The organism is Cupriavidus sp. 01L415, from assembly GCF_056400065.1.
In genome coordinates this window covers 1-115,343 of sequence record NZ_JBFTSP010000002.1, presented here as the reverse complement: position 1 = coordinate 115,343, position 115,343 = coordinate 1, and the positions used below count along the sequence as shown (strand labels likewise).

The window sequence follows — 115,343 nt, the reverse complement described above, 5'->3', positions numbered from 1 at the left end:
CGCATCTGCATAGCGGCCGTTCAGGCAAAGAAACCAGCCATAGTTGTTGAGCACATCGGCATCGTTGCCGCGCATATTCAGCGCAGTGCGGAAGCTGTCCTCAGCCAGCACCTGCTCGTTCATGCCCATGTAGACCAGCGCGCGCACGTGGTACGCATCCACCAGCATGGGATCGATGGCGATCGCCTGCTTGACCTCGTCCAGCGCCACCGAATACTGTCGCGCATCCAGGTACTGGGTAGCGAGCTGCAGCCGGATGCCGGCGCGGCGGCTGGCATCGGTCTGGTCAGAAGCGGTCTTGATATCCTGCGTGGGCGTGGGTGGCAACGTGCAGGCGGACAACATCATCAGCCCGATCAGGGCCGCGACAATCAGACGGGTCATGCAGGACGGGCCTCCCGAGATTGGCCGGCGGCAACCACCGGCACCAGTGGCGTGATCTTGCCGAACTTGCCGCGCTCGGCCAGACGGGTTCGATCCATGACCTCGCCAGCCAGCTGGCCACAGGCGGCGTCGATGTCGTCGCCGCGGGTCTTGCGGATCGTGGTAACCAGGCCCGCATCCATCAGTACCTGGGCGAAGCGGCGAATCTGCTCGTTGTTCGAGCGCTTCAGCCCCGATTCAGGGAACGGGTTGAACGGGATCAGGTTGAACTTGCACGGCACATCGGCCACAAGCTTCAGCAATTCCCGCGCATGTTCGACGGTGTCATTGACGCCGTCGAGCATGCAATATTCGAAGGTAATGAAATCGCGCGGCGCGAATTCCAGGTAGCGGCGGCATGCCGCCATCAGTTCGGCCAGCGGATATTTCCGGTTGAGCGGGACCAGCACGTCGCGCAACGCATCGTTGGACGCGTGCAGCGACACGGCCAGCGCCACCGGCAGGTCCTTGGACAGGCGATCCATCATCGGCACCACGCCGGAAGTGGACAGCGTCACGCGACGGCGCGACAGGCCGTATGCGTTGTCGTCGAGCATCAGCCGCATGGCAGGCACCACCGCATCATAGTTGAGCAGCGGCTCGCCCATGCCCATCATCACCACGTTGGAGATGACACGCTCGTCCTTGGGGCCGCGACCCAGCTGGGCGCGCATGGCGAATTCGGCCATCCAGAGCTGGCCAATGATCTCGCCGGTCGAGAGGTTGCGGGAGAACCCCTGCTTGCCGGTCGAACAGAACCGGCAGTTGACGGCGCACCCCGCCTGCGACGACACGCACAGCGTACCGCGCGTGTCCTCGGGGATGTACACCGTCTCCACCGCGTTGCCGGCGCCTACATCGAGCAGCCACTTCCGCGTGCCATCGGACGACACGTTGTCCGTGATGATGGCCGGCGAACGGATCTCGGCACGCGTCGCCAGCTTTTCGCGCAGCGACTTGGCGAGATCCGACATGGCGTCGAAGCGACTGGCACCGAACTGGTGGATCCAGCGCTGCAATTGCCGCGCACGAAACGGCTTCTCGCCGAGCTCGCCGCAATAGGCAGTGAGCGCGTCCGCGTCGAGATCGAGCAGGTTGACGAGATCGTTCATGACAGCAATTCCAGCAATACTTCAGTAGACAGTCGTGTTGTCAGGGACAATCAGCGGCTGTAAACGTTCATGCCCGGGAAGAAGAAGGCCACTTCCACGGCAGCCGTTTCCGGAGCGTCCGAGCCGTGCACGGCGTTGGCGTCGATGCTGTCGGCGAAGTCGGCACGGATGGTGCCCTTCTCGGCCTTCTTCGGATCGGTGGCGCCCATCAGGTCACGATTCTTGGCGATAGCGTTTTCACCTTCCAGGGCCTGGATCATGACCGGGCCGGAGACCATGAAGTCCACCAGATCCTTGAAGAACGGGCGTGCCTTGTGCACGGCGTAGAACTGCTCGGCTTCACCGCGCGACAGGTGAGCCATCTTCGCGGCAACGACTTTCAGGCCGGCGGCCTCGAAACGGGCGTAGATCTGGCCGATAACGTTCTTGGCCACGGCATCCGGCTTGATAATCGACAGGGTGCGTTCGATCGCCATGAAAAACTCCGAAAAATGAAGGGGTTACAAATGGATTAAACGTGCAATTCTAGCACGAGACGATGGCGGTTTCGAGCACGCACCCCGTCGGCGCCGGCAGGCCCGCGGGAGCACGGCCCGGGATGGGCAAAAGTAAAGCTTGCGCCACATTTTGCCAACAAAGAAAGGGAACGGCGGCAACGGTTCCCCGTCAAATGTGTGCGAATTCGGAGAACAACCAATGCAACAGGTGATTGTAAAGACAATACCCCTCTTGCAAATCCGCCGACGCGATGCCACATTGACGCTGTGCCGCCCGGGTCGCCCCGGCGCCTCACCGATATCTGATGACAGGAGTCACCATGAACAACAAGCTGAATACTTACGGTTTCGGCAATAGTGCTGCGGGCGTCACCGACGTCGTCGTCCGCAACCGGGTCCTACGCAATACCTACTGGCTGCTGGCTCTCTCGATGATCCCGACGGTGCTCGGCGCCTGGATCGGCGTGGCCACCGGCTTCACGATGATGGCGGGTAGCCCCGGCCTGTCCCTGATTTTGTTCTTCGCGATCGCCATGGGCTTCATGTTTGGCATCGAGAAGACCAAGAACAGCGGCATGGGCGTAGTCCTGCTGCTGGCGTTCACGTTCTTCATGGGCCTGATGCTGTCCCGCCTGATCAGCGCAACCCTGTCGTTCTCGAACGGCCCGGCGCTCATTATGTATGCGTTCGGCGGCACCGCAGCCGTGTTTGCCACGATGGCGTCGATCGCCACGGTCAGCAAACGCGATTTCTCGGGCATGAGCAAGTTCCTGTTCGTCGGCGTCATCCTGCTGATCCTGGCCAGCGTGGCCAACATCTGGCTGCAAATGCCGGCCTTGATGATCACGGTATCCGTCATCGCGATCGGCATCTTCTCGGCTTACATCCTCTTTGACGTGCAGCGCATCGTGAACGGCGGCGAAACCAACTATGTGACCGCCACGCTCGCGATTTACCTGGACGTGTACAACGTGTTCGCCAACCTCCTGGCGCTGCTGGGTATCTTCGGCGGCAGCCGCGACTGACGCAACCACGCTGAAACGAAAAAGCCGGCCAACAGGCCGGCTTTTTTCATAGGCACCCGCCAGGCATCAGTCGCGCTCGAACACCGCGATCGACTCCACATGCGACGTGTGCGGGAACATGTTGACCACACCCGCGCCGGCCAGGCGATAGCCAGCCTCGTGAACCAGCAGGCCAGCGTCGCGCGCAAGCGTCGCCGGGCTGCATGACACGTAGACGATACGCTTCGGCAGCACGTCGCTGCCAGCCTGGTGCAGTTCGCCCAACGCCTTGCAGACAGCCAGCGCGCCTTCACGCGGCGGATCCACCAGCCAGCGGTCGAAGCGGCCCAGTGCGGCGATTTCCTCGGCCGTCACCTCGAACAGGTTGCGACAGGCAAACGAGGTCTTGCCCGCCAGCCCGTTGTATTCGGCATTGGCCAGCGCACGCGTCGTCAGCGCCTCGCTGCCTTCAATCCCCATCACCGAAGTGCCCTGCGTGGCTAGCGGCAGCGTGAAGTTGCCGATGCCGCAGAACAGGTCGAGCAAACGATCGGTCGGCTGCGGGTCCAGAAGGCGCAATGCGCGCCCGATCAGCACGCGGTTGATCTGGTGGTTGACCTGCGTGAAGTCCGTCGGCTTGAACGGCATGCGGATGCTGAACTCCGGCAGCGTGTAGGCCAGTTCCTGGTCGGCCGGGTAGAACGGATAGACCGTGTCCGGGCCCTTGGGCTGCAGCCAGAACTGCACGTTGTGCCGATCGGCAAACGCGCGCAGCAGGTCTTTGTCTGCGTCGGTCAGCGGCTCCAGGATCCGCAGCACCAGCGCCGTGACCTCGTGGCCGACGGCCAGCTCGATCTGCGGCATGCGCTCGCGAATGGACAGCCCCGACACCAGCTCGCGAAGCGGCACCAGCATCGCCGACACATGCGGCGGCAGTATCTCGCAGCGCGTCATGTCGGCCACGTAGCTGCTCTTGCGCTCGTGAAAACCCACCAGCACCCCACCCTTCTTGGCGACGTACCGCACGGTCAATCGCGCGCGATACCGGTAGCCCCAGTCCGGTCCGGCGATCGGCCGAAATACCACGTCCGGCCGCACCTTCGAAAGGTGCCAGAGGTTGTCTTCCAGCACACGTTGCTTGATGGCAAGCTGGGCACGGGCATCCAGGTGCTGCATGGAGCAGCCGCCACAAACGCCGAAGTGCTGGCAACCCGGATCCACACGCATCACCGACGCCTGCTTCACCTCCACCAGTTGCGCCTGCTCGTAGCTCGGCTTGCGGCGAAAACTGCGGTAGCTGACGGTCTCGCCCGGCAATGCACCCTCGACGAATATCACCTTGCCCGGCGTACCGTCTTCGTTGGCCAGGCGACCCACGCCGCGCGCCTCCATGTCGAGGCTGTCGATCGTGACGACGGGATCCGTCGAGGGGTTCGCGTTGGCGACGGATGCGGCGGGTTCAGCACCTGACGGCGCCGCTTTGTGGAGCTGGGAGGACACGGCTTGAGACACCAGTGGGACCTGACGTATTGTTTTGCGAAAGCGCGATTGTAGTCCAGTCACGGCGCCGGGCGGCGCTCGGAGGGATAGCGATGGAATTGATCTCGTGGAATATCCAGTGGGGACGTGGCGCGGATGGCAAGGTGGACCTTGCGCGCACCATCGACACACTGCGCAACATGGCCGATGCCGATGTGCTGTGCCTGCAGGAAGTGACCCGCGGGTTCACCGACATGCCCGGCAACCCCAATCGCGACCAGATCGCGGAGCTCACGGCCCTGCTGCCCGGCTATCGCGTGCTGTTCGCGCCCGGCGTGGACCGCACAGGCGGTGATGGCAGCCATCGACAGTTCGGCAACGTGGTGGCCACGCGGCTCCCCGTGCATGAGATTTTCCGCCATGCGCTGCCCTGGCCGGCCGACCCCGACGTGGCATCCATGCCCCGCGTGGCACTGGAAGTGACGGTGCAGATCGGCACGAATCCGTTGCGCATCGTTTGCACGCACCTGGAGTACTACTCGCAAACCCAGCGTACGGCGCAAGCCGAAGCCCTGCGGGACTGGCACGTGCAGGCGTGCGACCATGCCCGTCGCCCGGGCCGTTCGGAAAACAGGCCGGGGCCGTTCACGCCCGAACCGCGCCCCGCGGAAGCCATTCTCTGCGGTGACTTCAACAGCAAGCCGGACGACGTCGCCTACCAGCGCATGCTCGCGCCTTATGCGGACACCACGCCGAACTGGCGCGACGCATGGGTGCATCGACATCCGGGTCAGCCGCACGCGCCGACCTGTGCGCTCTACGACAAGGCGCAATGGAAGGAGCCGCCGTTTGCGTGCGACTTCGTCTTCGTCACGGAGAACCTGCTCGGAAGGGTGCGGCGCTGCGAGGTCAATGGCGACACGGATGCGTCCGACCACCAGCCGATCCACCTGACGGTGGATCTCTGAACCCGACCAGCCCGGTTAGAACGATTCGTCTTCGCTCTCAGGGCTCATCGGCTGCAACTGAAACGCGCGCAGATATTCCATCCACTGCGTGCCGGGTAACTCTGCCAGCGACTCCTGCACGAGCGCCATTTCCATGTCGAATTCGCGCGGCGTCAGGCCGCCACGCATCAGCTGGAAACGGCAATACATCAGGTATGTATTGACGACATCGGTCTCGCAATAGTCGCGGATCGCGCCCAGCTGGCCTTCCTGGTAAGCCTGCCAGACCTTGCTGCCGTCCATGCCCATCTTGCCCGGAAAGCCGCAGAGCTTGGCCAGGTCATCGAGCGGCGCGCTGGCCCGTGGCTGGTACATCGCCAGCAGGTCCATCAGGTCCAGATGCCGCATGTGATAGCGGCTGATGTAGTTGTTCCACTTGAAGTCGCGGCTGTCGTCGTCGCGGCCCTCGCCCATTTCCCAGTAGCGCGGCGCGGCCACGCCGTTGATCAGGCCGCGATAGTGCAGCACGGGCAGGTCGAAGCCACCACCGTTCCACGACACCAGCTGCGGGCTGTAGCGCGCGATCAGTTCATAGAACTTCTGGATCAGCGTGGCCTCGCCGTCTTCCGGGGTGCCCAGCGATCCCACGTGGAACACCGCCGAGCCGTCGCGCTGCGTGCGGCGCAGCACGCAGGAAATCGCGGCCACGCGCTGCAGGTGATGCGGCAGGAAGTCCGAGCCGGTCTTCTCCCGGCGGGCGGCAAACGCATGCTCGGCGACGTCAGCGTCGCTCATCGATACGGGGTGGTCATGCAAACGGCGCAGGCCGGCGACATCGGGAATCGTCTCGATGTCGAATACCAGCACAGGGGTCATAAAACGGCGTCCTTGCGTACACCTTGCGAGGCGAAATGCCGCTTGAGCTTGACGAGTGCTTCCTGCTGGATCTGGCGCACACGTTCACGCGTGAGACCCATCTCCTCGGCCAGCTCTTCCAGCGTGGCCGGCTCGATATGGTTGAGGCCGAAGCGTCGTTCCACAACGTAGCGATGCTTTTCCGACAGGCGCGCCAGCCAGAGCTTCATTAGGTTTTCCAACTCGCGGTGAGCCACTTCCTGGTCAGGCGCGGCGTTGTGCTCATCGGACAGGAAATCGAGCAGGCTGGAACCCGGGTCAAGATCAAACGGCGTATCGAGCGAGGTGGTGTGTTCATTGAGTGCCAGCACGTCCTGCACCTCGTCCGGCGTCTTGCCGAGCAGGTGGGCGATGTCCTCGAGGCTGGCGTCGCGGCCGTCCGTGCCACCCTTTTCGAGGTGGCGCTTGGCACGCAGGACCTGGTTGAGTTCGCGGATCACGTGCACCGGCAAGCGCACGGTGCGGGCCTGGTTCATGATCGCGCGCTCGATGCTCTGGCGGATCCACCAGGTGGCATAGGTAGAGAAACGAAAACCGCGCGACGGGTCGAATTTCTCGATCGCATGCATCAGGCCAAGGTTGCCTTCCTCGATCAGGTCGAGCAATGGCACACCGCGGTTCAGGTATCCCTTAGCGATACTGACCACGAGGCGCAGGTTGCGCTCGATCATCACCTGGCGCGCGGAGAAATCCCCGCCCTTGGCCAGCGTGGAGAAATGCAGTTCCTCGGGTGCCGAGAGCAGCGGCTTGATGCTGATGCGGTTGAGATAGTGCTGGACGGTGTCTGCAGCCAGTTCCGTGTGCAACACGGTCCGGAAGTCGTCGTGCTCGGGCGCAGCCTCGGCACCGTTCTCTTCCTCGTCGTCCTCGGACTCGTCGTCTTCGTCGTCGCGATCGTTGTCGTCGACAGCCAGGTCGGCTTCGCGCAAACCGGCGCGCGACACGGCAGTGATCGGCTCGTCCGTGGCCGGCACCATGTCGGACGCGGGATCCTCGGTGAAGATCCCTGCGTCGACAGCATCGTCAGCTTTTGCTACGCCAGCCTTTCCTACCGGCTGCTTGGGACGACGGGTCCTGCTGACAACTCCGGATGAGACAGTTTTCTGGCGTGGCATGAAACCTCACTGTGGCGGCAGATACCGCATCGGATCGACCGGTTTTCCGTTCTTGCGAACCTCAAAGTGCAGCTTGACCCTGTCAGTATCACTGTTACCCATTTCGGCAATCTTCTGGCCCTTGCGGACCGTCGATTGCTCTGCCACCACCACCTTGTCGTTGTAACCGTACGCGGTGAGGTATGTATCGTTGTGTTTGATGATGACAAGATTCCCGTAGCCGCGCAAGGGGCCTACGTGAATCACCCTACCCTCGTCGGCAGCCATCACCGAGTCACCTTTTTTACCCGCGATGTCGATGCCTTTGTTTCCTTTGTCATCAAACTTTCCAACCAGTTGGCCAGAGGCCGGCCAGGCCAGGTGGATGTCCGCGGCGGGCGCGGCAGCGGCGGACGCCGGGGGCGTCGCCGTGGCCGGTGCGGAAGCGGCGCCGGCCTGCGTCGCCGGCGGCACCGAGGCTGTCATCGGCGCGCCCACCGGGCGGGCCGCATCGATCGGCTGCGACTGCACCGTGCCCGGCGCCACCGGCACCGTGGCCACACCCGGCGCGGCATTCACGTCGGCGCTGGGCGGCACCACGCGCAGCAATTGCCCCACTTCGATCTGGTTGGCGTTGGCAATATTGTTCCAGCCGGCAACGTCACGATACGACTGGCCGTTTTCCAGTGCGATACGGTAAAGCGTATCGCCTCGCTTGACCCGATAGTAGCCGGGCGGCGCGGGTTCGGTCGACGCGGCGGCCTGGCCACCTGACGTGGACGTCCGATCCACAACCGGGGCCGGCATGGGGGAGTTGGCGCAGGCGGCGAGAATTGCGGCCAGCGCGGTCACGGCGAAAAGCTGTCCGACGCGTGCGAAATGTTCCGATTTCACGATGGTGTGCATAGTTCGACTCAGATGGTGCCCGATTTTAAGGGCACAAAGAAAACGGCTTCAAGCGCGGTTCGGTGAAAACGATGCCGATTGAGGCGCTCGATGAGCAGAAGTTGCTGGGTCACGGTCTGACCCGGTCCGCCAGAGTTGGGGGCTACCACCGGGGCGATCAGTCGCCCGCCGACGGCCAGCTGTTCCAGCAGGGCCTCGGGCACTTCCATGCCCGCGGCGGCCAGGATGATGGCGGAAAATGGCGCCGCCTGCGGCAGGCCGAGCATGCCGTCGCCATAGTGCAGGCGGATATTGGGCACGCGCAGGGGCCGCAGGTTCGCCTTGGCTTGTTCGTGTAGCGGACGGATCCGCTCGATAGAGAACACTTCCTGCGCCACCAGGCTCAGTACCGCGGCCTGGTAGCCGCAACCTGTACCGATTTCCAGCACGCGCGCGAGCGGCTGGTCTGGCGTCAGACCGTCGCGCAGCAGCTCGATCATGCGCGCCACCACCGAGGGCTTGGAAATGGTCTGCTGGTGGCCAATCGGCAATGCGGCGTCTTCGTATGCCTGCGATGCCAGGCCGGGTTCCATGAACAAGTGGCGCGGCACCGTGCCGATGGCGCTCAGCACGCGCTCATCGCGGATGCCGCCGGCACGCAGCCGTGCCGCCAATGCGGCGCGCGCGCGATCGGAGGCCATCCCGCCACCGCCGGCCGTCGCGGCCGAGGCCCGCGCCTCCACGGCGCTGCCCGGCACAGGAGGCGACGCGGGCGGTGCCGCGGGCTTGCGCGGCTTGGCCGTGGCGGGAGCAGGCGCGGCGGCGCGCTGGCTGCCCACCGCAGGCAGGCCAGCGGTGCGGGCAGGTGCGGGTTTGCGCTCCACCACCGCATCGAGCGGCAGCGGAAAGCGAGGTCGGCGCGGAGGGGAACTCATGTCGGCAAGACCGGCGTGCAGACGCGCGCGCGTAACGCCGCGCGGCGATCCAGACAGGAAGATCGTGACGTGGGCGCCTGCAACACGCCTACCCCAGCCACTGTCCGAGTTGTTCGAGCTGCCCGCGATGGGTCAGGTCCAGCTGCAGCGGCGTCAGCGAGACGTAGCCATTGGCGGTCGCGTGGAAATCGGTGCCTTCGCTGGCATCGCGCGCATCGCCGGCAGGGCCGATCCAATAGTTGGTGTCGCCACGCGGATTCACCTGTGTGATGACCGGCTGCGACGGATGGCGCTTGCCAAGACGCGTGGCACGCTGGCCGAGGATGTGCTCGTACGGGAGATTCGGGATGTTGACGTTAAGCAGGAACGGCTCGGTGGGCGGGCGGGCAATCACGCGCTCCACGATCTCGCGCGCCACGCGCGCGGCAGCGTCGAGATGCTCCCAACCCTTGTCGACCTGGGAGAACGCAAGCGACGGAATGCCGAACAGATAGCCTTCGATGGCCGCGGCGACGGTGCCCGAGTACAGCACGTCCTCGCCCATGTTCTGACCCTGGTTGATGCCGGACACAACGAGGTCCGGGCGATCTTCCAGCAGGCCGGTCAGCGCCACGTGCACGCAGTCGGTCGGCGTGCCGTTGATGAAACGGAAACCCTTCTGCACGCCTTCGCGCGCCTCGAAGACAGACAACGGACGCTGCAACGTCAGCGAATTCGATGCACCACTATGATTCTGTTCCGGCGCGATCACCGTCACGCGCGCAAGCGGGGCGAGCGCGGCATGCAGAACGGCAAGTCCCGGCGCGAGATAGCCGTCATCGTTGGCGAGAAGGATATGCATGGCCGCGATTGTACCTGAGCGAGGCGCCGCTCGCGGCACCAAAACAGCCCCGCAAACGCGCAAAACAGGGCAGATTGTGTCAGCGCGGATGCGGTTTGCCACAATGACCTTGCGGCGAGCTTTCGACTCCCCCACGCCGCCATCGACATCGGGCAAAGTCACACGCACGCCCGAACAGAACGACCGTGCTTTTTTCGGCTACACTTGCCTGAGCCTGCGCGTCAGCGCATGACAACACCATGACCGGAGACAAGATGAAAGCCGTACTGTGCAAAGCCTGGGGCCCGCCCGATTCCCTCTCCCTAGAGACACTGCCTGACCTCGTGCCGGGCGATGGCGAGGTCGTCATCGACGTCAAGGCGGCCGGGGTCAATTTCCCCGACGTCCTCATCATCCAGAACAAATACCAGGCCAAGCCGGCACTGCCCTTCTCGCCGGGATCCGAACTGGCCGGCGTGGTCAATGCGGTCGGCGCGGGCGTCACGCACGTCAAGCCGGGCGACAAGGTCATCGCCTACCTGGGCAATGGCGCGTTCGCCACGCAGGCCAAGGCGCCGGCGAGTGCCGTCGTGCCGATGCCGCCCGGCATCGATTTCGATGTAGCTGCCGCCTTTACGCTGACTTATGGCACCTCCCATCACGCCGTGGTCGACCGTGGCGAACTGAAGGCGGGGGAAACGATGCTGGTGCTGGGCGCAGCCGGTGGCGTGGGGCTGGCGGCCATCGAGATCGGCAAGGCGATCGGCGCGCGCGTGATCGCCGCGGCGTCCACCGATGAAAAGCTGGCGGTCTGCAAGGAGCATGGCGCCGATGCGCTGATCAACTACAGCACCGAGGACCTGCGTGAGCGCGTGAAGGCATTGACTGACGGCAAGGGCCCGGACGTCATCTATGACCCGGTGGGCGGCATCTACGCCGAGCCGGCGTTCCGCTCGATCGGCTGGCGCGGTCGCTACCTGGTGGTGGGTTTTGCGAATGGCGAAATCCCCAGGCTGCCGCTGAACCTGGCCTTGCTCAAGGGCGCTTCGCTGGTGGGTGTTTTCTGGGGCGACTTCGCACGCCGTGAACCGCGCGCGAACCAGGCCAACATGGCACAGATGCTCGGCTGGATGAAGGAAGGCAAGATCCGCCCGCACATCTCCGCACGCTATCCGCTGGACCAGGCGCCACAGGCGCTGAAGGACATGGAAGCGCGCAAGGTGACTGGCAAGATCGTGATCGTGCCGTAGTCCTGCCCGGCACAAACAGCAAAGGGGCGCGGCCTGGTGCCGACGCCCCTTTTTCCTGGCCCGGCCCCGCCGCCCCAGGTTCTAGCCTTCCATCAGCGCCCTTCCTTCAGCGCCGCTCCCTCAGAGCTTCTCCGTCTCGCCCGACTGCGGCTGCCATTTCATCAGGCGCTTCTCGCCGACCGTCACCATCCAGTCGAGCACCAGCGCAAACGCCGTCAGCACCACGATGCCTGCGAACACGGTGTTGATGTCGAACGTGCCCTCGGCCTGCAGGATCAGGTAGCCCACGCCGCGCGCGGAACCCAGATACTCCCCGACCACCGCGCCGACGAAGGCCAGGCCCACCGACGTATGCAGCGACGAAAACACCCAGCTCGTCGCGCTCGGCAGGTACACGTGGCGCAGCAACTGTTGCTTGTTGGCACCCAGCATGCGCGCATTGGCCAGCACCACGGGACTCACTTCCTTCACACCCTGATAGACGTTGAAGAAGACGATGAAGAACACCAGCGTCACGGCCAGCGCCACCTTCGACCAGATGCCCAGCCCGAACCAGACCGCAAAGATCGGCGCCAGGATCACGCGCGGCATCGAGTTGGCTGCCTTCACGTAGGGATCGAGCACCGCGGAGGTGAACGGGCTCAACGCCAGCCACAACCCCACGCCCAGCCCCGCCACCGTGCCGATGCCGAATGCCAGCACCGTTTCGATGAGCGTCACGCCCAGGTGGATGTAGATATCGCGCTCGACGATGAACCAGCTCCAGATGCGCTGCGCCACCATCAGCGGCTCGCCAAAGAAGAAAGCCACCTGCTGCGAGCGCGTGGCCATGTGCCACACGGAAAGAATCACCACCAGGACCAGCACCTGCCAGACGCGCAGCATGCCATTGGAATCGGGACGGAAAGCCATATCGTTGTCTTGTCGTTGTTCTTGTGGGCTCAGGCCACCTTGCGCTGCTGCGCGTAGCCCTTCAGCACTTCCTCGCGCAGCACGTCCCAAATCGCGGCGTGCAGTTCCACGAAGCGCGCATGATTGCGAATCTCGGCCACATCGCGCGGACGCGGCAGGTCGATGACGAACTCGCCGATCGGATGCGTGCCCGGACCGGCGGAAAGCACCACCACGCGATCGCTCATCGCGATGGCTTCGTCCAGGTCGTGCGTGATGAACAGCACCGCCTTGCGCTTGGCGGCCCAGAGGTCCAGCACCTCGTTTTCCATCAGCTGGCGCGTCTGGATGTCCAGCGCGGAGAACGGCTCGTCCATCAGGATGATGTCCGGGTCCAGCACCAGCGTCTGCGCCAGGCTCACGCGCTTGCGCATGCCGCCCGAGAGCTGATGCGGATAGCGATCGCCAAACCCGCCCAGGCCCACGCGGCGCAGCCATTCCTCGCCCTGGCTCACGGCCTCGTCGCGCGATACGCCACGGAAGATCAGCCCGGCGATCACATTGTCGAGCGCGCTGCGCCACGGCATCAGCGCCTCGGCCTGGAACATGTAGCCGGCGCGCGCGTTGATGCCCTTGAGCGGCTCGCCGAACACGCGCACGGTGCCGGTGGAGGGCTCCAGCAGGCCGGCGCCCACATTCAGCAACGTGGACTTGCCGCAGCCCGTGGGGCCGACGACGGAGACGAATTCACCGGGCTGGATCGACAGCGTGACATCGCGCACGGCGGTGTAGCGCTGGGTGCGATCCTCGCGCGACACGAAGGTGCAGGTAACGTTATCGAGGGAAAGTGCAGGCGTGCTCATGACTCGCAGGGAGAAAACATACGCCCGCCGGACGGGGTCGCGCGGCGGGCGGTGGGTGACATGTCCGATACCGGATGCGTTACTTGTACTTGGCGTTGGCCTTCTGGACGAAGGCGTTGGTGAACGTCGTCTCCAGCTTGATCGGCTTGCCCTTCAACTCGGCGTCGAACTGCTGCAGCGTGTTCAGCGCCGTGCGCGGGCCATCGGCCGGCATCACGCCGTCCGGCGAGATCGCTTCCTTGACCTTGTCCCACGCGGCCAGGTAGAGCGCGCGGTCACCCAGCAGGTAGCTTTCCGGCACGGTCTTGACGATATCCGACGGGCCCGCCTTCTGCAGCCACTTCAGCGCGCGCACCATCGCGTTGGTCATCGCCTGCGTGGTGTTGGGGTTCTGCTGGATGAACGACACCGACGCGTACAGGCAGCCCGACGGCATGTTGCCGCCAAACACTTCCTGGGTTTCCTTGAGCGTGCGCGTGTCCGAGGCGATCTTCACCTCGTTCTTCTGCGTCAGCATCGAGATCACGGGGTCGAGGTTGGCCATGGCGTCGATCTGGCCCGAGCGCATTGCCGCCACCGCTCCGGCGCTGGCGCCAACACCGATGAACGACACGTCCGACGGCTTCAGGCCGGACTTGGCCAGCACGAAGTTGGCCATCATGTTGGTGGACGACCCCGGCGCGGTGACGCCGATCTTCTTGCCCTTCAGGTCGGCAATCGACTTGAAGTTGGGCATGGTCTTGTTGGAAACCACCAGCACGATCTGCGGGGCACGGCCCTGCAGCACGAATTCCTGGTATTGCTGGCCCTTGGCCTGGAGGTTGAGCGTGTGCTCGTAGGCGCCCGACACCACGTCGGCGCTGCCGCCCACCACGGCCTGCAGCGCCTTGGCGCCGCCGGCAAAGTCGACGATCTCGACGTCCAGCCCTTCTTCCTTGAAGTAGCCCAGGCGCTCGGCGATGGTCAGCGGCAGGTAATAGAAGAGGTTCTTGCCCCCGACGGCAATGGTGACCTTGGTCTTCTCCAGCTTGCCCTGTGCCTGGGCAGGGCCGAAGGTGAACCATCCGGCCAGGAACAGTGCCAGCGCAATCAGCAGCTGTTTCCAGAAAGTCTTGTTATACATATTGTTCTCCTACCTTTTTTGACTGGGGGCGGTCGGGCGTCCCGGGCTCTGTCCACAAGGGGGCGCGCCGCCGTGCGGCAAATTGCGATGCTACCGGACGCATGCCGGGTCCGCATCGGGAGGAACACCTAGCCTCTGATGCGGACAATCGCAGCGGCGCACAGCTTACGCGCCCACCCTTTCGAACAGCTTGCCAATGTCTGCGGCGATATCGCCCGCCGCGCGCTTACTCGGCGTGGATGTCTGCCGATTTGATGACCTTGCCCCAGCGGACCAGCTCGGTGCGCTGGTATTGGTCGAGCTGCTGCGGATTCATGTAGCGGGCCTCGGCACCCAATTCCTCGGCCTTCTTGCGGAAGGCTTCGGTCTTCATGATCTTGTCGATCTCGGCGGTCAGCTTGTCGATGATGGGCTTGGGCGTGCCGGCCGGCGCGTACATGGCGAACCACGACGATACGTCCAGGTCAGGGTAGCCGGCTTCCGGCGCGCTCGGCACGTCCTTCAGGCTCGGCAGGCGCGTTTTGCTGGTCACCACCAGCGGACGCAGCTTGCCAGCGGCGATATGGCCCATCAGCGGGGGCGGCGTGGTGATGGTCAGGTCCACATTGCCGCCCAGCAGGTCGGTCATGGCCGGGCCAGTGCCCTTGTATGGCACGTGCGTGATCTGGATGCCGGCCATCTGGTTGAGCAGTTCGGTCGAGACGTGCTGCAGGGACCCGTTGCCCGACGAAGCGTAGTTCAGCTTGTTCGGATTGGCCTTGGCGTACGCCACCAGTTCCTTAAGCGATTTCACCGGCAGCGTCGGTCGCACCACCAGCACCTGCGGCGCCGACAGGATGTTGGCCACGGGCGCGAAGTCCTTCACCGGATCCCACGACACCTTGGTCAGCAACGGCGTGATGACGTGGTAGCCCGAGTACTGGACCATCAGCGTGTAGCCGTCTGGCTTGGCGCGCTGGACGACCTGCGCGGCAATGGTGCCGTTGCCGCCCGGGCGGTTGTCCACCACCACGGACTGGCCGAGCGCCTTGGACAGCGGCTCGGAAATCATGCGCGCCGCCAGGTCGGTCGTGCCGCCGGCGGCGGCGGACACCACCAGCATGACCGGCCGATTCGGATAGGAGCCGTCCTGGGCGTGGGCGACGGGTGCCAGCACCATGCCGGCGGCGGCCAGCATCGCGCTGGCGCTGAGGATCTTGTGGGTCATGCTTGTCTCCGATTGTTTTATAGAGAATCGTTGGCGCGGCGGCAGGTCAATGCCCCGCAAAGTGCTCGGCCATCCAACCGGGTGGCTGGTGTGTGCGCAGGCGCGGGCCGGCGCGCAGCAACTGGCTGGAAATCTCGCGCTCGACCAGTGCCGGCAGGCTGCCAACGACGTCGAGCAAGCCTTTCAGGTCCACGCCGGTGTCCACGCCCATCGACGCGAACATGTGGACGAGCTCCTCGGTGCTCACGTTACCGCTCGCGCCGGGGGCGTACGGGCAGCCGCCCAGCCCGCCGGCGGCGGCGTCGAAGCGCGTCACGCCGGTCTGCCATGCCGCCATGGCGTTGGCCAGGCCCATGCCGCGCGTGTTGTGGAGATGGATGGTCAGGCCCGTCTGCGGCAGCGCGCGCTGGAAGGTCTCGCACAGCGCGGCCACCTGGTTCGGGTACGCCATGCCGGTGGTATCGCACAGCGTGATGCCCGCCGCGCCGGCGTCCGCAAAGCGCTTCGCCAGCGCCATCACGTCGGCCTCGCTCACCTCGCCTTCGAACGGGCAGCCGAAGACCGTCGACAGCGACACGTTCACCGGTACGCCGGCCTTGCCGGCTTCGTCGATCATCGCCAGCAACTGCGCCTGCGACTGCTCTCGCGTCATGCGCAGGTTGGCGCGGTTGTGCGTCTCGCTGGACGACATCACCAGGTTGACTTCATCGGGATGGCACGACAGCGCGCGCTCCAGGCCGCGCAGGTTTGGCACCAGCACCGTATAGCGCACGCCGGGCACGCGCTCGATCTGGTGCATCACGGCCTCGGCGTCGGCCAATGCGGGAATGGCGCGCGCCGACGTAAACGAAGTCGCCTCGATACGGGCAAAGCCGCAGTGCGCCAGCGCATTGACGAACGCGACCTTGCCTTCGGTGGGCACCACCACGGGTTCGATCTGCAGCCCGTCGCGCGGCGCGACTTCGTTGATCTCGATCTTTGCCGGACCGGCCAGCGAATAGGATTGAACACTCATGCGATGACTCCACGGGCACGCAGGTCGGCAATCGCCGCCGCGTCGAAGCCGGCATCCGCCAGCACGGTATCGGTGTGCTCGCCCAGCGTGGGCGCGCGGTCATGGATGGCACCAGGGTTGGTGGAGAGTTTCGGGATGATGCCCGGCACTTCCACGCTCAAGCCCTTGGCCGACGTCACGGTCTCGATGACGCCGCGTGCCCGGTAATGCGGGTCCTCGGCGATGTCCTTGACGGTATAGATGCGGCCCGACGGCACGTCGGCTTCGCGCAGCACGGCCAGCGCCGACTCCACGGTTTGCGTCTTTGTCCAGGCGGCGATGGCCGCGTCGATCTCATCCACACGCTTGACCCGGCCATCGTTACGGGCCAGCGCCGGATCCTCGCCCAGGTCGCTGCGCCCTAACGCGGCCATCAGGCGGCGGAAGATCGCATCGCCATTGGCGGCGATCAGCACGTAATCGCCACAACCGCAGGGATAGGCGTTGGACGGGGCGATCCCCGGCAGCGCGCCGCCAGCCGGCTGGCGCACGGCGCCGAAGGCCGAGTATTCGGGCAGCAGGCTTTCGCTGAGGTTGAACAGCGACTCATACAGCGCCACGTCGATGACCTGTCCTTCCCCGCCACGCGCATCGCGCTCGTACAGGGCCAGCAGCACGCCCAGCGCTCCGTGCAGGCCGGCGATGGTGTCGCCGAGCGACAAGCCGGCGCGCACCGGCGGGCGGCCGGGCTCCCCGGTCAGGTGGCGCAGGCCGCTCATCGCCTCGGCCACAGCGGCAAAGCCGGGCTCGTCCTTGCGAGGACCGGTCTGGCCGTAGCCCGACACGCGGACCATGATCAGCTTCGGGTTGGCCGCGTGCAGCACATCCCAGCCAAGCCCCCATTTCTCCATCGTGCCTGGGCGGAAGTTCTCAATCAGCACGTCGGCCTCGCTAGCCAGCTTGCGCACCAGCGCCTGGCCTTCCGCCTGACGCAGGTCGATCGCGATCGACTGCTTGTTGCGCGACTGGGCTTCCCACCAGACCGAGGTGTCTTCATGCAGCATGCGCCATTTGCGCAGGGGGTCGCCCTGACCGGGCGGCTCGACCTTGACCACATGGGCGCCGAAATCGGCGAGGGTCTTGGCTGCAAAGGGGCCGGCAATCAGTTGTCCCAGTTCCAGGACCCGAATGCCATCGAGAATCTGTTGCGCCATCTTTGAGGTGTCTCCGTAGCTGACCATCCGCGGCGGCACCTGCATCGCGACGCGTCGTCGGTGCGGACCTGCCTGTGTTTTCACGGAGTGTGCACCAGCGTGACACAGCGGCGGAATCGGCATTCCGGCAAGCGGGCTATCTCGGAACGCGAAGGGGTGGCTTCATCTGCGGGAAAACCCGGAGACGCTGCTCAGGACGGAAGAACGGAGGGAAAAGGGACCTGGAGGAGGAGACCGCTTCAAACGAAGCGCGGCGGTCCTGGTCAGACGGGCGGCCGCAGCCAGCACAACCGGTGTGCGCCAAACGGCGCCAATGACGCCAGAATCTTTTGGAGCCGACCTCTTAGAACGGCGCGCGGTCGCCGCAGAGATGGGTGATGAGCAGCCGCGCGGACACGGTCAGGCCGGCCGGATCGCGCATGCCGATCAGCAGCGTGCGGCGCGCCCAGGCATCCTGCAACGACACCAGCGAGAGACCCATCGACTTGACGTGCGGCTCGGCGGCGATGCGCGGCAACACGCCCACGCCCAGCCCGGCCATCACCATGCGGCACATGGCGTCGAAGCTGCGCACCTGGATGCGCAGGCGGAACTGGCGTTCCAGCCGGCTGCTTTCCTCGAGCAGCCGTGCCGCCAGCGATGTCACCTGCGGCAGGCTGACGAAGTCGTACTCCAGCGTATCGGCGTAGCGCACCGGCCCATGCTGTGACAGCGGATGCCCCGGCGGCGTGATGATAACCAGCTCATCCTGCCGGTATTCCACGGTCACCAGCCCGGCGCACGGCGTGCGGTCGGCAAAGATGCCCACATCGGCGCGGTTCTCGACCAGCGCGGCGACGATGTCGCTGCTGTTCTGCTCTTCGAGCTCGATGCGGATGGTCGGATGCTGGCGCATGAATTCCGCCAGATCGTCGGGCAGGAATTGGGTGATGGCCGAGGTATTGGCGCAGACGCGCACCTGGCCGCGCACACCGGACGCATAGTCCGACATCACGCCCGCCATGCGCTCCACGTCCTGGAGGATCGTCAGCGCATGGTGAAAGCACGCCTGCCCCGCCTCGGTCAGCTGCACGCCGGACGCATGCCGGAAAAACAGCGGCGCGCCGACGGCGGTCTCCAGGTCGGAGATCCGTTTGCTGGCAGCCGCCACGGCCAGGTGCGACTGGCGCGCCCCGGCGGAGATGCTGCCCTGTCGGGCCACGGCGACAAATAGCCCCAGCGTAACGAGATCGAAGCGCGCCAGATTCATCGTTACAGGCTTCGGCGGTCCATCACGGCGCGGGCGATGGTGCCCGCATCGACGTATTCGAGTTCGCCACCCACCGGCACACCACGCGCGAGACGCGAGACCTTGAGTCCGCGCGCCTTCAGCATTTCGCCGACGTAGTGCGCGGTGGCCTCGCCTTCGCTGGTGAAGTTGGTGGCGACGATGACCTCGCTGACCGGGCCGCCCAGTTCGGGATCGGTGGCGCGTGCCAGCAGGCGGTCGAGGTGAATCTCCTTCGGGCCGATGCCATCCAGCGGCGACAGCCGCCCCATCAGCACGAAGTATTGGCCGCGATAGGTCAGGGTCTGCTCGATCATGACCTGGTCGGCCGGCGTTTCCACCACGCAGAGCAGCGAGGCGTCGCGCCCGGTGTCGCGGCACGTCTCGCAAATCTCCTGCTCGGTGAAGGTGTTGCAGCGCACGCAATGGCGAATGCCATCGGCGGCACCGCGCAGCGCATCGCCCAGCTTGCGTGCGCCGTCGCGGTCGTGCTGCAGCAGGTGATAGGCCATGCGCTGGGCGGACTTCGGCCCCACGCCGGGCAGCACCTTGAGCGCCTCGATCAGCGCCTGCAGCGAGGTGGGCGGCGCCGCTTTCATCGGATCACCGCCTCGGATCGATGCGTCATCGGAACGGCAATCAGAACGGCAGCTTGAAGCCCGGGGGCAGCGGCAGGCCGGACGTCATCGAGCCCATCTTCTCCTGCGTGGTGGCCTCGGCCTTGCGCACGGCGTCGTTGAACGCGGCGGCGACCAGGTCTTCCAGCAGGTCCTTGTCATCGGCCAGCAGGCTGGGGTCGATGGTGACGCGCTTGACGTCGTTCTTGCAGGTCATGAGCACCTTCACGAGACCGGCGCCGGACTGGCCCTCGACCTCGATCTGTGCCAGTTGCTCCTGCATCTTCTTCATGTTTTCCTGCATCTGCTGGGCTTGCTTCATCAGCCCGGCCAATTGACCTTTCATCATGGGAATACTCCTGGATACGTGTGGATGGGTGCGGGTGGCCCGGGGGGCGGGCCGCCTCTGGAATTCAGGCCGCGCGGGGCTGGATGGATCCGGGAACGATCTGCCCGCCAAACTCGCGCAGCAAGCCTTGCACAAATGGGTCGCCGTCGATCGTCGCTTCCGCCTCGCGCTGGCGTTCGGCGCGCGCCGCGGCATCGACGGCCGCAGCGGTGTGCGTGACCGCGCCGACCTCGCATTGCACGCGGACCTCGGCGCCGAATTTCTCGGTCAGCGCCGCCTGCAGCCGTTCGGCGACAGCGTTTTCGGCAATCGCCGCTACCGGCACGCGCAAGTGCAGCGTGCGGCCGACCACGCGGTGCAGTTCGCTCTGGAACGCCAGCTGCTGGGCCAGCCCCTTCAGCGGCAGGCCGGCGGCCAGCGTGGGCCAGTCGTCGGTGAATACGGGCGGCGTGCCATCATCGGCCGCGCTCGGTGCCACAGGCGGCACGGCAGGCGCCAAAGGCGTGGAGGGCGCTGCGGCCACGGCGGGAGTGGGCTCCGCCTGACGCGCCGGTTGCGACGGCGCGTCAGGCCGGTTCGCGCGCGGGGCACGGTCGAAGCTTGCGGACTCCGGCTCAAAGCCGTTGTCGAAGCCCCCGAAGCTCGGGTCGTAGCCGGGATCACTGTCATACGGGCCGATGACCGGCAAGTCCGGCGGCAATTCTTCCCACGGCGGCACGTCGCTGCCACCAGCGGCTTCCCATGGGGCCGCCGCCTTGGCTTCCGGCTGGCGCGCACGCGCGGCCGGGTCAGGCTGGGTCGGCTGGCTGGCTGGCGATGGTGCCAGGGTGGGACGCTGGGATGGCGCCTGCATCGCGGGCTTCGCAGCAGGCTGGGACGCCGCCGGCACCGGGCTCGCGGTCGTGGCCGGGCGCGTGGCCGAAGGCGGGCGCAGCGGCTGGGCGGCGGGCCGCGCGCTCGCGGCGGCGGCCGCAGCCGATGCGCCGGCGAGCGGTGGGCTCATCGGACGGCCGGCACCACCACGCCCCGCGGAGGCTTGTCGTGCGGCCGCCAGCGCGGCACGGGCCGGAGACATTGATTCGTTGCCCACGGCCGGCGCCGGCGCGACCGACGTCGATTCGGAAGCGGATGCGGATGCCGGGTTGGGCTGCGATGCTGCCGGGGCTGACGCCGATACCGGCGACTCAACCGGCTCAGCCGGTTCGACTGACTCGGCGGCACGTGCGACGGGCGCAATGGATTCCGGTCGGACGGCCTGAGCCGGCGCCGCGACGACGGGTTTCACAGGCGCCGGTGCGGCTGCCGCCAATACAGGAGCCGACGCGGGCGCGGTTGCCGTCGCCATCGGTGCCGCGGCCATGCGTGACGGCGGTGCGGACGGCGCAGCGGCCGGACGCGTCCGCTGGACCTGCTGGCCGCCACCGCCCTGCCCGCTCACGGGCGCCGGGCTGGCCGACGGCCGGAAGGCCAGCATGCGCAGCAACGTCATCGTAAAGCCGGCGTACTCGTCCGGCGCGAGCGCCAGCTCGCTGCGGCCGAGGTTGGCAATCTGGTAGAACAGCTGGACTTCCTGCGCATCGAAGGTGCCCGCCAGGCGACGCACCTCGTCTGCCTCGGGCCATTCGTCCTGCACCGACGCAGGCACGGCTTGCGCCAGCGCGATCTTGTGCAGCAGCGAGCCAAGGTCCTGCAGCGCGCCGGCAAACGACAGGCTGCGGTCAGCCATGGCATCGGCGATACCGAGCATGCTGGCGCCATCTTCGGCGGCCAGCGCGTCCAGCAGTTGCACGAGGTAGCTCTGGTCGATAGCCCCCAGCATGCCGCGCACGGCGTCCTCGGACACCTGCCCGGCGCTGTAGGCGATGGCCTGGTCGGTCAGCGACAGCGCATCGCGCATCGAACCATGCGCGGCCTGGGCCAGCAGGCGCAGCGCGCTGCCGTCATGGCTGATGCCTTCCTGCCCGAGGATGTTGTCCAGATGGGAAACAATATGCCCCGGCGGCATCTGCTTGAGGTTGAACTGCAGGCAGCGTGACAGCACCGTGACCGGAATCTTCTGGGGATCGGTCGTGGCCAGGATGAACTTGACGTGCCCGGGCGGCTCTTCCAGCGTCTTTAACATGGCGTTGAAGGCGTGGTTGGTCAGCATGTGCACTTCGTCGATCATGTAGACCTTGAAGCGCCCGACCGTCGGGGCGTAGACCGCCTTGTCCAGCAGTTGCGCCATCTCGTCGACGCCGCGGTTGGACGCCGCGTCCATCTCGATGTAATCGACGAAGCGCCCGCTGTCGATCTCCATGCACGCCTTGCACTGGCCGCACGGCTGGGCGGTGATGCCGCCGTTGCCGTCAGGGCCGGTGCAGTTGAGGGCCTTGGCCAGGATCCGGGAAAGCGTGGTCTTGCCGACGCCGCGCGTGCCGGTGAACAGGTAGGCGTGGTGCAGCCGCTGCTGTTCCAGCGCGTGCGTGAGCGCGCGGACCACGTGCTCCTGGCCGACCAGCGTGGTGAAATCCCTGGGGCGCCATTTGCGCGCTAGAACTTGATAACTCATGGCGGCGATTGTAGCAAAAGGCGAAGGCCGGATCGGGCATCCGCGCCGTTTTCGCCGCCCCCGCCGCCAGACAGGCGCCGGCGGCTGTTGCGGCAAGGCTGCATGAGCCGCCGGGCCCCGGCCCCGGCCGCCGGCCCCCCTTGACAAGCGGCCCGGCCGCTAGCCGCATTCGCCCACGTAGCCGCAATTGGCGCATTTGGCGCAGCCATCGACCTTGTGCAAGGCGTGGGCGCCACACTCGGGACAAGGCTTGCCGGTCCCCACGCCGAGGTTGACCGTTGGCGGCGCGGCGCGCGCCGGCAGGTCAGCCAGGCCGATTGCCGTCTCGCCGCCATCGCGCCGGGCCAGACGCGCGGCCAGCGCGGTCAGCGGCACCTGGCCGCCCTCTTCGTCCAGGAAGCCGCGCTTGATCAGGATCCGCTGGATGGCGTAGCTGATGGCGGCTACCTCCGAATCGTGGAAGCGCGGAACCTCGGTGCCGTCCTGGCGTACCAGCGAGCCATAGCGGACGGTGCCCTTGTCCCAGACGACATTGCGCATGTCCGCCAGCGCCTTGGCCACCGGGCCGCCGGAGCGCGCCACCATCGACAGCAGCCGCATCGTCGACGTGATCCACTGCTGGCCCTCGCTGCGCTGGCCGGCGGGCATGAAGAACTCGAGCGGCCGTTCGATGGTGACGGCCTGCCCGTTGACCAGCCCGGATACCCGCATGAAGTTGACGGTCAGGTAGACGGTCTTGTGGCCCTCGTACGTCAGGTACTCGACCTTGGAGGTCACGCCCTCGAGGTCGCCCAATGGCCGGCTGCCGAACGGGTGGGTGAGCGGGTCGTCGTCGGCGGGTGCCGCGACCGCCCCGGTGGACGGCGTGCCAGGGCTGGCTGCGGGTGGCGTGACGGACAGCACCGCGCCCAGCACGCTGTTGGGCCGGTAGGTCGCCAGCCCCTTCAGGCCCGCCTTCCAGGCTTCCAGGTACAGATTGCGGAAGGCCTCGTACGGATAGTCCTCCGGCACGTTCACCGTCTTGCTGATGCTGGTGTCGATGTACGGCTGCACGGCCTCCAGCATGCGCATATGGTCAAGCGCGGACATTTGCAGCGCCGTGACAAAACTCTCCGGCAACCGCTCCATGTCGGCCCCCATGTGACGATGCAGCCGCCACGCGTAGTCGGCCACCTCGAACATCTTGTAGCTGTCGTCCGGCATCCGCTTGCGCCGGCTGTAGGTCCACGAGAACGCCGGCTCGATGCCGTTGGAGGCGTTGTCGGCAAACGCCAGCGTGATGGTGCCAGTGGGGGCGATCGATAACAGGTGTGAATTGCGCATGCCGTGTTCGCGGATCACATCCCGCACGGACTCCGGCAGGCGGGCGACGAAACCGCCACGGAGGTAGGCGTCGGCATCGAACAGCGGGAACTTGCCCTTTTCGTCGGCGAGTTCCGTCGACGCCAGATAGGCATGGTCGCGCATGGCTTCGGCGATCCGGCCAGCTAGCTCGCGCGCCGCGTCGGTGTCGTAGCGCAGGCCCAGCATTACCAATGCGCTGCCCAGGCCCAGGAAGCCCAGGCCAATGCGACGCTTGGCCGCGGCCTCGGCCGCCTGTTCGGGCAGCGGCCAGAAGGTAACGTCGAGGACATTGTCGAGCATGCGTGTGGACACTCGCACCACTTCGGCAAACGCCTCGAAGTCGAAGCTCGCCTGCGCCGTGAACGGCTGGCGTACGAAGCCCGTCAGGTTGATCGACCCCAGGCAGCAGCAACCGTACGATGGCAGCGGTTGTTCCGCGCACGGATTGGTGGCTTCGATTCGCTCGCAGTAATAGAGATTGTTGTCGGCATTGATCCGGGAGAGGAACAGGATGCCGGGCTCGGCATGGTCGTACGTCGCCTGCATGACCTGGTCCCAGAGCCGGCGTGCCGGCACGCGCCGGTAGACCCACTGGCCGTCGTCGCGGCGGTAGGCACCGGCCGCGATCACGTCCATGCCTGGCTCGGCCTCGTGGACCAGTTCGATCTCGCCATCGGCTTCGACGGCCTCCATGAAGGCGTCCGTGACACCGATCGAGATATTGAAGTTGGTCAGGTCACCCCGGTCCTTGGCGTGGATGAAGCTCTCGATGTCCGGATGGTCGCAGCGGAGCACGCCCATCTGCGCGCCGCGCCGCGCGCCGGCGGACTCCACGGTGGCGCACGATGCATCGAACACCTTCATGAAGGACACCGGCCCCGATGCGCGGGAATGCGTGGCACGCACCAGCGCCCCGCCGGGGCGGATCGAAGAGAAGTCATAGCCGACGCCGCCGCCGCGCCGCATGGTCTCCGCGGCCTGGGCCACGGCGGTGTAGATGCTCGGCTTGCCATCACGCGATTCGGATACCGAATCGCCCACGGGCTGGACGAAGCAATTGATCAGCGTGGCCTGGATGCCGGTGCCCGCGGCGGAGTTGATCCGTCCGGCTGGCACGAAGCCGTTTTCCAGGGCCCAGAGGAAGCGTGCGGCCCATGCCTCACGCTTGTCGACGGGTTCGGCCTCGGCGAGGGCGCGCGCCACGCGCTGGCGCACGTCGGCGGCGGTCCGCTCTTCGCCCTTCGCATATTTTTCAAGCAGTACTTCTGTGGAAATGTCTTGCGGCGCGAGTGCGCCACGTATGATCTGGTCGTTTGCGTTCATGTCCTGGCTCATCAAGATGAGAACGATTCGGCATTGGCATCGCACGCGCCAAGTCGCCGGCACGGGTCGGAGCAACCAATGCAGCCCGCCATGCTGCCAGCCACAGGTTTGCGACGAGCCTGCGTGAGATCAAACAATTCACCAAACAACGCGCTTAACCACTCGCATTACAACTAATTTCGTGACGGCTTCCCGGGTTGCGTTACAATGCCGGTCGGACGGGCCTCCTCGCATGGTGGCGCGGTCAACCTGGTCAGGTCGGGAACGAAGCAGCCACAGCCGTTTTCCGCCAGTGCCGAGGGTCAGGCTCGTCCCCCTTATTCCTTCCTCACCCCTTCTGCGTTTCCCCCGAACAATGCACGCACTGCCGCTATCGCCCGGCGTGACGGATATCGTCGACGGATTCGCCACACAGCCCCAACGCACCCCAGCAGGACTCGCCCGGCACTCACCCGGAACGCGACTATTCTGCGCCCAAATGGGCAACCGCGCGTAGCAAGGCGCGATGTCCGCGACACCCGGCCCTGCCGGTGCCGCTCAGCGCCCCGCCCTGTTCAGAATAGCGAGCCCTGCTGCATGCCCGACATCGGCCGTTGCGCCGCCCGCAGACTGCCCGCGTCGATCCACTCGCCCGCCGCCGTCGCCACGCCGGCTTCGATCCGCTTGCCGGGGAACATCGGCCCCACCGCCGCCACATAGCGCGCGAGCTGGGCGCCATACGATGCATGCTCCTGCGGCAACAGCCGCAGCTTGTAGTCGATGATGACGACGCGGTCCTCGAATTCCACAAGCCGGTCGATCCGCAGCAGCCGGCCGCGTCCGTCGTACAACTCCACCTCATTGCGCGCCGATGCCGCCGCCTCCGGGAAGAACAGTGGACGCAGGGCTGGCGCCGACAGCATCGCGCGCACGTCGTCCACCGCGGCTTCGGCCTGCTGTTGCCAGCGCTCACGCGCCTGGGGTGCCCCGGCACCCGCCAGCGGGAACCAACGCATGACGGTGGCCACATCAGGCACCACGCCGAATGCCTCCGGATAGCGTGTGACCCGCTCCAGCAAGGCGTGGACCAGCTCGCCGTGCGCCGCCGCGGTCGCGTCGAACACGACGCCCTCGTCTTCCGGCACGTCACCTTCCCCACCCGCAGACACCTCGTCATCGACGATCATCGCGGCATCCCGATAGCGCAGCCGGAAGTCCGCGTAGCGCACGCGCTCGCTGGCCGGCGCCAGCGCAGCCGCCTCGGGCGAGACATCGGCTTCCGGATACGCCGTCAACTCGTCGCCCACGCCCGCCGCCGCCAGCCGCACATACCAGCTTCCCGCGATCTCCGCTGCCGGCGCGCTGTCCTTCTCCGCCTTGCTGGTGCGTCCTTTCACGCCGCTGACCAGCAACCCCTGTTGCGCGCGCGTCATCGCCACATACAACAGGTTCCAGTTTTCGCGGTCCGCCAACGCCGCCTCCGCCTCGAACAAGTGCGCGCGCGCCAGACCGCGTTCGCTGCGCTTGCCGTAGGCCGAGAAATGCGTCGGCACATGCGCCGTGGGCGGCCAGTCCACCAGGATCCCGCCCCGGTCCGCCGCCGGGTCGCTGTGGTTGGCGTCGAGCAGCACCACGAACGGCGCTTCCAGCCCCTTGGCCGCATGCACGGTCAGGATGTGCACCGCGTCGAGCTGGTTGTCGCCGTCGTCCTCGGGCTCCGCTTCCGTGTCTTCCACGCCTTCGCCCATGCCGCCTTCGTCGGGGCTTTCATCCTCGTCGCCACGGCGAATCTCCTGCAGTTCATCGATAAACTTCGGCAGGCTCGGATAGCGACCACCGTCGAGATCGAGCGACAGCTTCAGGAACGCATCGAGATTGGCCAGCACCTGCTCGCGGATGGCCGCCGGGGCCGCCTCCGCATAGCGGCGGCGCACCTCGCCGTGGTGATAGATCTGGTCGATCAGGTCGTGCACGGGCCGATGCGGTGCCAGCGCCAGCCATGCGCGCAGCCGCCCCACGCCGCTGCGCAGCGCGTCGGAGACATTGGCGGGCAGGCCGACGGTCTCGATGCGCGCCCACCAGCCGCCCTCGCCTTCCATGCCGGCCAGCAGGATCAGGTCATCGTCGGTCGCCCCGACAATCGGGCTCCTGAGCACGTGGGCCAGGTCGAGATCCGACTCCGGCGTCATCAGGAACGCCAGCAATGCCGAGATGTCGAGGGCTTCCAGCGTCGTGAGCAATCCGCCGCGCCGGGGGCTCAGGCAAGGGATGTCGGCTTCGCGCAGGGCCCGTTCGTAGTCGGCCAGGTGAGTCTTGCGGCGAACCAGCAGGTGCATGTCGCGCCAGATCGCCCGCCGCGAGGTATCGCCTTCGCGCACCGGCACGTTGTCGCGGATGTAGCGCAGCCACGCCGCCACGCGCCGCCCTTCTTCCAGCCGCAGCGAATCGCCTTGATGGGTGCGCGGCTGCGTGAGCGTGTCGCGATGGCCATCGGCTTCCGGTGCGTCCTCACGCGCCGCTTCCGCTGGCTCCTCCACGAGCGGCAGCAACCACACCGGCCCACCGGGTTCCTTCAGAGCCGTGGTCTGCGTTTCATACAGCGAATAGCGGCCCTCGGCACGCGCGTGATCGAACACCGCGTTGACCCAGTCGAGCACCTCCGGCCGGTTCCGGCGCGTGCGATTGGTGCGCAGCACGGTCGCGCCGAAATCCGCCTGCAGCATCTCGCTGGCGGCACCGAACAGGCGGGCGTCCGCGCGTCGGAAGCGATAGATCGACTGCTTGGGATCGCCGACCAGGAACACCGTCGGCTTGCCGCCCAGGCCCTGATAGCCGGCCAGCCAGCCCTGCAGGATGCGCCATTGCAGCGGGTTGGTGTCCTGGAACTCGTCAAGCAGCAGGTGGCGATATCGCGCATCGAGCCGCACCTGCAGATAGGTGGCGGTTTCCTCGTCGGCCATCAGCCTGGCGGCCAGCCATTCGAGGTCCGCGAAATCCATCGCGCGCTGCTCGCTCTTGTAGTGCTGGTAACGTTCCAGCAGCGCGTCGCCAAGACGATACAGCGCCAGGTTGACCGCCAGCACGGTGGCCTCGCAGCGGCGCGCGGCGATCTCGTCCAGTCGGGTGCAGTGACCGGCGTGCCGCTCCAGCAGGGTATCGACGGCGGCTTCACTTCCGGCTGCCTTGACCAGCGCCGTCGTGCGGCGCATGGCGCGTGGCTCGCCGGCTGCGGTGAAGAATGCCGCGCGCAGCAGGCTGAACGCCTGCGTGGCGGGATCGCCCGGCGCACGACCGGCCTCGCGCCAGGACTGGATCGCCATCAAGCCATCGACCAGCCGCGCGGCATGCCCCTGCTCCGTCTTGCCGCCCTCGCCCAGCAGCCTGGCCATCTGCGCGCAATCTTCGAGCCAGCCGTCGTCACAGAGCGCATCGACGAGCACGTCGGTCGTCGCGTCGTCGCCAAGATCCCTGGCCAGCATGGCAGCCGGGCTGCCGGCCTCGCGCATCGCCCACCATTCGCTGCGGGCATGGAACATCCGGTCGAGCAGCCCGCGTGCCTGGAATTCGCCGATGGCGTCGACGAGCTGTTCATAGGATTCGCGCAAATCCGCGTACTGCGGTTGCGCCAGCGCGCGCCAGAAAGGAGCCCACGCCTCGCGCTTCATGCGCAGCGCATCTTCGCGCAGCGACGCACCCGGCACGATGCCCGACGCCAGCGGCGCGCCGCGCAGCAGCGTGCCGAACCAGCCGTGGAAAGTGTCGATGGCCATCCGGCCCGGCGACGCCAGCACCTGCGCATGCAGGCCGCGCGCACGGGGCAGCGCGGCACGCGCCGCATCTGGCGTCATTCCGCGCATCTCCAACTGGGCCAGCACGGCCTCGTCGGTGCCGCTGGCCAGTTGGGACAGCACTTCCAGCAGGCGTTCGCGCATCTCCTCGGCCGCCTTGCGCGTGAAGGTGATGGCCAGGACTTCATGCGGCGCGGCACCGGCCAGCAGCAGGCGCGCCAGCCGCGCCACCAGTAGCCACGTCTTGCCGCTGCCGGCGCAGGCTTCCACCACCACCGATCGACCGGGGTCGCAGGCGGCGCGCGTGAAATCACCTTCGCCAACGGGCTGGCCATCGCGGAGGTAGGCGTGAACTTCGGTCATGACTGCAGATCGGGCAAGGCGGTGGATTCCCAGAAACCCTTGCGGCACAGGCCGCGGGCTTCGCAATAAGTACAGGCGGCGGCATCGCCGAATGCCGGGAGCCTCGCCCCCTGGCGCAAGCGGCCCACGTCATTGCGTAGCTGACGCTCGAGCCAGGTCACGGTGGCCTGGAACTCAGGCATATCTACCTCGCGTTGCGCGCCCGGCGAACTGTCCTTGCCGCCGAGCTTCACGCCTTCGAGCGCGACCCAGCTGCCGGCCACGGCATCGGCGCGCAACAGGCCGTAGAACGGCAGTTGGCAATCCTCCTCGGGGTCGCCGGCCTTGCGCCGCAAGCGGCTGGCGGGCTGCGTCTTGTAGTCGAGCACGGCGTGCGCGCCATCCGGCCCCTTGTCGACCCGGTCGATCCGGCCCGCGAGCCGCAGTGGCACGCCGTCCGGCATCGCCACATCCACGCTGACATCCATCTCGCCACCGCGCCAGTGCCAGCCCTCGGCCTCGCGTGCGATCTGCCATGCGACATACGAGGGCAGCACTTCGCACCAGCGACGGTAGTAGCCGATCGCGTTGCCGTCATCGGCCATCAGCGCACCGAAGACGTCATCCGAAATCTCGCGCAGACGCGCCAGCCGGCGTTCGGCATCGCGCTCGTCCGAGGCGTGCATTTCCTCGTGATATTGCAGCAGCACGCGGTGCAGCAGATTGCCGATGTCGCGCTTCTCCAGGTCGTCGTTGACGGCCTCCAGCCCGGCAAGCCCGAGCATGCGGCCCGCAAAGAACTGATACGGGCATCGACGAAGCATGTTGTACGCCTGCGCGCTCCAGCGAGCCGGCACGCGCTCCGGCGCGGCGGGTGCGGGCATGTAGCCGGGCCGCGCGAACGTCTCGTGCAGGCAGGGCGCAGCATTGGCCTCGATCGGCGCGCCAGCGCGCGCGCAGCAAGCCGAGAGCCGCTCGATCCAGCCCGACACATGGTGCGGCTCCCCCCTGCCGCCAAAGCGCTGCCACGTCATGACCACATCGTCATTGTTCAGCAGCACCTCGGCCAGATCGCGCGCTTGCTGGGCGAAACGCGCCTCGCGGTCTTCGAGCCCAAGTTCGCGCCGCATCTGGTTCGAGAAGAACATCAGCTCGGCGGCGCTGGACGGCAGTTGCGCATCGTCGCAGCCGACCACCACCACGCCGTCGAACCGACGCATCCGCGCACCGTTCAACGGCAGGATCGTGATCCGCGACGCATCCGGCGCGGAGGGTTCCTTGTAGGCAACCGATTCCAGCAGCGCGGACAGCATCGCGCGGAACTCCTGCTGACTGAGCGTCGCATGCGCGCCCGTCTCGTCGCCAGGCAGATCGGCCAGCCGGGCCAGCGCATCGAGAAGCTGTCGGCCGGCATCGTCCTCGGCCAGCGCCGTGCGCATGGCCAGCGTATCCAGCATCGCGTCCAGGCGCTCCAGCCAGACGGTCAGCGGCTTTTGCGCAGCACCCCGCGGCCAGGCGGAGGCCTCGTCGGCGAGGATCGCAATCAGGGCGCGTGCGGCGGCGCGCGTCTGCTGCACGGTGTCAGCTGCCACATCGGTCGCGGCATCGGGGGTGATATCGGGCGTGCCCGGCGTCGCCGCATCGGCCCGCACGGTGGTGCTCCGTTCGGCAAACAGATGCCGCAGGCGTGCCCAGCCGCCACTGATGCCGTCGCGGCGAATCTGGCGCTCCATCAGCGCGATGGCTGCGCCACGGTTTTCGAAGGCCGGCAGGCAGAACGGACTCTTCAGCAAGTCCAGCAAGGCCGACGTGTCGCCATCACGGGCGAGCACATCAAACCAGCGCATGAGCGCGGCGGCGGCGCGCGTCGTGGATAGTTTCCAACCGGTTTCGTCGCGTACCGGCGCACCGGCGCGGGCCAGCAAGGCGCGCGCGCGGCGGGCCACCACGCGATCATGGGCGACCAGCGCGACGTGGCGGCGGCCTTCGTTGAGCCACTGAACAAGCTGGTCGGCCGCGGCCGCGGCCTCGTCCTCGAAACGCGCGCTGCCAATCACCCGAATCCTCGGCCGGCTTTCCGGCAGCGTGGCCGGAAGCGATGGTGTGAATGATGGCACCGGATTCGGCATCGACGGCTGCGTGTCGCCGTCTTCCGCCGAGGCAACCTCCGCATCCACGCGACGCGCTTCGGGCCATAGCGCGAGCAACGTGCCATACCAGTCGGGCCCGGAATCGGCGTCATGCGATCCGCCCGACCAGTCGTAACCGATCTCCAGCGTCGGCATTTGTTCGCCGGCCTGCATCAGGAACGTGGCCTCGATCGGCTCCGGTGGCGTCGGGCCGATCCAGATCACTGGCCCCGCCACCTGCAGCGCCAGCCGTTGCAATGCACGCCGGCGGGCCGGTAGCGGATCGTCGGGGCCCGACAGCATCTGCCAGAACGCCAGCACGATCTGCGCCTCCTGTCCGAGGAAACGCTCGGACAGATGCGCGTATGTCCGCTGCAACGCACCTTGCAGCAAGGCGGCGCGGTCATCGCCATCGATGTCATCGTCATCACGGATCGCCGCGTCCTCGAGCCAACGTGCGCTGAGCTCGTCGCTGATGGACAGTAGCGTCTGCGCCAGGCCCCAGGCCGCGCCCTCTGTCTGCGCACCGAATGCCTGGCGCAGCCAGTCCTGCGCGCGGATCGCCTGCTGCACCGCAAGCAAACGCGCCGCATGACTACGCACGAGGGTGGGCTCGGCGGCCAGATCGGGTGGCAGGTCCAGCAGCCAGTGGCCGAGCGTCAGCACGCGCGGCAGCAGCCGTGGCTGGCCCGCGGCCCGCGCAGCGGCGTCGAGCGCCGCGCGCACGCCGGGAATCTGCGCGGCCGTGGGCACGACCACATGCGCGCCGGCTGCCGCCGGACCGCAACGATCAAGGAAATACCACGTCGCCGTGGCGGCCTGCTCCAGGAAAGAGGGGCCGGGAGAAAAGGAAAGCCGGGTCATGGGTGGCGCGACGCATCGCGCAAGGTCAGGCTAGACCTTGCCGCGCGACGCGGCGCAGCAAGGCGACAGGAATGCTCAGCGATCCGAGGGCAACCCGGGGCCCTCGGCAGGATGGCCGGGCTCAGTGATCCCCCCGGTCGAGCCGGGCGCGCAGTTCGCGCGCGGTTTCCAGCAGTCCCTCATAGCCGGAGCGGGCATGCTCCGGCAGGTCGGGGTCCCCTATCAGGGTGCCGAGGGTTTCCATCACACTGTAAACAAGTCCCCGCGCAGCGCCGGTGGCAATGCTGTTGGTCTCGACCGCGCTGCTGAGATGCTCCAGCGCGTCGCTCAGGTGGTCCACATCCGGAGACTGCTCGTCTTCGGGCGGGGTGGGCTTGCGGGATTCTGAAGTCATGATCGATGGCCTTGGTGGTTGCCCCGGCTGGGTGAAAACGGGTGACGAAACAGCGCCTGTCGCGGCATATCGCGAGACAACCTGTCCCGCCGATATCCGCCGCCAACGCTCCGCCGATCCGAAGGGCGGGCAAAGGCGTACGCGTCATTTATCATTCTACGCGCGCCGATCGCCCCTAAAAATGTGGCGCCTCGCAAAGTGCATTCTAGATCATGCACGCGCCGCCAATTTCAGGGAAATCCCGCTCCGTAATAACCCAAATGAGTACTGGTCAATTGAGCCAGACTCTTGGCACGATTAATACAAACTTCGGCACCGGCAGCGCCCTGGCGGCACAATGGTCACCAACGCCGCAGCCCTGCCGGAAGCGTCCCTCGCGAGGGTCTTGAAATCCGTCAAACTGGTAATATACCGGCGACAAAGGCGGTGGCTCTTCCCATGAAAGTGCCGTCCGGCGAAGCCGCGGAATCTCGTGTATGGTAGCGGTTCGGCCCATTAGCAGTTTCCAGCCTTCAACATAAACTGAGCGAAACCAGAGGTTTTCCGCCATGAGCGAACAAATCAAGTATGTGAGCGACGCATCTTTCGAGTCCGACGTCCTCAAGTCCGACAAGCCCGTCCTGCTGGACTTCTGGGCCGAATGGTGCGGTCCTTGCAAGATGATCGCCCCGATCCTGGACGAAGTTGCGCGCGACTACGGCGACAAGGTGCAGATCGCCAAGATCAACGTCGACGAGAACCAGCAAGTGCCGGCCAAGTTCGGCATTCGCGGCATCCCCACGCTGATCCTGTTCAAGAACGGCGAGCCGGCTGCACAGAAGGTTGGCGCACTGTCGAAGTCGCAGCTGACCGCGTTCCTGGACGGCAACCTGTAATCCGCCGCCCGCCGGGGCCCGCCAGGCGCGGCACCCCGGCAACCACAATCCGGCCTATGCGCGCCAGCCCTGGCGCTGCGGCCGGATTGTGCTAAGATGCCACCAACAACTTCCCCGAGCGTTCGCTCATTCTTTCCCCCGTCCCTTAGGTCTTGCCCGTCCGGGCCCTTCTGTACCCCTCGTCTATGCACCTGACAGAACTCAAATCGCTTCACGTGTCTGCGCTTCTCGAAATGGCGGCAACGCTCGAGATCGACAATGCACAACGGATGCGCAAACAGGAACTGATGTTTGCGATCCTGAAGAAGCGCGCCAAGATGGGCGAAACCATCTACGGAGACGGCACGCTGGAAGTTCTGCCCGATGGCTTCGGTTTCCTGCGCTCGCCGGAAACGTCGTACCTGGCCAGCACGGACGACATCTACATCAGCCCCTCGCAGATCCGCCGCTTCAACCTGCATACCGGCGACTCGATCGAAGGTGAAGTGCGCACCCCGAAGGATGGCGAGCGCTACTTCGCACTCGTCAAGGTGGACAAGGTCAACGGGCAGCCGCCCGAAGCGGTGAAGAACCGCATCATGTTCGAGAACCTGACGCCGCTGCATCCGAACCGGCCGCTCATCCTCGAACGCGACATCCGCGCCGAGGAAAACATCACCGGCCGCATCATCGACATGATCGCCCCGATCGGCCGTGGCCAGCGCGCACTGCTGGTGGCATCGCCGAAATCCGGCAAGACCGTGATGCTGCAGCACGTGGCGCATGCCATCGCCAACAATCATCCGGAAGCGGACCTCTTCGTGCTGCTGATCGACGAGCGCCCGGAAGAAGTGACCGAAATGATGCGCTCCGTGCGCGGCGAAGTGGTGGCGTCCACGTTTGACGAACCCGCCATCCGCCACGTGCAGGTGGCTGAAATGGTCATCGAGAAAGCCAAGCGCCTGGTGGAACTGAAGCGCGATGTGGTGATCCTGCTGGATTCGATCACGCGTCTGGCGCGCGCCTACAACACGGTGGTGCCGGCATCGGGCAAGGTGCTGACTGGCGGTGTGGACGCCAACGCGCTGCAACGTCCGAAGCGCTTCTTCGGCGCCGCGCGGAATCTGGAAGAAGGCGGCTCGCTGACCATCATCGCCACCGCGCTGATCGAAACGGGCAGCCGCATGGACGACGTGATCTACGAAGAGTTCAAGGGCACCGGCAACATGGAAGTGCACCTGGAACGCCGTCTGGCGGAAAAGCGCGTCTACCCGGCCATCAACCTGAACAAGTCGGGCACGCGCCGCGAAGAACTGCTGATCAAGCCGGAAATCCTCCAGAAGATCTGGATCCTGCGCAAGTTCATCTCGGACATGGACGAAGTACAGGCCATGGAATTCATCCTGGACAAGATGAAGCCGACGAAGAACAACGCGGAGTTCTTCGACATGATGCGTCGGGGTGGCTGACCCTCGCAGCTAGTCCTGCACAGCAAGAAGGCGTACCCTTGGGTGCGCCTTTTTTGTTTCCTCTTTCGCGAGACCATGTTTGGCAAACTGACCAGCTTCCTGCGCGCACGATCCAGGGCCCGCAAGCTCGAGCACTATGCGATTCCGGACGAATTGTGGACGCGCACGGTAGCAGCCCTGCCCTTCGTGCAACGCTACGATGCCGACGACCTGGCCGCGCTGCGTGAACTGGCCACGCTATTCATCGCCAGCAAGGAATACTCCACCGCGCATGACCTGCCGCTGACCGACGAGATGGTGGTCAGCGTGGCCGTCCAGGCCTGCGTGCCAATCCTGAAACTCGGTATCGAGTGGTATCGCGGCTGGCACGGCATCGTGCTCTATCCGGGCGAGTTCCTGATCCGCAAAACGGTCGAGGACGATATCGGACTGGTGCACGGCGTGGAGGAGGAAGCCAGTGGCGAAGCCTGGGAGCACGGCCCCGTGATCCTGTCCTGGCAGGACGTCAAATCGCCCGGCGCGGGCCTTGACGCTGACGGCCTGACAGCCGATGCGTACAACGTGGTGATTCACGAGTTTGCGCACAAGCTCGACATGCTGGACGGGGAGCCCGACGGTGTACCGCCGTTTTCGCGCGTGCTGCATCCCGGCGTGGATGCCGCCCAATGGGCCGAAACGCTCCTGAGCGAGTACGATGCGTTTGCCGAGGCCTGCGATGCGCTGCCCGATTCCGCCTGGGACCATCCGGCCCGCCTGCCGCCTCGATTGCGCGTCATCGATCCCTACGGCTGCGAAGCGCCGAGCGAGTTCTTCGCGGTGGCGTCCGAGACATTTTTCGTCGAACCAGGAGGGTTGCATCAGCACTGGCCCGCGCTCTATGACGCGCTCGCCACGTTTTACCGGCAGGATCCGGCGAAAAAGTGATGCGTAAGATGCCGTTGCCCACTAGTGTCGCGTCCGGGCGATATCGCGCGTCTCCTTACCCAAGTCTTTGTTTTTCTGCCATAATCCCGGTTTGCCCGTTATCGGCAAGTGGTTCGCTCGCCGCAAGCATCAGCGCGACCGGCACACCCAGCGAACTGGCTACCCAACCTGAAAGGAAGCACCATGAAAGAAGGCATTCACCCGAATTACCGCGAAGTCCTGTTCCACGACGTGTCGAACGACTTCAAGTTCGTGACCCGCTCGACGATCCAGACCAAGGACACGATCGAACACGAAGGCAAGACCTACCCGCTCGCCAAGATCGAAGTGTCGTCGGAATCGCACCCGTTCTACACCGGCACCCAGAAGATCATGGACACGGCCGGCCGCGTCGAGAAGTTCCGCCAGAAGTTCGGCAGCAAGCTGAGCGCGATCAAGAAGTAATCGCGCACGCTTTCCGAGCGACTGCCGCGCACGCCAGGACGGATGCTCCTGCGGCGCGCGACCTGACAAAGAGGCAGCATCGGCTGCCTCTTTGCATTTGTGGCCGCATGAATGGCCACATGCCTGATCCCACCTGCCGATGAGTCAAGCCAAGACCTCTCCCGTCCACCTGACCGCCGCCGCCACCGGTGCTCTGCCCCGTGCGCTGCTGCTGGCGATCTGCATCATCTACGGACTGGCCGGCCTGTTTGGCCGCGACCCCTGGAAAAACGAGGACGCGGCGGGCTTCGGCGTGATGTGGCAACTGGCCACCGGCGGCGTGCAGGACTGGCTGATGCCGAATATCGTCGGCCGTCCCTTCAGCGAGGACGGCCCCCTCGTGTTCTGGGTCGGCGGCATCATGATCCGGCTGTTCGGCGGCTGGCTCGGCGCACCCGACGCCTCGCGCATCGCCACGGCGCTGTTCTATTTCGCGACGTGCGCATTCATCTGGTACACGACTTATCTGCTCGGCCGGCGCGATGAGGTGCAGCCGTTCGCATTCGCCTTCGGAGGCCAGCCCGATGCGCGATCCTATGGCCGCGCCCTGGCGGACGGCGCGCTGCTGATCTTCCTGGCTTGCGTCGGTCTGGCGATGCGCGGTCATGAGACCACAGCACAGGTCGGCCAGGTCTGCTTCATCGCCTTCATGCTGTACGGGATGGTGCGCAGCCTCGACAAGCCCGTACAGGGCAGCCTGTGGTTTGGCGCAGGCCTGGGCGCGCTGGTCCTGGCCAGCGGCCCGATCCTGGGGGCGGCACTGCTGGCCGCAACACTGGTGGCGGGTGCGGTCTGCAAGCCGGTGCCGCTGAAGCGCCTGATGGGGATCGGGCTCCCGATCGCGCTGGTGATCGTCATGGCCTGGATGGCTGCCGTTTATTTCGGCGCCAGCGATTCCATCAACGGCGTGACCTACATCCGTGAATGGTCGCGCTACGACCGCCGTACGTATGGCGCGCCGTCGGTATTCACCATCGGCTTCATTGCCCGCAACTTCTTCCTCTTTGCCTGGCCCGTCTGGCCAATTGCCGCCTGGGCGTGGTTGTCGTGGCGCGGCATGCGGCGCGCACCCCACGTGACGCTGCCGCTGTCGATCCTGGCCATGCTGTTCTTGCTGCTGGTGCTGCAACGCAATCCCGGCGACGTGCAGTTCATCCTGCTGCTACCGCCGATGGCGATTCTGGCTGCATTTGCCCTGCCCACGCTGACGCGCGGCGCGATCAATGCGATCGACTGGTTTGCCCTGTTGTTCTTCACGATTTTCGGCGGCTTCGTCTGGTTCATGTGGATCGCCAAGACCACGGGCTGGCCGCCACGTATTGCCAACAATGTGTTCCGTCTGATTCCCGGCTTCCAGCACACGTTTACGATCAGCGCGGTGGCCATCGCACTGGCCGTCACGCTGGCCTGGGTGCTGATCGTGCGCTGGCGCCTCTCGCGCGCGCCCAAGCAGATCTGGCGTCCGGTGGTGATCTCCGCTGCAGGCACGACGCTGATGTGGGTCATCGCCATGACGCTGTGGCTGCCGTCGATCAACTACGGCAAGACCTATCGCGATGTCGCACAGGCCGCGTCAATGGCACTCCCCTCGACCTATACGTGTGTGCAGCCGATCCGCATGGGCGATGCCCAGCTCGCGTCGTTCGCGTTCTTCGGCCACATCCGCTTTGGCGGTCCGAGCGATGGCTGCGATGTGCTGCTGCGGCACGATGCCGTCGACTACGGCACACCGAGCAGCATCTCCCATTTTGAATGGCGCCTGATCTGGGAAGGCCGCCGACCGGCGGACCGCGACGAACGCTTCCGCATGTACCGGCTGGTGGATACGTCGCGCATTACGGCGCCGCACCCCACGTTGCCGCGCCGTCTGCCGCCCCAGCCCTGATCCGGGCAGTCGCCCCTCATCCCGCCTGCGCACGCGGGACCCCTCCCACCTGACAAGAACAATGAGCAGCGCGCTGCAGGATATTCGTCGGATTGCCAACCTGGCCGCACCGGTCCTGGTTGGCCAACTGGCCGTGGTGGCCTTCGGTGTCATCGATACGGTCATGGCCGGCCGTGCCTCCGCGGCAGACCTTGCCGCGGTTGGCCTCGGCGGGTCCATCTACATCACGGTCTATATCAGCCTGATGGGCGTGCTGCAGGCACTGGCGCCCATCGCCGCGCAGCTCTACGGTGCGGGACGCACGGTAGAAATCGGCAGTGAAGTCCGCCAGGCCGCATGGCTCGGCCTGGCGCTGGCGATCCCCGGCATGCTGCTGCTACTGTTCCCCGAGCCATTGCTTGCATTTGCCAAGGCACCGCCCGAGCTGGTGGAGAAGGCTTCCCGCTACCTGCATATCGTCGCGTTCGGGCTACCGGCCGCGCTGGGCTTCCGTATCTATATGGCGCTGAACAATGCGCTGTCGCGGCCGATCATGGTGACGGTCCTGCAACTGGCGGGGCTGGCCATCAAGATCCCGCTCAACGCCTGGTTCATTCATGGCGGCTTCGGAGTGGCACCGATGGGCGGTCCGGGCTGCGCACTGGCATCGTCGCTGATCAGCTGGGTCTGGTGCATCGCCGGGTTGATGATCCTGCGGCATGGCGCGGCTTACCAGCCGCTAGCGATCTTTGCCGGCTGGGAATGGCCGAAGTGGGAGAAGGTCCGTCCGCTGCTACGGCTGGGCGTGCCGATGGGGCTCACGTACCTCATCGAGATCACGTCCTTCACGCTGATGTCGATCTTCATCACGCGCATGGGCACCGAGACGCTGGCGGGTCACCAGATCATCGCAAACCTCAGTGCCGTCGCTTACATGATGCCGTTATCGCTCTCGATTGCCACCTCGACACTGGTCGCACAGTCGATCGGCGCTCGAGATCTGGCCGGCGCACGGCGCATCGCCTGGCGCGGCATCCGTTTCGGCGCGGGGCTGGCGCTGGTCACGGGCGCCCTGCTCTGGCTCCTGCGCGAGCCGCTCCTGCACGCCTATGCAAAGGATCCGGCTGTGGTGGCCAAGGCGCTGCCCCTGATGCTGTTCGTCGCCTTCTATCAAGCGTTCGACGCAGTGCAGGTCATGAGCGCCTTTATCCTCCGTGCTTACAAGATCGCACTGATCCCGACGCTTATCTATGCAGCGTCACTATGGGGCGTGGGACTCGGGGGCGGCTACGTGATGGGTTTTGGCTTGATCGAGGCGCTGCCGGCCTTCACGCGCGGCGCGTCAGGCTTCTGGCTGGCGAACAGTGTCAGCCTGGCGGTGGCCGGAACGTTGCTGGTCCGGTATTTCATGCGGATCAGCAAGTTGCCTGCGATGGTCAGGGACGAATCGTCATCGCATTAGTTGCGGGCAAGACTCCACACCAATGGTGTGTTGTCCTGGCCAACAAATCCGCAGCCCGGGCCTCGCAAACCCGGGCCTCCTAAATCAAAAATACAAAAGAAAAACCCGCATGACTTTCACCATGCGGGCTTAGTTTTGGCGGAGTGGACGGGACTCGAACCCGCGACCCCCGGCGTGACAGGCCGGTATTCTAACCGACTGAACTACCACTCCTTAGTCGGTGCCATCCAGAGCGATGCTCCGGACGACAAACTGAACGTCTGATTACGTTCTGTTGTTTTGGCGTCCCCTAGGGGATTCGAACCCCTGTACTCACCGTGAAAGGGTGATGTCCTAGGCCTCTAGACGAAGGGGACAGAAACTTGTTGCAACGTTTCCGTCTGCGCTGCGAAGTCGGCTATTCTAGCAGACTTTTTTCAGCTTGAAGCACCTTTTTTGCTGGGTCGGTGCCTCGAAATCCTGGTGGAGCTAAGCGGGATCGAACCGCTGACCTCTTGCATGCCATGCAAGCGCTCTCCCAGCTGAGCTATAGCCCCTTGGTACTGCATAATCGCGTCAGACGCGAAGCTGCGATTATATATCGATATTCTCCCGACACGCAACATATTGCCTGAAGAAAACCGCGAAGTGATTATCAGATAATCACCTCTCACCCAAAGAAAAACCCGCTTGGTATTACCCAAGCGGGTTCAGTTTTGGCGGAGTGGACGGGACTCGAACCCGCGACCCCCGGCGTGACAGGCCGGTATTCTAACCGACTGAACTACCACTCCATAGTCGGTTGCCATCTGGAGCTTCGCTCCGGACGACAAAGCGGACGTTTGATTACGTCCATTTTTCTGGCGTCCCCTAGGGGATTCGAACCCCTGTACTCACCGTGAAAGGGTGATGTCCTAGGCCTCTAGACGAAGGGGACAGAAACTTGGTGGAGCTAAGCGGGATCGAACCGCTGACCTCTTGCATGCCATGCAAGCGCTCTCCCAGCTGAGCTATAGCCCCAATGTTGCTGTCATTTACTGCTACTTGCTAATCACCAGATTTACTGCGTTTCTGGCGAAGCGGCGATTATAAAGCAACCACACCGTTTTGCAAGCCCCCGTTCCGCTAACTTCTCCGGCCTTTCAGCCAGTCCGCTTGGCTTTCGCCGTGCAGTGGGGAGAACGAGATTATGCTGAAGTCTCGGTCGGAGCGCAAGCCCCCGCCGAGACTTTTCCGCACTTTTTTACACCACGGCCAGGCGGCGCAGCACAGCCTCACGGCCGAACAGCTCCAGCACGGCATCGATGCTCGGCGTCTGAAGCTGTCCTGCCACCAGCAGCCGTACCGGCATCGCCAGCTTGGGCATTTTCAAGCCGAACTCGGCCAACACAGCCTTGAACGTCGCGCTGATGGCTTCACGCTTCCACTCGGGCAGCGCCGCGAGTTGCGTGGCCAGGGCCTGCAGCGCAGGACGAATCTCGTCAGTCAGATGCTCGGCGACCAATGCCGCGTCCGGCTGCGGCTCGCCGCGATAGAACAGGATCGCGGTCTGGGCCACTTCCTTCAGCGTGTTGGCGCGATCCTTGACCAGTGCGATCACGTCCGGCAGGTTTGCGCCTTCCACCTTGCCGCCCAGTGCTTCGATGAACGGTCGCGTCAGCTCGGCCAGACGCGCGTTGTCGCCCACCTTGATGTAGTGGTTGTTCAGCCAGGCCAGCTTCTCCGGGTTGTACTGCGCCGGCGACTTGCCCAGGTGCTCCAGGTCGAACCACTCGACAAACTGCTCGCGCGAGAAGATTTCCGCATCGCCATGCGCCCAGCCCAGGCGGGCCAGGTAGTTCAGCACGGCCTCAGGCAGATAGCCTTCATCGCGATAGCCGGTCACGGGCATGGCGCCATGCCGCTTGCTCATCTTTTCGCCCTGCTCGTTCAGGACGGTTGGCAGGTGCGCGTAGACAGGCACGTCACCACCCAGCGCGCGGATGATGTTGATCTGGCGCGGCGTGTTATTGACGTGGTCGTCGCCACGAATCACGTGCGTGATCTTCATATCGAGGTCATCCACGACCACGCAGAAATTGTACGTAGGCGTGCCATCCGGGCGGGCGATCACCAGGTCGTCCAACTCATCATTGGCAATCTCGATGCGGCCCTTCACGCCGTCTTCCCAGACCACGCTACCGCCGATCGGGTTCTTGAAGCGCACCACAGGCTGTACGCCAGCAGGCGGCTCGGGCAGAACCTTGCCCGGCTCCGGACGCCAGAAGCCGTTATAGCGAGGCTTCTCGCCGGCCGCACGCTGGGCTTCGCGCAGAGCGTCCAGTTCCTCCGTGCTCATGTAGCAGTGGTACGCCAGCCCGGCGTCCATCATCTGCTGCACGACTTCGCGATAGCGGTCCATGCGCTGCATCTGATAGAACGGGCCTTCGTCGATATCGAGGTCGAGCCAGGCCATGCTCTCCAGGATCACGTCGACCGCTTCCTGGGACGAGCGCTCAACGTCGGTATCCTCGATGCGCAGGATGAAGTCGCCCTTCATGCGGCGGGCAAAGGCCCACGGATAGAGTGCGGAGCGAATATTGCCGAGGTGAATGAAGCCGGTCGGGCTCGGCGCGAAGCGGGTGCGGACGCGTTGTGTCATGTCTGGGAGAAACAAAAAGGCCCGCGCACGGATGCGCGCAGGCCGGATTCGGTTAACGCGGCATTATAGCGCCCCGACCGCCTCCCCTTCGGCCAAGGAATCATTTATGCTGCCACCGGTCTCAGACTCAGCCGCACGCAAGGCGACGGCCCGCAGATGCCAGAGGCATCACTTCCTGACGATTCCCAACCCTCGATGAAACGACGCCACTTCCTGCGCAATGCCCTGGGCGCGTCGGCGGCGATGCTGCTGGCTGCCTGTTCCACCGGCCCGAAGCCGACTCCCACGCTCCCGACGACGACCGGCACCGTGCCACCCGTCGCCACCATTCCGCCGCGCCCGATACGCATCGGACTGGCCCTGGGTGGCGGTGCCGCACGCGGCTTCGCCCATATTGGCGTGATCAAGGCGCTGGAGGCGCAAGGCATCCAGCCCGACATTGTCACGGGCACCAGCGCCGGTTCCGTGGTCGCGGCACTCTACGCGTCGGGCATGGACGGCTTCACGCTCAACAAGCTGGCACTGACCATGGACGAAGCCGCCATCGCCGACTGGGCCCTGCCCTTCGGCACCAAGTTCGGCGGCTGGCTCAAGGGCGAGGCGCTGCAGAACTATGTCAACCGGCTGGTAAAGAATCGCCCGATCGAAGCGATGAAGTTGCCGCTGGGCATCGTGGCTACCGACCTCAAGACCGGCGAGCGCATCCTGTTCCGGCGCGGCAATACGGGCCAGGCCGTGCGCGCATCCAGCAGCGTGCCCGGCGTGTTCCAGCCGGTTTCGATTCAGGGGCACGACTATGTGGATGGTGGACTTGTAGAACCCGTTCCAGTGGATTCGGCACGCGAGATGGGAGCGGACTTCGTGATCGCCGTGAATATCTCCGCCCAGCCCTCGAGCCAGAAGAATGGCGGTCAGAGCGGCGTGCTGCTGCAGACCACGGCCATCATGGGCCAGTCGATCAACAAGATGGCGCTGGCGCGGGCCGACGTCGTGATCCGCCCCGACCTGCCCGATATGGGCGGCAGCGACTTCACGGCGCGCAATCGCGCGATCCTGGCCGGAGAACAGGCAACGGCGGCAGTGCTGACCACCCTCCGCGAAAAACTCGTCGCGGCGCGCGGCCGTCCAGCCGCCACGGGGACGGTCGCGACGCAATAACGCGAAATGCCGGCCAACAATAGTTGTCACATCATTGCGACAAAGCCTGACAGAACGCGTCACCCTCGATGACAGAGCATGTCACCCTTTAGTGGGGTATATGTCTCAAATGTCACATCGCCACGGCGCATGGACGAAAAAAAGGACTGCCGAAGCAGTCCTTTTTCTTACTGGCCCAGCCAGGCTCAGCCGCCATAAAGCGACCGGCCTTGGGCATTCGGATCGAAACGCTTGAGCGTCTCCACCATGCTGCCCATGCCACTGTTGGCCGAGCCGCGCGACGAATCGTCGATGCGGCGGGCGCCATTGTAGCGGGTCGTCCAGTAGGTGGCGCGCATGTCGTCCACACGGATCTTGCTGCCGGTGGACGGCGCGTGCACGAACTTGTTGTCGCCAATATAAATGCCGACGTGCGAGAACGTATGGCGCATGGTGTTGAAGAACACCAAGTCGCCCGGACGCAGGTCGTTGGCGGCCACGGTGGTACCCACCTGGCTCATTTCTACGGATCGGCGCGGCAGCATGAAGCCGAAGGTGTCATTGAACACGTAGCGGACAAAGCCGCTGCAGTCCAGGCCGGATTCGGGGCTGTTACCGCCAAAGCGGTAACGCACGCCAATCAGGCCCAGAGCGTTCATGACCAGGTCGCCAGCCTTGCTGGCAACGTTGCTGGTGGAATTCATGACCGACGACAGCAAGCCACGCTTGCCTTCCGGATGGGCATCCGCGCTCGGTTCCGCGCGGGCATCGATCCGGGCGTCGGGGTCCTTGAAGACCGTATCCGCCAGCACACCATTCGACACAGTCGCACCGCAGGCAATGGCAATTCCAATGGCGGCGTGCGCCAGGGAATGAAGTACCGTTCGCTGCATTGGTTCTCCTGATGATCGGACTATTCTGACCGGCATGTCAGACATTGCCGGACAGTCGAAAGACATCAGGGCGGATCGTACGCAAAAAGTACGCCAGCACAGTTGCACCAGCCGCGAGCACAGGTGGCCTTCCCAAAGGCCTGCAAGCGGCGGACGAACCACCCCCAAAAATAGTTATCGCGGGATGGTAAAGGACTACCCTTGACATGTCAAAGATGGTTACAAATTCCCGTGAAAGCGCCATCAAATCAATGAAGTAGCGCAAAAAACGCATCTCTTTTCTCGCATTCCGCATAAACGGAATGTGCTAGCCAGACTGCCGCGTGCGTGTTGCAACGCACATCATTCAACCCGCCCCCAACCGGGCAGCCGCCATCAGCTTGCGCGTATACGCATGCTGCGGTGCGCCGAGCACGGTTTCCGTTTCGCCCGACTCCACGACTTCCCCGTTCTTCATCACGATGACCCGATGTGCCATGGCCCGGATGACGGCCAGATCATGGCTGATAAAGAGATAGCTGAGGTTGTACTTGTGCTGGAGTTGCGATAACAGCGCCAGCACCTGCTGCTGGATGGAAACGTCAAGTGCCGAAGTCGGCTCATCCAGGACGAGCACCTGCGGCTTCAGGATCAGCACGCGGGCGATGGCGATCCGCTGCCGCTGACCGCCCGAGAACTCGTGCGGGTAGCGGCCAAGCGCCGTCCGGTCCATCCCCACCTCGCGCAGCACCTCGATGACACGCTCGCGCATGGCTTCGGGCGACAGCCCCGGCTGATGCAGCGCCAGGCCCTCGCCCACGATCTGCTCGATCGTCATCCGCGGCGACAGCGAGCCGAACGGATCCTGGAACACCACCTGCATCCGGGACCGCAATGAACTGCGCTCCTTGTGCGTGCAGGCATCGAAACTCTTGCCGAGAAACTGGATCGAGCCGCCGCTCTTGCGCTGCAGGGCCAGCACTGCATGCGCCAGCGTGGTCTTGCCGGAGCCCGATTCGCCGACGATGCCGACGGTCTCGCCTTCGCGCAATTGCAGATCGACGTCCTTGACCGCCACGAACTGCTCTTTCATGAACCAGCCGGCAAGCCCGGGGCGCTTCTTCGCGTAGTTGACGCATAGCCCATCGGTTTCCAGCAGCACCGGCGCCAGCGGCACCAGCGGCAGCACTTCGCGCTTGGGCCGGCTGTCGATCAGCTTGCGGGTATAGGGATGCTTGGGGCTGGCAAAGACCTCGGACGTGACACCGGTCTCCACCAGCACGCCTTTTTCCATCACGCCCACGCGCTGGGCAAAGGCGCGCACCAGATTCAGGTCGTGCGTAATCAGCATCACGGCCATGCCGAACTCCGCCTGGAGATCGCGCAGCAAGTCCAGGATCTGGGCGCGGATGGTCACGTCCAGTGCCGTGGTAGGTTCGTCCGCCAGCAGCAGCTTGGGCCGGCAGGCCAGCGCCATGGCGATCATCGCTCGTTGTCGCTGCCCACCCGATAGCTGGTGCGGAAAACTGTTGAAGCGGTTGGCGGCATCGCTGATGCCGGTGCGCTCCAGCAGCGCGATCGCCCGGTCGCGCGCCGCGCGGCGGTCCAGCCCTTCGTGCAGCGCCAGTGTTTCCACGATCTGGTTGCCGACGGTGTAGAGCGGGTTCAGGGCCGTCATCGGCTCCTGGAAGATCATGGCGATCTCTGATCCACGGATGCCGCGCATTTCGCGATCGGACACCTGCATCAGATCCTTGCCTTCGAAACGGACGGCACCCTGATAGCGCGCGTCCTCCACCAGCCGTAGCATGGCGAGCGCGGTGACAGTCTTGCCGGACCCCGACTCGCCCACCAGCGCGTAGCGCTCGCCGGCGCGCAGGTCGAAGCTAATGTCGCGCACCGCGCGCGTGGCGTGCTCGCCCTCCCCGAACGTCACGGACAGCCGCTCGACGCACATCAGTTGCGTGCCTGGCGCCGGTGCGGCCACCGGGTCTGGAAACATCGCGGCAAGACTCATTGCACGGCCTCCGCAGGCGTTGCGGCAGGCACCTTGGGTTCCACACGGCCGCGCAACTGAGCCAGGCCCAGGCGCGTGTCAAAGGCATCGCGCAAGGCATCGCCCATGAAGGTCAGCAGCAGCAGCGTGATGACGAGCACCGCGAACGTGGACAGCGAGATCCACCAGGCGTCGAGGTTGCCCTTGCCCTGCGCCAGCAGCTCGCCGAGGCTCGGCGTGGTCGGCGGCACGCCCAGGCCCAGGAAATCAAGGCTGGTTAGCGCGAGGATGGCCGCGCTCATGCGGAACGGCAGAAACGTGATGACCGGGGTCAGGCTGTTTGGCAAGATATGGCGCCACATGATCTGGACATTGGACAGCCCAAGCGCGCGCGCCGCCTTGACGTAGTCCAGCGACCGGTTGCGATAGAACTCCGCCCGTACGTAGTCGGACAAACCCATCCAGCCGAACAGCGACAGCAGGATGATCAGCAGCGCCAGGCTCGGCTCGAAAATGGAAGCGAAGATGATCAGCAGGTAGAGCTCCGGCATGGAGCTCCAGATCTCGATGGCTCGCTGGGAGAACAGGTCGAAGCGCCCGCCGAAGAAGCCCATCAGCGCGCCAGTCAGTGTGCCGATCAGCACGCCAATAATCGTCAAGGCCAGCCCGAACAACACCGACACGCGGAAACCGTAGATCAGCCGCGCCAGCACGTCGCGTCCGCGGTCATCCGTGCCAAGCCAGTTTTCCGCCGACGGCGCCGCCGGGTTGGGCTCCTTGGCGAAGTAGTTCAGCGAATCGTACGAGTACCGGTTGATCGGGAACACGGCAAAGTTGCCATGCGTCGTGATCCGCTCGCGGATAAACGGGTCCAGGTAGTCGGTCCGGGTCGGGAAATCGCCGTCGAACGTGGTCTCCGGATAGATCTTGACGATCGGGAAGTAGTACTCCCCCTTGTAGCGCACCACGAGCGGGCGATCGCTGGACAACACCTCAGCACACAGGCTCAGCACGAAGATCACCACGAACAGGATCAGGCTCCAGTAGCCCAGCCGGTTGCGGCGGAAGCGTTGCCAGGCACGCTGGCGCGGCGAAAGCGAATGCGGCAGGCCGTTGCCGGCGACCGGAGCGCGGGAGAAGACTTTCATCGATGCATCCCTTCGAAGTGGATGCGGGGGTCGACCATCACATAGCAGACATCGGAAATCAGGCGCGTTACCAGCCCGATCAGCGTGAACAGGTACAGCGTGCCCAGCACCACCGGATAGTCGCGGCGCAATACGGCTTCATAGGACAGCAGACCCAGACCATCGAGCGAGAACAGCGTCTCGATCAGCAGGGACCCGGTAAAGAATGCGCCGATGAAAGCCGCCGGGAAGCCCGTCACCAGAGGAATCAGCGCATTGCGAAACACGTGCTTCCAGAGCACGCGGCGTTCGGCCAGGCCCTTGGCGCGCGCGGTCAGCACATACTGCTTGCGGATTTCCTCGAGGAAAGCGTTCTTGGTCAGCATGGTGATCACGGCGAAGCTGCCGACCACCGATGCCGTAATCGGCAGCACCAGGTGCCACAGATAGTCCATCACCTTGCCCATCATGGACATCTGCTCCCAGTCGTCGGAAGTCAGCCCACGCAGCGGGAACCACTGGACAAACGTGCCGCCGCCGAACAACACCAGCAACAGCACGCCCAGCACGAAGCCAGGAATCGCGTAGCCGACCAGTACCACCATGCTGCTGATCACGTCGAACCGGCTGCCCGCGCGGATTGCCTTGGAAATGCCCAGCGGCACCGATATCAGATAAGTCAGAAAGAACGTCCAGAGCCCCAGGCTGATCGATACCGGCAGTTTGGACTTGACCAGCTCCCACACGCTGCGGTGCTGGAAGTAGCTCTGCCCCAGGTCAAACCGCGCAAAGCGCTTGAGCATCAGGAAATAGCGTTCGAGCGGTGGCTTGTCGAAACCGTAGAGCGCCTGGATCTCCTTGATTTTTTCAGGATCGACGCCACGCCGGCCGCGGTATTCGGCACCCCCGCCGCTGGCTTCGCCGGAACCGCCCCGCCCTTTCATTTCGAGCATCATCTGCTCGACCGGGCCACCGGGCACAAACTGGATCACGACAAAGGTGAGCGTGATGACGCCGATCAGCGTCGGGATCATCAGCAAGATACGTTTGAGGAGGTAGGCAATCATGGCCGTCCAGTCCCTGTGGTGGCTTATTGGGTCTTCGGCGTCAGATCTTTACGCCACCAACTGGAGAGAATCCAGCCCTCCGCCGTGTAGTAGTACGGCAGCCGCGTCGGATACGACATGACCTTGCGGTACGCCACGCGATGCGATGCACTGTACCAGTTCGGCACGATGTAGTACCCATGCATCAGCACGCGGTCCAGCGCGCGGCCAGCGGTGATCAGCTCCTCGCGGGTGTGGGCATGCAGCACGGCGTCGACCAGCTTGTCCACGGCCGGCGATTTCAGCCCGAACAGATTGTCGGACCCGGGCATGGCGGCGGCCTCCGCCGAAAAGCGGTCGCGCAGCTCGTTGCCGGGGCTCTGGCTGTCCGGAAAGCGGATCGACACCATGTCGAAGTCGAAATCCTCCAGCCGCTTCTGGTAGAGCGCAAAGTCCGTGGTGCGCTGATGCACCTCGATGCCCAACCGCTCCAGGTTGCGTACATAGGTGGTGATCACCCGACTCATGGCGCCGCCGTCATCGAGGAACTCGAACACCAGCGGCTCGCCCTTGGCATTGCGCAGCGCGCCGTCCTCGTACGTCCAGCCAGCCTGAGCCAGCAGGCGGCGGGCCTCGCGCAGGTTGTCGCGCAGCGAGCGCGGCGGATTGGTCGTCGGCTGAATCACATCGGGGCCGAAAACCTCGGCAGGCAATTCGGCGCGCAAGGGCTCCAGCAGCTTCATCTCGCCAGGGCCCGGCCTGCCATCAAACGTCGTGCTGGCCGCCAGTTCGCTATTGGAGAACCAGCTATCCAGACGCTTGTAAGCCCCGTAGAACAGCTGTCGGTTCAGCCATTCGAAATCCAGCGCCAGAATCAGCGCCTGCCGTACGCGCACGTCCTGGAAAATCGGTTTGCGCATGTTCATGACGAAGCCCTGCATACCGGCGCCGTTGCGGTGCGGGAAATCGGTCTTGATCAGTTCGCCATCGCGGAAATGCGGGCCGACGTAGCTTTTCGCCCAGTTCTTGGAGCGATACTCGACGATCGCGTCGAACTCGCCGGCCTTGAAGGCTTCCAGCTTGGCGGTCTCGTCCTTGTAGAGTCGGTAGACCACGCGCGCGAAGTTGAACGTGCCGCGCCGCACGGCCAGGTCCCGGCCCCAGTAGTTCGGGTTGCGCTTGAAGGTGATGCCGCGGCCGGCGTCGTAACGTTCGATGGTGTACGGCCCGCTGGTGATCGGCTCCTCGAAGGTCAGCTTGTCGAACGGCACCTTCGCCGTCCACTTCTTCGAGAACACCGGCAGGGACCCCACGATCAGCGGCAGCTCGGTATTCCGTTGCTTGAATTCAAACCGTACCGTGCGCTCCCCGAGCACCGTCACGGCCTTCACATCCATGCACATGCTGCGATAGCCCGGGCTGGCGGCCTTGCTCATCAGCATGTCATACGAATGTTTGACGTCCGACGCCAGGACCGGATCGCCATTGACGAAGCGGGCTTCCGGGCGGATGCGGAAGGTGACGGACAACTCGTCGGGTGCCACGGACACGTCCTCCGCCAGCAAGCCATAGGCGCTGGCGGTTTCGTCGGCGCTGCTGATCAGCAGCGACTCGAACATGAGCGCGGTCAGCCCCGGCGCCGAGGTGCCCTTGAGCGTGAACGGGTTGAACTTGTCAAAGCTGGTACGCCGGTCCGGATTGGCCAGCGTCAGCGTGCCGCCCTGCGGCGCTTGTGGATTGACGTACTCGAACTGCTTGAAGTCAGCCGGATACTTGAGATCGCCGTGAAGCGCAAAGCCGTGGGCGGCCAGCACCGATACGGGAAAACCCGAAGCCAGCACGATCAACAGCGCCAGCCCCCATTGCACTACCGCGCTACGACGGAAGCACTGCCCTGCCGCCTGAAGCGGCCAACGTGCGCGAATAAGCATCCCGTTGCAGACCTCCACCATGACCAGGACAGCCCGACGTCTTGTGGCCGGGCGAAGTTGTGCGACAATTTTACATGCGTTCGGGTGGCCCCCAGCCATCCGGACATTCCCTCTACGCGGCGCAACAAACAGCGGGGAACTTTACCCGCCATGCACCGGCCCCGGGCCTGTGCACGAAGCATGCCCGCCCCACAATATCTTGGAGAACCTATGGGATTTCTGGCAGGTAAGCGGATCCTGATCACCGGCTTGCTGTCGAACCGCTCGATCGCCTATGGCATCGCATCGGCGTGCAAGCGAGAAGGCGCGGAGCTGGCCTTCACCTATGTCGGCGAGCGATTCAAGGACCGCATCAGCGACTTCGCCAAGGAATTCGGCTCCGACATGATCTACGAATGCGATGTCGGCAGCGACGAGCAAATCGCCGCCACGTTCGCCGCACTGGGGCAACGCTGGGAAAAATTCGACGGTCTGGTGCATTCGATCGGCTTTGCACCGCGCGAAGCCATCGCCGGCGATTTCCTGGAAGGCTTCACGCGCGAAGGCTTCCGCATCGCGCACGACATTTCGGCGTACAGCTTCCCGGCGCTCGCCAAGGCAGCCCTGCCGCTGCTGTCGGACAAGGCATCGCTGCTGACGCTGTCGTATCTGGGCGCCGAGCGCGTGGTGCCCAACTACAACACGATGGGCCTGGCCAAGGCCTCGCTGGAAGCCAGCGTGCGCTACCTGGCGTCGTCGCTGGGTCCGCGCGGCATGCGCGCCAACGGCATTTCGGCCGGTCCGATCAAGACGCTGGCCGCCGCAGGCATCAAGGACTTCGGCAAGCTGCTCAACCACTTCGAGGAAGTGGCCCCGATGCGCCGTAACGTGACCATCGACGAAGTTGGCAATGTGGCCGCATTCCTGCTCTCCGACCTGGCCAGCGGCGTGACCGGCGAGATCACGTATGTCGACGGTGGCTACAACATTGTCGGCGCCGGCGTGACGAGCGAATAAGCGCTCGCCCCTTTCGCCTGCCGTACAGAGCGCCCTTCACGGGGCGCTTTTTTTATCGCCGATGCAACGTTGCCCGATGCGCGAGGCGCATTCACGCCACAGCGTCGATGGCCGCCACCGCACGCTCCGCTGCCGGCGACAGCGTGCGCTGCGCCAGCCGGACGATCGCAAACTGCATCGTCACATCAGGCAGATCCGGCACTGAAAGTGGAACTAGCGTGCCGGCCTCCATCTCGGCATGCACGGCGCGCGCGGGAGCCAGCAGGACGACATCGGCATGACGCACCAAATAGGTCAGCGCGCGGAAGTCGTTGCTTTCGACCTGGAACGGCAGGTCTTCACCAGGCTTGCAGCGCAGCAGTTTGCGCAAGCGCTCGTGCGTCTCGGGCGGGAAGACCACCGAGACCAGCGCTGCCGCACGCAAGGCTGCCAGGCTCACCGGCCCGTCCGCCAGCGGATGGCCGGCCCGCACGAATAAGCCCGCGGACTCCGGCGGGAGGCGCCGGCTCTCCAGTTCGGCAGACATCGGCACCGTCCTGTGCTCGACCACGACGAAGTCCAGCCGCTCCGCGTGCAGCGCCACCAGCAGCGCGGCGGGATTGCTGACTTCCGTGGCGATTCGGAGCTTCGGCCAGTCCCGATGGATCGCGCACAACATCTCCGGCAGCAGGATCGCCGCCGGAAACGCCCCCAGGCCGATTTGAACGCTGCCAATCTCGTGCTGCCGAATCAGCGTCAGATCGCGCGCCAGGCAACTGGATTCAAACAGAATGCGACGGGCACGCTCGGTCACCATCTGGCCCACCGACGTCAGCGTCACCCCGCGGGCACCGCGATCAAACAGCATGACGCCGGCCTCTTCTTCCAGCGCCTGGATGCTGCGCGTCAAGGCTGGCTGGCTCAGGTGAACGCGGCGCGCGGCACTGGCCAGCGATCCCTCCTCCGCCACGGCGATCAGATGTTCCAGTCGTTTCAGGTTCATGGTATGCGCCGATTGCATGCTTGCGATATAAAATTTGCAATTGAATTATAGGTGCAGGACGTCTCAAATAGGCGGCTAGCCTACTCGCCATGTCTACGATCCCACCATGCGCCTTGCCCGTCCCGCCACGTTCGCCATGGCCGCGCTTGCGGTCCTCGCCGCCGCCAACGCATCTGGCGCCGCCGCTTCCCCCAACGCGGCCACGCCGCTGACGGCCCGGTCCAACGCCGACTGGCTACGATCCTTGCCCTTCGCGGATCGCGCCGACTATGAAGATGCCCGACGCGGCCTGGTGGCACGCTTCCCCAAGCGCACCATTGACACCGCCGACGGCAAGGTGGTCTGGGACTTCGATGCCTATGCGTTCGAGGCCGCGCAGGACGCGCCCGCCACGGTCAACCCCAGCCTGTGGCGGCTGGCGCAACTGAACAACGAAGCCGGCCTGTTCAAGGTGACGGACCGCGTCTACCAGGTACGTGGCGCCGACCTGGCCAACATGAACATCATCGAGGGCGACACAGGACTGATCCTTATCGACACCCTGCTCACGGCGGAGACCGCCCGCGCCGCGCTCGACCTCTACTACGCCCATCGCCCGCGCAAACCCGTGGTGGCGATCCTCTACACGCACAGCCACGCCGATCATTTTGGCGGCGTGCGCGGCATCGTCAGTGAAGACGATGTCAAGCGCGGCAAGGTCGCCATCCTCGCACCTCATGGTTTCATGGAAGAAGCCGCCAGCGAAAATGTGCTGGCCGGCAGCGCCATGGGCCGCCGCGCCCAGTACATGTATGGCACGCTGTTGCCAAAGAGCGCCACCGGCCAGGTCGATACCGGGCTGGGCAAGGCCACCGCGCGCGGCACGATCACACTGATCGCGCCGACCGAACTCATCACCCGACCGATCGACACGCGCCGCATCGACGGTGTGGATATCGAATTCGAACTCACGCCGGGCACGGAGGCGCCGGCGGAGATGAACGTCTACCTGCCCCAGTTCCGCACGCTGTGCATCGCCGAGAACGCCGTGCGCACGCAGCACAACCTGCTGACGCTGCGCGGCGCCCAGGTGCGCGACGCCAAGGCATGGTCCTATTTCCTGGGCCAGGCGCTGGTGCGCTATGGCGAACGCACGGACGTGCTGATCGGCCAGCATCACTGGCCGACCTGGGGACGTGCGCGCATTGTGGAGATGCTGTCGGACCAGCGCGACATGTACGCCTATCTGAACGACCAGACGCTGCGCCTGATGAATCAGGGCATGACGCCGCTCGATATCGCCGACACCCTGAAGACGCTGCCCGAGTCGCTGGCCAGCAAGTGGTACGCCCGCGACTACTACGGGTCGGTCAGCCATAACGTGCGGGCCGTCTACCAGCGCTACCTGGGCTTCTACGATGGCAACCCGGCGCACCTCAACCCGCTGCCGCCCGTGCAGGCCGCCAGGAAGACCATCGAATGGATGGGCGGCGCCGACGCGGTCCTGGCACGGGCCCGCGAGGCCTACGCACGCGGCGAATATCGCTGGGTGGCGCAGATCGGCAACGAACTGATCTTTGCCGATCCGGCCAACGCCGCAGCGCGCGCCTTGCAGGCCGATGCCCTGGAGCAGCTCGGCTACCAGAGCGAGAATGCGACCTGGCGGAACATCTACCTGACGGGCGCGCAGGAGCTGCGCAACGGCGTCAACAAGGCGACCGGCAGCGCGCTGGGCTCCTCGGACCTGGTCCGCGCGCTGACGGTCACCAACTTCTTCGACTACCTGGCCGTGCGCCTGAACGCCGACAAGGCTGCCGGCAAGACGATGACGCTGAACTGGAACTTCAGCGATCTGCAGCAACGCTACGCCATGACGCTGCGCAATAGCGCCCTGACGTATGTGGCCGGCGCGCAGGCTGCCCAGCCCACGGCTGCGGTCACGCTGACCAAGGCCACGCTGGACCAGATCAGCCTGAAACAGCTGACACTGCCCGATGCCATGAAGTCCGGCGCAATCCGGATCGACGGCGACCCCCGCGCCGTGGCAGCCTTGTTCGCCATGATGGATACCTTCGACCCCACGTTCAACATCGTCACGCCACAGGAGCGGCCATGAGCCAGGCAGAGTTCGACTACATCGTCGTTGGAGCAGGTTCGGCAGGTTGCGCCGTCGCCAGCCGGCTGGCCGACATTCCGGGCGTCACGGTGGCGTTGCTCGAAACCGGCCCGGACGACCACCACTTTAGCGTCTGGACGCCCCTGGCCATCGCCAAAACCGTGCGACAGGCCGGGCCGCACAACTACGGCTACCGCACCGTGCCGCAGGCCGGACTCAACGGCCGGCCGTCCTACCAGCCGCGCGGGCGCGGATTGGGCGGCAGCTCGTCGATCAACGCGATGCTGTATATCCGCGGCCATCGCAGTGACTATGACAAATGGGCCAGGCTGGGCTGCACGGGTTGGGGTTTCGATGACGTCCTGCCCTATTTCCGCCGCAGCGAGTGCAACCAGCGCAATGCGGGCCATGATGACGCCTGGCACGGGGGCCAGGGGCCGCTCCATGTGAGCGACCAGCGAACGCCCAACCCGTTCTCGCGGCGCTTTGTCGCGGCCGCCGCGCAGGCCGGCCTGCCGCTGAATCCTGATTTCAATGGCGCGGAGCAGGAAGGGGTGGGGTTGTTCCAGGCCACGCAATACAACGGCGAACGCTGGAACGCGGCGCGCGCCTACCTGCATCGCGGCAACAAGGCCGATGCCGGGCACAACGGTGGTCGCAAGAGCCTGACGGTGCTGGTCGAGACCCAGGCCATGCGAATCCTGTTCGACAACAAGCGAGCGGTGGGCGTCAGCGTGATGCGTGCCGGGCAGGCACAGACGCTGCGCGCGCGGCGCGAGGTGATCGTCAGCGGCGGCGCCTTCAATTCGCCACAGCTGCTGATGGCCTCGGGCATCGGTCCCGCGGACCATCTGCGCAGCCTGGGCATCCCGATCGTGCACGATTTGCCCGGCGTCGGCGAGAACCTGCAGGATCACCTCGACGTCATCGTCGGCAAGCCGCTGAAGTCCTACCACCTATATGGCTACTCGCTGGTCGGCGCGGCCCGCATGGCCGGCGAGGTCCTGCGCTATCGCCTGCGCCGTAGCGGCATGCTCAGCTCGCCCGTGGCCGAGGCCGGCGCCTTCGTCAGGACACGGCCGGACCTGGCCGCGCCCGATCTGCAACTGCACTTTGCGCCGGCGTTGCTCGGCAATTCGAACGTGGCCCGGGCCGGCAAGCCGGATCATGGCTACTCGTGCCATGCCTGCGTGCTTCGGCCGGAAAGCCGTGGCAACGTGCGACTGCAATCGGCCGACATGCGCGACATCCCACTGATCGATCCGCGCTTCCTGTCGGCGGCGTCCGACCTGGACGGCATGGTGGCCGGTGTCAGGCTGATGCGCCGGATCTTTGCGCAGCCCGCGCTCGCCGAAGCGGGCGGCGAGGATACGCTGACCCCGCTGCTCGGCCCCGGCGACGGTGATGAGGCCGCGATCCGCGACTTCGTCCGCAATCACGCCGACACCATCTATCACCCGGTGGGCACCTGCAAGATGGGGGGCGACGCCATGGCTGTGGTCGACGCCAGCCTGCGGGTGCATGGCGTGGAGGGGCTGCGCGTGGTGGATGCATCCGTGATGCCGACGCTGGTGGGCGGCAATACCAATGCGCCGACGATCATGATCGCGGAGAAGGCGGCGGACATGATCCGCGCTGGCGACTAAGGGGTCGGGGCGCAGGGATTTCAGGTGCCGGGAATGTGGCCGGAGGAGTGACCGAGGGGGTGGCCGGAGGGAAGGTGGCCGAGGGAGTGGCCCGCCCTAGAGGATTCGAACCTCTGACCGCTCGCTTAGAAGGCGAGTGCTCTATCCAACTGAGCTAAGGGCGGCCGGCCTTGCCGTTGCTGGCAAGGCGAGCATTCTACCGCAGCGCCATGCCTTGCAGCACGCGCCGCGCCAGATTATGAGGGTTCGCGCTCGCGCACCCGGGGGCGACGCGGCATGCCGACGCCCTCCGCCGTATCGTGCGCCGACACGCAATCGCGGCCCCTCTGCTTGGCATCGTAGAGCGCGCGATCCGCGCGGCGCATCACCGCATCGGCGTTCTCACCAGCCTGACGCTCCGCCATGCCGATGCTGACCGTGTAGGCAATCGCATCGGGTTCGGACGGACACGGCGTCGAACGCACCAGCGCGCTCAGCCGCAGGCCGACGGCACGACCGGCTTCCATCGTCGAGTCCGGCATGACGATGGCGAATTCCTCCCCGCCCAGCCTGCCAAGGATGGCGCCCGGCGGCGCCGACTTGCGCAGCAGGCCGGCAAAGTGGCGTAGTACGCTGTCGCCGGCCAGGTGACCGTAAAGGTCATTGATGGCCTTGAAGTGATCTAGGTCGATGAACGCCACCGAAAACGGCTGACGCTGGCGCTCGACCTGCTTGCAGGCGGCCTCTAGTTCCTCCCAGAACGCGCCGCGCGACAGCACGTCGGTCAGGTCGTCATGGCGTGCACGGCGCTCCAGCATGCGGCGCAGGCGATCGTGCGCCATCAGCGCGAAGCTGACAGACAGGCCAACCACGCCGAAGACAAACCACACGGTGATACTGCCACGCACATCGGACGCCGGCATTGGCAGGCCGTCCACCAGCGCCCGCAACGGCGGCCACGCCTGCACGCCTGACAAGACCGCGCACGCCACGGCCACCAGCACAAGTGAAAGCACTGCCAGACGGCCCATGCCGCGCTTGGCCGGCAAGCGCGAAGCGGTCACGCGGATCATTTCGAGCAACAGCAGAATCTGGATAAGGGACGACGCCAGCGTCAGCCATGCGACGACGGTGTCAGACGTCAACCTGCCGCTTGCGGACGCCAGCTCGCTGCCGGCATGTACCGCCAGCGCTGCCAGGCCCGGCAGGTTGAGCGCCGCAAGCACGACGCCGCGCCCCGGCTTGCCGGTGAAATGCCGGGTGCCATAGACCATCATCGACAGCCCGGCGGTCAGCGTAAGCTCCGGCAACGCTTCGATCGGCCATTCGGGCCGGTAGGCGTGCGTCGCCAGCAGCACCACGGCCAGCGTGACAATCAGGTCGCCGATTGCCCATGACGTCAGCCCGCTGCGCTCCATGCCGGAGGATCGCCGCAACACGGCACAGACGACCGCCATCTGCAGCGCGAACAAGCCCGCAATCAGCACTACCACCTGCGACTGAAACATCTTCTTTCCCGTTCACAAAGTCATCGCCGGTGCTCCGCATGGCACCCTCGTGTCTTTTGATTGCGGCCTGCGAAAAGCCGTCGTGTTTTGTTGCCGCGGGTTCCGGGTGCCCGGACAACCGGTAGCGCGTCAGGCACCGGGCGGGCATGGCTCAGGCACGGCCGGGCCGATCGCATCGCTCGCGGCGGCTGGCGCACCATTGTTGTGATATTCGGGACCGGGTCCGGATGGGAACAGCGTTTCCAGGGCGCGAGGCGCCGGCGGACCTTTGCGGTGTGCGGATTATGTCAGCGCCCCGGATCAAGTCAAGCCAAAACCCATCCCGCCTGAAGCGGGGTGCGAGCGCAGCGACTGCCGAGACACTTTTTCGGGCCCCGCGCGGTCCCTGCGCATCGTGATTGACCTCGACCCCGCGTCCGGGATAGAATCGCCGGCTTCGGAGCGTAGCGCAGCCTGGTAGCGCATCTGATTTGGGATCAGAGGGTCGTAGGTTCGAATCCTATCGCTCCGACCATATTTGCAGTGGTAAAGGCAGTGGAATGAAGGGCTTACGCTTTGCGGCGTAAGCCCTTTTTCTTTGCGCTCCTCGCTACTACATGCCGCCAGGTACCTGCCTCGCCGCATAAATACATTCAAGACAATCACCTCGCACCAGGTTGACTCCAGAGTATTTCAATCGACCTATACTGGATTCAGGCCGCATGGCTACCGTGTCTCTGGCGCAGCTTCAGCCAACTTTGATCGACACGAGGTGGTGAGCAACCCTTCGCGCCAGCGCGCTTTGCGGGCGAGGAGGGACATCATGTTCAATCATCTTCTTCTTCCGGTCGACGGTTCAGCCCTTTCCGAATCGGCATTCCACAAGGCAATTGCGTTCGCTGGCGAGATGAATGCCAGGGTCACCGCCATACGCGTTTGCCCCGACTATCACATCCTGGCCTACCACACAGAAATGCTGAGTGATACCCGCGAGCAATACAAAGAAGCGGCCTGGGAAAACGCAACGCATTATCTGAGCAGGCTTGCGCGCGAGGCAGGTGCTGCCGGCGTGGACTGCCAAACGCTCTACTCCGTCAGTGACCATCCCTATGAGGCAATTATCAAGGCTGCAGAAGACAGGGAGTGCGACCTGATTGTGATGGCATCGCATGGCCGCCGCGGTGTACAGGGAGTCCTGATCGGTAGCGAGACACAAAAAGTCCTTACCCACAGCAAGATCCCGGTGCTTGTCTACCGATAACGCGAGAGATTCCCCATCAACGCCCTGCCCGCGCATATACCCTCCCCCACGTGCGGCCGCACGCGCCGTGAGGTGGAAGGCGACAGCAGGTGCCGATCGGGGTGCCGTTACAAGCCGACCAGGATCGTACCCAGGACGTACACCGTGCCGACCACCAGGATGGCGCCAGCAAATGCCAGATAGTATCTGGCGCCGTGGCGCGGAGGATCCGAATGGAAATGGTGAACAACCGATTTCATTTTGTAGTGGAGGACTGAACCCGCCTCCGCCTGTGCCGTAACGGCACGGCGGATGGCGGCGAAACGCTGATCAAGATCAGCCTCAGCCGCGTGGCGATGCGGGCACCGCCTCCATTCGTCGCTCAAAATGCATGTACGCGTCAGCGGCCACCAGCCCAAACAGGGCGTGCGCGAAAAGGCTTTCCCAGCCACGGGCTTCGTCGAACCAATTGAAATAACGCCCGAAAACGTAGAAGTTGACGAAGTACGCCATCAGGCCAAATACGATGCCGACCGCCGACGCCAGGGCAAAGCTCGAGTCGAAGCGGAACGACGACACAATCATCGCCAGAACCCCCGCCATGACGATCGACAGCCCAAAGTGCACGATGCCGGCCGCCAGTACGATCGTCCAGCTGAAGCCATCGGCAGATGCAAGCGCCTCGCGTCCCAGCATCAGCGCGGCCACCATTTTGACGGTGCCCCACGCGCCCTGGTAGAGCACGAAGCGGGCCGTCAGCAGTTCCAGCACCATGTACATCGCACCGGCGATGAGCCCGGCAATCACCACGGCGCGCCAGTCCGGCATGCGGCGAACCTAGTGATGTGATTCCAGGTGGAGTTCCATACTGCCTCCTTTTGCCCAGTGGGCAGGCAAGGCCGATGACGACGGCCTTCCTGATAGTTTTAGCCCATCAATCACAAATACCAAGCGATTCAAAAGCCACGCCCGACTAGCTTCTGGACGCCAGTCGTTGCGGCAACGCAGCATCCCGGAAGCCCGCGCCCCGAACCGGTTCCGAGCCACCGTGCTGCGCCTGCGATGTGGTATAATCCCGCGTCAGTTCGGGGTATCTGAGCATGCCCTGTAACCGGGTCCACGCCGCCAGGCGTCTGGAAAAACCGCCCCCGCCCCGCATTTTCGGGAAGTTGGGACCGTCCCAGGCCCGGAAACACCTTGCCCGCCTGTCCCGCGACGCTAACGGCTGCAACGACAAGAGTGGCCGTCACTGGCAAGGCAATCGTCTGGGTTTTCCGCGCCCCTCCGCGATTTTCCTGACCTGGCTCTCCGGGCCCCGTCAGCTTGCCTCCCGATACGGTCCGCGCGGCCGCCGCAAGTGCGGCGAAACTTGTGAGCGTGCGCTGCCGAGGCGCTCACAGGATTCACTAACTCATGCAGCCCCAAAAGGCTGCCGCAAAGGAAAACAGATTGGCTAAGGAAGAACTCATTGAATTTGGCGGCGTGGTGTCGGAAGCCCTGCCCGACAACCGTTATCGCGTCACGCTGGAAAACGGCGTGGAAATCTGGGCATACGCCTCGGGCAAGATGCAGAAGCACCGCATCCGCATTTTGGCCGGCGATCGCGTGACCCTGGAAATGTCGCCCTACGACCTGACCAAGGGCCGCATCAATTTCCGCCACAAATCCTGAGTTTGCGCCGACCCGGGCTGACGCCGCTGTCACGCGGCTGACACCGCCCTCGCCGACACTAGCGGGCTGCCTACGGGCAGCCCGCTTTGTTTTTGCCGCGAGCGCGGCTTGCACGGGGCAGTTCGCTTCACCATACTCAAAGCACCACGATCCCCTGCCCTGACATGAACCTGATTCTGTGGCGCCACGCCGAAGCCGAGGATCTGCCTGCCGCGCTGAGCCTGTCGCGCAGCGCAGACCTGCAGCGCCCACTGACACGGCGAGGCCGCAAACAGGCCGATGCATCCGCGGCGTGGCTACGCGCACATCTGCCCGCCGATCGGCGCGTCATCTGCAGCCCCGCGCTCCGCACGCGGGAAACCGCCACGGCATTGACCGGCGAGCCGGAAATCATGCCCGACCTGGCCCCCGGCGCCGACGCCAGCACAGTGCTCGCGGCCATCGACTGGCCACAAGGCCACGACAACACGGTGGTCGTCGGTCATCAGCCGTGGATCGGCCTGATCGCCAGCCTGTTGCTGGCCGGCCAGGAAATGAACTGGAGCGTGAAGAAAAGCGGTATCTGGTGGCTAAGCGGCCGTACGCGCGAAAGCGAAGCGCAGGTGGTGCTGCGCGCCGTCATCAATCCCGACCTGCTTTGAGCCCCACGCCCGCGGCTTCCCCGTCGCGGCGGAACGTCAACGTCAACAACAGCAACACCAGCCACCGCCGTCGGATGCCACAGATTGCATCCGAATGCGCGCGCATCGTTCGGAAAGCGGTGATGGCCGCGCCTGCGGCCAGGCAGTGAGCGTCAGTCACGCACGCCGGCCATCGCCAGAACTCTGCGTCACGGAAGCGTCATCACTGGTTCACGGCACTGTCACTCGGCCTCTCTACATTGTTTCGAAGCCGTTTCGTCACCGAAAGGACACACTGATGCGCGATCTCCCGACGCCTACCCAGCCGCTTTTCGACTCCTTGCCCACTGGCCTGACTGGCCAGTCGGCGCGGAGGCGTCTTCCTCGTCAGCCAACGCAACGTCAAAACGATACACAAGCTGCAGCGCCTGCTTTCAGTGTGGCGTGGGCACGTCACCAGGATGAAGTAGCCGAGGCCCAGCGCCTGCGCTACAAGGTCTTCGCGGAGGAAATGGGCGCCCGCCTGCAATCCTCGGCAGCGGAAACCGATGTGGACATGTTCGACGCCTACTGCGACCACCTGATCGTGCGCGACCAGGAAACGCTAAAGGTGGTTGGCACCTACCGCGTACTGCCGCCGCACCAGGCAAAGCGCATCGGCTGCCTCTATGCCGAATCCGAATTCGACCTCGTCCGTCTGGCGCACCTGCGCCCCAAGATGCTGGAACTGGGCCGCTCCTGCGTGCACCGCGACTACCGCTCGGGCAGCGTGATCATGGCCCTGTGGGGCGGTCTGGGCGAATACCTGCAGCGCTACAACCTGGAATCGATGCTGGGTTGCGCCAGCGTGCCGATGAGCGACGGCGGCCACTATGCAGCCAGCCTGTACCGCTTGTTTGCCGAAAAGGCGCTGGCCCCGATCGAATACCATGCCTTCCCGCGCGTGCCGCTGCCCGTGGACGACCTGAATCAGACGCTGGACGTGGAACCGCCCGCACTGATCAAGGGCTACCTCCGCCTGGGCGCCAGGATCTGTGGGCTGCCGGCCTGGGATCCTGACTTCAATGTGGCGGACTTCCTGACACTGCTGCGCGTGAGCGACATGAACCCGCGCTATGCCCGCCACTTCCTGGGCCTGAACCGCGACTGATCTCCGACTGATTCCCAGTCGAGGCGGGCGCGTCGAGCGGCATCAAAAACAAAACGGCGACCTCGGTATCGGGGTCGCCGTTTTGCTTCTGCCCGCACGTCGGGCCGCACCGCTCAAACGTACACGACCTTGTAGCGCTTGCCGATGCGTTCCCATTCATCGGCCTCCTGCGCGAGGCTGTATTCGACGAGCGGATTGGCATCGATCCACGTCTTCGGCAGTCGCACCTCAAAGCCTTCATCGAGCGCATCGGAGCGCTGTCTCACGCGAATGTCGGGCAGCTTGACGTCGGCACGGCGGCGGCACAGCACAAAGGCCAGCCGCAGGCTGAACAGCATGCGCCAGTCGACGAACTTGCCGCTGCCGGACAGTTTGCCAAGCTTGCCCGCGTGCCCCAGCAACAGCGTGGCCAGCCGGGCCTGATCGGTCTTTGAGAATCCCGGCATATCCGCGTGCGTCGAGATGTACGCCGAATGCTTGTGGTAGCCGCTGTGCGAGATCGACATGCCGATCTCATGCAGGCTGGCAGCCCAGCCCAGCAGCGCCAGGTTGTCGTCGCGGCGCTCGTTGGGCGGCGGATCGGGGAACTGCGCAAGCAACTCGCGCGCGGCGGCCCCTACCCGGCCGGCCTGCGCGCGGTCGACCGCATAGCGGCGCATGAACTGGTCGACCGTCACCGTGCGCATGTCCTCGTGATGGCTACGTCCCAGCAGGTCGTATAGCACCCCGAGGCGCAGCGCGCCGTCGGTGACGTCCATGCGATCGATGTCGAGCTCGGCGAAGACACCGAGCATGATCGACAGGCCGCCGGGCAGCACCGGAATCCGGTCAGCCTTGAGCCCGGTCAGCTTCACGCGATTGGTGTTCTCCGCCTTGACGAGGGCGCGCTTCAGGCGCTCCAGCCCTTCGCGCGTGATGCCGTGCTCGGCCGGGTTATCGTTCATGCCGTTGAGCTCGATCAGCTCGGCCAGCGCGCGCGCCGTCCCCGATGAGCCCACCGCCTGCTGCCATCCCGCGGCGCGGTACTGGCGCACCAGCACCTGGATTTCGCGGCGCGCGGCCAGTTCAGCCTGCTTCATCGCGTATTCGTCGACATTGCCGCTCGGGAAAAACTGGCGACTGTGCGACACGCATCCGATATACAGGCTTTCCATCAGCTTGGACTGATAGCCGCTGCCGATGATGAACTCGGTGGAACCGCCACCAATATCGACCACGAGGCGATTGCCCTGGCAGGCCGGCGCATCATGCGAGGCCCCCAGGTAGATCAGCCGCGCTTCTTCACGCCCGGCGATCACTTCGATCGGGAACCCCAGTGCGTTCTCGGCCTCGATCAGGAATTCGGAAGCGTTCTTGGCCACGCGCAGCGTATTGGTGGCCACGGCGCGCACATGCTCGGGGGCGAAGTCGCGCAGGCGGTCGCCAAACCGCCGTAGTGCGTCGATGCCGCGCCGGCGTGCGGGCTGGTCCAGGTACTTGTCCGGGGTCAGGCCGGCAGCCAGCCGCACAGGCTCGCGCAGGGCATCCACCTGGAAGATCTGGCTGGCAGGGCCGGAAGCCGTGGGGGTCTCGTCCACCCGCCCGATCATCAGGCGGAAGCTGTTGGAGCCCATGTCGACGGCGGCCAGCAAGCGGGGAGTTTGTGTCATTGCGTCTGAATTGCGCGGGTTCGGCCCAAAGAGCACCAAACCCGAAAGATTATGTCCTTGTCATGTCTGCATCATGACAAAATCAAAGTGTCATCAAACTGACACGATTCTATGAAAAAGTCGCCACATCACCAAAATAAGGTCATAGACATGTCGACGACGCCGCCCGGCACGCTGCTGAACCGCGAGCTGGGCATTCTGGAATTCAACGCGCGCGTGCTCGCGCAGGCCGCCGACCCGAATGTACCGCTGCTGGAAAGGCTGAAGTTCATCTGCATCGTGTCCAGCAACCTGGACGAATTTTTCGAGATCCGGATGGCCGGCCTGAAGGAGCAGATGCGGGACAACGCGTCGGGCCTCACGCCCGACGGCCTCTCCTTCCTGCAGGCCTACCAGCTTGTCACCGAGCGTACCCAGCGGCTGGTTGCCTCGCAGTATGACATGCTGCAGAACGTGATTTTCCCCGCGCTGGAAAAAGACGGGGTGTTCTTCCACCTGACCAGCACGTGGACCGACGCCCAGCGCGAATGGGCACGCGACTTCTTCGTGCGCGAACTGGGCCCGGTGCTGACGCCGATTGCGCTGGACCCGGCGCATCCCTTCCCGCGCGTCCTCAACAAGAGCCTGAACTTCGTGGTGGAGCTGTCCGGCAAGGACGCATTCGGACGCGATGCCGACCTCGCCATCGTGCAGGCCCCGCGTGCGCTGCCGCGGGTGGTGCGCATGCCGGAAAAGCTGTCCGGCTACCCCTACGGCTTCGTGATGTTGTCGTCCTTCATGCAGGCATTCGTGCATGAGCTGTTCCCGGCGATCGAGGTGCAAGGCTGCTACCAGTTCCGCGTGACGCGCAACTCGGACCTGTTCGTGTCCGAAGACGACATCACCGATTTGCGCGAAGCGCTGCAAGGCGAACTTCCCGCGCGGCACTTTGGCGATACGGTGCGGCTGGAAGTCTCCTCGGACACCCCGAACGCGCTGGCGCGCCGCCTGTTGCTGGAATCCGGCCTGACGGAACAGGATCTCTATCGCGTCAGCGGCCCGGTGAACCTGGTGCGCCTGATGCAGATTCCCGATCTGGTCGACCGCCCCGCCCTCAAGTACCCGCCGCATGTGCCGGCGGCGATGAAGGCGTTCTCGCCAGGCATCGGCATGTTCGACGTGATTCGCCAGCAGGACGTGCTGATGCACCATCCGTACGAGAGCTTTACCTCCGTGCTGGACCTGCTGCAACTGGCCGCCGCCGACCCCAACGTGGTGGCCATTAAGCAGACCGTGTACCGCACCGGCAATGAGTCGCTGGTCATGGAAGCGCTGATGACCGCCGCCCGCAACGGCAAGGAAGTCACGGTGGTGGTGGAGCTGCTGGCGCGTTTCGACGAGGAAACCAACATCAACTGGGCGGAACGCCTGGAATCGGCCGGCGCCCACGTCGTCTACGGTGTGGTAGGTCACAAGTGCCACGCCAAGATGCTGCTGATCGTGCGCCGCGAAGCCGCCACGCCGAAGGCCAAGCACGTCTCGCTGCGCCGCTACGCCCACCTGGGCACCGGCAACTACCATCCGCGCACGGCGCGGCTGTACACGGACTTCGGCTTGCTGACCACCAACGAGAAGATCTGCGAAGACGTGCATCACGTGTTCCAGCTGCTGACGGGAACGGCAGGCACGATCCGGCTGAACCACCTGTGGCAATCGCCGTTCACGATGCACAGCAATCTAGTCGAACATATCCGTGCGGAGGCCCGCAACGCGCGCGCCGGCAAGTCCGCGCGCATCATCGCCAAGATGAATGCGTTGCTGGAGCCGTCGATCATCGACGAGCTCTACAAGGCGTCACGCGCCGGCGTGAAAATCGAACTGATCGTACGGGGCGTCTGCGCGTTGCGTCCCGGGGTACCGGGGATGTCGGAGAACATCTCCGTGCGCTCGATTGTCGGCCGCTTCCTGGAACACCATCGCGTCTATTACTTCCGCGCCGGTGGCGAGGATGTGGTCTACCTGTCCAGCGCGGACTGGATGGATCGCAACCTGTTCCGTCGCGTGGAGGTGGCCTTCCCGGTGCTGGACCGGGTGCTCAAGGCGCGCGTGATCAAGGAAAGCCTGCAGATACACCTGCGCGACAACGCGTCCGCATGGATCATGCAGCCGGACGGCAACTACGTACGCAAGCTCTCGCGGGCCAAGGAACAGCACGTGAGCCAACTGGAATTGCTGGCGATGTTCGGCGGCTGAGCCGGCAACGACGACCCAAAACGAAAACGGCCCGTCGGGGCTGCCCGTCGGGGCCGTTTTTTCTTCCTTGTATCGCCGTTGTACTCAGGCGGCGTGCCGTGTGCGATCCGGATAGTTCGGCGCCACGTCCGGCTCATACCCGCTGCGGTCTGCCGGGAAGATGATGCGAAACGTGCTGCCTCGTCCCACTTCGCTGGTTACGCGCATATCCGCATGGTGACGGGACAGCACATGCTTGACGATGGCCAGCCCCAGCCCCGTGCCGCCCGTGTCGCGCGAACGACTGCGATCCACGCGATAGAACCGCTCGGTCAGCCGCGGAATATGCTCGGGCGCAATGCCCAACCCCGTATCGCTCACCGAGAAAACCGAATGCCCGTCGGTATAGGTCAGGCGGATCGCAATCCGCCCGCCGTCCGGCGTGTAGCGCACCGCGTTGGAAACCAGGTTGCCCAGCGCCGAGAGCAGTTCGCTTTCGGCGCCACGCAGGACCACGCTCGCGTCGATCTCCGCCTGGATCTGGTGCCGATCCTGCGACAGCGCCTCGGCATCGTGCACCAGGTGCGCGGCCAGCGCCCCCACGTTCACGCGCTCCAGCGGCGGCGGCTGGACATCCGACTCCAGCTTGGCCAGCGCCAGCAGGTCTTCCACGATCCGCTGCATGCGCATCGATTGCACCAGCATCATGTCGACGTAGCGCTTGCGGTCATCCTCGGACACGGGCAGGTCCCGCACCGTCTCCAAAAAACCGGTCAGCACGGTCAGCGGCGTCTTCAGCTCGTGCGACACATTGGCCACGAAATCGCGCCGCATGGCTTCGGTGCTTTCCACCTTGGTGATGTCCTGCGTCAGCACGAGCTTGCGGTTCTCGCCATAGGGAAGGATCTGCACCGAGGTGATGCTGCGCTTGTGCTCGCCCATGTCGCGCATGATCAGCGGCTCGTCATAGCGCTCGCGCGTCAGGTAGTTGACGAATTCGGGGCGGCGGATCAGGTGCGTGATGCGCTGACGCACGTCGCGCCGGGCGTTCAGGCCAAAATGCTGCTCCGCCACGCCATTGCACCACTCGATCTGGTCGGCATCGTCGAGCATCAGCACGCCGTAGGGCGACGCCTGGATGGCCTGGATAAAGCGCGTGTGCTGTTGCTCCACCTGCAACACCTGCGTGCGCCAGCGCTTGACCAGCCGGTGCAGGCGGTAATAGACCTCACCCCACAGGCCGAGCGCGCTGGGAATCGCGCCATAGGCAGGTGCATCGAGCACCTTCCACAGCCGGTTGATCTGGAACAGGTAGTAGCCCAGCAGCAGGAACAGCGAGACGCAGAGGAACAGCAGGCCGGAAATGGGGCCGGCCATGACGTACAAGCCGGCACCGATGATGGCCAGGCAGACAAGAATGGCCGCGGATCGGGCCCAGATGACATTCATGCGAGGGAAGAGGATTCAGGCGGGCGGCCAGGCCGCGGGCGCGTTGCGTCGGAGTGTGCCACGAATTCACGTCGTTCTGCGCGCGGATCTGTGAACCGATCCGCACATGGATCTGCGCATCGACCCGCGAGCCACCAGCGCTCGCCATGGCAGTCCGCCGGCGCGGCCCCTCTGTATCCGGGCCCGGCGAATGACCGGTCAGTGGCTCGACCCGCGGGCCAGGCGATAACCGCTGCCACGGACCGTTTCGATCATGTTGCTGTACCCGCCCGGCATCAGTGCGGCACGCAGGCGCTTGATGTGGACGTCCACGGTGCGCTCTTCCACGAAAACGTGGTCGCCCCACACCTGGTCGAGCAATTGTGACCGGCTATGCACGCGTTCCGGATGTGTCATCAGGAAGTGCAGCAGACGGAACTCGGTCGGGCCCAGGTCCAGCTTGATCGGCCCGCCCTCATCCTGCCCCGTCACGCGATGCGTGGCCGGGTCCAGCCGCAGGCCGTTGATGGCCACCACGTCGTCCGTCAGCTGCGGCGCCCGGCGGCGCAAGACGGCCTTGATGCGAGCCAGTAGCTCCTTGGGCGAGAACGGCTTGGTCACGTAGTCGTCCGCACCGGCTTCCAGTCCCATCACCTTGTCCTGCTCCTCGCTGCGAGCGGTGAGCATGATGATCGGAATCTGCTTGGTGCGGTCGTTGGTACGCAGTTCCTTGGCGAAGGTCGCGCCCGACTTGCCCGGGAGCATCCAGTCCAGCAGGACAAGGTCGGGCAGCACGTCGCTCATCAGCGACAGCGCCTGCTCGGCGTTATAGGCCCGGATCGGATAGTGCCCCGCGTGCTGCAGGTTGACGGCGATCAGCTCAGCGATCGCCGGTTCGTCTTCGACAACGAGAATACTGCTTGGCATGTATGTTTTCTCCGCTCTTCAGTCCCTGGGCTTTTCAGCTCAGCGCTTCGCGCTCCATATCTTCGCGCGAGGCATGACGGACGTCCCTGCCCTTTACGATATAGATGATGAATTCTGCAATATTCTTGGCATGATCGCCGATCCGCTCGATGGCCTTGGCGATAAACAGGAAGTCCAGCGCCACCGAAATCGTGCGCGGATCTTCCATCATGTAGGTGATCAGCTTGCGCACGAAGGCCCGGAATTCGTCGTCGATGGCCTTGTCGTCCTTGACGATCCGCGCGGCCGCCACGGTATCCAGGCGGGCAAACGCATCCAGCGCCTGACGCAGCAGCGTGATGGCCATCTCGCCCGACAGCTTCACCTCGGAATAATTGATGTTATGGGCCGCCGCATCTTCCATGATGTGCTTGGTCCGCTTGGCCACCTTCTCGGCTTCGTCGCCAGCGCGCTCCAGGTTGGTGATCGTCTTGGAGATCGCCATCACCAGGCGCAGGTCGCGCGCGGTCGGCTGGCGGCGGGCGATGATGTTGCCGCAGTCCGCATCGATCTCGAGCTCCAGCGCGTTGAGCTGTTGTTCGCGGGTAATGACCTGGTCGGCCAGGTCGGCGTCGAAGTCGGCCAGCGCGCGCATGGCCAGCTCGATCTGCGATTCCACCAGGCCGCCCATCTGCAGCAGCTTGGTGTTGATCGCGTTGAGGTCGGCGTCGAACTGGGTCGACAGGTGCTTGTCAGTCATGGTGTTCTCCTGGCCGCTATTCGTATGCTAGGCGTGGAAGGTCGAGTCCTGCAATTCAGCCGAAGCGGCCGGTAATGTAATCCTCAGTTTCCTTGCGATGCGGCTTGATGAAGATCTTTTCGGTCTCGCCGAATTCGATCAGCTCGCCCAGGTACATGTACGCGGTGTAGTCCGAGCAGCGCGCGGCCTGCTGCATGTTGTGGGTCACGATGACCACCGTGTACTCGTCTTTCAGTTCGGCGATCAGTTCCTCGATGCGGCCCGTGGAAATCGGGTCCAGCGCGGAGCACGGCTCGTCCAGCAGCAGCACCTCCGGACGGATCGCGATGCCGCGCGCGATGCACAGACGCTGCTGCTGCCCGCCGGACAGGCCATAGCCAGACTGGTGCAGCTTGTCCTTGGCCTCGTTCCACAGCGCGGCCTTGGACAGCGCCCATTCCACGCGGTCGTCCATCTCGGAGCGCGACAGCTTCTCGAACAGCCGCACGCCGAAGGCGATGTTGTCGTAAATCGACATCGGGAACGGCGTCGGCTTCTGGAACACCATGCCCACCTTGGCGCGCAACAGCGAGATGTCCTGCTTGCTGGTCAACAGGTTTTCGCCGTCCATGTTGATCTCGCCCTCGGCGCGTTGCTCCGGGTACAGCGCATACATCTTATTGAACGTGCGCAGCAGCGTGGACTTGCCGCAGCCGGACGGGCCGATGAACGCGGTCACCTTGCGGTCCGGAATCGACATGTTGACGTTCTTCAGCGCGTGGAACTGGCTGTAGTAGAAATTCAGGTTCCGCACGTCGATCTTGGCGCGCACAGTATCGGGAATGTCGATGACGGTAGAAGTCATGCTCATGTCTCGCTTGAATTCGATGGTTCGGGCACGTGGCGCCGGTTATTTCTTGAACAGCATGCGCGCCGCGATATTCAGCGCGAGCACACCGACGGTAATCAGGAACACCCCGGCCCAGGCCAGTTGCTGCCACTCGGTGAACGGGCTCATGGCGAAGCGGAAAATCGTCACCGGCAGGTTGGCCATCGGCTTGTTCAGGTCGCTGCTCCAGAACTGATTGGACAGCGCGGTAAACAGCAGCGGAGCGGTCTCGCCGGCGATGCGGGCCACGGCCAGCAGCACGCCAGTCACGATGCCCGCATACGACGACTTGACCGTGATCGACAACACCATCTTCCACTTCGGCGTGCCGAGGGCCACCGCGGCCTCACGCAGCGCGTTTGGCACCAGTTGCAGCATGTTCTCCGTGGTGCGGACCACGATGGGGACCTGCAGCAGCGCCAGCGCGCACACGCCGGCCCAGCCCGAGAAGTGGCCCATGCGGGTCACCACCAGCGCGTAGACAAACAGGCCGATTACGATGGACGGCGCCGAGAGCAGGATGTCGTTGATAAAGCGGATCAGGCTGGCCAGCGGCGATTTCTGGCCATACTCGGCCAGGTAGATACCCGCCAGGATACCCAGCGGCGTGCCGAGCAGCGTGGCCATGCCGACCATCACGAAGCTGCCGAAGATGGCGTTGGCCAGCCCCCCGCCGGCCGTGTTCGGCGCCGGGGTCATCTGGGTGAACAGGTCGAGCGACAGCCCGCCCACGCCCAGCGAGATGGTGGTCCACAAGATCCACGCGAGCCAGAACAGGCCAAAACCCATCGCCGCGAGCGATGCGGTCAGCGCGTACAGGTTCATCCGGCGGCGCGAGCCCTGCAGGCGGGCGCGCACGGCGTCCGCATCGGGACGAACGGCAGGGATGGCGGAAGTCGACACGACGGCTTGGCTGGCTTGGTTCATTTGCCACCCTCATTCTTGGCGAGTCGCAGCAGCAGGAGCTTGGACAGCGCCAGCACCACGAACGTAATGACGAACAGGATCAGGCCCAGCTCCATCAGCGCGGCGGTATGCAGCCCGGCGCCGGCTTCGGCGAATTCGTTGGCCAATGCCGACGTGATGCTGTTGCCCGGCGAAAACAGCGAGACGCTATCCAGCAGGTTGGTGTTGCCGATCACGAAGGTGACGGCCATGGTCTCGCCGAGCGCGCGGCCCAGACCCAGCATCACGCCACCGATGACGCCCGCGCGGGTGAACGGCAGCACGACGTTCCACATCACTTCCCACGTGGTGCAGCCGATGCCGTAGGCCGACTCCTTCAGCAGCACCGGCGTGACTTCAAACACATCGCGCATCACCGAGGCGATGTACGGAATGATCATGATTGCCAGGATGACGCCGGCACAGAGCAGGCCAATGCCCAGGGGGGCGCCCTGGAACAGTTTGCCGATCACGGGCACCTGACCCACGGTGGCAGCCAGCGGCTTCTGGAAGTATTCGCCGAAGATCGGCGAGAACACGAGCAGACCCCACATGCCGTACACGATGGACGGCACGGCGGCGAGCAGCTCGATGGCGGTGCCGAGCGGCCGGCGCAGCCATGCTGGCGACAGCTCGGTGAGAAACAGTGCGATGCCGAAGCTGACCGGCACGGCGATGATCAGGGCGATCAGCGAGGTCACCAGCGTGCCGTAGATCGGCACGAGCGCGCCGTAGACGTCGGCGGGCGGATCCCACTGGGCCTCCCAAAGGAAGGCGATGCCGAACTGCTTGATTGACGGCCATGCGGTGATGGCCAGGGAAACGATGATGCCGCCCAGCAGCAGCAGCGTGACGATGGCGGCGCCGCGGGTCAGGCCGCCGAACAGGATGTCGCCGGTGCGGCTGGGAGGCCGGACTGCGGGAAGATCGGACGTAGTCGCCATGGTGGGGAAATCGAGTGCGTGGATGGATTCGGCGCGGATCGCCAGGAGCCTGACGCGACGGCGGACCGGCCGGTCCGGCAGCCCCTGCGGCTTGCTGGCCGCGGGGGCTGCCTTGTCACGCGACCGCCGGGGCCACGTGACGGGGGCATGTCAGGCAATCAGTACAGCGACTTGCCCGAAGCGTCCTTGACGCTGCTCTTCCAGGTCGTGCGGATCTGGTTCACGACCGACTCCGGCAGCGGCACGTAATCCAGGTCAGAAGCCATCGTACCGCCGCTCTTGTAGGCCCAGTCAAAGAACTTCATCACTTCGGCGCCTTGAGCCGGCTTCTCCTGGCTCTTGTGCAGCAGGATGAACGTGGCACCCGCGATCGGCCATGCCGTCTTGCCCGACTGGTTGGTCAGGATCTGGTAGTAGGTCTTGCTCCAGTCCGCACCAGCGGCAGCGGCCTTGAAGGCATCGTCACCCGGTTGCACCACTTCACCCGACGCGTTCTTCATGTTCAGGTGGGTCATCTTGTTCTGCTTTGCGTAGGCGTACTCGACGTAGCCAATGGCGCCGTTCAGGCGCTGCACGAAAGCGGCCACGCCTTCGTTACCCTTGCCGCCCGTGCCGCCACCCGGCCAGTTCACCGTGGTGCCCTCGCCCACCGAGCTCTTCCAGTCCGGGCTCACCTTCGACAGGTAGTTCGTGAAGATGAAGGTCGTGCCCGAGCCATCGGCGCGGCGTACCGGCAGGATGTCCTGGTTCGGCAGCTTGGCCTTCGGGTTCAGGGCCTTGATCGCGGGATCATCCCACTTCTTGATCTTGCCCAGGTAGATGTTAGCCAGCACTTCGCCGGTGATCGTCAGCTCGCCCGGCTTCACGCCTTGCAGGTTGATCACGGGCACCACGCCGCCGATGACGGTCGGGAATTGAACCAGGCCTTGCTTGGCCAGTTCGTCGTCCTTCAGCGGGGCGTCGGAAGCGCCGAAATCGACCGTCTTGGCGCCAATTTGCTTGATGCCGCCCGACGAGCCGATGGATTGATAGTTGACCTTATTACCCGTTGCTTTTTGATAGGCGTCAGCCCATTTGGAATACACGGGCGCCGGGAAAGAGGCGCCAGCACCGGTAATTTCCGCCGCGAACGCAGTACCCGCTACGACCATCGAAACGATGCCTGCCACGGCAGTCTTGACCAGCTTCATATGTCCTCCAGAGAACATGGTTGGGAATGACAAATTTTTGACAAGTCGAACTTTAGGCCCTCTGTATGACAGTTCCGTGACATCCCCGAATCTTCTTCGAACATCCCGCCAGCCCGCCCTGATCCACGCTGCCGTCACACCGTTGCCAGCCCCTCGTGATCTGCCCGCCACCTGCCTTGTTGCCGCGAAATGCTGGCGGTTAATTGCCAAATAGCGATAAAAAACGCCACGGTGGGTAGCCGTGGCGTCGTCGAGGCGTTGGTGCCCTGGGTAGGGACTGGCCGGAATCAGGTGCGCAATGCGTCCGCCAGCGTCTGCGCCGCGCGTTCGGCGGTTTCCACCTGCTCCGCCTCGACCATCACGCGCACCACAGGCTCCGTGCCGGAGGCACGGATCAGCACACGGCCGCGACCTTCCAGCTCCGGCTCCACGCGCGCACGGGCCGCTTGCAGACCGGCATGGGTCTGCCAGTCGAAGCCCTTCTCCACACGCACGTTGATCAGCGTTTGCGGGAACAGGCGCACGCCTTCCAGCAGTTGTGCCAGCGTCTTGCCGCTGCGACGCAGCGCCGCCAGCACCTGCAGTGCGGACACGATGCCGTCGCCGGTGGTGTGCCGGTCCAGGCAGAGCAAGTGGCCGGAGCCCTCGCCGCCCAGCATCCACTTGTTCTTGTTCAGCTCTTCCAGCACGTAGCGGTCGCCCACCTTGGCGCGCACGAAGGAAACACCCAGGCGCTTGAGCGCCAGCTCCACGGCCATGTTCGTCATCAGCGTGCCGACGGCGCCTTCGACCTTCTGGCCGGCCGCCTGGCGGTCCCGCACGATCAGGTACAGCAGTTCGTCGCCGTTGTAGAGACGACCATCGGCATCCACCACTTGCAGGCGGTCCGCATCGCCGTCGAAGGCCAGGCCCAGGTCGGCACCGTGGGCCTTGACGGCCTCGATCAGCTTGTCCGGTGCCGTGGCGCCGTAACCCGCGTTGATGTTGCGGCCATCGGGCTGGTTGCCGATGGCAATGACCTCCGCGCCGAGTTCATGGAACACGTGCGGCGCGATGTGGTACGCGGCCCCGTTGGCGCAATCCACCACCAGCTTCAGGCCATGCAGGTCCTGCTCATACGGGAACGTGCTCTTGCAGAACTCGATATAGCGGCCCGCGGCATCCTCGATCCGGCGCGCCCGGCCTAGGTCGTCGGAGCGCACACAGGCCATCGGCTCTTCCAGCTGCGCCTCGATCTTCTGCTCGACGTCATCCGGCAGCTTGTCGCCGGAGGCGGAGAAGAACTTGATGCCGTTGTCGTAGTACGGATTGTGGCTGGCGGAAATCACCACGCCTGCCGCCAGGCGCAACGCCCGGGTCAGGTAGGCAATGCCCGGCGTGGGCAACGGCCCGGTCAGCAGCACATTCACACCCGCTGCGGTAAAGCCGGCTTCCAGCGCAGCCTCCAGCATGTAACCGGAGATCCGCGTGTCCTTGCCGATCAATACCGTCGGCTTGCCTTGCGAGGTCTTCTGGCCCAGTGCCAGCACCTTGCCGGCCGCATAACCCAGCCGCATCACGAAGTCCGGCGTGATCGGCGCCTCGCCGACCCGACCCCGCACGCCATCTGTCCCGAAATACTTGCGTGTCATCTGTTCATTTCTCCCTATTGCCCTGTACCGGCAACTGATTCATGGCGAATCGCCCACCACGTCTTGAGGGCGTCCACTGTCTGTTCCACGTCGTGCACACGCACGATGAAAGCACCGCGCTCGGCCGCGCACACCGCCGCCGCCAGGCTGGCCGCCACGCGCTGTTGCGGTGGCTTGCCGCCAAGGATGGCGCCGAGAGTCGACTTGCGCGACAGCCCGGCCAGGATTGGCAGGCCGTCGACAGCCAGCCGCGGCATCTGGCCGAGCAAGCGGAGATTATGATCCGGAGTCTTGCCAAAGCCAAAGCCTGGATCTAGCGAAATGCGTGCATCGTCCACGCCCGCTGCGCGCAGGACGGCTACCCGCTCGCGCAGGAATGCCTCCACTTCGGTCACCACATCTGTGTAGTGGGGGTCTTCCTGCATGGTTTGCGGGTCGCGCTGCATGTGCATCACGCACAGGCCCGCCTGCCCCGCCGCCACGGCCTCGACGGCCCCCGGCATGCGGAAACCCCAGATATCGTTGATCAGATCCGCTCCGCCCGCCAGTGCCGCACGCATGACCTCGGGCTTGTAGGTGTCGATGGACAGCGGCTTGCCGCAGCCTTCCAGCGCCTCCACGATTGGCATCACGCGTGCAAGCTCCTGGTCGAGCGGCAGCGCCGCAGATCCCGGGCGGCTCGATTCGCCACCAATGTCGATGATATCCACGCCCTCGGCCATCATCTGCTCCGCATGACGCAAGGCGGCGTCGCGGGTAGCGTGCTGGCCGCCATCGGAGAACGAATCGGGCGTCACGTTCAGGATGCCCATGACGAGAGGGCGGCGGTTACGGGCGAAGCGGTAGCGCCCGCACTGGAAATACTCGGTCGACAAGGTTCGTGTCCTGGAATGGAAAAAGCCGGTGCGCAGGGCACCGGCTTCGGAGGCTGTCAGGGACAGCCGTGGTCACACAGGTCAGGCCGTGGCAGGGGCGTTGGTCGGCGCCACCGGCGAACCGCCCGAAGGCGTGCTGCCACCACCGTTCGGGCCCGACACGCCGCGCGGCGGGCGCGGCGGCTTGCCGGCCATGATGTCGTTGACCTGTTCGGCGTCGATCGTTTCCCACTCCATCAGCGCGTTGGTCATCGCTTCGACCTTGTCGCGGTTCTCTTCCAGCAGGCGCTTGGCCAGCGCGTACTGCTCGTCGATGATGCGGCGGATCTCGGCGTCGACCTTCTGCTGCGTGGCCTCCGACACCGTCTTCGACGACAGCTTGCCAAACATGCCGTCCTGCTCGGTGTCGACGTAGACCATGGCGCCCAGCGTATCGCTCATGCCGAAACGGGTCACCATGTCGCGGGCAATCTTGGTCGCACGCTCGAAGTCATTGGACGCACCGGTGCTCATGGCGTTGAGGAAAACCTCTTCCGCCGCCCGGCCGCCGAAGAGAATGGCGATCTCTTCAAGCATGTTGTCCTTGTACTTCGAATACTTGTCATGCTCCGGCAGCTGCCAGGTCACACCCAGCGCCCAGCCGCGCGGCATGATCGTGACCTTGTGCACCGGGTCGGCCTTCGGCAGCAGCTTGGCCACCACCGCGTGACCGGACTCGTGGTAAGCCGTGGCCTTGCGCTCTTCCTCGCGCATGACCGTCGACTTGCGCTCCGGACCCATGTAGATCTTGTCCTTGGCGTCCTCGAAGTCCTGCATGTCGACCACGCGCTTGCTGCGGCGAGCGGCGAACAGCGCGGCTTCGTTGACCAGGTTCGCCAGGTCGGCACCCGAGAAGCCCGGCGTACCGCGCGCGATAATCGATGCGTCCACGTCGTTGCCGATCGGCACCTTGCGCATATGGACCTTCAGGATCTGCTCGCGGCCGCGGATGTCCGGCAGGCCCACGTAGACCTGGCGGTCGAAACGGCCCGGACGCAACAGCGCCTTGTCGAGCACGTCCGCACGGTTGGTCGCGGCGATCACGATGACGCCCGAGTTGGCCTCGAAGCCGTCCATCTCCACCAGCATCTGGTTCAGGGTCTGCTCGCGCTCGTCGTTGCCACCGCCCATGCCGGCGCCGCGATGGCGGCCGACCGCGTCGATTTCGTCGATGAACACGATGCAGGGGGCCTGCTTCTTGGCATTCTCGAACATGTCGCGCACACGGGCCGCGCCCACGCCGACGAACATTTCCACGAAGTCAGAACCCGAGATGCTGAAGAACGGCACCTTGGCTTCGCCGGCGATGGCGCGCGCCAGCAGCGTCTTGCCGGTACCCGGGGGGCCCACCAGCAGCACGCCGCGCGGGATACGCCCGCCCAGCTTCTGGAATTTCTGCGGATCCTTGAGGAAGTCGACCAGCTCGACCACTTCTTCCTTGGATTCATCGCAACCGGCGACGTCCTGGAAGGTGACGGCGTTCTGGTTCTCGTCGATCAGGCGTGCACGGGATTTACCGAAGGAGAAGGCGCCGCCTTTCCCCCCGCCCTGCATCTGCCGCATCATGTAGAACCAGAAGACGATGATCAGGAGGGTTGGCCCGAGGTAGTACAGGGCTTGCACGAGCAGGTTGGGCTCGTCGTCGGCCTTGCCGGTCACCTGGACACCGTACTTCATCAGGTCGCCGACCATCCAGATGTCGCCCGGCGAAATGATGGTGTATTTGGCGCCCTCTTTCGGCGATACCACCAGGTTACGGCCCTGCACGTCGACGCGGCTCACCTTGCCGTTCTTGGCGTCATCCATGAACTGCGAATAGGTGACACCGTCCTGGGCACGTGGTTTGTCGAACTGCTTGAAGACGGTAAACAACACCAGCGCGATCACGAGCCAGATTGCCGCCTTTTGAAACAGGTTGTTATTCAAGGCCGAACTCCTTTGCAATTGCCTTGCCAACGGATAGCTGCATTGCATTGTAATGCAGTGCCCGCCCCCGGGGTGAAACTCTGAATCTATGATGCCGATAGTGCCCGACCCGCCCCATTCGGGACAATTCGGGAAAAACCAGCCCAACGCAACATCAGTCCAGCGTTTTCAGGTATCGCCCAAGAATAAAGGTCTCTGAAGACTTGTCGCGTGACGCCTTGGGCTTGCGTTTGGCGACCACCTTGAACTGACGTTTGAACTTCTCCACGATCTGGCTGTAGCCGCTGCCGTGGAAACACTTTACCAGCAACGATCCCTCCGGCTTCAGATGAGCCTGGGCAAAGTCCAGCGCCAGGTCGCACAGATACTCGATCCGGGCCGAATCCGCCGAAGACACACCAGACAAATTGGGGGCCATATCGGAGATAACAAGATCGATCCGGGACCCGCCCGAGGCCGCCAGCACAACTTCTTCCAACTGGCGGAATACCTCTTCCTCGCGGAAGTCCCCCTGAATGAAAGTGACGTCGGCAACCGGCTCCATCGGCAGGAGATCGATCGCCACCACCGCGCCGTCGATCCGGCCGTCCCGGGCCCGTGGCGACGCCGCCAGCTTGTTGCGCGCGTACTGGCTCCAGCTGCCGGGGGCGGCGCCCAGGTCAACGATGACCTGGCCGGGCTGGATCAGCTTGTCCTGCTCGTCGATTTCCTTGAGCTTGTAGGCTGCCCGGGCCCGATAGCCGTCGCGCTGGGCCATCTTCACATAAGGATCGTTGATATGGTCGTGCAGCCACGACTGGTTGAATTTGTTCTTGGCCATTCCAGAGATACGCCTTGTTGCGGGAGCCGCCCGGCCACGTTAAGTGACCGCATGCAGTTTTTCTCCCTTTTTGCTGATCTTTGCCGCCTGCCGGCGATATTTTGGCGGATAATACGCGCCAATCCGCTTTTCGCCATCTCATGCCAGCACTCCAACTGATCCCCGCCCAACGCTCCGACCTGCGCTCACGCGCCCACAGCCTGAATCCCGTGGTCATGATCGGTGCGGAAGGCCTGACTCCCGCTGTCCTGGCCGAGATCGATCGCAGCCTGGCGGCCCACGATCTCATCAAGATCCGTGTATTCGGCGACGAGCGTGACACGCGAATCGCCATCTACGAAGCCATTTGCGACGAACTCGACGCCGCACCGATCCAGCACATTGGCAAGCTGCTGGTGATCTGGCGTCCGGGTCCGGCCCGCCTGAAGGAAAACCAGCCCGAGGAACTGGGCCGCATGGCCCCGCGCCGCCTGGGAGCCGGTGCCGCGCCGCGCACTGTCACGGTGCGCAAGCCCAGCGCTGCGCCGAATCGCCGGCCGACCCGCAAGCAGGTGACCGTGCTCGGCAATGAACGGGTGACCCAGGGCGGCAACGTCAAGCGCTCGCGCGCCCGCCCTGCCAGCCAGAAGAAGAAGGCACTGGGCTGATTCGGTTCCTGCTTTCACCAAAAACGCCCGCGTCAGCGGGCGTTTTCTATTCCGCAGCCTGAATTGCCTTGCCTGGATTGCTTATTCCCCGCTGCTTATTCCCCGGCCGATCGCGGCGCGGCGGCGCGCCAGACCAGCACCAGGGCCAGCAGGCTGTGCAGCAGATAGATGATGCTCGACACGCCGTGCAGCATGCCGAACTGACCCTTGTAGGGCGATTCGGAAACGCCCACGTTCAGCGCCTGTGCCTTGACCTTCAGCCCCTCCATGAAAGGCTGCACGCCGAAGTAGCCGGCCAGCACGCACACCAGCATGGCCAGCACGATCCAGCGCAATACGCGATACCGTGCGGCGCCCCGGCGGATCATCACGTTGCACAGCACCAGCTGCAATACCCCAACCGTCACGCCGAGGATTGCCTCGTAGCGGAACAGGTGGCCCGCGATCATGCCGGCCGTTTCGCGGCTGGGCAGCACGGCAAACAGCGTGGGGGCCACCATGTAGCCCACCGTCCACAAACTACCGGCCCATACGACGGTCAGCAGCAGGAAAATGCGGTGGGGCAACGGCGGCAGATTTGAATAGGAAGATGAGAACACGCCTGGGCCGCCCGTCAGACGTAGCGGACGGTGATGACTTCGTATTCGCGCTCGCCGCCCGGGGCCAGCACGATGGCCACATCGCCCTCGAACTTGCCGATCAGCGCACGGGCGATCGGGGAACTCACGGAAATCTTGCCGCTGTCCAGATCGGCTTCATCGTCGCCAACGATCTGGTAGCTCACGGGCTTGCCCGATTCCAGGTCTTCCAGGTCCACGGTGGCGCCGAAGACGATGCGGCCGTCGGTGTCCAGCTGGGTCGGGTCGATGATCTGGGCGGCCGACAGCTTCGATTCCACCTCGATGATGCGGCCTTCGATAAAGGCCTGCTTCTCCTTGGCGGCGTCGTACTCGGCGTTTTCCGACAGGTCGCCCTGGGCGCGCGCCTCGGAGATGGCATTGATCACCGCGGGACGTTCGACGGCCTTGAGGCGCTGCAGTTCTTCCTTCAGGAGCTCGGCGCCACGCTTGGTAATCGGAATGGTGCTCATTGTCTCGTTCAACAAAAAAATGAGCCGCAGCGGAGCTGGAGCCATGTCCCGGCAATGTTGCCGGAAGCACTTCCGCTCAACCGCGGCTTTCGGATATGACCGGACGGCGCAATGACCGTTCGATCGACGAATTCGACGTAGTGTAGGCGAAGAAGCCCGCCGGCATCAACCCGGCGGGCCTCACGAGGGACGTGTGCGCCCCTCGCGGCGCAGCATTTTCAGACGCTGTCAGGCCAGTTGCTTATGCAGGCTCTGCAGGTCATAGACTTCCAGGCTTTGCATGTGCTTCAGGCCCTCCACCGCGGCACGGGCGCCGGCGATGGTGGTGTAGTACGGCACCCGGGCGGCCAGGGCCGCGATCCGGATCGACCGCGAATCGGCAATCGCCGTGCGGGTCTCGTCCACGGTCGTAAACACCAGCGCCAGTTCACCGTTCTTGATCATGTCCACGATGTGCGGACGGCCGTCCTTGACCTTGTTGACGACCCGGACAGGGATGCCGGCGGCCTCGATGGCCGACGCCGTGCCGCGCGTGGCGACGATCGGGTAGCCCAGGTCATGCAGCATGCGGGCCACGCCAACGGCGCGCGGCTTGTCGCTGTCCTTGACGGTAATCAGCACGGTGCCCTTCTCCGGCAGGCGCGATCCCGCAGCCAGCTGGCTCTTGAACAGTGCCTCGCCGAACACCTTGCCCACGCCCATCACTTCACCAGTGGAGCGCATTTCAGGTCCGAGGACCGGATCCACGCCGGGGAACTTGTTGAACGGGAACACGGCTTCCTTGACGCTGAAGTACGGCGGCACGACTTCTTCGCCGATGCCCTGCGAATCCAGCGACTGGCCGGCCATGCAGCGCGCGGCGATCTTGGCCAGCGACAGGCCCGTGGCCTTCGACACGTACGGCACGGTCCGCGACGCACGCGGGTTCACTTCCAGCACGTAGACGACGTCTTCGCCGTTGGTCTGCTGGATGGCGAACTGTACGTTCATCAGGCCCACCACGTTCAGCGCCTTGGCCATCGCGGCGGTCTGGCGCCGCAGTTCGTCCACGGTGGCCTGGGCCAGCGAGTACGGCGGGAGCGAGCAGGCGGAATCGCCCGAATGCACGCCAGCCTGCTCGATATGCTCCATCACGCCGCCGATGAACACGCGCTGGCCGTCGCACAGGGCGTCCACGTCGCACTCGATGGCGTCGTTCAGGAAGCGGTCCAGCAGCACCGGGGAGTCGTTCGACACCTTCACGGCCTCGCGCATGTAGCGCTCGAGGTCGCGCGGCTCGTGCACGATTTCCATCGCGCGGCCACCCAGCACGTACGACGGGCGCACCACCAGCGGGTAGCCGATTTCCTCGGCCAGCCGCAGCGCTTCGTCCTCGGCACGCGCGGTGCGGTTGGGCGGCTGGCGCAGGCCCAGCTCCTGCAGCAGCTTCTGGAAGCGCTCGCGGTCTTCCGCGGCGTCGATCATGTCCGGGCTGGTGCCGATGATCGGCACGCCGTTGGCTTCCAGGTCCAGCGCCAGCTTCAGCGGGGTCTGGCCACCGTATTGCACGATCACGCCAACCGGCTTTTCCTTGTCGACGATTTCCAGCACGTCTTCCAGCGTCAGCGGCTCGAAGTACAGGCGGTCCGAGGTGTCATAGTCGGTCGACACGGTTTCCGGGTTGCAGTTGACCATGATGGTCTCGTACCCGTCTTCGCGCAGCGCCAGCGCGGCGTGCACGCAGCAGTAGTCGAACTCGATGCCCTGGCCGATCCGGTTCGGGCCGCCGCCCAGCACCATGATCTTCTTGTTGGTCGTGGGCTCCGCCTCGCACTCGCCATGTTCGGCTTCATACGTGCCGTACATGTAGGCGGTGTTGGTCGCGAACTCGGCCGCGCAGGTGTCCACGCGCTTGTAGACCGGGCGCACGTTCTGGGCCACGCGCGCCTCGCGCACGGCCTTCGCATCGGTCTTCATCAACCGGGCCAGGCGGCGGTCGGAGAAGCCCTTCTGCTTGAGCAGGCGCAACTCGGCCGACGACAGGCTGGCCAGCGTGCGGTTACGCACCAGGCCTTCGGTCTTGACGATGTCCTCGATCTGGGCCAGGAACCACGGATCGATATCGGTTTCGGCATGCACTTCTTCCAGCGACATGCCCAGGCGGAAGGCGTCGCCCACGTACCAGATACGGTCCGGGCCGGCTTCGCCGATTTCCTCGATCACCTCGTCGCGGTCGGAGGACTTCTCGTCCAGGCCATCCACGCCGACTTCCAGGCCACGCAGGGCCTTCTGGAACGATTCCTGGAAGGTCCGGCCCATGGCCATCACTTCGCCCACGGACTTCATCTGCGTGGTCAGGTGGCTGTCGGCCTGCGGGAATTTCTCGAAGGCGAAGCGCGGCACCTTGGTGACCACGTAGTCGATCGACGGCTCGAACGACGCCGGGGTCTGGCCGCCGGTGATCTCGTTCTTGAGCTCGTCCAGCGTGTAGCCCACGGCCAGCTTGGCCGCGACCTTGGCGATCGGGAAGCCGGTGGCCTTCGAGGCCAGCGCCGAAGACCGCGACACGCGCGGGTTCATTTCGATCACGATCATCCGGCCATCTTGCGGATTGATCGAGAACTGCACGTTCGAGCCGCCGGTGTCCACGCCGATCTCGCGCAGCACGGCCAGCGAGGCGTTACGCAGGATCTGGTATTCCTTGTCGGTCAGCGTCTGGGCCGGGGCCACGGTGATCGAGTCACCGGTGTGGATGCCCATCGGGTCCAGGTTTTCGATCGAGCAGATGATGATGCAGTTGTCCGCCTTGTCGCGGACCACTTCCATCTCGTATTCCTTCCAGCCGAGCAGCGACTCTTCGATCAGCAGCTCGCGCGTGGGCGACAGGTCCAGGCCGCGCTTGCAGATCTCTTCGAACTCTTCGCGGTTGTAGGCAATGCCGCCGCCGGAGCCGCCCAGCGTGAACGACGGGCGGATCACGATCGGGTAGCCGGTGGTGCCGGTGTCCTGGGCGATGCGCGATTGCACCGCCACGGCTTCATCCATCGAGTGGGCAATGCCGGACTTGGCCGAACCGAGACCGATCTTGGTCATCGCGTCCTTGAACTTCTGGCGGTCTTCGGCCTTGTCGATCGCTTCCGGCGACGCGCCGATCAGCTCCACCTTGTACTTGTCCAGCACGCCGTGGCGATGCAGGTCCAGCGCGCAGTTCAGCGCGGTCTGGCCACCCATAGTCGGCAGGATCGCGTCCGGGCGCTCCTTCGCGATGATGCGCTCGACCACTTCCCAGGTGATGGGCTCGATGTAGGTCACGTCGGCCGTGTTCGGGTCCGTCATGATGGTCGCCGGGTTCGAGTTGACCAGGATGACCTTGTAACCCTCTTCGCGCAGGGCCTTGCAGGCCTGGGCGCCGGAGTAGTCGAATTCGCACGCCTGGCCGATGATGATGGGGCCCGCGCCGATGATCAGGATGCTTTTAATGTCTGTGCGTTTTGGCATTGCACGCTCTCTTTGGTGGCCGGCTCGCGAAGGTGTCGCGGGCCGCGCCGGATATCAGGATTTCGCCGCGCGTCAGTTCAGCGTGGCCGTGGCCAGCTTCGCACCGAAGCCGATGAACATGGCCCCCACGCCGCTCGCCATGCCAGCCGACAGGCGGCGGCGCCGGCGGAATGCCTCGGCCAGCCGGGCGCCCACGAAAATGATCGTGGTCAGGTAGGCAAAGCTGCAGATCTGGCAGACGATGCCCAGCGCGACGAAGGACAAGGCCGGGTAGCCGAACTGCGGGTCCACGAACTGGATGAAGAACGAGATGAAAAACAGGATCGCCTTGGGGTTCAGCAGGCTGATGACGAGCGCCTTGCGGAACGGATTCGCCGCGCGGTCCATCGGCGCGGCCTCCGTGGCCGGCGCATTTTCCCCGCGCGCGGCCCAGCTGCGCAGCGCACCGCGCAGCATCTGGAAGCCGATCCAGCCCAGGTACGCCGCACCGATGTACTTCACGACGTAGAACAGCGCCGGGCTGGCCTTGAGCAGCGACGCCACGCCCGCGGCCGACAGCACCATCAGGATGGCATCGCCTAGGAACACGCCGCACGCGCCCTTGTAGCCGGCGCGCACACCGCGCTGGGCGGCCACCGACAACACATACATCGAGTTCGGCCCCGGCAGCAGCACGATGAAGATCGTGCCAAGCGCAAAGGTCCAGAAATCGGTGATGCCCAGGCTGGCATGCATGAAGGCGTTCATGGGGATTCCCTGCTCTCTCGTTGTTCAGGCCGCGGCTTACTGCCTGGCGTCCTTCATCAGCTTGATGAAGCGGTCGAACAGGTACGCCAGATCGTGCGGGCCGGGCGACGCTTCCGGGTGACCCTGGAAGCAGAACGCCGGCTTGTCGGTCAGCGCAAAACCCTGCAGCGAACCGTCGAACAGCGACGTGTGCGTGATGCGGACGTTGGACGGAAGCGTGTCGGCGTCCACGGCAAATCCGTGGTTCTGCGACGTGATCACCACGCGGCCATCGTCCATGTCCTTGACCGGATGGTTGGCGCCGTGGTGGCCGAACTTCATCTTGAGCGTCTTGGCGCCGACCGCCAGGCCCATGATCTGGTGGCCCAGGCAGATGCCGAACGTCGGAATGCCGCGCGCGATGAACTCGCGCGTGGCGGCGATCGCGTAGTCGCAGGGCTCGGGGTCGCCGGGGCCGTTCGACAGGAAGATGCCGTCCGGGTTGAGCGCGAAGGCGTCCGCGGCGCTGGCCTGGGCCGGCAGCACGGTGACCTTGCAGCCGCGCTCGGCCAGCATGCGCAGGATGTTGAACTTGACGCCGTAGTCATAGGCCACCACGTGGAACTGCGGCTTGTCCTGCGTGGCGTAGCCCTGACCGAGCTTCCATTCGGACTGCGTCCACTCGTACGGTTCCTTGACCGATACGACCTTGGCCAGGTCCATGCCGGCCAGGCCGGGGAACGAGCGGGCCAGGTCGATGGCCTTCTGGACGTTGTCCTCGCCAGCCAGGATGCAGCCGTTCTGAGCACCCTTTTCGCGGAGGATACGGGTCAGCTTGCGGGTATCGATGCCGGCGATCGCGACGACCTTTTCCTGCTTCAGGTAGTGCGCGAGCGTATGTTCCTTGCGGAAACTGGAGGCCAAAAGCGGCAGATCCTTGATGATCAGGCCGGCGGCATGGACTTTCGTGGCTTCGACATCCTCAGTATTGACGCCAACATTGCCGATATGCGGATACGTCAGCGTGACGATCTGCCGCGAATAGCTCGGGTCGGTGAGGATTTCCTGGTAACCGGTGATGGCGGTGTTGAACACCACTTCGCCGATGGTATGGCCGGAAGCGCCGATGGAATAGCCACGAAAGACCGTGCCGTCTGCAAGCGCGAGAATGGCGGACGGAAAAGACGGTAACACGGGTAGGCTCCTGCTGGACTCACCCCGTGACCGACCTGCTCAACGCCTCGTGCCCCGTGGGCGGATCCCTTGGCCATGCGGATGGCGGGACCGGCCGATCGCGGCTTTTGCATCACATTTTGCAGTGCACAAAGACTCGCGCGAATGGGGGCGGCGGAAGGTGGAATACGGTAGGCGCTAGGGTGAAGGGTTCTGAAAGCGAAACTTTCGAATTATATCCCGTGGCGCCCATTTTCTCAAGTTTTCAAGGACTTGCGACAGCAAGTCCCGAGCCTTCGGTCATGCAACCGGCGTCACAACCGCCGTGACCTCGATTTCCACCTTGGCGCGCGGCTCGACCAGATCCGCCACCTCGACGGCGGTCATCGCCGGAAAGTGACGGCCGATGATGTCGCGATAGTGCTGGCCGATGGCCTTGTAGGCACCCACGTACTCGACCTTGTCCTTCACATACCAGGTCATGCGCGTGATGTGCTCCGGGCGCGCCCCGCCCGCTTCCAGCACGGCGACGATATTGCGCAGCGCCTGGGCCACCTGCAAGGCGAAATCGTCGGTCTCGAATTCGCACTGGCCATTCCAGCCGATCTGGCCACCCACGAAAATCAGGCGGCTGCCCACCTGCATTTCGGTCAGGATGCCGTTGGCGTAGCCCCGGGGCGGTGCCCAGTCGGGCGGTTGCAGCGTCTTGAGCATGATGAAGTCCGTGTCTGTGAGAGATTGGGAATATCGGGAATCGGTTGTCTTGTTCTGTATGTGTGCTGTCATGCGGCGGCAGCCACGTAACGCCCCATCGCGGTGCGCACTGCCTCCGGCAGCACTTGCGGCGACATCGTTCGCGTGTCGACGCAGACCAGCCGCTGCGTGACGACCATGCGCGTGTCGTCACCCGGTCCGGCAAAGCGGATATCCACGGCAAAGCTGCTCCGGCCGACATGCGTCACGCGCAACTCGCGCGTCAGCAGATCGCCCAGCCGGCTCGGCGCCACGAAGCGGCACTGCAATTCCGCGGTCGGCACGCCGGCATGGCCCGCCCCATGCATCGCATCAAAGGGCCAGTCCAGCCCGTCCGCAAACCAGTCCTCGATGAAGTCGTTCAGCATCTCGAAGTAGCGCGGATAGAACACGATGCCCGCGGCATCGCAATGCTTGAAGCGGATGCGTACGGTATTGCGAAAGACCTCGCTCACGGCCGCCCCGCACTGCCGCCGGCGCTGCCGTTACCATTGCCATTCGGGGCGATACCCGCGGCGATCTGGCGCAGGCGGAAGCGCTGCAACTTGCCGGTCTCCGTGCGCGGCAGCGCAGCCACGAACTCGATGCGGCGCGGATACTTGTACGGCGCGATCTCCCGCTTCACGTAATCCTGCAGGGCCGCACGCATGGCCTCGCTGGCCTCCACACCGGGCCGCAGCACCACGTAGGCCGTCACCACCTGCCCGCGCTCGGGATCGGGCGCGCCCACCACGCCGCATTCGGCCACCGCCTCGTGCCGCATCAGCGTGCCCTCCACCTCCGGTCCGGCGATGTTGTAGCCCGCCGAGATGATCATGTCGTCCGAGCGCGCCTGATAGAAGTAGTAGCCGTCGGCATCGGCCATGAACGTATCGCCCGGCAGATTCCATCCGTCGCGCACATAGGCCTCCTGCCGGGGATCGTCGAGGTAGCGGCAGCCCGTCGGGCCGCGCACGGCCAGCTTGCCGACCACGCCTGGCGGCACCGGCTGCATGTTCTCGTCGACGATGCGGGCCTCGTAGCCGGGCACCACGCGCCCGACCGCACCGGGCCGCACGTCGGCGCCGGCGCTGGAGACGAAGATGTGCATCATTTCCGTGCCACCGAGGCCGTCAATCATCTCGATGCCGGTCGCCGCCTTCCATGCCTGCCGCGTGGCATCGGGCAATGCTTCGCCGGCCGATACGCTCTTCTTCAGGCTCGACAGGTCAAAGCCATGCGCCAGCGTGGCCATCTGGCGATAGAACGTCGGCGCCGTGAAGACAATGCTGGCGCGATGAACCTGGATCAGCTTCAACAGCGTCTCCGGCGTGAGTTTTTCCGCCAGCGCCGTGCTTGCGCCGATCCGCAGCGGAAAGCACAGCATGCCGCCCAGCCCGAACGTGAACGCCAGCGGCGGCGTGCCGCAGAAGATGTCGTCGGCAGTCGGCTGCAGCACGTGACGCGGAAACAGGTCGCACATCGCCAGCACATCGCGATGGAAATGCATCGTGCCCTTCGGCTGGCCCGTGGTGCCGCTGGTGAAGGCGATCAGGCAGGTGTCGTCGGCGGCGGTGTCGCAGGCCGCGAACGTGTCCGGCTTGCCGGCCATCGCGGCCTCCAGCGCATCGTCGCCGGTGCCGTGGAAGTATCGCGTCGTCGTCAGCGTCGGGCAGTAGTGTTCGCCGTCGGCACGCAGGTTGGCCTCGAGCTCCTCACGCAGCCGCGCATCGCAAAGCGCCGCGGTCACCTGCGCCTTGTCGATGATCTGCTTCAGCTCCTTGGCGCGCAGCAGCGGCATGGTCGGCACGGCGATCAACCCGGCCTTCACGATGGCCAGCCAGCTGGCCGCCATCATCAGGTTGTTTGGCCCGCGCAGCAGCACGCGATTGCCGGGGACCAGCCTCATGTCTTCCACCAGCACATGCGCGATGCGGTTCACCATCGCCGCCAGCCCGGCATATGTCACCGTTTCAATCCTGCCGTCGCGTTCGTGGCGCACCGCCACGCGCGCGCCGTTCCCTGCCGCCACGTGCCGGTCGACCAGTTCCGCTGCGGCGTTAAGGCGCTCGGGATAGCGGGTATCGGCATTGAACTGGAACACGGGCCACGACCGCTGCGGCGGCAGGCGGTCGCGGGCGAAGGTGTCAACGTGGGCAGTGGGGGCGGCCATGCTTGTCTCTCCTGGTTCTCGGCGATTCGTGTCGTTAGCGGGCGTGCGCGGCCAGCGTTTCGCGGGCGATGATCAGCTTCTGCACTTCGGTGGCGCCTTCGTAGATCCGCAGCGAGCGGATCTCGCGATACAGGCTCTCCACGCGCGTGCCGATCCTGACGCCAAGCCCGCCGAACATCTGCACGGCGCGATCGATCACCTGCTGGGCGTTCTCGGTGGCGACCATCTTGGCCATGGCCGCCTCGCGCGTGGTACGGATACCCTGCACATCGCGCAGCCATGCGGCGCGATAGGTCAGCAGCACCGCAGCGTCCACGGCCGTGGCCATGTCGCCGATGGCAGCCTGCGTGAGTTGCAGGTCAGCCAGCACGCCGCCGAACATCGGGCGCGATGTCGCGCGCGCCAGCGCATCGTCCAGCGCGGCGCGCGCAAAGCCGATCGCCGCGGCCGCCACCGACGCGCGGAAGATATCCAGCGTCATCATCGCCACCTTGAAGCCCTGCCCCGCCTCGCCGAGCCGGTTGCCCACCGGCACGCGGCAGTTGTCGAAACGCAGCGTGGCCAGCGGATGTGGCGCGATCACATCGATGCGCTCGGCAATCGTCAGCCCGGGGGTGTCGGCATCGACGACAAACGCGGTGATGCCGCGCGCGCCCGGCGCCTCGCCGGTGCGGGCAAACACGCAGTAGAAGTCGGCAATGCCGCCATTGGAAATCCACGTCTTGGCGCCATCCAGCACGTAGTGGCTGCCGTCGTCCGACAGCCGCGCACTGCACTGCATGGCGGCCACGTCGGAGCCTGCCTCGGGCTCCGACAGCGCAAACGCGGCGATGGCGTCGCCACGGGCCACGCGCGGCAGGTAGCGCTCGCGCACGGCATCGCTGCCGGCCAGCGTGATCGCGCCGGAGCCAAGCCCCTGCATCGCAAAGGCAAAGTCGGCCAGGCCATCGTGGCGCGCCAGCGTCTCGCGGAGCAGGCACAACGCGCGCGAATCGAGCGCAGGCAGCGCCCCGCCAAACGCGGCCGGCACGCAGTAGCGCAGCCAGCCCGCTTGCCCGAGCTGACGGACCAGCCCACGGCAGGCGGCGTCCGCGTCGGCATGATCGACGTGCTGCAGGGATTTTCCGCACCACGCATCCAGCTCGCGCTCCAGCGCGCGATGCGTCTCGTCAAAGAACGGCAGGTCGATGTAGGTCTTGTCGCTCATCGCCGGCTCCTCAGTTGCCTTCGAATATCGGCTTCTGCTTGGCGACGAAGGCATCGTACGCGCGGCGGAAGTCCTTCGTCTGCATGCAGATAGCCTGTGCCTCGGCTTCGGCCTCGATGGCTTCGTCGAGCCCCATATTCCACTCCTGGTGCAGCAGCTTCTTGGTCACGCCATGCGCGAAGGTCGGGCCCGCCGCGATCTGCGCGGCCAGCGCCTGGGCTTCACGCAGCACCGCCTCCGGCGCGTGCAGCGCGTTGAAGAAGCCCCACTGCAATCCCTCTTCGGCGCTCATCGAGCGGCCCGTATAGAGCAACTCGCTCGCCCGCCCCTGCCCAATCACCCGCGGCAGCAACGAGCACGCACCCATGTCCGCGCCGGCCAGGCCCACGCGCACGAACAGGAACGCGGTCTTCGCCTGCGCGGTGCCCAGGCGTAGGTCGGAGGCGAGCGCCATCATCGCGCCCGCGCCGGCGCAGATGCCGTCGATCGCGCTGATCACCGGTTGCGGGCAGGCGCGCATGGCCTTGACCAGATCGCCCGTCATGCGCGTGAAATCCAGCAGTTCCGGCATGGTCATGCGCGTCAGAGGGCCGATGATTTCGTGCACATCGCCGCCCGAGCAAAAGTTGCCGCCCGCGCCGGTGACAACCACGGTCTTGATGTCGGTGGCGTAGCACAGGGCGCGAAACAGGTCGCGCAGCTCGGCGTAGGAATCGAACGTCAGCGGATTCTTGCGCTCGGGGCGATTCAGCGTGATGGTGCCGACCTTGCCGTCACCCGAGACCGACCACAGGAAATGCTTCGGCTGATAGTCGGCAAACGCGCGCTTGTGGTGGCGCATATCCAGTGCGATGTCGCTCATGTCGTCTCTCGTTGTGTCTCGTGGTGTTCGTCGTAACTCGTGAGGGGAAGCGCGGTTCAGCCGGCCATGACTTCGCCGCCCGCAACGGGCACGGCCTGGCCCGTGATGGCCGATGCCGATGGCTGGCACAGCCACGCCACCGCATCCGCCACCTCGTCCGGCTGCACCAGCCGGCGCTGGGGGTTGCGCGCGGCCAGCTCGGCGCGGGCCTGCTCTTCGGTGCGACCGGTCTTGCCGACGATATTGGCCACGGCATCGCGCACGATGTCCGTCTCGGTGTAGCCCGGGCATACCGCGTTGACGGTGATGCCCTTGGACGCCAGCTCCAGCGCCAGCGCGCGCGTGAGGCCGATCACGCCGTGCTTGGCCGCGCAGTACGCGCTGACGTAGCCGTAGCCGATCAGTCCTGCCGTGCTGGCCACGTTCACGATGCGCCCCCACCCTGCCGCCTGCATGCCCGGCAGCGCCGCCTGCATGCAGAGGAAGGTGCCGGTCAGGTTGACGTCGAGCATCCGTTGCCAGAGCGCCAGATCGGTCTTGCCGAACGGCGCGCTGTGCGCCTGCCCCGCGTTGTTGACCAGCAGGGCGATGGTCCCGCGTGCCTCGGCCGCCCGGGCGAACGCGTGGGCCACGCTGGCGGCATCGGTGATGTCCGCACTGACCGCGCCGAGCTGCGCGCCCGCGGTGACGCTGGCGCCAAGCGCGCTCACCGTGGCGTCGAGCGTCTTCGCATCGCGCCCCAGCAGCGTCACGCTGGCGCCGTCGGCCAGCAGCCGGCGCGCAATCGCCGCGCCAATGCCGCGCCCGCCGCCGGTGACCAGCGCGTGCCGGCCTTCGAGTGAATAAGCCATCGTCATTTCCCCGGCGGCTGCGCGAACGCCGCCGCGCGTTCGAGATTGGTTTCCAGTTGGCGCTTGCCGGCTACGTACTGCTTCGGCCAAGTCACGTCACGGAAGCCCAGCCGCGCGGCCTCGTGGAGCGTCCACGCCGGATCGGCCAGGTGCGGGCGGGCAATCGCGCAGAGATCCGCGCGGCCTGCCGCGACGATGCTGTCGACGTGATCGGCCTCGAAGATCGCGCCCACCGCGATCGTCGGAATTCCGGCTTCATTGCGAATGCGGTCCGCGAACGGCGTCTGGTACATCCGGCCGTACACAGGCGCCTGGTCAGGGCTGACCTGGCCGGACGAACAATCGATCATGTCCGCGCCGGCCGCCTTGAAGGCACGCGCGATCTCGACAGCGTCATCGGCGGTGATGCCACCCTCCACCCAATCGTGCGCGGAGATCCGCACCGACATCGGCTTGTCCTGCGGCCAGACCGCACGGACGGCCGCAAAGACTTCCAGCGGATAGCGCAGCCGGTTGGCCAGCGTGCCGCCATAGGTGTCGGTCCGCAGGTTGGTCAGCGGCGAGATAAAGCTCGACAGCAGGTAGCCGTGGGCGCAGTGCAGTTCCAGCCAGTCGAACCCGGCCTCCGCTGCGCGGCGCGCATTGGCGACGAAGTCGTCGCGGACCGTATCCATGTCGGCACGGCTCATTTCTCGTGGCATCTGGGAAATGCCGGGCATATAGGGCAGCGCCGACGCCGCCATCAGCGGCCAGTTGCCCGTCTCCAGCGGGAAATCCATCTTTTCCCAACCCAGTTGCGTTGAGCCCTTGCGGCCGGCATGGCCCAGTTGCATGGCGATCTTCGCGTCGCTGTTGGCATGCACGAAGTCGACGATGCGCTTCCACGCGTCGCGCTGGGTGTCGTTCCACAAGCCCGGGCAGGCCGGCGTGATGCGCGCGTCCGGAGACACGCAGGTCATCTCCGCCACGACCATGCCGGCGCCGCCAAGCGCGCGGGCACCGAGGTGAACCAGATGAAAATCGCCCGGCACGCCGTCGACGGACGAGTACATTGCCATCGGGCTGACCACAACACGGTTCTTCAGCGTGAGCCCACGGACGCGGTACGGCGTGAACATCGGCGGCAGGCTCTCGTGGCCCGCATCGGCGCGCAGCCGCAGCGTCTCGGCCGGCACACCCGCCTGCGCGGCCAGCCATTGCTCGAAGTCATCCACGTACTTCGCGTCGCGCACGCGCAGGTTTTCATGCGAGATCCGCTGCGAACGGGTCAGCAGCGAATAGGCGAACTGCTCCGGCGCCATGCTTGCGTAGCGATCCACGTTCTCGAACCATTCCGTGGAATTGCGCGCCGCGTTCTGGATCTTGAGAACTTCCACGCTGCGCGTCGCCTCGTAGCGCGACAACGCCTGCGGCAGTCCATCCACGCCCACGGCACGCGTCTTGCCGATCTCCTCGGCCAGGTCGATCGCATCTTCCAGCGCCAGCTTGGTGCCGGAGCCAATCGAGAAGTGCGCGGTGTGGGCCGCATCGCCCATCAGCACCACGGGCACGCGGCGGCCGTCGTCCAGCGTGTTCCAGTGCACCCAGTGGTGGCAGATCACACGCGGGAAGCGGATCCAGTTCGCCGAGCCGCGCAGGTGCGTGGCGTTGCTGATCAGCTTGTTGCCATCCAGATAGCGCGCGAAGAGCCGCTCGCAGAACGCCACGCCCTCTTCCTGGCTCATCTGTTCGATGCCGGCGGCGCGCCAGACAGGCTCCGGAGCCTCGACAATGAACGTCGACGTGGTGTCGTCAAACCGATAGGCATGGGCCTGGAACCAGCCGTGCTCGGTTTTCTCGAACGCAAACGTGAAGGCGTCGAACAGCTTGTGCGTGCCGAGCCAGACAAAGCGGCACTGCCGCGTGTCGATATCGGGTGCGAAGCTCTCGGCGTAGCGCGTGCGGATGCGGCTGTTGATGCCATCGGAAGCGATCACCAGGTCGGCGTTGTACTGACGCGCCAGCGCCTGGTCGTCGCTGACGTCGGTCTCAAACACGAGCCGCACACCGAGCGCTTCGCAACGCGCCTGCAGGATATTCAGCAACCGCTTGCGGCCGATGCCGATAAAGCCGTGGCCGCCCGAGCGGATCGTCCGCCCGCCGATGTGGATGTCGATGTCGTCCCAGTGGTTGAAGGCCTCGTTGATCTCCTGTGCGCTGACCGGGTCGGCCTGCTTCAGGTTTTCCAGCGTGGCGTCGGAAAACACCACGCCCCAGCCGAAGGTGTCGTACGCCCGGTTGCGTTCCACCACCACGACATCGTTTGACGGGTCCTGCAGCTTCATCAGCAACCCGAAGTACAGGCCCGACGGACCGCCACCAATACACAGCACGCGCATTTGCTTGCCTCCTGCCGGCCGCCGGCGGTACGCCATCCGGCCATCTAGATCAGGGTTAAATATTTTATGCTTAAAATATTAGGTCGCATGAGAACGACTGGCAAGCGAAATCTGCGCAAGTCCCCGCATTGATTGGGTTTTTGCCGGCCGGCCGCCCGCGCAGATTCGCGAGGGATCACATTGGACCCCGCTCCGATTCAGTCTAGGCGCCCTTTTCGGCCATCGCCGCCTTGACCTGTTCCAGCGCCGTCGGGTCCTCGATGGTCGTCAGGTCGCCCGGGTCTCGCCCCTCCGCCACCGCCTGAATGGCGCGCCGCAGCAACTTGCCGGACCGCGTCTTCGGCAGCGCGTTGACGAAAAACACACGTGCCGGACGCGCCACCGCGCCGAGTTGCTGCTCCACGGTCCTCATCAACTCGCCTTCCAGCGCCAGGCGGTCCGCCGGCGTGGCCGTGCGGGCGGCGTCGCGGGCAATGCAGAAGCCCATGGCCACCTGCCCCTTGAGCGCATCCTGCACACCGATCACCGCCACCTCCGCCACGCCCGCGTGCGACGACAGGCTCTCCTCGATCTCGCGCGTACCCAACCGGTGGCCTGCCACATTGATCACGTCGTCCGTTCGCCCGAGGATGAACACGTAGCCGTCCTCATCGCGCACGCCCCAGTCGAACGTCGAATAGCACTCCCGGTTCGGCACCGCCGACCAGTAGGTGCGGATGAACCGGTCATCATCGCCCCAGACCGTGGTCATGCAGCCCGGCGGCAATGGATAGTCGATAGCCACCACACCCTTCTGGTTAGGCGGGCATTCCTCGCCCGTGATTTCGTCGACGATGCGCAGGTCATAGCCGTAGGCCGGCACCCCCGGCGAGCCCAGCTTGGGCGGCAGCGCCTCCACACCGCGCTGGATCGCGATGATCGGCCAACCCGATTCGGTCTGCCAGTAATTGTCCACCACGGGCTTGCCGATGCCGTCCTGGATCCAGCGCGCGGTGGGCTCGTCCAGCGGTTCGCCGGCCAGGAACAACAGGCGCAGGCTGGACAGGTCATGGCGCCTGAGCAGCGCCGGGTCCTGCTTCTTGAGCACGCGGATCGCAGTCGGCGCGCTGAACATGAGGTTCACGCCGTACTGTTCGACGATTTTCCACAAGATGCCGCCATCGGGCCGGACCGGTGTGCCCTCGTACATCACGGTGGTCATGCCGGCCAGCAACGGCGCGTAGACGATGTAGCTGTGTCCGACCACCCAGCCGATGTCCGACGCCGTGAACATCGTGTCGCCGGGCTTGCCGCAGAAGATGTACGCCATCGATGTGGCCAGCGCCACCGCGTAGCCGCCGGTATCGCGCTGCACACCCTTCGGCTTGCCCGTGGTGCCGGAGGTATAGAGCACGTAGGACGGCTCGCTCGACTCCATCCAGACACACGGCACGGCCTGGCCGGCCACGCGGTCGCGCCAGGCGGCGTAGTCTTCGTCGCGGCCCGCGGTGTGCGGCATGTCCGCCAGCTTGCGGTCCACCAGCAGCACCTTCTCCGGATGATGACCGGCCAGCCGGATCGCCTCGTCGAGCAACGGCTTGTACGGCACGACCTTGCCCGCGCGCGACCCCGCATCGGCACTGACGATCACGCGCGGCCGGGCATCGTCGATGCGCGCGGCCAGGCTCACCGAGGCAAACCCGCCAAACACCACCGAGTGCACCGCGCCGATGCGCGCACAGGCCAGCATCGCGAACATCGCCTCGGGGATCATCGGCATGTAGATCAGCACGCGGTCCCCGCGCGTCACGCCCAGCCCCTGCAGGATCGCCGCCATGCGGGTCACTTCCTCGTGCAGTTGGGCGTAGGTATAGGTGCGCGCTTCGTCGGTCTCCGTGGAAACGTAGACCAGCGCACGCTGGTCGGCCCGCGCAGCCAGATGGCGGTCGATGGCGTTGTGGCACAGGTTGGTGCGTCCGCCGACAAACCAGCGCGCAAACGGCGGCCGGCTGTCGTCCAGCACCTGCTCAAAGGGGGTTTCCCAGTCGATACGCGCAGCCTGCTCCGCCCAGAAACCTGCCGGGTCGGACAGCGATCGCGCGTGCAGCGCACGGCTTGCCGTCATGATGGTGTCTCCTCCGCTTGACTGCGGTTTTATGGTCGACGGCTAGTGTGCCAGCGCAACCGATGGCGGTCTATGAGGGCAAATCGGCAGGAATTTGCCTCAGAGAGTTGATCACTATCAAGGCGACAGGGGCATGGCACGGATAGCGGCCATCTCGCGTGGGGAATCCACCAGGACGGCATCCATCCGCAGCCGCGCCGCCTCCTGGTATGCGGCGGCGTCGTTGACGCCGATCGCCAGCAGGCGGGTGCTGCCGTCGGCACGGAAACAGGACACGGAAGCCGGCGTCCACATCGCCGCACGGGTGCCGGAACGCCCTTCCCCCAGCGTGAAGCGCTCCACTACGTCGACGTTGCGGCGCATCTCGAAGCCGGCCCAGGTGCCGTCCGGCGGCGGGGACTTGCATTCGCGGGCCAGCGCGACATCGACCAGCCGCCCGCGCGTGGCATCGCGGGACTCGAACAACTGCGCCTGCGGCCACGCGGCAAAGGCTTGCTGGAAAACGGCCTCGGTGGAATAGATGCGTACGCGCTGCCACGCCTGGTGTTGCGCCAGGTCCGCCGCCACGGCAGCGGCCAGCGGGGGCGCCGGCAGGGATTTCATATCGAGGATGACCGGCACGGACGCCGGAATGGCGGCCAGCGCCTCATCCAGGGTTGGCAGCCCCACGGGCGCGGGTGCAATAGGGATAACGCTTGCCGCCGTCCGCATCGGTCACGGCAAACTGCCATCCCGCATTGCGCTGCCGCAATTCCGCCAGCGTCTTGCCCGCCACCGGCCCGGCCCCGTCGGTCAGCGCGGACAGATCGGCTGGCCGATAGAGCACCGGCACGCCATCCCGGCTCAACTGGACCGACAACCAGATCATGTCGACGCGATGCGCCAGCGCGGACTCGATCGCCACCAGCGTATTCTCGGGCGCATCGGCCGTGCCGGCGCGGTGCGCGACGATCCACGGTCGATGCGGATTGGAGACGGAGCCGACGGACGGACACGCCGCGACGGCACTGGCCGTCAACAGCACGGCCAGCGTACGGAACGCGATACGGGGAAGTAAAACAGGCAGGAAACGACAACAACGCATGGCAACACCCCCCAAAGAATCGGGTCAATGGGGCGGCTTGCTGTTGTCTACCAGACTGCGGTCAGTGAGCCTTGCCTTTTGGCTTGGCAGTCGCCTTGGGAGCCGGCGCGGATTTGGGCGGCGTGGGCGGGGCGGCCTTGCCGGATGCCTTGCTGGCGCCCTTGTGCGGCGTGGCCTCGACGACCACCCGCTTGCGCGGCTCGGCACGCTCGGTCTTGTCGGCCTTTGCAGCCTTCTCCGCCGTCTTGCCCTTCGCCTTGCCGTGCGCCGACGCCCGCACCGGCGCATCGTCGCTGTCGTCGCCGCGGTCCGCCCGCGCCGCGGCAGGCGAATTCGGCCGCACCATCAACACCAGGCTCTGACCGGCCACCAGCTTGCTGCCGGAGAGCTTGTTCCAGGACTGCACCTGCCGTGGGGATACGCCGAAGCGGTGCGCCACGGAAGACACGGTGTCCTTGCGGCCGGCGCGAACGACAATGCGCCGGGCATCGGGAACGTCCGGCTCGACGGCCAGCATCGCGGTGTCCACCAGCGATGCGCTGATGTCCTGGTCATGACGTTCCGAGCGCGGAATCATCACCGTCGACCCCGCCTTCAGCCGCATGCCCTTGGGGATGCGGTTGATTTCCCGCAGCGTGTCGGCATCGACATTGAGCCGTGCGGCCAGCGCTTCCACCCGCTCGCGGCTGTCCACCGTCACGGTCGTCCAGCTGGACAGCCCGCCACGGTAGGTATTCAGGTTGTACTGGAAGCGCTCGGCGTTATCGAACGGCAGCAGGATCTGCGGATTGGCCGCACCCAGGATCACCGGCCGGTTGAACGACGGGTTGAGCGCCTTGAACTCGTCCAGCGGCATGTTGGCCAGCTTGGCGGCCAGTGCCACGTCGATGTCGCGCGACGTGGTCACCGTGACGAAGTACGGATGATCCGGGATCTCGGGCAGCCGCACGCCGTACGCGGCCGGGTTGGCGATGATGTTCTTGACCGCCTGGAGCTTGGGCACGTAGTACCGCGTCTCGTTCGGCATCGTCAGGCTGGCGTAGTCCGTGGGCAGCCCGCGCGCCTGATTGCGCGCGATGGCGCGCGACACGGCGCCCTCTCCCCAGTTGTACGCGGCCAGCGCGAGTTGCCAGTCGCCGAACATGTCATACAGCCGCGAGAGGTAGTCCAGCGCGGCATCCGTGGATGCCAGCACGTCCCGGCGCTCGTCGCGGAACATGTTCTGCTTGAGGTTGTAGGTCTTGCCGGTGCTCGGGATGAACTGCCACATGCCGGCCGCCTTGGCCGTCGATTCCGCCTGGGGATTGAACGCGCTTTCGACGAACGGCAGCAAGGCCAGCTCAGTGGGCATCTTGCGCCGCTCCAGCTCCTCCACGATGTGGTAGAGGTAGCGGCTGGACCGGCCCACCATCCGCTCCATATAGTCGGGACGGGCGGCGTACCACTGGGTGCGGTCGTCCACCAGCGTGCCTTCCAGGTCCTGCATCGCAAAGCCGCGGCGGATGCGGGCCCAGATATCGGAGGACGGGCCGCGCATCCAGTCCACGCTGGTCTGGTCGACGTTGACGACGGCGTTACTGGAAAGCGAGCCGGGGCGGCCGGTGCTGTTGAGCGTGTTGAGCGGGTCCTTCTTGGGACCGGAATCCAGGGCGGTCGGCGTGCCGGCCATCTCGCCGGCAGGCGGGGTAGGTGTGCTGGCGCAGGCTGCAAGCAGCGCCGCACACGCAACTACCGCCAGAAATCGACCAAATCGCATTAATTTCTCTGAAAGTGACGCCAAAAAATTTTGCCTGATGCTATGGAAAAGGCCCGCTGGCGTCAATGAGATTTTCCCCATGACGCAATTTAAGATAGTCGCCGCGCGAGCGTTCCACTGTGCGGTGGAAAACGGCCAGCAGCGCGGCGCGGCGCCGGTCCGCTAGCGGAAGTTGTCCTTCCAGCCCCTCAAGGCGCCGAAGGCCGCCGCGTCATTGCTCACGTCCCCGCCCTGCGCCCCCACCGCCTGCCGTACGGCAGGCTCGCGCGAGCGCAGGAACGGGTTGACCGCGCGCTCGTGGGCCACCGTGGTCGGGACGGTCGGGGTGTCCGCGTGGCGCAGGGCATCGACCCGCGCCGCCCAGGCGGCGAGGTCCGCGTTGGCCGGCTCCACTGCCTGCGCAAAGCGGACATTGCCGCGGGTATATTCATGCGCACAATAGACTCGCGTGGCCCCGGGCAGCGCAGCCAGCTTGTCCAGCGACGCGAGCATCTGGGCCGGCGTGCCTTCAAAGAGCCGGCCACAGCCGCTGGCAAACATCGTGTCGCCACAGAACACCACGGGGCCGGCGCCGGGCAGATCGCCGACATAGGCCACATGGCCCGCGGTATGGCCGGGAACGTCCAGCACGCTGAAGGTGGCGGCCGGGTGGCGCAGCGTCACGGTGTCGCCCTCGCGCACGGCCTGTGTGCGGTGGCCGATACGTTCGCCTGCCGGGCCGACAACCGGCATCGGCGCGCCATCGGGGCCATTCGGGTGCGCGTCCAGAAGGTCCGACACGCCACCCTGGTGATCCCCATGGTGATGGGTGATTACAATAGCGCCCAGTGCCAGCCCATGCTGGGCCAGGAAACGCTCGACCGGCGCGGCCTCGCCGGGGTCCACGACCGCGGCGCTATGCCCGTCATGGATCGCCCAGATATAGTTGTCCTGGAAGGCGGGGATTGGCTCCACTTTCAACATGTGTGCTCCTATGTCCAACCGTCCGATTATAAATTGGGAAGACTGGCTGGCCTCGCCTCCCGGGCAGTATGTGCTGCAATGGGAAGGCCGGCAGTACGACCGGATCGTCGCGGACATCTTCGGCTATCACGCGGTCCAGCTGGGGTTGCCCGCCATCGACACGCTACGCGAGAACCGCATGCCGTTCTCGGCGCTGGCACTCGATGGCCGCTTTGGCCCGCACGGCCCGAGCGAGACCCACCCGGACGCCCGGCAGCTCCTTTGCCGCTTTGACGAGTTGCCATTCGACACGCAAAGCATCGACCTCGTCACCCTGCCCCATATCCTGGAATTTTCCGAGGACCCGCATGAAGTGCTGCGGGAGGTCTCCCGCGTGCTGATGCCCGAGGGCCGCGTGGTGGTGACCTGCTTCAACCCGATGAGCCTGTGGGGCGCGCGGCAGGGCCTGAACCGCCTGGGCGCATCGTCCTTCCTGCCCAGCGACGCCCAGACCATCGGCTTTGTGCGGATCAAGGACTGGCTCAAGCTGCTGGGGTTCGATATCATCCGCGGCCGCTTCGGCTGTTATTGCCCGCCCTACCGGACCGACCGCTGGATTCAGCGCACGGCCTTCATGGAAAAGGCCGGCGACCGCTGGTGGCCGATCTTCGGCGCGGTTTACATGATCTCGGCCGTCAAGCGGGTCAAGAACATTCGCCTGGTCGGGCCGGCCTGGAAGACCGCCAAGCCCACCCTGACACCTGTGGCCGCCCCCGTGGCCACGCCTACCGGCACGCACGGCAAGACGCCGGGCGACGATGCCTGAGACTCCCGAATACCTCCCATCCATGCAAGAAGTCACCATTTATTCCGACGGCGCCTGCAAGGGCAACCCTGGCCCCGGGGGCTGGGGCGCCGTGCTCGTCGCCGGCACCAGCGAGAAAGAACTGTTCGGCGGCGAGAACCCAACCACCAATAACCGCATGGAACTGACTGCCGTGATCGAGGCCCTGCGTGCGCTCAAGCGGCCGTGCGTGGTCCAGGTCTACACGGATTCACAGTACGTGCAAAAAGGCATCAGCGAGTGGATCACCGGCTGGAAGGCCCGTGGTTGGAAGACCGCTGACAAGAAGCCGGTGAAGAACGCCGACCTGTGGCAGCAACTGGACGAAGCCCGGCAGCCGCACACCATTTCCTGGCACTGGGTGCGCGGCCACAATGGCCACCCGGGCAACGAACGCGCCGACGCGCTGGCCAACCGTGGCGTGGCGTCGATCAACGTGTGACGCCCCGGCCTGCCCTCTCCGTTAGAATGCCCGCCATGCGACAGATCGTCCTCGATACCGAAACCACCGGCCTGAACCACGCCACCGGCGATCGCCTGATCGAAATCGGCTGCGTGGAAATGGTGAACCGGCGCCTGACCGGCCGCCACCTGCACTACTACGTCAATCCCGAGCGCGACATCCACGAAGATGCGATCGCCGTGCACGGCATCACGCTCGAATTCCTGGCCGACAAGCCGAAGTTCGCTGACGTCGTCCATGACATCCGCGATTTCGTGCAAGACGCCGAGTTGATCATCCACAACGCCGCGTTCGACCTGGGGTTCCTTGACATGGAATTCCAGTTGCTGGGCTTGCCGCCATTTCGCCAGCACGCCGGCAACGTGATCGACACGCTGCGCGAGGCCCGCCAGATGTTCCCCGGCAAGCGCAATTCGCTCGACGCCCTGTGCGACCGTCTGGGCATCAGCAACGCCCACCGCACACTGCACGGCGCATTGCTCGATGCGGAATTGCTGGCCGAGGTCTACCTGGCGATGACGCGCGGCCAGAATTCGCTGGTGATCGACATGCTGGAAGGCGGTACGGCGGGTGGCGATGCCCGGGCCGCCACCGATCTCTCCACCCTGACGCTGCCAGTCCTGCTTGCCACGGAGGCCGAAGTGTCGGCGCACGTGGGCGTGCTGAAGGAATTGGACAAGGCCAGCGGCGGCAAGACAGTATGGCAAGCAGCACCGCCGCCGGAGGCCACGATCCAGTAAGCGCACTGCCGCGTGTGACCCCGCCGTGTGATTCCGCCGATCCGGCCCCGCTCAGAAAGTTGAAAAAAGGGCTTTACAAGATACAGCCCCATCGGCATAATCTCGTTTCTCCGCTGCACGACACCAGCAACAACGGTGACGACGCAGAAAGGGGTGGTTAGCTCAGCGGTAGAGCACTGCCTTCACACGGCAGGGGTCACAGGTTCAATCCCTGTACCACCCACCAGAATTTGGTAGCAGAAATCAACGGCTTACAAGGTTCGCGCCTCGTAGGCCGTTTTGCTATTCTGACCAGCCCACAACGCACGCACGGCCTAGGTGTGCCCTCACGCGCCCTAGTCCGATTCCGGAGGCGTGCCGCTATTCGCTTCTCCCCCTCCACCCTCGCTGCCCGCCTGCATCCTCTCCCGCACCCGCTTCTGCAGGGTGGACACAATCCTTTCCATTTCCCTTACTGCCTCCAGCCGTACCTCTGCTGGAGCACGGCTGTCTGATGCGATCTCGCTGATGAGCCGGGAGCGCCATGCGCGCGTTTGGGCTCTCAGGGCGATGCGTGCCACCGCGCGACTCCTGCGCGACACACGCCCTCTTCCGGCCCACTGTCCGCCCACTGCCCTCCTACCCCTCTAGCTTCTGCCGCTCTGCGTGTTGGCGCGGCCGGGATGGGACGGCCAGCCCCGATACAAAAGCGGATTTATCTACATATGGCATCAAATGCAAAGCCACGGGCGGCCCATGCAAAGTGGCGCCTTGCCGCTATGCCTATCTTGGGTAGTGAGTTTGTTGGATTCAGATGCAATAAACGAACACACCATGAAAAGGATCATTATCGCTGCACTCCTCGCGACCTCTACCCTCGCTCCTGCCGCGCATGCGGCCTCTACCTTCTGTGCCGACTTCAAATGCGTAGATTGGACTGAACATGCCGAAAGAATCAACTCCAGGAACATCGCAATGGGTGCGCTTATTGCTGGTTACGCATCCGATTTCCCCTCTTGATTCTCCGAGTATCTGAAAATGAAACGGATTATCGCCAGCGCGCTCGCCCCTTTGGCCATCTGTCTTTCCGCCACCGCCGCGCTTGCCTTTCTGACCCTCTGCCTTTTGGCTACCGCTGTTTTATTTGGATACTTCGAATTTCAAAAGTGATTACCACGTCCACAGGATCGAACCGATCCTGAGTGGCAACCAGATCAAACGCAATATCGAGATCGAGTTTAATTATGCTTGGATTGTTCAAGAAGAAGCCTGCCAATATTCACGATTTGCCCTTTGGCGAAAAGAACCAAGGGGAAATCCGCGAACTTGCAGAGAGTTTGGCCAACCAAATCCGGATCATTGTGTATGAAGATGTTTCTGGCTCAAGTCGCGAGCATGATAAACGCACATTTCACAAGATCGAAGATGCGGCATTCGAGATTAGCAGCAGCATGTTCGATCGCGTCAAGATTTGGAATGCCGTGGAGGGCGTTGACAGGGACGCATACGATAACCTTATCGCTGCGATCCAAAACCTGGGGCGCAACAACCGCGTTGCATCGATCATCTAGCAACAGGCGCAGCACTCCTGCCTGTCGCACGAGGCGGGGCCACTTCCCCCGCCTTCCGCCCCATCCCTCGCTCAGACCACCCCAAAGAAATGCGTCTGGTCGCGTTCGAGCTGGGCGATCAGTCCGAATTCCCAATCCAGATATGCCTGCATCGCCGCTGTCGCGTTGTCGGTGCCCTCGTAGGGGCGGCGATAGCGATCCGTGCGTGGCACGGTCAGGTGTGTCTCGCCCTGCTCCAGCGGCAAGCCTGCCTCGATCCACGCGGCGGTGCCGCCTTCCAGCACCACAACCTCCGCCGATGTCAGCCGCTTCAGGTCCGCCGCGGCAAACCGCGCCAGCTGGCTCGTTCCGCAAGTCAGCACGTAACGCCTCGCCGATGGAATATTCGCCAGCGCCTGCTCCAGTTGCGCGCGGATCACGAACCACGCGCCCGGGATATGCCGCTTCACGTAGTTCGCACTCGCGGTGACGTCCAGCACGGCGATCTCGTCTTTCCCTGCCTCCGCCAGCCAGGCGGCCAGTGTCGCCGGCGATACCGTTGCCACCGGTGCAGACTCCGGCACCGGCACGCTCGTCGCGCCACGCTCGCTTCGCCCGGTGTCGGGTACGGGATCGACAACCACCACATCCCAGCCCATCTGAGCCAGCCACGACGCCGTCATGTCCGCTCGCACGCCATCATCGTCGGCCAGCACGATGCGGGCGCCACGCACCGGCGCGACGTGGTCGGTCTCCTGCACCAGCTGACCACCGGGCGCGTTGGTGAAGTCCGGCAGGTGGCCATCGGCAAACTCCTCCGGCGTACGGACATCGAATCGATACAGCGTGCGCCCCGCTTCCTGCAACGATTCCACCGCGTCATGGGCAATGCGCCGCACCCCGGCACGCGCCGCGATTTCGCGTGCGCCGCTGCGAGCGAGATCGCGATTGGCGGCATCGACCACGGCCGGCGCGCGGCGACTGGCGCCGTGGTCCAGCACCTGCCCGGCCAGCGTCCAGCCAATCGTCCCGTTGCGCAGCGCCGCCACCGGGTTCGGAATGCCCGCATTGATCAGCGATTGCGTGCCAATAATGCTGCGCGTACGGCCCGCGCAATTGACGATGACCCGCGTCTTCGGGTCCGGCGCCAGCTCTCGCACGCGCAACACCAGCTCCGCGCCGGGCAAGCTCGTGGCCGTGGGAATGCTCATGGTCTGGTATTCGTCAAAGCGGCGCGCGTCGACGATCACCACATCGGCCCTGGCGTCGATCAGCGCCTGCACCTCCTGCGCCGGCAGGGACGGCGTATGACGCTTTGCCTCCACCAGCTCGCCGAATGATTTGCTCGGCACGTTGACGTCGCGGAACACTTCACCGCCCGCCGCGATCCATGCGGCCAGCCCGCCGTCCAGCAGCGAAACCTCCGTATAGCCCAGCTCACGCAGCACGGCAGCCGCGCGCGGCGCCAGGTCCACGCCATCGTGCTCGCCATAGACCACGATCCGCGTATTGCGGCGCGGGATGCGCGACCACGCTTGCAGCTCCAGCTTCGACAGCGGGAAATTCGTCGCCCACAGCGGATGCTGCTGCGCGAACGGGTCTTCCTCGCGCACGTCGATCAGTGCGATCTCGGTGCGGTCCAGCAATGCCTGGCGCACCGCCAGGCTCGTCGTAGTCGGGAATGCTTGATGGAAATCGGTCATGACGCTGCAGGGTCCTTCGATCGGTCCCAGGGGTTGGGGAGTGTCTGGTTGGAATAGCCGGAGATGAATGCCTTGCGGCCGCCCTCCTCCGGATACACATGGCGACGTACCGCGCCGATATTGGCGCCGTACACATGGATGCTGATCGACACGCGGTCGCCATAGGCGTTGTGCACACGATGGATATCGCCCACCGTCGGCGATACGGCCTCGACGTGCCCTGGCTCGAGGCGAATCGGCTCGCCCTGCGGACGCGGCTTGCCGTCGGCATCGAGCGCAAACGGCTGCGAATACTCCGCGCCGCGCAGCATGCCGATCATCCCCCACACGGTGTGGTCGTGGATCGGTGTGCGCTGCCCCGGGCCCCAGACAAAGCTGACGACCGAGAAGCGCTCGGCGGAATCGCAATGCAGCAGCACCTGCTGGTAGTACTCCGGGTGCGGTTGGGCAAAGGCATCGGGCAGCCAGTCGTCACGGGCAACCAGTCGCGCAAGCAGCGCGCCGCCTTCGGCAAGAATCCGGGATTCGTCGGGTTGCTGGTCGAGCAACGCGGACAAGCCGGTAATGAACTCGCGCAGCGGCGTCAGCGAGCCCTTGGTGTCGGGCAGGGAATCGTGCATCCCAGTCTCCTGATGGATCGTCCGGCCGTCTGATCGCGGCCGGTGGCCACAAACATAGCATGAAGCCTGCGGGCCGTTTGGCAGGGTCACAAGGCCAGCGCGGCACGGCCCGCGGCGATTAGGATCGAATCGTTCTGCGGCGTGTGGATGCGGCTGCAAAGCACATCCCGATAGTGCCGCTCGAGCGGATTGTTGCGGCTCAGACCGTGATTGCCGGACAGTTGCAAGGCCAGCTCCACGGCCCGGATGGCATTGCCGGTGACCGTGAACTTCAAGAGGCCGCTGTCCGTGGCCAGTGGCGGCGCGCCCGCATCGGTGCGCGCGGCGGCCGCGTCCAGCAGCACCTGGTTGGTGTGGAGCAGCGCAGCGATCTCGCCGATGGTCTCCTGCACACGCGGCAGCGTGGCCAGCGACGCGCCGAGGCTGCCCGGTGCGCGCTCACGCACAAAGCCGCGAATCCAGTCGAAGCCGGCGCGCGCCACGGCGTCGTACAGACTGCCGAGCAGCACCACCATCCACGCCTGCTGATCCGTACTGGCGTCGACGTCCGCCTGACTGGCGCCCGCAGGTGCCCACGCGGCGGGCGGGCGGATATCGACGGCGTTCGCGAGCGGTATCCATACGTCGTCCAGCACGGTCTCGTGGCTGCCTGAAGCGCGCAAGCCGAGGTGATTCCAGTTCTCCACCACGCCGATGCCCGGCGTATCGGCCTCCGGCTTTGGCACGAGGAAAATGCCGACGCGCGGATCTGGCTCATGCGTGCGCGCCCACACGACCAGCCATTTCAGCGCCGGAATACCGGTGCTGTAGAGCTTGCGGCCACGGATGCGCCATTGATCGCCCACGCGCGTGGCCACAGTGGCCGGCAGTCCGCCACGCGCCGGCGAGCCGAGGTCCGGCTCCACGCGTAGCGAATTGATCAGCGCACCGGACGCCACCGCGCTGGAAAACACCTCCCGCCGCACGGCTTCCGGCCAGCGCGAATCGGCGCGGCCGATGGCTCGGTGCTGCAGATAGGTCATCGTCAGCACCAGCGCCGTCGCCGCATCGCCAGATGCCGCCGCGGCGACGATGCGTCGCGCCTCCGCCAGGCCCGCCCCGCCGCCACCGTATTCGCGCGGCACCACCTGGGCAATCAATCCATGCCGATGCAGCCAATCGAAGTTGTCGTGCGGAAAGCTGCCCTGTGCGTCGTGATCGGCGGCCGTCGCGGCAAAGCGGGCAGTCAGTTCAGCCAGCACATCGGCCAGCCGCGGCTCGCTCGCCGGCAGCCGGCGCAGCGGAGAAGAAGACATGGTGCGGGTCCTTGCAGGGGATGCTCGTGAAGGGATCGCCGCATAGCGTACCGCTGGCGCAGCGCGCCGATAACGACGCATATCGCATATCCAGCAGCGGTTTTTGCTGAATATTCAGTGGCGTTTTTATTCGTTGGGGCGTGCCGGACGCTGGCGTACTTTCTTCCTCAGCCCGCTTCACGAACCAGGAGAACCACGCATGAGCGTCGACATCATCGGCATGATCCAGAGCCAGAAGCAGTCCGAGATCCATCCGCCTTCCGGCCCGGTGATCGATCGCGACTATGTGCGCGCCTTCGCGCAGGCCCACGAGCAGGCGGGCTTCGACCGCATCCTGGTGCCCCACCACTCCACCGGCCCGTCGGCCACGCTGACCATTTCCTATGCGGCCACGGTCACCGAGCGGATTCACTTCATGCTGGCTCACCGGCCGGGATTCACGTCGCCGACACTGGCCGCGCGCCAGATCGCCACGCTGGACCAGTTCAGCGGCGGACGGCTGGGCGTGCATTTCATCTCGGGCGGCTCCGACGACGAACAGAAGCGGGACGGCGACTATCTCGACCATGACCAGCGCTACGCCCGCACCGATGAGTACCTCGGCATCCTCCGCCGCATCTGGACGGAGGACAAACCATTCGACCACGCGGGCACCTTCTATCGCTTCAGCAATGGTTTCTCCGAGGTCAAGCCGGCGCAGCGGCCGCATGTGCCGGTCTACTTTGGCGGCGCGTCCGAGGCCGCCATCGCCGTTGCGGGCAAGCATGCCGACGTCTACGCACTGTGGGGCGAATCGCTCGAACAGGTGCGCGAGCTGACCACGCGCGTGCGCGCCGAAGCCGCGAAGCATGGGCGCGAGGTGCGCTTCTCGGTCTCGTTCCGGCCGGTGCTGGCCGAAACGGAAGACAAGGCCTGGGCCCGCGCCGAGAGCATCCTGGAGCGCACGCGCGCCCTGCGCGTACAGGCTGGCTACAGCCGCGGCGGCCCGCAGCAGAGCGAGGGAGCACGCCGCCTGCTGGCGGCGGCCGAGCAAGGCGACCGCGTCGACGCGCGGTTGTGGACCGGCATCGCTCGCGAAACCGGCGGCCGCCATAACTCGACCGGACTCGTCGGCACACCCGAGCAGGTGGCCGAGGCGCTGCTGGCCTACTACGACATCGGCGTCACCACCTTCCTGATTCGCGGCTTCGATCCGCTGGAAGACGCAATTGACTACGGCCGGGAGCTGATCCCGCGTGTCCGCGAGCTGGTCGCCCGGCGCGACGCGGAAGGCAGCCGGAAGGCCGCCTGAGCCCGACCCTGCCCGCTGCAATAACGTCGACGACGGCGCAACGAGGACGCCATGACGGCGCGGGCGACATCGCAGAACGAATCTACGTGCCATGACAAGACGGGAAAACAGACAACCATGAGCCAGCCGGAAGCCAACCCCATCCACGGTCCACACCGCTCACACAGCTCGCGCCGCCGCGATCTCCTGCGGCTGGCCGGTTCGGCGGCGATTGCCGCGCCCGCGCTGATCCTGGGCCGCCAGGCCTGGTCGGCGCCGCGCAAGCTGACGTTCGCGTGGAACCAGAACTCCTTTTGCCTGACGCCGATCGTCGTCGCGCAGGAACGGGGCTTCTTCGAGAAGAATGGCCTGCAGGTGGACCTGATCAACTACAGCGGCTCCACGGACCAGTTGCTGGAGTCGATCGCCACCGGCAAGGCCGATGCCGCCGTGGGCATGATTCACCGCTGGCTCAAGCCGCTCGAAGCGGGCTTCGACGTCAAGATCATCGGCAGCTCGCACGGCGGTTGCGTGCGGCTGGTGGGTTCGAAGGCCGCAGGGGTCACGAACCTGCAGCAACTGAAGGGAAAGACCGTGGGCGTGAGCGACCTGGCCGCGCCGGGCAAGCACTTCTTCACGATCCTGCTGGCCAAGAACGGCATCGACCCGGACAAGGACATCACGTGGCGCCAGTACCCGGCCGACCTGCTGGGTGTAGCCGTGGACAAGGGCGAGATCCAGGCGATTGCCGACGGTGATCCCAACCTCTACCTGCTGGAAAAGCGCACCAACGGCGCCTACGTGGAGCTGGCGACCAACCTGACCGGCGAGTACGCGCGCAAGGTCTGCTGCGTGGTCGGTGCGCGCGGGGAGCTGGTGCGCAACGACAAGCCGGCCGCATCCGCGCTAGCGCGCTCGATCGTCCAGGCGACGGACTTCGTCAACGAGAATCCGAACGAGGCCGCCCGCGTATTCGCCAAGTACTCGCCGAAGATCCATCCGGACGACTTGCGCAAGCTGTACGCCACGCTGACCTACACGCACCACCCGACCGGCGTCGACCTGCAAGAGGAGATCGCGTTCTACGCCGACGACTTCCGCCGTATCGGCGTGCTCAAAAAGTCCACCGATGCAAAGCGGCTGGCGCAGCATGTCTACGCCAACGTTCTGGGGTGATGCCATGACGACGAGCCACACCGCGCTGGACGCGGGTCTTGCCCGCGACAACGAAGCGGGGCGCGGCGCTTTCTCCGGCGCGGCGCCCGGTGCCGCCCGCGCTGCGGCCGGCCACACGCCTGCGCAGCCGCATCGTGCGAGCCTCTGGCTGACGGGCCTGGTTGCGGCGCTGACCTGGGCCGCATTCGGCGCGGTGACCTGGCGCTGGCCCAACAAGGCCGTCGGCTTCAGCGACTGGGCCTATACCGAAGCCCTCGGGATCGCCGCGCTGGCGGTCGCCGCCGCATTGGCGTTGCTGGCGCTGACGGGCCAGCATGTGGCCCCGCTGCGGCGCGCACTGACCGCGTTGCGCGCGGCAGGGCCCTGGCTGGTGGCGTTGCCACTGGGGTTCGCCGCGTGGGAAATCCTGACCGCCAAGACCGCCATCCTGCCGGCCCCCTTCTTCGCGCCGCCGCAGGCGTTGATCGAGGTCTATCTCGACGACTGGCAGCGCCTGGGCGACAGCGTGCTGAACACCCTGAAGCTGCTCGGGCTGGGCGTGGCCTATGGTGGGGCGGCGGGCTTCCTGATCGGCGTGTCGATCGGCTGGTCGCGCCGAATCGGCTACTGGGTCCACCCCGTGCTGCGCGTGCTGGGGCCGCTGCCCTCCACCGCACTGCTGCCGCTGACGTTCTACTTCTTCCCGTCCAGCTATTCCGCCGCCGTGTTCCTGATCGCACTGGCGACGGCCTTCCCGGTGGCCGTGCTGACATGGTCCGGCGTGGCCGGCGTCAACAAGAGCTACTACGACGTGGCCCGCACGATGGGCGCCTCCGGCTGGTTCCTGGTGCTGCGCGTGGCGATTCCCGCCGCGCTGCCGCAGGTGTTCGTCGGCCTGTTCATGGGACTGGGCGCATCGTTCTCGGTACTCGTCACCGCCGAGATGATGGGCGTGAAATCGGGCCTCGGGTGGTACCTCACCTGGGCGCAAGGCTGGGCCTCGTACGTGAACATGTACGCCGCGCTGATCGTGATGGCGCTGCTGTTCTCGGGCGTCATCACATTGCTGTTCGTCGTGCGCGACCGCGCGCTGTCGTGGCAAAAAGGAACCGTGAAATGGTAGCCGTCCTCGCGCGCGAACCGGCCGCGCAGGCTCATGATCCGGTGCCGGCATCCGGCCCGGGAGCCCGCATCGATATCCGCAACGTCAGCCATGCCTTTGGCGACGGCGACAAGCGCCTGGAGGTGCTCGACGACGTCAACCTGACCGTGGCGCCCGGCGAATTCGTGGCCCTGCTGGGCCCGAGCGGCTGCGGCAAGTCCACGCTGCTGCGGCTGGTCGCCGGGCTCGACGCGCCATCATCGGGCCAGATCCTGCAGGACGGCTCGCCGATCGAAAACCCGGACCCGTCGCGCATCGTCGTCTTCCAGGACCCGACGCTCTACCCCTGGCGCCGCGTGTGGGACAACGTGGCGCTGGGCCTTCAGGCGCGCGGCATCGTCAAGCGCGAACGCCATCGCGTGGATGACGCGCTCCGGCGCGTGGGGCTCGAAGCGTTCGACCGCGCCTTCCCGCACCAGCTCTCTGGCGGCATGGCGCAGCGCGTGGCACTGGCTCGCGCGCTGGTCAATGATCCGCAATTGCTCGTGCTCGACGAACCGCTCGGCAAGCTCGACTCGCTGACCCGGCTGGCCATGCAGAGCGATCTGGTCGAGCTATGGCAACGCGCCGGCTTCTCCGCACTGCTGGTCACACACGATGTGGAAGAGGCGCTGTTCCTGGCGCAGCGCGTGATCGTGTTCAGCGACCGTCCGGCAAAAATCCGGGCCGAACTCAAGGTCGACCTGCCCTACCCGCGCCATCGCGGCGATCCGCGCCTGACGGCTCTGCGTCACGAAGCGCTGCGTCTTCTGGGGCTCGATGCCAGCTGGTAACGCAATGACGGCAACGGCCCCGCGCCACCGCAGCCGGGGCAGCGCATGAACGGCCTGCCGCCGCAGGCGTGGCTCAACACCCTGCTCGTGGTGCTTCACGAAGCGCAGCTCGCACTGCTGCGCGCCTGGCACGCGCTCGGCCTGACTGGCGACATCCACGGCCAGCCCGCGTGGCCGTGGGCCCATCGCATCGTGGGCGAGACCCTGCTGATCGACCTCGGCCTGGCGCGGCAACTCGCGTGGAGCGTGGCGGCGATTACCTTCGCGCTGGTCGCAGTCATGGTTGCGCTGCTGTGGCGCCGCCGGCGACTGCCGTGGCTGGCGGCCGGCGCGCTGGCGTTGGTGCTGGCGCCCTGGCCCTCGCCGGCGCTGGTGTTCGGCCCGGCCGCGCCGACGAGATTTCACGCAAGCCCCACCGGTTTTTCGGTCGCATCCATCGCTCGCGGCGAGCACATCTATACGCAGCATTGCGCGGCCTGCCACGGCGCGGATGGACGCGGCGAAGGCCCACTCGCGGCCGCGCTGCAACATTGGCCGCCGACCGTGGTCAGCCCATTGCTGGGACGCCGTGCAGAGGGCGAGTTGTTCTGGCACATCCAGACCGGCATGCGCGACGTACGCGGCCGGTCGACGATGCCCGCATTTGGCCGGCTTCTGGATGATGCCGACACATGGGCGGTGCTCGACTACATGAAGGCGCTGGCCGCCGGCAGCGGCGCCATCGCCACCGGTAGCTGGCCGAATCCGCTGCGCCTGCCCGATGTTTCCATTCGCTGCGGCACCGATGCGCCGCGCCCGCTCCCTGAATGGCGTGGCAACCAGCGCGTGCGCGTGGTGGCGTTCGACGGCCCTCCCGCCGCACTGCCGCTAGAGGATCCGCGCTTCCTGACACTGCTGGTGACGCCGGACGGCAAGCCGCCCGCCAGCGTGCCGCAATTTCGCGCAGGGTGCGTGGCGATGCCAGCGGCGACGTGGCGCGTGATCGCGCAGATCGCCGGCGTCCCGACTTCCGCATTGGCCGGCACCGAGCTACTGGCTGACCGCAACGGCTGGCTGCGCGCACGCGGCGCGCCGGGTCGCGGCACCTGGAGCGATGCCGACCTGCTTTGCACCTCGGGCCAGCCGGCGGCCGCGCGCGCCGGAACGCCACCATCGCGGGACGGCCTCACCGCGTTGCTGTTGCGCATGGATGCCGAACCCGTTCGCTTTATTCAAGGCGGATTTATTCACTAGGGAGGCCGGTGCACGCCGGGACAGCAAGGGCGGCATGCTGCGACAAACCCCGGAGCATGCGAGACTAGTCGCCTGTCCCTTTTCTCTCGGCCACGCCACCATGTCCGACCATCGCCAAGCCCCGTCCGACATCCATTTCTACCGTCCCGAAGATGGCCACGGCCTGCCTCACGATCCGTTCAAGGCTATCGTCGCGCCCCGCATGATCGGCTGGATTTCCAGTCGCGACGCAGCGGGCCGCGTCAACCTGGCGCCGTACAGCTTCTTTGGTGCCTTTGCCGGCAACCCGCCCGTGATCGGGTTTTCCAGCGAGGGCTACAAGGACACGGTCCGCAATATCGAGGCCACTGGCGAATTCGCGTGGAACATGGCCAGCCTGTCCCTGGCCGAGAAGATGAATGTCACCTCTGCCAGCGTGCCGAGCGATGTCGACGAATTCGTGCTGGCCGGGCTAACGCCGGCACCGGGGCGCAGCATCGCGGCGCCCCATGTGGCCGAGTCCCCGGCGGCGCTGGAATGCAAGGTGTTGCAAGTGATCCGGCTGACCGCGCTGGACGGATCGCCGATGCCCAACTGGCTGGTGCTGGGCCAGGTGGTGGGGGTGCATATCCGTGGCGAGTTTCTCAAGGAGGGGATGTTCGACACCTTCCTCGCCCAACCCGTGATGCGGGCCGGCTATCGTGCCGACTATGCGCAAACGGGCGACAAGTTCGAGATGATCCGGCCGCGCTGAGCAGGGGTTCGATCAATGATCACCAAAGATTCAGACACTTCAGACGCCAATTCCAGACTTTTCCTGTAGATCCGCCCACACGGGCCGCGTAGCGTGAGGGCCCTCCTCTTGCTACGGAATCACGTGGATGTCGCTGGACCTGCTGCCTTCGGAGTACGCCGCTCAACTCGCCATCGGGGCCATACGGCCCTGGACGGGCCACCATGCCGGGTCCGCCAGCCTGTTCGAGGTCCGGCCGCCACACATCCCGTGCGATGTGCGCCCGGTCTTCGACGAAGACCTGGATTGCATCATCGGATACCACCGCGTATTCCGGGAGCGTTGCTATCTCTATGACCTGACCGGGGACATGGCCGCGATCTGGGAAGGCATGAAGGATTTACCGCCACCGGCGCAGCACGATACGTTGCTGGTGGCGGGCGGCCTCTGGGCCGCGAATGTGCGTGGGATGACGGCGCTGGGGATTGCGGGGAGCGGGGTCGCGCTGGCGCCGACGACGCTGGCCCAGCTACGCAAGCGGTTTGCCGGGCTGACGCAGGTGCCGCTGCACTTCACGGAGTGCCGCGCACGCCAGCATGGACGATGCGCGGCGCTTTGTGCCACCGCATTTCCTGCGGCTGGCGATGCGACTGGGCCAGCGCGGCAACGCGCCCGCGGAATGGCCGGGTGCGGCGCGCTATCTGGCCAGGATGTCGATCATGCAACTGCCCTGCATCCTGGACCTGGTCACCGTCGATGACGGCACTGTGGTCCAGTTCCGGCACTGGCGTTACGCCGAGACCCGGCCGGACGATGCCTGGCCGGCAGCCTGAACGGAAGGAGGGGTCGTAGCGGCCGGCGACTGCGTCACCTGCCCGATCGCGGCCATGACGGCGTCCACCGAGGGCGGTGCGCCGTTATCGCCGATCGACACCGACTGCCCCGGCCGCTGCACGCCGAAATGCGCGCACGACGTGGCCGTGAACAGCATGACGGTGGGCTTGCCGAGCGCGTCGGCCAGATGGACGAAACCGGTGTCCATGCCGACGACCAGGGCGGCGGCATCCACGCGCTGCGCGCATTCGGTAATGGACATGCGCGGCAGCACCTCGGCATCGGGAATCGCCGCCGCCAGCGCCTGGGATTCCTCATGCTCTTTGGCGGAGCCCCATGGCAATTGCACGCGGTAGCCGCGCGCGGCCAGCGCCTGGCCGACCTGGATCCAGTTGGCCTGTGGCCATTTCTTGATCTCCGCGGACGTCGCGTGGAACAGCATCGCGCGCGGCACGCCGTCGGTGTTCAGCGGCGTGGCGGGTGCCGGCACGCGCAGGTCGCAGACCTCGGGCGGTTCGATCTCGTACCCCAGCGCATTGGCCACGACCAGCCGCATCTTGTGGCGGCACGTCGCGTCGCCGTGCGGCCCGAAGATATCCGTATAGGCAAAGACGGCCTTGGCCTCCCCAAGGAATTCGGCCGCGTAGCCGAAGCGGCGCGGCGCACGCGCCAACCGCGCGACGATGGCGCTCTTGTAGACGCCGTGGACGTCGACCACCACGTCATACTTCTCGCGTCGCAAGTCGCGCACGGCGCGCAGGATGCCGCGCAGGTCTTTCCACTGCTTGCCGTTTTTCTTGAACTGCCGCAGCGGTGGCGCGATCACGCGGTCCACACCCACGGTCCAGCTCGGAATATCGGCGCACGATGCGTCGGCCACCCAATCGATTGCCGCGCCTGGATAGGCGCGCCGCAGGTCGGAAACCAGCGGCAGGGTGTGTACCATGTCGCCAAGCGAGGTGATCTTGATCAGGAGGATGCGCTTCATGGAAACAGGGGGCGTAATGGCGGGCTGGTGCGGCCAATGGCGGCCGCCCGGAAAGGCGCTAGTATGCCTGACGCGCCCGGGCCCGGGACGGCGAAAATGCAATCCAGTCCGCATATCCGCCCGACGTACGCGACGCCTGCGGCACGGCGCCGCTTTTTGTTACATCTGGCGAATTGCGACGCCCTTCCCCGCACCCCCCCCTGCAACACCCAGTCCCTTATCTCCAGACCTGAGCTTTACCCACAAGCTTGGCTCGCTATCCCGAATTAAAGATACGGAACATCTCTGTGATTTCGTGCAAGACGAGGAAGCCTCGCCAGATGACGGTAGCGCCGGGCGGAGGATCGTTGCGGCGATTCAGGTAGCCGCCAAGGGTG

At 65.2% G+C, this 115,343-nt stretch carries 94 protein-coding genes, 9 tRNA genes, 1 other RNA gene and 1 pseudogene (1 of these 105 running past the window's edge); 34 read left to right on the top strand and 71 right to left on the bottom strand.

Translation table 11 applies throughout. The annotated features are described in order from the left end of the window. The 3 genes in view from pilW to ndk are tightly spaced (at most 50 nt apart) and all read right to left on the bottom strand, a layout consistent with a single transcriptional unit that may run on beyond the window. Positions 1–384, bottom strand: partial view of a type IV pilus biogenesis/stability protein PilW gene (pilW, locus tag AC1DOX_RS05835; RefSeq protein WP_441621626.1) — the 5' portion only. 396 nt of this gene lie to the left of the window's left edge; 384 of the gene's 780 nt are visible here — the first part of the coding sequence; the start codon lies at positions 382–384; its stop codon lies off the left edge, out of view. Then, positions 381–1,535, bottom strand: a complete 1,155-nt coding sequence (gene rlmN / locus AC1DOX_RS05830) for a dual-specificity RNA methyltransferase RlmN (RefSeq protein ID WP_092134272.1) — start codon at positions 1,533–1,535, stop codon at positions 381–383. The genes pilW and rlmN overlap by 4 nt, the downstream gene beginning before the upstream one ends. Positions 1,536–1,585: 50 nt before the next feature. After that, entirely contained in the window at positions 1,586–2,011 is a 426-nt protein-coding gene (ndk, locus tag AC1DOX_RS05825; protein WP_092134274.1) for a nucleoside-diphosphate kinase, read from the bottom strand. A gap of 341 nt (positions 2,012–2,352) precedes the next feature. Here ndk and AC1DOX_RS05820 point away from each other — a divergent pair, with 341 nt between their 5' ends. Further along, positions 2,353–3,057, top strand: coding sequence for a Bax inhibitor-1/YccA family protein (locus tag AC1DOX_RS05820; protein WP_441621623.1), 705 nt, complete (start codon positions 2,353–2,355; stop codon positions 3,055–3,057). Positions 3,058–3,123: 66 nt separating this feature from the next. Here AC1DOX_RS05820 and rlmD read toward each other — a convergent pair whose 3' ends face one another. Continuing rightward, positions 3,124–4,548 carry a 23S rRNA (uracil(1939)-C(5))-methyltransferase RlmD gene (gene rlmD, locus AC1DOX_RS05815; protein WP_441621621.1) on the bottom strand — a complete coding sequence of 475 codons (1,425 nt, stop codon included), beginning with the start codon at positions 4,546–4,548 and terminating at the stop codon, positions 3,124–3,126. 80 nt (positions 4,549–4,628) lie between these two features. Between rlmD and AC1DOX_RS05810 the strand changes: the two genes are divergently transcribed. Further along, complete coding sequence (locus AC1DOX_RS05810; protein ID WP_441621619.1) at positions 4,629–5,483, top strand: endonuclease/exonuclease/phosphatase family protein; 855 nt, start codon at positions 4,629–4,631, stop codon at positions 5,481–5,483. A 15-nt stretch (positions 5,484–5,498) separates the two neighbouring features. On the opposite strand, the gene AC1DOX_RS05805 is transcribed toward AC1DOX_RS05810, so the two are convergent. From AC1DOX_RS05805 to surE, 5 genes are all read right to left on the bottom strand, one after another. Further along, positions 5,499–6,338 carry a 3'-5' exonuclease gene (locus AC1DOX_RS05805; RefSeq protein WP_441621617.1) on the bottom strand — a complete coding sequence of 280 codons (840 nt, stop codon included), beginning with the start codon at positions 6,336–6,338 and terminating at the stop codon, positions 5,499–5,501. Continuing rightward, positions 6,335–7,492, bottom strand: a complete 1,158-nt coding sequence (rpoS, locus tag AC1DOX_RS05800; protein ID WP_092134281.1) for an RNA polymerase sigma factor RpoS — start codon at positions 7,490–7,492, stop codon at positions 6,335–6,337. The genes AC1DOX_RS05805 and rpoS overlap by 4 nt, the downstream gene beginning before the upstream one ends. A 6-nt stretch (positions 7,493–7,498) precedes the next feature. After that, positions 7,499–8,377: a peptidoglycan DD-metalloendopeptidase family protein gene (locus AC1DOX_RS05795; protein WP_477101243.1), complete on the bottom strand. Its 879-nt coding sequence runs from the start codon at positions 8,375–8,377 to the stop codon at positions 7,499–7,501. Positions 8,378–8,385: 8 nt separating this feature from the next. Next, entirely contained in the window at positions 8,386–9,291 is a 906-nt protein-coding gene (locus AC1DOX_RS05790; RefSeq protein ID WP_477112325.1) for a protein-L-isoaspartate(D-aspartate) O-methyltransferase, read from the bottom strand. An 88-nt stretch (positions 9,292–9,379) separates the two neighbouring features. Continuing rightward, positions 9,380–10,132, bottom strand: coding sequence for a 5'/3'-nucleotidase SurE (gene surE / locus AC1DOX_RS05785; RefSeq protein ID WP_092134285.1), 753 nt, complete (start codon positions 10,130–10,132; stop codon positions 9,380–9,382). Between the two features lie 254 nt (positions 10,133–10,386). On the opposite strand from surE, the gene AC1DOX_RS05780 reads away from it, so the two are divergent. Then, positions 10,387–11,361, top strand: coding sequence for an NADPH:quinone oxidoreductase family protein (locus AC1DOX_RS05780; RefSeq protein WP_441624543.1), 975 nt, complete (start codon positions 10,387–10,389; stop codon positions 11,359–11,361). Positions 11,362–11,481: 120 nt separating this feature from the next. Here AC1DOX_RS05780 and AC1DOX_RS05775 read toward each other — a convergent pair whose 3' ends face one another. The 11 genes from AC1DOX_RS05775 to AC1DOX_RS05725 all read right to left on the bottom strand — a co-directional run bounded on the left by AC1DOX_RS05775 (position 11,482) and on the right by AC1DOX_RS05725 (position 25,104). Next, positions 11,482–12,273 (bottom strand): ABC transporter permease, encoded by a 792-nt coding sequence (locus AC1DOX_RS05775; protein ID WP_092134288.1) that lies wholly within the window; start codon positions 12,271–12,273, stop codon positions 11,482–11,484. Between the two features lie 29 nt (positions 12,274–12,302). Beyond that, the gene (locus tag AC1DOX_RS05770) at positions 12,303–13,115 is read right to left on the bottom strand and encodes an ABC transporter ATP-binding protein (protein ID WP_092134290.1); all 813 of its coding nucleotides are present in this window, start codon (positions 13,113–13,115) and stop codon (positions 12,303–12,305) included. A 79-nt stretch (positions 13,116–13,194) separates the two neighbouring features. Further along, positions 13,195–14,238, bottom strand: coding sequence for an ABC transporter substrate-binding protein (locus AC1DOX_RS05765; RefSeq protein WP_092134291.1), 1,044 nt, complete (start codon positions 14,236–14,238; stop codon positions 13,195–13,197). Between the two features lie 226 nt (positions 14,239–14,464). Beyond that, positions 14,465–15,445: a Bug family tripartite tricarboxylate transporter substrate binding protein gene (locus AC1DOX_RS05760; RefSeq protein ID WP_441624542.1), complete on the bottom strand. Its 981-nt coding sequence runs from the start codon at positions 15,443–15,445 to the stop codon at positions 14,465–14,467. 46 nt (positions 15,446–15,491) lie between these two features. Continuing rightward, positions 15,492–16,460, bottom strand: a complete 969-nt coding sequence (locus AC1DOX_RS05755) for a hydroxymethylglutaryl-CoA lyase (RefSeq protein WP_441624541.1) — start codon at positions 16,458–16,460, stop codon at positions 15,492–15,494. Continuing rightward, on the bottom strand, positions 16,457–17,653 hold the full coding sequence (locus AC1DOX_RS05750) for a CaiB/BaiF CoA transferase family protein (RefSeq protein ID WP_176860859.1): 1,197 nt from the start codon (positions 17,651–17,653) through the stop codon (positions 16,457–16,459). Before AC1DOX_RS05750 ends, AC1DOX_RS05755 begins: the two co-directional genes overlap by 4 nt. Before the next feature lie 343 nt (positions 17,654–17,996). Then, positions 17,997–18,902 (bottom strand): LysR family transcriptional regulator, encoded by a 906-nt coding sequence (locus AC1DOX_RS05745; protein ID WP_092134297.1) that lies wholly within the window; start codon positions 18,900–18,902, stop codon positions 17,997–17,999. A 2-nt stretch (positions 18,903–18,904) separates the two neighbouring features. After that, on the bottom strand, positions 18,905–19,519 hold the full coding sequence (gene recR, locus AC1DOX_RS05740; RefSeq protein WP_092134299.1) for a recombination mediator RecR: 615 nt from the start codon (positions 19,517–19,519) through the stop codon (positions 18,905–18,907). A 40-nt stretch (positions 19,520–19,559) separates the two neighbouring features. Continuing rightward, positions 19,560–19,886 (bottom strand): YbaB/EbfC family nucleoid-associated protein, encoded by a 327-nt coding sequence (locus tag AC1DOX_RS05735; RefSeq protein WP_092134301.1) that lies wholly within the window; start codon positions 19,884–19,886, stop codon positions 19,560–19,562. 64 nt (positions 19,887–19,950) lie between these two features. Then, positions 19,951–22,437 (bottom strand): DNA polymerase III subunit gamma/tau, encoded by a 2,487-nt coding sequence (locus AC1DOX_RS05730; protein ID WP_477112326.1) that lies wholly within the window; start codon positions 22,435–22,437, stop codon positions 19,951–19,953. Positions 22,438–22,596: 159 nt separating this feature from the next. Continuing rightward, entirely contained in the window at positions 22,597–25,104 is a 2,508-nt protein-coding gene (locus tag AC1DOX_RS05725) for an adenosylcobalamin-dependent ribonucleoside-diphosphate reductase (protein WP_441621038.1), read from the bottom strand. 217 nt (positions 25,105–25,321) lie between these two features. On the opposite strand from AC1DOX_RS05725, the gene ffs reads away from it, so the two are divergent. Further along, positions 25,322–25,420, top strand: an RNA gene (gene ffs, locus AC1DOX_RS05720) — signal recognition particle sRNA small type. 238 nt (positions 25,421–25,658) lie between these two features. Here ffs and AC1DOX_RS05715 read toward each other — a convergent pair. The 3 genes from AC1DOX_RS05715 to AC1DOX_RS05705 form a co-directional block, all read right to left on the bottom strand. Next, entirely contained in the window at positions 25,659–29,234 is a 3,576-nt protein-coding gene (locus AC1DOX_RS05715) for a UvrD-helicase domain-containing protein (protein ID WP_477113996.1), read from the bottom strand. Beyond that, positions 29,231–32,206 carry a PD-(D/E)XK nuclease family protein gene (locus tag AC1DOX_RS05710; protein WP_441621034.1) on the bottom strand — a complete coding sequence of 992 codons (2,976 nt, stop codon included), beginning with the start codon at positions 32,204–32,206 and terminating at the stop codon, positions 29,231–29,233. Before AC1DOX_RS05710 ends, AC1DOX_RS05715 begins: the two co-directional genes overlap by 4 nt. Positions 32,207–32,327: 121 nt before the next feature. Next, positions 32,328–32,600, bottom strand: coding sequence for a hypothetical protein (locus tag AC1DOX_RS05705; RefSeq protein ID WP_441621032.1), 273 nt, complete (start codon positions 32,598–32,600; stop codon positions 32,328–32,330). Positions 32,601–33,148: 548 nt separating this feature from the next. On the opposite strand from AC1DOX_RS05705, the gene trxA reads away from it, so the two are divergent. The 6 genes from trxA (at position 33,149) to AC1DOX_RS05675 (ending at position 39,656) form a co-directional block, all read left to right on the top strand. Beyond that, positions 33,149–33,475, top strand: a complete 327-nt coding sequence (trxA, locus tag AC1DOX_RS05700; RefSeq protein WP_092134310.1) for a thioredoxin TrxA — start codon at positions 33,149–33,151, stop codon at positions 33,473–33,475. A gap of 185 nt (positions 33,476–33,660) precedes the next feature. After that, positions 33,661–34,923: a transcription termination factor Rho gene (rho, locus tag AC1DOX_RS05695; protein ID WP_092134312.1), complete on the top strand. Its 1,263-nt coding sequence runs from the start codon at positions 33,661–33,663 to the stop codon at positions 34,921–34,923. A 75-nt stretch (positions 34,924–34,998) separates the two neighbouring features. Continuing rightward, the gene (locus AC1DOX_RS05690) at positions 34,999–35,847 is read left to right on the top strand and encodes a M90 family metallopeptidase (protein WP_092134313.1); all 849 of its coding nucleotides are present in this window, start codon (positions 34,999–35,001) and stop codon (positions 35,845–35,847) included. A 183-nt stretch (positions 35,848–36,030) separates the two neighbouring features. After that, positions 36,031–36,291 carry a type B 50S ribosomal protein L31 gene (locus AC1DOX_RS05685; protein ID WP_092134315.1) on the top strand — a complete coding sequence of 87 codons (261 nt, stop codon included), beginning with the start codon at positions 36,031–36,033 and terminating at the stop codon, positions 36,289–36,291. 139 nt (positions 36,292–36,430) lie between these two features. Then, positions 36,431–38,215, top strand: coding sequence for an ArnT family glycosyltransferase (locus AC1DOX_RS05680; protein ID WP_441621029.1), 1,785 nt, complete (start codon positions 36,431–36,433; stop codon positions 38,213–38,215). A 61-nt stretch (positions 38,216–38,276) separates the two neighbouring features. After that, the gene (locus tag AC1DOX_RS05675) at positions 38,277–39,656 is read left to right on the top strand and encodes an MATE family efflux transporter (RefSeq protein WP_441621027.1); all 1,380 of its coding nucleotides are present in this window, start codon (positions 38,277–38,279) and stop codon (positions 39,654–39,656) included. Between the two features lie 136 nt (positions 39,657–39,792). Here AC1DOX_RS05675 and AC1DOX_RS05670 read toward each other — a convergent pair. From AC1DOX_RS05670 to gltX, 7 genes are all read right to left on the bottom strand, one after another. Further along, a tRNA-Asp gene (locus tag AC1DOX_RS05670) sits at positions 39,793–39,869 on the bottom strand. Between the two features lie 67 nt (positions 39,870–39,936). Continuing rightward, positions 39,937–40,012, bottom strand: a tRNA-Glu gene (locus AC1DOX_RS05665). 104 nt (positions 40,013–40,116) lie between these two features. After that, positions 40,117–40,192 (bottom strand) — tRNA-Ala (locus AC1DOX_RS05660). A gap of 160 nt (positions 40,193–40,352) precedes the next feature. Next, positions 40,353–40,429, bottom strand: a tRNA-Asp gene (locus AC1DOX_RS05655). A 67-nt stretch (positions 40,430–40,496) separates the two neighbouring features. Then, a tRNA-Glu gene (locus tag AC1DOX_RS05650) sits at positions 40,497–40,572 on the bottom strand. A 7-nt stretch (positions 40,573–40,579) separates the two neighbouring features. Next, positions 40,580–40,655: transfer RNA gene (locus AC1DOX_RS05645), tRNA-Ala, on the bottom strand. A gap of 223 nt (positions 40,656–40,878) precedes the next feature. Continuing rightward, positions 40,879–42,276: a glutamate--tRNA ligase gene (gene gltX / locus AC1DOX_RS05640; RefSeq protein WP_441621025.1), complete on the bottom strand. Its 1,398-nt coding sequence runs from the start codon at positions 42,274–42,276 to the stop codon at positions 40,879–40,881. A gap of 195 nt (positions 42,277–42,471) precedes the next feature. Here gltX and AC1DOX_RS05635 point away from each other — a divergent pair, with 195 nt between their 5' ends. Continuing rightward, positions 42,472–43,434, top strand: a complete 963-nt coding sequence (locus AC1DOX_RS05635; RefSeq protein WP_441621023.1) for a patatin-like phospholipase family protein — start codon at positions 42,472–42,474, stop codon at positions 43,432–43,434. A 185-nt stretch (positions 43,435–43,619) separates the two neighbouring features. Here AC1DOX_RS05635 and AC1DOX_RS05630 read toward each other — a convergent pair whose 3' ends face one another. The 5 genes from AC1DOX_RS05630 to AC1DOX_RS05610 all read right to left on the bottom strand — a co-directional run bounded on the left by AC1DOX_RS05630 (position 43,620) and on the right by AC1DOX_RS05610 (position 50,385). Then, on the bottom strand, positions 43,620–44,306 hold the full coding sequence (locus tag AC1DOX_RS05630) for a C40 family peptidase (RefSeq protein ID WP_441621021.1): 687 nt from the start codon (positions 44,304–44,306) through the stop codon (positions 43,620–43,622). Between the two features lie 346 nt (positions 44,307–44,652). Next, a complete protein-coding gene (locus tag AC1DOX_RS05625) occupies positions 44,653–46,302 on the bottom strand; it encodes an ABC transporter ATP-binding protein (RefSeq protein WP_092134324.1) in 1,650 nt (549 codons plus the stop codon). Further along, on the bottom strand, positions 46,299–47,429 hold the full coding sequence (locus AC1DOX_RS05620; protein ID WP_441621018.1) for an ABC transporter permease: 1,131 nt from the start codon (positions 47,427–47,429) through the stop codon (positions 46,299–46,301). The genes AC1DOX_RS05625 and AC1DOX_RS05620 overlap by 4 nt, the downstream gene beginning before the upstream one ends. After that, the gene (locus tag AC1DOX_RS05615) at positions 47,426–48,475 is read right to left on the bottom strand and encodes a microcin C ABC transporter permease YejB (RefSeq protein WP_441621016.1); all 1,050 of its coding nucleotides are present in this window, start codon (positions 48,473–48,475) and stop codon (positions 47,426–47,428) included. Before AC1DOX_RS05615 ends, AC1DOX_RS05620 begins: the two co-directional genes overlap by 4 nt. Positions 48,476–48,498: 23 nt before the next feature. Next, entirely contained in the window at positions 48,499–50,385 is a 1,887-nt protein-coding gene (locus AC1DOX_RS05610; RefSeq protein ID WP_441621014.1) for an extracellular solute-binding protein, read from the bottom strand. Between the two features lie 210 nt (positions 50,386–50,595). On the opposite strand from AC1DOX_RS05610, the gene fabI reads away from it, so the two are divergent. Continuing rightward, the gene (gene fabI / locus AC1DOX_RS05605) at positions 50,596–51,381 is read left to right on the top strand and encodes an enoyl-ACP reductase FabI (RefSeq protein WP_092134330.1); all 786 of its coding nucleotides are present in this window, start codon (positions 50,596–50,598) and stop codon (positions 51,379–51,381) included. A 91-nt stretch (positions 51,382–51,472) separates the two neighbouring features. Here the strand turns inward: fabI and AC1DOX_RS05600 are convergent, their stop codons facing one another. Further along, on the bottom strand, positions 51,473–52,363 hold the full coding sequence (locus tag AC1DOX_RS05600; RefSeq protein WP_441621012.1) for a LysR family transcriptional regulator: 891 nt from the start codon (positions 52,361–52,363) through the stop codon (positions 51,473–51,475). A 106-nt stretch (positions 52,364–52,469) separates the two neighbouring features. Between AC1DOX_RS05600 and AC1DOX_RS05595 the strand changes: the two genes are divergently transcribed. Further along, complete coding sequence (locus AC1DOX_RS05595; protein ID WP_441621010.1) at positions 52,470–54,458, top strand: alkyl/aryl-sulfatase; 1,989 nt, start codon at positions 52,470–52,472, stop codon at positions 54,456–54,458. Beyond that, positions 54,455–56,104: a GMC family oxidoreductase gene (locus AC1DOX_RS05590; RefSeq protein WP_441621008.1), complete on the top strand. Its 1,650-nt coding sequence runs from the start codon at positions 54,455–54,457 to the stop codon at positions 56,102–56,104. The genes AC1DOX_RS05595 and AC1DOX_RS05590 overlap by 4 nt, the downstream gene beginning before the upstream one ends. An 87-nt stretch (positions 56,105–56,191) precedes the next feature. Here the strand turns inward: AC1DOX_RS05590 and AC1DOX_RS05585 are convergent. Together AC1DOX_RS05585 and AC1DOX_RS05580 are read right to left on the bottom strand one after the other, a co-directional pair. Further along, a tRNA-Arg gene (locus tag AC1DOX_RS05585) sits at positions 56,192–56,268 on the bottom strand. A 72-nt stretch (positions 56,269–56,340) separates the two neighbouring features. Further along, positions 56,341–57,591, bottom strand: coding sequence for a GGDEF domain-containing protein (locus AC1DOX_RS05580; protein ID WP_441621006.1), 1,251 nt, complete (start codon positions 57,589–57,591; stop codon positions 56,341–56,343). 437 nt (positions 57,592–58,028) lie between these two features. Between AC1DOX_RS05580 and AC1DOX_RS05575 the strand changes: the two genes are divergently transcribed. Then, positions 58,029–58,105 (top strand) — tRNA-Pro (locus AC1DOX_RS05575). A gap of 288 nt (positions 58,106–58,393) precedes the next feature. Continuing rightward, entirely contained in the window at positions 58,394–58,831 is a 438-nt protein-coding gene (locus tag AC1DOX_RS05570) for a universal stress protein (RefSeq protein WP_092134336.1), read from the top strand. Positions 58,832–59,152: 321 nt separating this feature from the next. Here AC1DOX_RS05570 and AC1DOX_RS05565 read toward each other — a convergent pair whose 3' ends face one another. After that, on the bottom strand, positions 59,153–59,638 hold the full coding sequence (locus tag AC1DOX_RS05565; RefSeq protein WP_477113995.1) for a hypothetical protein: 486 nt from the start codon (positions 59,636–59,638) through the stop codon (positions 59,153–59,155). Positions 59,639–60,259: 621 nt separating this feature from the next. Between AC1DOX_RS05565 and infA the strand changes: the two genes are divergently transcribed. The 3 genes from infA (at position 60,260) to AC1DOX_RS05550 (ending at position 62,251) form a co-directional block, all read left to right on the top strand. Further along, entirely contained in the window at positions 60,260–60,481 is a 222-nt protein-coding gene (gene infA, locus AC1DOX_RS05560; protein ID WP_008641674.1) for a translation initiation factor IF-1, read from the top strand. Positions 60,482–60,645: 164 nt separating this feature from the next. Next, the gene (locus tag AC1DOX_RS05555; protein ID WP_441621003.1) at positions 60,646–61,122 is read left to right on the top strand and encodes a SixA phosphatase family protein; all 477 of its coding nucleotides are present in this window, start codon (positions 60,646–60,648) and stop codon (positions 61,120–61,122) included. Between the two features lie 277 nt (positions 61,123–61,399). Continuing rightward, positions 61,400–62,251: a GNAT family N-acetyltransferase gene (locus tag AC1DOX_RS05550; protein ID WP_092134340.1), complete on the top strand. Its 852-nt coding sequence runs from the start codon at positions 61,400–61,402 to the stop codon at positions 62,249–62,251. 113 nt (positions 62,252–62,364) lie between these two features. Here AC1DOX_RS05550 and ppx read toward each other — a convergent pair whose 3' ends face one another. Next, positions 62,365–63,900, bottom strand: a complete 1,536-nt coding sequence (gene ppx, locus AC1DOX_RS05545) for an exopolyphosphatase (RefSeq protein ID WP_092134342.1) — start codon at positions 63,898–63,900, stop codon at positions 62,365–62,367. Between the two features lie 111 nt (positions 63,901–64,011). On the opposite strand from ppx, the gene ppk1 reads away from it, so the two are divergent. Continuing rightward, positions 64,012–66,132, top strand: a complete 2,121-nt coding sequence (ppk1, locus tag AC1DOX_RS05540; RefSeq protein ID WP_441620997.1) for a polyphosphate kinase 1 — start codon at positions 64,012–64,014, stop codon at positions 66,130–66,132. Between the two features lie 84 nt (positions 66,133–66,216). Here ppk1 and phoR read toward each other — a convergent pair whose 3' ends face one another. The 11 genes from phoR to AC1DOX_RS05485 form a co-directional block, all read right to left on the bottom strand. Next, a complete protein-coding gene (gene phoR / locus AC1DOX_RS05535) occupies positions 66,217–67,560 on the bottom strand; it encodes a phosphate regulon sensor histidine kinase PhoR (protein ID WP_441620995.1) in 1,344 nt (447 codons plus the stop codon). Positions 67,561–67,758: 198 nt separating this feature from the next. Further along, positions 67,759–68,466 (bottom strand): phosphate regulon transcriptional regulator PhoB, encoded by a 708-nt coding sequence (gene phoB / locus AC1DOX_RS05530; RefSeq protein WP_092134346.1) that lies wholly within the window; start codon positions 68,464–68,466, stop codon positions 67,759–67,761. A gap of 34 nt (positions 68,467–68,500) precedes the next feature. Continuing rightward, positions 68,501–69,205, bottom strand: coding sequence for a phosphate signaling complex protein PhoU (phoU, locus tag AC1DOX_RS05525; protein ID WP_092134347.1), 705 nt, complete (start codon positions 69,203–69,205; stop codon positions 68,501–68,503). Positions 69,206–69,260: 55 nt separating this feature from the next. Continuing rightward, a complete protein-coding gene (gene pstB / locus AC1DOX_RS05520) occupies positions 69,261–70,049 on the bottom strand; it encodes a phosphate ABC transporter ATP-binding protein PstB (RefSeq protein ID WP_092135388.1) in 789 nt (262 codons plus the stop codon). 45 nt (positions 70,050–70,094) lie between these two features. Further along, positions 70,095–71,000 carry a phosphate ABC transporter permease PstA gene (pstA, locus tag AC1DOX_RS05515; RefSeq protein ID WP_092134349.1) on the bottom strand — a complete coding sequence of 302 codons (906 nt, stop codon included), beginning with the start codon at positions 70,998–71,000 and terminating at the stop codon, positions 70,095–70,097. Continuing rightward, on the bottom strand, positions 70,997–71,962 hold the full coding sequence (gene pstC / locus AC1DOX_RS05510) for a phosphate ABC transporter permease PstC (protein WP_092134351.1): 966 nt from the start codon (positions 71,960–71,962) through the stop codon (positions 70,997–70,999). Before pstC ends, pstA begins: the two co-directional genes overlap by 4 nt. Before the next feature lie 158 nt (positions 71,963–72,120). After that, the gene (pstS, locus tag AC1DOX_RS05505; protein WP_092134352.1) at positions 72,121–73,152 is read right to left on the bottom strand and encodes a phosphate ABC transporter substrate-binding protein PstS; all 1,032 of its coding nucleotides are present in this window, start codon (positions 73,150–73,152) and stop codon (positions 72,121–72,123) included. Between the two features lie 287 nt (positions 73,153–73,439). Beyond that, positions 73,440–74,783, bottom strand: a complete 1,344-nt coding sequence (gene glmM, locus AC1DOX_RS05500) for a phosphoglucosamine mutase (protein ID WP_092134354.1) — start codon at positions 74,781–74,783, stop codon at positions 73,440–73,442. 14 nt (positions 74,784–74,797) lie between these two features. After that, the gene (gene folP / locus AC1DOX_RS05495) at positions 74,798–75,658 is read right to left on the bottom strand and encodes a dihydropteroate synthase (protein WP_441620991.1); all 861 of its coding nucleotides are present in this window, start codon (positions 75,656–75,658) and stop codon (positions 74,798–74,800) included. Positions 75,659–75,739: 81 nt separating this feature from the next. After that, positions 75,740–77,623, bottom strand: a complete 1,884-nt coding sequence (gene ftsH / locus AC1DOX_RS05490; protein ID WP_092134357.1) for an ATP-dependent zinc metalloprotease FtsH — start codon at positions 77,621–77,623, stop codon at positions 75,740–75,742. Positions 77,624–77,777: 154 nt separating this feature from the next. Then, positions 77,778–78,443, bottom strand: coding sequence for an RlmE family RNA methyltransferase (locus AC1DOX_RS05485; protein WP_092134358.1), 666 nt, complete (start codon positions 78,441–78,443; stop codon positions 77,778–77,780). A 140-nt stretch (positions 78,444–78,583) separates the two neighbouring features. On the opposite strand from AC1DOX_RS05485, the gene AC1DOX_RS05480 reads away from it, so the two are divergent. After that, positions 78,584–79,090, top strand: coding sequence for a YhbY family RNA-binding protein (locus AC1DOX_RS05480; protein ID WP_092134360.1), 507 nt, complete (start codon positions 78,584–78,586; stop codon positions 79,088–79,090). Between the two features lie 95 nt (positions 79,091–79,185). On the opposite strand, the gene AC1DOX_RS05475 is transcribed toward AC1DOX_RS05480, so the two are convergent. The 16 genes and pseudogenes from AC1DOX_RS05475 to gloB form a co-directional block, all read right to left on the bottom strand. Further along, entirely contained in the window at positions 79,186–79,689 is a 504-nt protein-coding gene (locus AC1DOX_RS05475) for a DUF4149 domain-containing protein (protein WP_441620986.1), read from the bottom strand. A 14-nt stretch (positions 79,690–79,703) separates the two neighbouring features. Beyond that, a complete protein-coding gene (gene greA / locus AC1DOX_RS05470) occupies positions 79,704–80,180 on the bottom strand; it encodes a transcription elongation factor GreA (RefSeq protein WP_092134363.1) in 477 nt (158 codons plus the stop codon). A 228-nt stretch (positions 80,181–80,408) separates the two neighbouring features. Continuing rightward, a complete protein-coding gene (gene carB, locus AC1DOX_RS05465; protein ID WP_441620984.1) occupies positions 80,409–83,657 on the bottom strand; it encodes a carbamoyl-phosphate synthase large subunit in 3,249 nt (1,082 codons plus the stop codon). Positions 83,658–83,729: 72 nt separating this feature from the next. Continuing rightward, positions 83,730–84,404 carry a leucine efflux protein LeuE gene (gene leuE / locus AC1DOX_RS05460; RefSeq protein ID WP_441620982.1) on the bottom strand — a complete coding sequence of 225 codons (675 nt, stop codon included), beginning with the start codon at positions 84,402–84,404 and terminating at the stop codon, positions 83,730–83,732. 36 nt (positions 84,405–84,440) lie between these two features. Further along, positions 84,441–85,577 carry a glutamine-hydrolyzing carbamoyl-phosphate synthase small subunit gene (gene carA / locus AC1DOX_RS05455; protein WP_092134367.1) on the bottom strand — a complete coding sequence of 379 codons (1,137 nt, stop codon included), beginning with the start codon at positions 85,575–85,577 and terminating at the stop codon, positions 84,441–84,443. A gap of 279 nt (positions 85,578–85,856) precedes the next feature. Continuing rightward, a complete protein-coding gene (locus tag AC1DOX_RS05450) occupies positions 85,857–86,270 on the bottom strand; it encodes a RidA family protein (RefSeq protein WP_441620979.1) in 414 nt (137 codons plus the stop codon). A 68-nt stretch (positions 86,271–86,338) separates the two neighbouring features. After that, a complete protein-coding gene (locus tag AC1DOX_RS05445) occupies positions 86,339–86,764 on the bottom strand; it encodes an acyl-CoA thioesterase (protein WP_441620977.1) in 426 nt (141 codons plus the stop codon). Next, positions 86,761–88,461, bottom strand: a complete 1,701-nt coding sequence (locus tag AC1DOX_RS05440) for an AMP-binding protein (RefSeq protein WP_441620975.1) — start codon at positions 88,459–88,461, stop codon at positions 86,761–86,763. The genes AC1DOX_RS05445 and AC1DOX_RS05440 overlap by 4 nt, the downstream gene beginning before the upstream one ends. 34 nt (positions 88,462–88,495) lie before the next feature. Further along, positions 88,496–89,668, bottom strand: a complete 1,173-nt coding sequence (locus AC1DOX_RS05435) for an acyl-CoA dehydrogenase family protein (protein ID WP_441620973.1) — start codon at positions 89,666–89,668, stop codon at positions 88,496–88,498. 10 nt (positions 89,669–89,678) lie between these two features. Next, positions 89,679–90,530: an enoyl-CoA hydratase family protein gene (locus AC1DOX_RS05430; protein ID WP_441620971.1), complete on the bottom strand. Its 852-nt coding sequence runs from the start codon at positions 90,528–90,530 to the stop codon at positions 89,679–89,681. Positions 90,531–90,586: 56 nt separating this feature from the next. Continuing rightward, the gene (locus AC1DOX_RS05425) at positions 90,587–91,381 is read right to left on the bottom strand and encodes an SDR family NAD(P)-dependent oxidoreductase (protein WP_441620969.1); all 795 of its coding nucleotides are present in this window, start codon (positions 91,379–91,381) and stop codon (positions 90,587–90,589) included. 2 nt (positions 91,382–91,383) lie between these two features. Beyond that, complete coding sequence (locus AC1DOX_RS05420; RefSeq protein WP_441620967.1) at positions 91,384–93,759, bottom strand: bifunctional salicylyl-CoA 5-hydroxylase/oxidoreductase; 2,376 nt, start codon at positions 93,757–93,759, stop codon at positions 91,384–91,386. Between the two features lie 202 nt (positions 93,760–93,961). Next, complete coding sequence (locus tag AC1DOX_RS05415; protein ID WP_441620965.1) at positions 93,962–95,863, bottom strand: propionate--CoA ligase; 1,902 nt, start codon at positions 95,861–95,863, stop codon at positions 93,962–93,964. Positions 95,864–95,980: 117 nt separating this feature from the next. Next, a pseudogene (locus AC1DOX_RS05410) lies at positions 95,981–96,947 on the bottom strand (glycerophosphodiester phosphodiesterase family protein). A 61-nt stretch (positions 96,948–97,008) separates the two neighbouring features. After that, a complete protein-coding gene (locus AC1DOX_RS05405) occupies positions 97,009–98,703 on the bottom strand; it encodes a transglycosylase SLT domain-containing protein (RefSeq protein WP_441620963.1) in 1,695 nt (564 codons plus the stop codon). A gap of 162 nt (positions 98,704–98,865) precedes the next feature. Continuing rightward, a complete protein-coding gene (gene gloB, locus AC1DOX_RS05400; protein ID WP_441620961.1) occupies positions 98,866–99,666 on the bottom strand; it encodes a hydroxyacylglutathione hydrolase in 801 nt (266 codons plus the stop codon). A gap of 10 nt (positions 99,667–99,676) precedes the next feature. Between gloB and AC1DOX_RS05395 the strand changes: the two genes are divergently transcribed. The 6 genes from AC1DOX_RS05395 to AC1DOX_RS05370 all read left to right on the top strand — a co-directional run bounded on the left by AC1DOX_RS05395 (position 99,677) and on the right by AC1DOX_RS05370 (position 103,242). Further along, complete coding sequence (locus AC1DOX_RS05395; protein WP_441620959.1) at positions 99,677–100,471, top strand: class I SAM-dependent methyltransferase; 795 nt, start codon at positions 99,677–99,679, stop codon at positions 100,469–100,471. A gap of 22 nt (positions 100,472–100,493) precedes the next feature. Further along, positions 100,494–100,931 carry a ribonuclease HI gene (rnhA, locus tag AC1DOX_RS05390; RefSeq protein WP_092134386.1) on the top strand — a complete coding sequence of 146 codons (438 nt, stop codon included), beginning with the start codon at positions 100,494–100,496 and terminating at the stop codon, positions 100,929–100,931. 35 nt (positions 100,932–100,966) lie between these two features. Next, positions 100,967–101,692, top strand: coding sequence for a DNA polymerase III subunit epsilon (gene dnaQ / locus AC1DOX_RS05385; RefSeq protein ID WP_441620957.1), 726 nt, complete (start codon positions 100,967–100,969; stop codon positions 101,690–101,692). A gap of 151 nt (positions 101,693–101,843) precedes the next feature. Next, positions 101,844–101,918: transfer RNA gene (locus AC1DOX_RS05380), tRNA-Val, on the top strand. A 791-nt stretch (positions 101,919–102,709) separates the two neighbouring features. Next, positions 102,710–102,841 (top strand): hypothetical protein, encoded by a 132-nt coding sequence (locus AC1DOX_RS05375; protein WP_441620955.1) that lies wholly within the window; start codon positions 102,710–102,712, stop codon positions 102,839–102,841. 74 nt (positions 102,842–102,915) lie between these two features. After that, positions 102,916–103,242 carry a hypothetical protein gene (locus tag AC1DOX_RS05370; protein ID WP_441620953.1) on the top strand — a complete coding sequence of 109 codons (327 nt, stop codon included), beginning with the start codon at positions 102,916–102,918 and terminating at the stop codon, positions 103,240–103,242. 71 nt (positions 103,243–103,313) lie between these two features. On the opposite strand, the gene AC1DOX_RS05365 is transcribed toward AC1DOX_RS05370, so the two are convergent. The 3 genes from AC1DOX_RS05365 to AC1DOX_RS05355 all read right to left on the bottom strand — a co-directional run bounded on the left by AC1DOX_RS05365 (position 103,314) and on the right by AC1DOX_RS05355 (position 106,839). Further along, on the bottom strand, positions 103,314–104,924 hold the full coding sequence (locus AC1DOX_RS05365) for a rhodanese-related sulfurtransferase (RefSeq protein ID WP_441620951.1): 1,611 nt from the start codon (positions 104,922–104,924) through the stop codon (positions 103,314–103,316). Continuing rightward, complete coding sequence (locus AC1DOX_RS05360) at positions 104,921–105,544, bottom strand: cysteine dioxygenase family protein (protein ID WP_441620949.1); 624 nt, start codon at positions 105,542–105,544, stop codon at positions 104,921–104,923. The genes AC1DOX_RS05365 and AC1DOX_RS05360 overlap by 4 nt, the downstream gene beginning before the upstream one ends. A gap of 86 nt (positions 105,545–105,630) precedes the next feature. Further along, the gene (locus AC1DOX_RS05355) at positions 105,631–106,839 is read right to left on the bottom strand and encodes an acyl-CoA dehydrogenase family protein (RefSeq protein ID WP_441620947.1); all 1,209 of its coding nucleotides are present in this window, start codon (positions 106,837–106,839) and stop codon (positions 105,631–105,633) included. Positions 106,840–107,038: 199 nt separating this feature from the next. On the opposite strand from AC1DOX_RS05355, the gene AC1DOX_RS05350 reads away from it, so the two are divergent. The 7 genes from AC1DOX_RS05350 (at position 107,039) to AC1DOX_RS05320 (ending at position 113,904) form a co-directional block, all read left to right on the top strand. Next, positions 107,039–108,130 (top strand): LLM class flavin-dependent oxidoreductase, encoded by a 1,092-nt coding sequence (locus AC1DOX_RS05350; RefSeq protein WP_441620945.1) that lies wholly within the window; start codon positions 107,039–107,041, stop codon positions 108,128–108,130. Positions 108,131–108,247: 117 nt separating this feature from the next. Further along, positions 108,248–109,285 carry an ABC transporter substrate-binding protein gene (locus tag AC1DOX_RS05345; RefSeq protein WP_441620943.1) on the top strand — a complete coding sequence of 346 codons (1,038 nt, stop codon included), beginning with the start codon at positions 108,248–108,250 and terminating at the stop codon, positions 109,283–109,285. Positions 109,286–109,289: 4 nt separating this feature from the next. After that, entirely contained in the window at positions 109,290–110,387 is a 1,098-nt protein-coding gene (locus AC1DOX_RS05340) for an ABC transporter permease (protein ID WP_441620941.1), read from the top strand. Next, on the top strand, positions 110,381–111,199 hold the full coding sequence (locus tag AC1DOX_RS05335) for an ABC transporter ATP-binding protein (RefSeq protein WP_441620939.1): 819 nt from the start codon (positions 110,381–110,383) through the stop codon (positions 111,197–111,199). Before AC1DOX_RS05340 ends, AC1DOX_RS05335 begins: the two co-directional genes overlap by 7 nt. Positions 111,200–111,244: 45 nt before the next feature. Continuing rightward, on the top strand, positions 111,245–112,432 hold the full coding sequence (locus AC1DOX_RS05330) for a c-type cytochrome (protein ID WP_441620937.1): 1,188 nt from the start codon (positions 111,245–111,247) through the stop codon (positions 112,430–112,432). 100 nt (positions 112,433–112,532) lie between these two features. After that, positions 112,533–113,165 carry a flavin reductase family protein gene (locus AC1DOX_RS05325; RefSeq protein ID WP_441620935.1) on the top strand — a complete coding sequence of 211 codons (633 nt, stop codon included), beginning with the start codon at positions 112,533–112,535 and terminating at the stop codon, positions 113,163–113,165. A gap of 127 nt (positions 113,166–113,292) precedes the next feature. Beyond that, positions 113,293–113,904, top strand: coding sequence for a hypothetical protein (locus AC1DOX_RS05320; protein WP_441620933.1), 612 nt, complete (start codon positions 113,293–113,295; stop codon positions 113,902–113,904). A gap of 30 nt (positions 113,905–113,934) precedes the next feature. Here the strand turns inward: AC1DOX_RS05320 and waaC are convergent, their stop codons facing one another. Beyond that, positions 113,935–114,966: a lipopolysaccharide heptosyltransferase I gene (waaC, locus tag AC1DOX_RS05315; protein WP_441620931.1), complete on the bottom strand. Its 1,032-nt coding sequence runs from the start codon at positions 114,964–114,966 to the stop codon at positions 113,935–113,937. Between the last annotated feature and the right edge of the window lie 377 nt (positions 114,967–115,343).

Bases quoted from the DNA above. Each gene is read 5' to 3' on its own strand.
- rlmN (WP_092134272.1), bottom strand. From the start codon at position 1,535: ATGAACGATCTCGTCAACCTGCTCGATCTCGACGCGGACGCGCTCACT.
- ndk (WP_092134274.1), bottom strand. From the start codon at position 2,011: ATGGCGATCGAACGCACCCTGTCGATTATCAAGCCGGATGCCGTGGCC.
- AC1DOX_RS05820 (WP_441621623.1), top strand. From the start codon at position 2,353: ATGAACAACAAGCTGAATACTTACGGTTTCGGCAATAGTGCTGCGGGC.
- AC1DOX_RS05810 (WP_441621619.1), top strand. From the start codon at position 4,629: ATGGAATTGATCTCGTGGAATATCCAGTGGGGACGTGGCGCGGATGGC.
- AC1DOX_RS05805 (WP_441621617.1), bottom strand. From the start codon at position 6,338: ATGACCCCTGTGCTGGTATTCGACATCGAGACGATTCCCGATGTCGCC.
- rpoS (WP_092134281.1), bottom strand. From the start codon at position 7,492: ATGCCACGCCAGAAAACTGTCTCATCCGGAGTTGTCAGCAGGACCCGT.
- AC1DOX_RS05795 (WP_477101243.1), bottom strand. From the start codon at position 8,377: ATGCACACCATCGTGAAATCGGAACATTTCGCACGCGTCGGACAGCTT.
- AC1DOX_RS05790 (WP_477112325.1), bottom strand. From the start codon at position 9,291: ATGAGTTCCCCTCCGCGCCGACCTCGCTTTCCGCTGCCGCTCGATGCG.
- surE (WP_092134285.1), bottom strand. From the start codon at position 10,132: ATGCATATCCTTCTCGCCAACGATGACGGCTATCTCGCGCCGGGACTT.
- AC1DOX_RS05780 (WP_441624543.1), top strand. From the start codon at position 10,387: ATGAAAGCCGTACTGTGCAAAGCCTGGGGCCCGCCCGATTCCCTCTCC.
- AC1DOX_RS05775 (WP_092134288.1), bottom strand. From the start codon at position 12,273: ATGGCTTTCCGTCCCGATTCCAATGGCATGCTGCGCGTCTGGCAGGTG.
- AC1DOX_RS05770 (WP_092134290.1), bottom strand. From the start codon at position 13,115: ATGAGCACGCCTGCACTTTCCCTCGATAACGTTACCTGCACCTTCGTG.
- AC1DOX_RS05765 (WP_092134291.1), bottom strand. From the start codon at position 14,238: ATGTATAACAAGACTTTCTGGAAACAGCTGCTGATTGCGCTGGCACTG.
- AC1DOX_RS05760 (WP_441624542.1), bottom strand. From the start codon at position 15,445: ATGACCCACAAGATCCTCAGCGCCAGCGCGATGCTGGCCGCCGCCGGC.
- AC1DOX_RS05755 (WP_441624541.1), bottom strand. From the start codon at position 16,460: ATGAGTGTTCAATCCTATTCGCTGGCCGGTCCGGCAAAGATCGAGATC.
- AC1DOX_RS05750 (WP_176860859.1), bottom strand. From the start codon at position 17,653: ATGGCGCAACAGATTCTCGATGGCATTCGGGTCCTGGAACTGGGACAA.
- AC1DOX_RS05745 (WP_092134297.1), bottom strand. From the start codon at position 18,902: ATGAATCTGGCGCGCTTCGATCTCGTTACGCTGGGGCTATTTGTCGCC.
- recR (WP_092134299.1), bottom strand. From the start codon at position 19,519: ATGAAAGCGGCGCCGCCCACCTCGCTGCAGGCGCTGATCGAGGCGCTC.
- AC1DOX_RS05735 (WP_092134301.1), bottom strand. From the start codon at position 19,886: ATGATGAAAGGTCAATTGGCCGGGCTGATGAAGCAAGCCCAGCAGATG.
- AC1DOX_RS05730 (WP_477112326.1), bottom strand. From the start codon at position 22,437: ATGAGTTATCAAGTTCTAGCGCGCAAATGGCGCCCCAGGGATTTCACC.
- AC1DOX_RS05725 (WP_441621038.1), bottom strand. From the start codon at position 25,104: ATGAACGCAAACGACCAGATCATACGTGGCGCACTCGCGCCGCAAGAC.
- AC1DOX_RS05715 (WP_477113996.1), bottom strand. From the start codon at position 29,234: ATGACCGAAGTTCACGCCTACCTCCGCGATGGCCAGCCCGTTGGCGAA.
- AC1DOX_RS05710 (WP_441621034.1), bottom strand. From the start codon at position 32,206: ATGACCCGGCTTTCCTTTTCTCCCGGCCCCTCTTTCCTGGAGCAGGCC.
- AC1DOX_RS05705 (WP_441621032.1), bottom strand. From the start codon at position 32,600: ATGACTTCAGAATCCCGCAAGCCCACCCCGCCCGAAGACGAGCAGTCT.
- trxA (WP_092134310.1), top strand. From the start codon at position 33,149: ATGAGCGAACAAATCAAGTATGTGAGCGACGCATCTTTCGAGTCCGAC.
- rho (WP_092134312.1), top strand. From the start codon at position 33,661: ATGCACCTGACAGAACTCAAATCGCTTCACGTGTCTGCGCTTCTCGAA.
- AC1DOX_RS05690 (WP_092134313.1), top strand. From the start codon at position 34,999: ATGTTTGGCAAACTGACCAGCTTCCTGCGCGCACGATCCAGGGCCCGC.
- AC1DOX_RS05685 (WP_092134315.1), top strand. From the start codon at position 36,031: ATGAAAGAAGGCATTCACCCGAATTACCGCGAAGTCCTGTTCCACGAC.
- AC1DOX_RS05680 (WP_441621029.1), top strand. From the start codon at position 36,431: ATGAGTCAAGCCAAGACCTCTCCCGTCCACCTGACCGCCGCCGCCACC.
- AC1DOX_RS05675 (WP_441621027.1), top strand. From the start codon at position 38,277: ATGAGCAGCGCGCTGCAGGATATTCGTCGGATTGCCAACCTGGCCGCA.
- gltX (WP_441621025.1), bottom strand. From the start codon at position 42,276: ATGACACAACGCGTCCGCACCCGCTTCGCGCCGAGCCCGACCGGCTTC.
- AC1DOX_RS05635 (WP_441621023.1), top strand. From the start codon at position 42,472: ATGAAACGACGCCACTTCCTGCGCAATGCCCTGGGCGCGTCGGCGGCG.
- AC1DOX_RS05630 (WP_441621021.1), bottom strand. From the start codon at position 44,306: ATGCAGCGAACGGTACTTCATTCCCTGGCGCACGCCGCCATTGGAATT.
- AC1DOX_RS05625 (WP_092134324.1), bottom strand. From the start codon at position 46,302: ATGAGTCTTGCCGCGATGTTTCCAGACCCGGTGGCCGCACCGGCGCCA.
- AC1DOX_RS05620 (WP_441621018.1), bottom strand. From the start codon at position 47,429: ATGAAAGTCTTCTCCCGCGCTCCGGTCGCCGGCAACGGCCTGCCGCAT.
- AC1DOX_RS05615 (WP_441621016.1), bottom strand. From the start codon at position 48,475: ATGATTGCCTACCTCCTCAAACGTATCTTGCTGATGATCCCGACGCTG.
- AC1DOX_RS05610 (WP_441621014.1), bottom strand. From the start codon at position 50,385: ATGCTTATTCGCGCACGTTGGCCGCTTCAGGCGGCAGGGCAGTGCTTC.
- fabI (WP_092134330.1), top strand. From the start codon at position 50,596: ATGGGATTTCTGGCAGGTAAGCGGATCCTGATCACCGGCTTGCTGTCG.
- AC1DOX_RS05600 (WP_441621012.1), bottom strand. From the start codon at position 52,363: ATGAACCTGAAACGACTGGAACATCTGATCGCCGTGGCGGAGGAGGGA.
- AC1DOX_RS05595 (WP_441621010.1), top strand. From the start codon at position 52,470: ATGCGCCTTGCCCGTCCCGCCACGTTCGCCATGGCCGCGCTTGCGGTC.
- AC1DOX_RS05590 (WP_441621008.1), top strand. From the start codon at position 54,455: ATGAGCCAGGCAGAGTTCGACTACATCGTCGTTGGAGCAGGTTCGGCA.
- AC1DOX_RS05580 (WP_441621006.1), bottom strand. From the start codon at position 57,591: ATGTTTCAGTCGCAGGTGGTAGTGCTGATTGCGGGCTTGTTCGCGCTG.
- AC1DOX_RS05570 (WP_092134336.1), top strand. From the start codon at position 58,394: ATGTTCAATCATCTTCTTCTTCCGGTCGACGGTTCAGCCCTTTCCGAA.
- AC1DOX_RS05565 (WP_477113995.1), bottom strand. From the start codon at position 59,638: ATGCCGGACTGGCGCGCCGTGGTGATTGCCGGGCTCATCGCCGGTGCG.
- AC1DOX_RS05555 (WP_441621003.1), top strand. From the start codon at position 60,646: ATGAACCTGATTCTGTGGCGCCACGCCGAAGCCGAGGATCTGCCTGCC.
- AC1DOX_RS05550 (WP_092134340.1), top strand. From the start codon at position 61,400: ATGCGCGATCTCCCGACGCCTACCCAGCCGCTTTTCGACTCCTTGCCC.
- ppx (WP_092134342.1), bottom strand. From the start codon at position 63,900: ATGACACAAACTCCCCGCTTGCTGGCCGCCGTCGACATGGGCTCCAAC.
- ppk1 (WP_441620997.1), top strand. From the start codon at position 64,012: ATGAAAAAGTCGCCACATCACCAAAATAAGGTCATAGACATGTCGACG.
- phoR (WP_441620995.1), bottom strand. From the start codon at position 67,560: ATGAATGTCATCTGGGCCCGATCCGCGGCCATTCTTGTCTGCCTGGCC.
- phoB (WP_092134346.1), bottom strand. From the start codon at position 68,466: ATGCCAAGCAGTATTCTCGTTGTCGAAGACGAACCGGCGATCGCTGAG.
- phoU (WP_092134347.1), bottom strand. From the start codon at position 69,205: ATGACTGACAAGCACCTGTCGACCCAGTTCGACGCCGACCTCAACGCG.
- pstB (WP_092135388.1), bottom strand. From the start codon at position 70,049: ATGACTTCTACCGTCATCGACATTCCCGATACTGTGCGCGCCAAGATC.
- pstA (WP_092134349.1), bottom strand. From the start codon at position 71,000: ATGAACCAAGCCAGCCAAGCCGTCGTGTCGACTTCCGCCATCCCTGCC.
- pstC (WP_092134351.1), bottom strand. From the start codon at position 71,962: ATGGCGACTACGTCCGATCTTCCCGCAGTCCGGCCTCCCAGCCGCACC.
- pstS (WP_092134352.1), bottom strand. From the start codon at position 73,152: ATGAAGCTGGTCAAGACTGCCGTGGCAGGCATCGTTTCGATGGTCGTA.
- glmM (WP_092134354.1), bottom strand. From the start codon at position 74,783: ATGACACGCAAGTATTTCGGGACAGATGGCGTGCGGGGTCGGGTCGGC.
- AC1DOX_RS05485 (WP_092134358.1), bottom strand. From the start codon at position 78,443: ATGGCCAAGAACAAATTCAACCAGTCGTGGCTGCACGACCATATCAAC.
- AC1DOX_RS05480 (WP_092134360.1), top strand. From the start codon at position 78,584: ATGCCAGCACTCCAACTGATCCCCGCCCAACGCTCCGACCTGCGCTCA.
- greA (WP_092134363.1), bottom strand. From the start codon at position 80,180: ATGAGCACCATTCCGATTACCAAGCGTGGCGCCGAGCTCCTGAAGGAA.
- carB (WP_441620984.1), bottom strand. From the start codon at position 83,657: ATGCCAAAACGCACAGACATTAAAAGCATCCTGATCATCGGCGCGGGC.
- leuE (WP_441620982.1), bottom strand. From the start codon at position 84,404: ATGAACGCCTTCATGCATGCCAGCCTGGGCATCACCGATTTCTGGACC.
- AC1DOX_RS05450 (WP_441620979.1), bottom strand. From the start codon at position 86,270: ATGCTCAAGACGCTGCAACCGCCCGACTGGGCACCGCCCCGGGGCTAC.
- AC1DOX_RS05440 (WP_441620975.1), bottom strand. From the start codon at position 88,461: ATGGCCGCCCCCACTGCCCACGTTGACACCTTCGCCCGCGACCGCCTG.
- AC1DOX_RS05435 (WP_441620973.1), bottom strand. From the start codon at position 89,668: ATGAGCGACAAGACCTACATCGACCTGCCGTTCTTTGACGAGACGCAT.
- AC1DOX_RS05430 (WP_441620971.1), bottom strand. From the start codon at position 90,530: ATGAGCGACATCGCACTGGATATGCGCCACCACAAGCGCGCGTTTGCC.
- AC1DOX_RS05425 (WP_441620969.1), bottom strand. From the start codon at position 91,381: ATGGCTTATTCACTCGAAGGCCGGCACGCGCTGGTCACCGGCGGCGGG.
- AC1DOX_RS05420 (WP_441620967.1), bottom strand. From the start codon at position 93,759: ATGCGCGTGCTGTGTATTGGTGGCGGTCCGTCGGGCCTGTACTTCGGG.
- AC1DOX_RS05415 (WP_441620965.1), bottom strand. From the start codon at position 95,863: ATGACGGCAAGCCGTGCGCTGCACGCGCGATCGCTGTCCGACCCGGCA.
- AC1DOX_RS05405 (WP_441620963.1), bottom strand. From the start codon at position 98,703: ATGCGATTTGGTCGATTTCTGGCGGTAGTTGCGTGTGCGGCGCTGCTT.
- gloB (WP_441620961.1), bottom strand. From the start codon at position 99,666: ATGTTGAAAGTGGAGCCAATCCCCGCCTTCCAGGACAACTATATCTGG.
- AC1DOX_RS05395 (WP_441620959.1), top strand. From the start codon at position 99,677: ATGTCCAACCGTCCGATTATAAATTGGGAAGACTGGCTGGCCTCGCCT.
- rnhA (WP_092134386.1), top strand. From the start codon at position 100,494: ATGCAAGAAGTCACCATTTATTCCGACGGCGCCTGCAAGGGCAACCCT.
- dnaQ (WP_441620957.1), top strand. From the start codon at position 100,967: ATGCGACAGATCGTCCTCGATACCGAAACCACCGGCCTGAACCACGCC.
- AC1DOX_RS05375 (WP_441620955.1), top strand. From the start codon at position 102,710: ATGAAACGGATTATCGCCAGCGCGCTCGCCCCTTTGGCCATCTGTCTT.
- AC1DOX_RS05370 (WP_441620953.1), top strand. From the start codon at position 102,916: ATGCTTGGATTGTTCAAGAAGAAGCCTGCCAATATTCACGATTTGCCC.
- AC1DOX_RS05365 (WP_441620951.1), bottom strand. From the start codon at position 104,924: ATGACCGATTTCCATCAAGCATTCCCGACTACGACGAGCCTGGCGGTG.
- AC1DOX_RS05360 (WP_441620949.1), bottom strand. From the start codon at position 105,544: ATGCACGATTCCCTGCCCGACACCAAGGGCTCGCTGACGCCGCTGCGC.
- AC1DOX_RS05355 (WP_441620947.1), bottom strand. From the start codon at position 106,839: ATGTCTTCTTCTCCGCTGCGCCGGCTGCCGGCGAGCGAGCCGCGGCTG.
- AC1DOX_RS05350 (WP_441620945.1), top strand. From the start codon at position 107,039: ATGAGCGTCGACATCATCGGCATGATCCAGAGCCAGAAGCAGTCCGAG.
- AC1DOX_RS05345 (WP_441620943.1), top strand. From the start codon at position 108,248: ATGAGCCAGCCGGAAGCCAACCCCATCCACGGTCCACACCGCTCACAC.
- AC1DOX_RS05340 (WP_441620941.1), top strand. From the start codon at position 109,290: ATGACGACGAGCCACACCGCGCTGGACGCGGGTCTTGCCCGCGACAAC.
- AC1DOX_RS05335 (WP_441620939.1), top strand. From the start codon at position 110,381: ATGGTAGCCGTCCTCGCGCGCGAACCGGCCGCGCAGGCTCATGATCCG.
- AC1DOX_RS05330 (WP_441620937.1), top strand. From the start codon at position 111,245: ATGAACGGCCTGCCGCCGCAGGCGTGGCTCAACACCCTGCTCGTGGTG.
- AC1DOX_RS05325 (WP_441620935.1), top strand. From the start codon at position 112,533: ATGTCCGACCATCGCCAAGCCCCGTCCGACATCCATTTCTACCGTCCC.
- AC1DOX_RS05320 (WP_441620933.1), top strand. From the start codon at position 113,293: ATGTCGCTGGACCTGCTGCCTTCGGAGTACGCCGCTCAACTCGCCATC.
- waaC (WP_441620931.1), bottom strand. From the start codon at position 114,966: ATGAAGCGCATCCTCCTGATCAAGATCACCTCGCTTGGCGACATGGTA.